The organism is Nitrosovibrio sp. Nv6, assembly GCF_900110495.1.
In the GTDB taxonomy this organism is placed as follows: domain Bacteria; phylum Pseudomonadota; class Gammaproteobacteria; order Burkholderiales; family Nitrosomonadaceae; genus Nitrosospira.
Map to the genome: position 1 here is coordinate 1,268,776 of NZ_FODX01000001.1, position 115,343 is coordinate 1,384,118.

Sequence of the window (115,343 nt, forward strand, 5' to 3'; positions counted from 1 at the left end):
CTCAGGTAGCCTCAGCCTCAGGTTGTCTCAGTTGTTTTTGGGGCAGCCTGCGTACGTCTGTGCCTTGGCGTCTGTGCCTTGGGGAGCCGTGAGAACCCACATGGAAGCAAGCAATGGAATTCATAAAAATTCGTGGTGCACGCACGCACAATCTCAAAAACATCAATCTTGATTTACCACGAAACACGCTGATCGTGATCACCGGTTTATCCGGGTCCGGCAAGTCTTCGCTCGCGTTCGATACGCTGTACGCGGAAGGTCAGCGGCGCTATGTGGAATCACTCTCCGCCTATGCGCGTCAATTCCTGCAATTGATGGAAAAACCCGATGTCGATCTGATAGAGGGTCTGTCCCCCGCCATCGCCATAGAACAAAAAGCGACGTCCCATAATCCCCGATCTACCGTCGGTACCGTTACTGAAATACACGATTACATGCGTCTGCTGTTCGCGCGCGTGGGCGATCCGCAATGTCCAGAGCATGGCATCACGCTGACGGCGCAAAGCGTTTCGCAAATGGTCGATCATGTGCAGCAGCTGCCGCCGGACACCCGGCTGATGATACTTGCACCGCTGGTGGTGGGACGCAAAGGCGAGCAGATGGATTTAATCGATGAACTGCGCGCGCAGGGCTTCGTGCGGCTGCGGGTCGACGGCGAAGTGTATGAAATCGATGCGCTGCCGAAATTGCAAAAAAACAAAAAACATACCGTGGAAGTCGTGGTGGACAGGCTCAAAGTTTCACCCGAGTCCAAGCAGCGATTGGCAGAGTCATTCGAAACAGCGCTGCGGCACGCGGACGGACGTGCTTTAGCAGTGGAAATGGACTCTGACCAGGAGCACCTTTTTTCTGCCAAGTTCAGCTGCCCGATATGCAGCTATTCGCTGCCGGAACTCGAACCCCGGCTATTTTCCTTCAACAACCCGATGGGTGCCTGCCCCAAATGCGACGGTCTGGGGAAAATCACTTTCTTCGATCCCAAGCGCGTAGTCGCCTTCCCGCATTTATCGCTGGCTTCCGGTGCGATCAAGGGTTGGGATAGGCGTAACCAATTTTATTATCAGTTGCTGGCGAGTCTTGCCACCCACTACCGTTTCGATCTGGAAATGCCCTTTGAGCAACTGCCTGAGAATATTCAGGACATCATCCTGAACGGATCTGGCAAGGAAAAAATCGTATTCTCGTATTTGAATGAAAGCGGTACTCGCAACTATCGGAAGCATACTTTTGAAGGCATCGTTCCCAATCTGGAGCGGCGCTACAAGGAAACCGAGTCGCTTGCCGTGCGTGAAGAGCTGTCAAAATACCTCAACTCCCAGGCATGTCCGGAATGTGGGGGCACCCGGCTGCGCCGCGAAGCTCGCCATGTTCGGGTAGGGGGTCAGGCGATTTATGAAATCAACGCACTGCCTCTGAAAGAAGCAAAGGCTTTTTTTGATCAGGTAACACTGACAGGGCACAAATTCGCCATTGCGGAAAAGATCGTCAAGGAGATTTCCAGCCGTATATTATTCCTCAACAATGTCGGACTGGATTATTTGTCGCTGGACCGTTCCGCCGATACCCTGTCCGGCGGCGAGTCCCAGCGCATTCGCCTCGCCAGCCAGATCGGATCAGGGCTGACTGGCGTCATGTATGTGCTGGATGAGCCCTCAATCGGCCTGCACCAGCGGGATAACGCACGCCTGCTGGAAACGCTCAAGAACCTGCGCGACCTCGGCAATAGCGTTATCGTGGTGGAACACGATCAGGACGCCATACTTACCGCCGACCATGTGGTAGACATGGGGCCCGGCGCGGGCGAGCATGGCGGATCAGTCATCGCGCAGGGCACGCCTGAGGCTATCCAGAAAAATCCCAACTCTCTCACCGGGAAGTATCTTTCCCGTGAATTGACCATCGCACTGCCGGAAAAACGAACGAAACCGAAAAACGAGCGCTGGCTCAGAATTGAAGGCGCATCAGGCAATAACCTGAAGAACACCAATCTCAGCCTGCCCGTGGGATTGTTCGTTTGCGTCACCGGTGTATCCGGTTCTGGCAAGTCGACGCTCATCAACGAAACCCTCTACCATGCTACCGCGCGGCATCTCTACGGCAGCGCCGCCGAGCCCGCGCCGTATCAGAATCTGGATGGATTGGCCTTTTTCGACAAGGTCATCAACATGGACCAAAGTCCCATCGGGCGCACGCCACGCTCGAATCCGGCTACCTATACCGGCCTGTTTACTCCGGTCCGGGAGTTGTTTGCGGGGGTGCCTCAGGCGCGCGAGCGCGGCTACGGGCCTGGCAGATTCTCGTTTAATGTCAAGGGGGGTCGCTGCGAAGCCTGCCAGGGCGACGGCATGATCAAGGTCGAAATGCATTTTCTACCCGACATATATGTCTCGTGCGACGTCTGCCATGGCAAGCGGTATAACCGCGAAACCATGGAGATTCAGTACAAGGGAAAAAACATCAACGAAATTTTGCAAATGACGGTGGAACAGGCACATGAGTTTTTCAGTGCCGTACCGGTTGTCGCGCGTAAACTGCAAACCCTGCTGGATGTCGGCCTTGGCTACATCACCCTGGGCCAGTCCGCAACCACGCTGTCCGGTGGCGAAGCCCAACGGGTAAAGCTCTCGCTGGAACTTTCCAAACGCGATACCGGCCGCACCCTCTACATTCTCGACGAACCCACTACCGGCCTTCATTTCCAGGATATCGATCTGCTGCTGAAAGTGCTGCATCGCCTGCGCGACCACGGCAACACTGTGGTAGTAATCGAACACAACCTGGACGTCATCAAGACTGCTGACTGGATTATCGATCTCGGACCCGAAGGCGGCGAAGGCGGCGGGGAGATCATTGCCGAAGGCACGCCGGAGGAAATCGCAACGAACGAGAAGAGCTTTACCGGCCACTATCTGAAAACCATACTCGGCTCGTGACCGAAAAAATGGCGATATGAACGCCCGTGAGTATGCCTGCCGACTGCTGCTTGGCAGCTTCAACGCCGCACTCGCCGCAGCCGACCCGCTATATATCGTACCCCGCCACCTCCCAGCCGATTTGCTTCACAGATCGCCTGCCGGCCGCACGCTGGTAGTCGGTGCAGGCAAAGCCGCTGCAGCAATGGCGCTGGCAGTGGAAAACCATTGGCCAGAAAATGCGATATTGGATGGCATTGTTCTCACCCGCTACGGGCACGGCCTGCCTCTCCAGAAGATCGCCGTATTTGAAGCAGGACATCCCTTACCCGACGAACAGGGCGAGAAAGGCGCACGCGCTATTCAGGCAGAGGTAAATAAACTTGGCCCCGATGATTTGCTTCTATGCCTGCTGAGCGGCGGGGGTTCCAGTCTGCTATCGCTGCCGATCGAAGGGGTATCGCTGAACGATCTCCGAAACGTCACCATGGAACTGCTTCGCTGCGGCGCGACAATTCAGGAAATCAACACGGTACGCAAACATCTTTCCGCCCTTCTGGGCGGAAGGCTTGCGGCTTCAAGCCGTGCGCCGGTACTGGCATTGATAATTTCAGACGTGACCGGAGACGATCCGACTCATGTCGCATCCGGCCCGTGTGCACCTGATCCGACGACGTACCCGGATGCGCTGGCGATAATCGAATATTACGATGTACATGCGCCTCCTGCCATCATGGAAACATTGCTGGCCGGTGCTCAGGGCAAGCTCAACGAGACCCCCAAACCTGGCGACGCTAGTTTCGATCACGTTGAAAATAGAGTGATCGCTACCGCACACGATTCGCTGTTGGCGGCTGCAGAATATTTTTACACGCAAGGCATTCCCGCTGTCATACTGGGAGACTCCGTTACCGGCGAGGCATGCGATGTTGCCAGGGTCTTCGCGGCCCTGGTGAAAGAGGTCCGTCAATATGGACAGCCATGGAAACCCCCTGTGGCGCTCATCTCGGGTGGTGAGACAACGGTAACATTGCGTGAAAATAGACGTGGCGCCCATGGTGAGCACATTGGGCAAAATGGGAAGGGTGGACGCAATACCGAATTTTTGCTGTCACTCGCCGTCCAGCTTGAGGGCGTTGAGAATATTTACGCCCTTGCCTGCGATACCGACGGCATAGACGGCACAGAAAACAATGCCGGAGCGGTCGCCCTGCCTGATTCGTTGTGGCGCGCAAGGGAAATGGGCATTAACGTCTCGGCCCTGCTCGCCTGCCATGACACTCATGCTTTCTTTCATCAGCTCGGCGATCTGGTCGTGACCGGGCCGACTCGGACCAACGTCAACGATTATCGGGTAATCCTGATCTTGTAAAGCTTGGTTCCCCACAGTTCGACTGGATCACATGACAAGACTGAGATCCTTTCTACTTTTTGCCGATCGAGACTTGCAAATGTCACAAAACCGCAATACTGTTTACATATCATCGCAATATTAAGGAAAATCAAACCCGAAGAAGATTTTAAAGGATTAGAAGGATTAAGCCGATGGCAGCAACAATACTGGTAGTGGAAGACGAACCGGCGATCCAGGAATTGATCTCGTACAGCCTGCGGCAAGCCAGGCATGTGGTTTTTTCCGCAAGGAATGCGGAAGAAGCCATGGAAATCGTCAATGATGCCCTGCCCGACCTGGTGCTTCTTGACTGGATGCTGCCGGGAATGAGCGGTGTCGAATTTGCCCGCGTCTTGCGGCGGACAACGCGTACTAAAACCATTCCCATTATCATGCTTACAGCCCGCGCAGAAGAAAGTGACAAGGTGTCAGGTCTGGAAATCGGTGCGGACGATTACATCACGAAGCCTTTTTCGCCGCGTGAACTACTCGCGCGGATCAAGGCAGTTCTGCGCCGGCGCTCCCCGGAAGCGGCCGATGACATAGTCGAGATTGGCGGATTGCGGCTCGACTCGGCTGCTCATCGCGTAACGGCCAATAACACTGAAGTGGCGCTGGGACCTACCGAATTCCGATTGCTGCACTTTCTTATGACGCACGCCGAACGGGTGTACACCCGCACGCAACTGCTCGACCAGGTGTGGGGGGACCATGTGTTTGTTGAAGATCGTACCGTGGATGTGCACATCCGCCGGTTACGCAAGGCATTGGAAGCGGTCGGCAAGGATGGGTTGGTGCAAACTGTCAGAGGGTCCGGCTATCGCTTCTCCGCGGTATTGACGGCAAGCATGGGATAACAGAAAAATAATGATGCAGCTTCATTCTTCCAAATAACTCGCGTGTCCGGTTTCTGGGAGCCCTTCCGGGAGCGTTTGCCCACGCTTATCCTGATTACGGTTGTAGCCGGGATACTCCTGGTGACGCTGGGACCTATCACGACATTGGTATTCTCTAATGTCGCGCTACTGCTGCTGGTCATTCATCACTGGCGTCAACTGACAATACTGGATAAATGGTTGCAAACCGGTGAATCCGCATTCCCGGATAGTTCCGGCAAATGGGGAGACGTCTTTGCGCGCTTGTCGCGCCTCATGCGCGACCAGAGACAAAGCCATCAGCATATCAGTTCCGCGCTGGAGCGTCTGCGGCGCGCCACTTCGGCCATGCCGGAGGGGGTGGTGATCATGGATGAAATGGACCGTATCGAATGGTGCAATCCTGTCGCCCAAAAACACTTGGGCATAGATTCCCATCTCGACGCCGGTCAGCATATCACCAATCTCGTGCGTCAAACTCAGTTCGCCAAATACATGGCTGCCCAGGATTACACCGAACCGCTGATCATCAGGCAACCCCGGCATCAGGGACTGACTCTGTCGCTACAGTTCGTGCCCTACGGTGATAAACAGAAACTGCTCCTTAGCCGTGATGTGACCCGTTTTGAAAGAATTCAAACCATGCGCCGGGATTTTGTCGCCAATGTCTCGCATGAATTGCGCACGCCGCTGACAGTGATCGGCGGATTTCTCGAGACGCTATCAGACGAAGATCATTCAGATCCTGAAACACGTAAATGGGCGCTAACGCTGATGACCGACCAGACCCGGCGCATGCAGAGTCTGGTGGAAGATTTGTTGATGCTGTCACGGCTGGAGGATACCGAAAACCTGGTTCGCGATGAAAACGTCGATGTTCCTGAAATGTTGCGCCAGCTATATGATGAAGCCCAATCCCTGAGTGCGGGGCGCCATCGTATCATTCTCAATATCGATACCGGTGCAAAATTGCAGGGTAACGCCGACGAGTTACGCAGCGCTTTCAGTAATCTTATCAGCAATGCCATACGCTATACCGTCAGCGGCGGCGATATTACTTTGAACTGGGCGATTCGTGATGGCGAGGGCGTATTTTCCGTACAGGACACAGGCATAGGCATTGAACCCGAGCATATCCCCCGGCTGACGGAAAGGTTCTACCGCGTAGATCGCGGGCGCTCGCGTGAAACCGGCGGTACCGGCCTCGGGCTTGCCATTGTCAAGCACGTGCTGACTTGCCACCAGGCAAGGCTGGAAATCGACAGTGAATTAGGCAAAGGCAGCCGTTTCAGCGCATGGTTTCCTTCCTCCCGGCTGATTAACGAGAACGATGAGTGAATCGCCGTCCGCTGCACGAGTGTATAATCCGATGCAGGCTTTTTGTCATAAGTAAATTCACGGCTACAGAGAACCAGATGTAGCGGCTACACAGAATAAGCGCCGTCCGTTAAGGATATTGCCTATTCGCATGCCTATTCGCACTATCAGAGGCCGCCTTTCTCATGTCTAAACCAGCTCTCGACCTCACCGAAACAACTGTCAGCAGCCGGAATGTCTACGATGGCGAACTTCTGCACGTGCGCGCGGATCAGGCTCGTCTGCCTGACGGAAAAGTAGCCGTGCGGGAATACATCACCCACCCTGGCGCGGTAGTTATCATACCGTTGCTCGACAACGGTGAACTGGTGCTGGAGCGTCAGCATCGCTATCCCCTGCATCGGGATTTTTACGAACTTCCCGCCGGAAAAATAGATTGTGGCGAAGAGCCGCTACTGTGCGCTCAACGGGAGTTGCTGGAGGAAACCGGCTATACGGCAAAAAACTGGCGTTATCTCACCACCCTTCATCCCTGTATCGGTTATTCGGACGAGAAGCTGATCTATTACCTTGCGGAAGGACTCATCTTCGAAGGCGCCAGTCTCGATGACGGAGAGCATCTGGAGGTATTTACGCTAACGCTGGCAACCGCCCTGGAATGGGTTAGGGAAGGGAAAATAACCGATAACAAATCTGTTTCTGGGTTGTTCTGGGCGGAAAAAGTGCTGCGCGGCGAATGGTAGAAAGTCAGTCCTGATAAGCGAGTGACCCACCGCGCAGCCGTTTACAGTATAGTCGTTCTGATCTGAAAAACTGACAGCATGCAGCCCTCGCCCAATGAAATACGAAAACGCAAGGGCACTTCATTTTGAGTCATTGGCGGTGATAAAAACGAGCAATCCGCCGCCCCAAGATTTTTCAACACTTCCCCCCGATAGCGTGTTGAACGCAGTCGAAAGCGTGGGCTTTCGCAGCGATGGCCGCCTGCTGGCGCTCAATAGCTACGAGAACCGCGTCTACCAGATCGGCTTGGAAGAGGGCGCACCGCTGGTGGCAAAATTCTATCGTCCCGGCCGCTGGACGGATGCCGCGATATTGGAAGAACACGCCTTCGTTCATGAATTGGCCGAGCGCGAAATTCCTGTCGTGCCCGCGTTAGTGCTGGATGGAAAAACCCTGCACCATTTTGAAGGATTCCGCTTCGCTGTTTTTCCAAAACGCGGCGGCCGTGCGCCCGAACTGGAAGACCGCCACACCCTGGAATGGATAGGGCGCTTCTTGGGACGCATCCACGCCATTGGCGCACTCAAGCCGTTTCGCGAACGGCCCTTGCTGGATATCGCCAGCTTCGGTGAACAGCCGCGCGACTATCTGCTGACACATGAATTTATTCCAGCCGATCTCAACACGGCCTATCTCACCGCGTTGAATCAGGCGCTGGATGGCGTGCGCCACTGCTTTGCACGTGCGGGTGAAGTACGCGAATTGCGTCTGCATGGCGACTGCCACGCGGGCAATGTGCTGTGGACGGACGAAGGTCCGCATTTCGTGGATTTTGATGACAGCCGCATGGGTCCGGCGGTGCAAGACTTGTGGATGTTATTGTCGGGTGAACGCCCCGACATGATCCGGCAGTTGACCGATGTGCTGTCCGGATATGAGGATTTTTGCGATTTCGACGAACGTGAATTGCATTTGATCGAGGCGCTGCGTACGCTGCGCCTGATCCATTATGCGGCCTGGCTCGCGCAGCGCTGGAACGATCCCGCCTTCAAGCAGGCGTTCCCGTGGTTCAATACTCAGCGCTATTGGCAGGATCGCATTCTTGAATTGCGCGAACAGATCGCACTGATGGACGAGCCGCCACTATGGCAGGTATAACAGCTGTCCTCGCCTGTTCATATCGCGACTATTAGAAGAATTACAATCGAAAACGCTCAACCGAGTCTTGTTTCCATGGATATGAAAACAATGCGCGGCCCGTGCGGCTGCGTAGGAGTAACGGCGAAACCATCGGGAACCGGGCGATGTCCTCCTTACGCTGACAGCAACAAAGAATATATCGACTGCTGTGGCCGCTATCTCGATGATGGCGAAGCTGCTCCCACCGCCGAAGCGTTGATGCGTTCCCGCTACACTGCGTACACCCTCGGTCGTGAAGATTATCTGCTGGCGACCTGGCATCACAGTACACGTCCGGCTTCACTTGAACTGGCGAACGAACCGCACCGCAAATGGCTGGGGCTGGAAGTGCGGCGGTATGAACAACTGGAGCCGGACCATGCGGTGGTGGAATTTGTGGCGCGCTACAAGGTGGGCGGACGCGCACATCGTTTGCATGAAATCAGCCGGTTCGTGCGCGAGGCCAGGCAGTGGTTCTATTTGGATGGCGATATCGGCCAAGGCGGGAGGTTGAAAACGGCTAAACTAGCCGGTTGATAACCCCTGAAGCAGAGCAACGGTGTCTGAAGGGTCGCAAGGGCGCCCCTGTCATGTGTCATATCATGTTATTGACGTAACCGTAAGGAACGATAAAGCTGCCGCGCCTCTTCTTCCTTGAGCGTATCCTTGATTTCGCGCATGACACCGTTCATATCGACTGGAATCTCAATACGCTCGAAGCAGCCAGTCAGGACGCTGTCCGGGTGCAGTTGACTGGTTTCGTAGAGGGACCATATTTCCCTGCCATAGTCGGTGGCCAGCAACTCAGGCGCAAAACGCCCAAAGTAAGCAGCCAGGTTTTCGACATCCCGCAGCAGCATTTTCGAAGCCTGGTTGTTGGCCGCCGCATCGATGGCTTGGGGAAGATCGATGATGACGGGACCCGTGCTGTCGACCAGCACGTTGTACTCGGACAGATCGCCGTGAATGATCCCCGCGCAGAGCATGCGCACCACCTGCTTGATCAATGTGCGGTGATATTCGCGGGACAGCTCGGCGGTGAGTACCAGATCATTGAGCCGGGGTGCGGCGTTGCCTTCGCTGTCGGTCAGCAGTTCCATCAGCAGCACGCCTTCATGGAAATTATACGGCCTGGGCACGCGCACACCCGCTGCAGCCAGACGGTACAAGGCATCTACCTCGGCATTTTGCCACGCTTCTTCCTGGGCTTTGCGTCCATAGCGGGTGCCTTTTTCCATGGCTCGCGCACGACGGCTGTTTTTTACCTTGCGGCCTTCGGTGTAATTCACACTCTGGCGGAAACTGCGCTTATTGACTTCTTTATATACCTTCGCGCAACGTATTTCTCCTTCGCAGCGCACCACATAGACAGTGGCTTCCTTGCCGCTCATCAGCTGACGGATGACCTCATCGACAAGGCCATCCTGTATCAGCGGTTCAATTCTTTTTGGAGTTTTCATTGATGTCGTACTACGTTCTTTGCAACGTAGCCGATATGAAGTGATACGGCCTTCCAAATCAACTTCAAGTTGCTACCATTGCAATTACCGTAACTGCCGGAACAAGACTTACTCCGCAAAAAATTCCCGCACCTTGTCCATCCAGGATTTGGCGCGGGGGCTATGACGAGAACCGTCTTCCTGATTGATCGCCTCCAGTTCCTGCAACAACTCTTTCTGCCGGGCAGTCAGTTTGACCGGCGTCTCCACGACCACATGGCACAATAAATCGCCTTGAGTATTGCTGCGCACACCTTTGATGCCCTTGCCACGCAGACGGAATATTTTCCCACTCTGGGTTTCCGCCGGTATCCTGATTTTGGCATGGCCCTCGAGCGTGGGGATCTCGATTTCTCCCCCCAGCGCAGCGGTAGTGAAACTTACGGGCATTTCGCAGTGCAAATCGTTGTGATCGCGCTGAAAGACGGCGTGAGGCGACAGATGGATGACAACATACAAATCCCCAGGGGGGCCATTGTTGACGCCTGCCTCGCCTTCTCCGGATAAACGGATGCGGTCACCTTCATCCACCCCGGCGGGAATTTTTACCGCCAAGGTCTTATGGTGTTTGACTCTTCCCGCGCCGCCGCATGTAATACAGGGACTCGAGATAAATTTGCCGCTGCCATGGCATTTGGGGCACGTTTGTTGAATGGAGAAAAACCCCTGCTGCATTCTTACCTGTCCATGGCCGTTGCAAGTAGGACACATGACAGGTGACGTGCCGGGTTTCGCTCCGCTGCCATGGCAGGTTCCGCACGTATCCATGGTGGGAATGCGGATCTTGGTTTCCGTTCCGCGTGCCGCGTGTTCCAGCGAAATTTCCAGGTTATAGCGCAGGTCCGCACCACGATAGACATTTGCATGTCCTCCGCGTCCGCCGAAGAGGTCGCCGAATATGTCGCCAAACGCGTCGGCAAAACCCTGAGCGCCTGCTCCTGCCATGTTCGGGTCCACGCCGGCATGTCCGTGCTGGTCATACGCGGCCCGCTTCCTCGGATCCGCAAGTATTTCGTAAGCTTCTTTTGCTTCCTTGAAGTGGTCCTCCGATCGGGGATTATCCGGATTTCGATCTGGATGGTATTTCATCGCAAGCCTGCGATAGGCTTTTTTTATGTCCTCTTCGCTGCTGTCGCGGTCAACGCCCAGCACTTCATAGTAATCGCGTTTGCTCATATAGGTTTTCTTGAAAATTGGAAGCGTAGAGGATCATTCAACGCTCGATGCTTTGCTTCTGCAACGAACACCAAAACGCAGGATGCGCCGAAGACGTTCAACCTCTTCTCCGCATCTCTGCGCTTCAGCTTTGGTGCGCCTGCTTACTTCTTGTTCTTTACTTCCTCAAACTCGGCATCCACTACTTCGCCTTCCACGGGTTTTTCGCCGCCGCCCTGCTGGCCGGACTCTGCGCCGGGCTGGGCCTGGGCCTGCTGGGCCTGCTCCTGGGAATACATCTTCTCCGCCAGTTTATGCGACACCTCGGCCAGTGCTTGAGTTTTGGCCTCGATGACGTCCTTGCTGTCGGATTTCAATGCTTCTTCCGCATCCTTCAGCGCACCTTCTATTTTGGACTTTTCATCCTCGTCCAATTTTTCGCCATGCTCTTTCAATGTTTTTCTCACCGAATGAATCATCGCATCGCACTGATTGCGGACGGTGACAAGCTCCACCGTCTTGTGGTCCTCCTCGGCATGCGCCTCGGCATCCTTGACCATGCGCTGCACCTCTTCATCCGACAAGCCGGAGCTTGCCTGAATCTTGATCTTATTCTCCTTGCCGGTAGCCTTGTCTTTGGCGGATACGTGCAGTATGCCGTTGGAGTCAATGTCGAATGTCACCTCGATTTGCGGCATGCCGCGTGGCGCGGGTGGAATGTCGCTCAGATTGAATTGCCCCAGGCTCTTGTTACCGGAGGCCATCTCCCGCTCACCTTGCAGCACATGAATCGTTACCGCGGTCTGGTTTTCCTCTGCAGTCGAAAACACCTGTTGCGCCTTGGTTGGAATAGTGGTGTTTTTCTGGATCAGCTTGGTCATTACGCCGCCAAGCGTCTCGATACCCAGCGATAACGGAGTAACGTCCAACAGCAGCACGTCTTTCACTGCGCCCTGCAGCACGCCGCCCTGAATGGCCGCGCCGACCGCAACCGCTTCGTCCGGATTGACGTCCTTGCGCGGCTCCTTGCCGAAAATTTCCCTGACTTTATCCTGCACCTTGGGCATGCGGGTTTGTCCGCCCACCAGAATGATGTCCTCGATATCCGAAATCTTCACGCCGGCATCTTTGATTGCGATGCGGCAAGGCTCCACAGTTCGCTCTATCAGCTCTTCCACGAGGCTTTCCAGCTTGGCTCGGGTAATTCTCACCGCCAGATGTTTGGGACCCGAGGCATCGGCCGTAATGTAGGGCAGATTGACCTCGGTCTGCTGACTGGATGAGAGTTCGATTTTGGCTTTTTCCGCCGAATCTTTTAAGCGCTGCAAGGCGAGCATATCTTTTTTCAGATCTATGCCGTTTTCTTTTTTGAACTCATCCACGAGATATTCGATTACGCGCGAGTCGAAATCCTCGCCGCCGAGGAAAGTGTCGCCGTTGGTGGCCAACACTTCGAACTGGTGCTCACCCTCCACTTCCGCGATTTCGATAATGGAAATATCGAACGTGCCGCCGCCCAGGTCATATACGGCCACCTTCCTATCGCCTTCTTTTTTATCCATTCCGAAAGCCAGGGCCGCCGCAGTCGGCTCGTTGATGATGCGCTTGACTTCCAGGCCGGCTATGCGTCCTGCATCCTTGGTTGCCTGGCGCTGAGAGTCGTTAAAATAGGCGGGAACGGTAATGACAGCCTCGGTCACTGGCTCGCCCAGGTAATCCTCGGCGGTTTTTTTCATTTTTATCAGCACTTGCGCGGAAATTTCCGGCGGAGCAATTTTCTTGCCGCGCACTTCTATCCAGGCATCATTGTTCTCGGCCTTGATGATGTTGTAGGGCACCATCTTGATATCCCTTTGCACCATCTCCTCATTGAAACGACGCCCGATCAGGCGTTTCACCGCAAAAAGGGTATTTTTAGGGTTGGTGACCGCTTGACGTTTGGCGGATGCGCCCACCAGAATTTCGCCGTCTTCAGTATAGGCAACAATTGAAGGTGTCGTACGCGCCCCCTCCGAGTTCTCTATCACCTTGGGCTTACCGTTCTCCATGACGGCCACACATGAATTGGTGGTGCCGAGGTCAATGCCAATAATTTTTGCCATGATTTGATCCTTGTTAGTAGTTAGTATCGATATTCGACTACGCGAAATATCCGTCTGTGCGAAAAATGGGGATTAAGATTGGAATTTCAAGTCTCTTTAGCCTTGGAAACCATCACCAGTGCCGGTCGAATCACACGGTCGTTGAGTACATAACCTTTCTGCATCACTTGCACGACAGTGTTGGGAGCGAGATCTGAGTCTACCGTTGACATTGCCTGATGCAGATGCGGATCAAATTTCGCCCCCTGCGGATTGATCAGCTTGATATTGAATTTTTCGAAAACGGCTGTAAGCTGTCTAAGCGTCAGTTCCATTCCGCTTTTAAAATTCTCCACTGTCGCATTTTCCACCGCCAGCGCCGCTTCCAGGCTATCCATCACCGCGAGCAGTTCAGTGGAAAAATTCTCGATTGCATATTTGTGGGCGTTGGCAACGTCAATCTGTGCACGCTTTCTTATATTTTCCGCGTCCGCCCTGGCGCGCAGCCACGCATCATAATGCTCAGCAGCGTCCAGTTCGGCTTTTTTCAATAATTGTTCCAGACTCGGCATCGATTCCACTGCCGATTCCGCTGTCTTCGCTGTCTCGTTGCCGGTGGCCGGGGGCGCGCCCGTTTCGTTCGCTGCCGCTGTCTGTTCAGGCTGATCTGGTTGAGGTCGGTTTACATCTGTCATGGGCTTCTCCTAATTTCTGTTCATTTCTATATCGGGACGGGTTTTCCAATTTCAAGTTCCCGGAAGAGATCATTGCAGATAGAGCATGCTGTTTACCTTGAAGACATTGAATGGAAGCGTCGAGAGGTGCAGCGCCATCGCTACAGGCGTGTTCCGGCCTCCCGTGGACACGTAAAATATCCAATGGAAACAAATGCAACAAAATCAGTTGTTTTCGATGCCGATTTTTCGGGCCAGCGCAGCGGCGGCGCCAATGTAATTCTGCGGCATCATTTCACGCAAGCGGGTTTTTTCGCTTTCCGGACACGCAAGGTCGTCAATAAACGTGTGAAGCGTGTCCTGAGTGATGCCGCCTTTACCACGGGTTAATTCCTTCAACTGCTCATAGGAGCCAGGAATCCCATAACGTCGCATCACTGTCTGGATCGGCTCCGCCAGAACTTCCCAGGCATTCTGCAAATCCGACGCCAAACGTTCCGGACTGACTTCCAGTTTGCTCAATCCCCTGCTGCAGGAGTCATAGGCCAGCAAAGCATGGCCTAATGCCACCCCCATATTGCGAAGCACGGTTGAGTCGGTCAAATCACGCTGCCAGCGGGATACGGGCAGCTTCTCGCTCAAATGCCGCAACAGTGCATTGGCGATGCCCAGGTTTCCTTCCGAATTCTCGAAATCTATCGGGTTGACCTTGTGTGGCATGGTTGATGAACCGATTTCATCTTTTCCGGTTTTTTGCTTGAAGTAGGCTAAAGAGATATATCCCCACACATCACGGTTAAAATCCAGCAGTATGGTGTTAACGCGGGCATATGCATCGAATAGCTCCGCCATTGCATCGTGCGGTTCGATCTGGGTAGTGTAGGGGTTGAATTTGAGGCCGAGTTTTTCAACGAAACCAAGCGCAAAGTTTTCCCAGTCAAACGCGGGATAAGCAGCTAAATGTGCGTTGTAGTTGCCCACAGCGCCGTTGATTTTTCCAAGAATGGCAACCCCAGCCAGCTGTTCACGTGTCCGCGACAGGCGATACGCGAAATTCGCAAATTCCTTGCCAACCGTAGTGGGTGTTGCCGGTTGACCGTGGGTACGGGCAAGCATTGGTATATCGGCCATTTCATGGGCCATCTGGGCAAGTTTGCCAATGATTTTATCCAGCGCCGGCAGCATGACGCTGCTGCGGCTATGCATCAGCATCAATCCATGAGAAAGATTGTTGATGTCTTCCGAAGTGCATGCAAAATGGATGAACTGCGTAATCCTGGCGGCTTCGACATTGCCCGTCAGTTGCTCTCTGAGCCAATACTCGACTGCCTTTACGTCATGATTGGTCCGCGCCTCGATGAGCTTGACCGCTTCCGCATCGGCCTCGGAAAAATTTGCCGCAAGGCTGTCGAGTTGGGCAATGGTGGCGATAGAGAATGGCAGCGCCTCAGCCACACCCGCTGCATTGCTCAAGGCCTTGAGCCATTCTATTTCCAGATGAACACGGTATCGAATCAGCGCAAATTCGCTGAAGTAAGGCCTCAAGGCGGTGACCTTGGCGCTATAACGTCCATCCAGAGGGGAGAGTGCGGTGAGAAAAGATGAATTCATATTCCGATTCCAGGCTGTTCACCGGCGGGAGCCATTCTAACATAGGCAGGGCAGCCGCCGCATCGTCCGGACTGTGCACTGTCACGCGGAAAGCCGATATAATGCTAGCTGATAATTCCCCCAAGGTCGGCCATGAAGCTTATCGGATCGCTCACTAGTCCCTATGTGCGCAAGACACGCATCGTTCTGGCGGAAAAGCACATCGGTTATAATTTTGAACTGGAAGCTCCCTGGGATGCGGATAGCCATGTACCGGATTACAACCCGCTGGGAAAGGTGCCGATATTGATTATGGACGACGGAACCAGCCTGTTTGATTCGCGCGTGATCGTCGAATATCTCGACAATATCAATCCCGTATCCCGGCTTATTCCCGAATCCAACCGCCGGCGCATCATGGTAAAGCGTTGGGAAGCACTGGCAGACGGCATTTGCGACGCTGCCGCATCGATGTTCCTCGAACGCAAACGCCCTGAAGCGAACCAAAGCCCGGAATGGATTGCGCGCCAGCAGAAAAAAGTTACCAGGGGTCTGGAAGCGGCTGCCCATGAGTTGAGCGATAAGAAATGGTGCGATGCCAACATTTATACGCTGGCTGATATTGCGCTGGGCTGCGCGCTCGGTTACCTGGCTTTTCGCTTTCCCGAAATCGAATGGCGCAACACCTTTCCTAATCTTGCCGATCTTTCCAACAGGTTGGAGAAACGAACGCCATTTATCGAAACAGCGCCTCGGGGGTGATCGAGCAGGGGTTCATGCGAATGTAAAGCAGGTCGGGCATGGTCCACCTACTCCTCATAGCTTGGTTGGCAAACTGGACACTCGGCGGAGAACTTGCTCAGAGGTTCCTAACACTCATCGATAATAACCCCTCCGCCCAGACACACCTTACTCTCGTACACAACCACGGATTGTCCTGGTGTCACTGCCCACTGCGGTTGCGCGAATTCGATCTTGCATTTGCTGTGGTCGACATACGCAATCGCGCAGGGAGCATCAGTTTGACGATAACGGATCTTGGCGGCATAAACCCAGTTGCATTGAGGGATTCGGCCACTTATCCAGGTGAGGTCGGCCGCGGTGAGGGAGGGTCTGAATAGATCGGGATGATCATGGCCTTGCACTACGATCAGAATATTTCGTGCCACGTCCTTGTTTGAAACGAACCAGGGTTCGCCATCACCTTCTCTTGTTCCGCCAATGCCCAGCCCCTGCCGCTGGCCGATAGTGTAGTACATCAAGCCGTCATGCCTGCCCATGACAGTGCCAGTTGGGGTCTGTATCTCCCCTGGCTCATTCGGCAAGTAACGATTGAGGAACTCCCTGAAGGGCCGCTCCCCGATAAAACAGATTCCAGTGCTGTCTTTCTTGGAAAAATTCGGCAATCCATAGTCCCTGGCAATCTTGCGCACATCGCGTTTGTAAAGATGACCAATGGGAAACAAGGTCCTGGACAGCTGTGCCTGGTTCAAACGATAGAGAAAGTAGCTCTGGTCCTTGCTTCCATCTTCGCCTTTCAGCAACTGGAATATTCCGTTCGTTTCGCGTACCTGGGCATAATGGCCGGTCGCAATATGGTCGGCGCCGAGTCCGGTTGCATGCTCGAGAAATGCCTTGAACTTGATCTCGGCGTTGCATAGCACATCCGGATTCGGGGTACGCCCGGCTTTATACTCCGCAAGGAAGTGGCTGAATACGCGGTCCTTATACTCAGCCGAGAAATTTACCGCTTCCAGGGGAATTCCAATAATATCCGCAACGGATGCCGCATCAAGCAGATCCTGCCGGGAAGAGCAGTATTCGTCGGTATCGTCGTCTTCCCAATTCTTCATGAAGAGGCCGATTACTTCGAAACCTTGCTGCTTCAACAGTAATGCCGCGACGGATGAATCGACCCCGCCGGACATGCCGACTACTACTCGTGCTTTGTTCATGATTCCGAATTGCTCATCTTTTAACCTAAATCCGGTAGTTGGACGGGGTGGAATGTGCGGTTTTTGGGGTGCAGGGCAAGGCGCAACGACGCGGAATGGCGCGACCGCGCAGGGCGGAGCAGTGCCTTCCGCAGGAAGGTGCGACCCCGTAGCGGGATGCGGACGCGATAAAACGCGGTCGCGGCATCCCCTGCGCTGCCCGATCCCCGCTTTGCGGGGTCCCTCGTGCAACGCTTCGGGGCGCCCCCTTCCAAGGAGTTGCAACGCAGCCGTGTGCCGCAAAAACCGTGCAATCCGCCCCGTAGCGAACTCAACAAAAAGGTGAAGCTCAAGTTATACAAAAAGTCTTTGTCGATCATAACGCTAAACTGAAAAAATGAGCGGTCAACTGCCGGATTTAGGTTTAATCGTAATGAGTAAGAATTTCCAGAGAATAGTGCTTGCCCGCCAGATGATCTTCGATACATCTCATCACCAGGGGACTCCGGTGGCAATAGGTCATCTGCCGGATTTCCTCGACGCCAAACCATCCGGCGCGCACTATGCCAATATCCAGCGCTCTATCCGGATCATGATCAATGACAGAACCGGTAAAAGCAAAGCGGATAAAGGTAATGTTCTCAGTGTGGGAGTGCCAGTGATAAATGCCTAGCACCGATTGCGGGACAAAAGTGTAGGCCGTTTCTTCCAGAGTTTCCCGAATGGCGGCGTCGATAATGGATTCGCCTGGTTCCAGATGGCCCGCCGGCTGGTTGAACAGTATACCGCTGCCGGTTTGTTCCTCAACCAGCAGGTATTGCCCGCCCTTTTCGACGACCGCTGCAACCGTGACGTTGGGTTTCCAGATCATGATCCTGTTCAGCTTACCTTCAGCTTGCCGTTATGTAATTAATTGAGAGCAAACGAATGCTCAGGAGCGCAAACGAATGCAGGACCGAATCTTATCGTATAATCGGCAGCTTCGCCGCCAGTGATTCTTATTCGCTTGACAACTCTCGGGAGATACCATGTACCAGCACATCAGCACACCAGCCGAAGGAACAAAAATCCGCGTAAATGCAGATTTTTCCCTGAGTGTGCCCGATAACCCCGTTATCCCCTGTATCGAAGGTGACGGTATTGGCGTGGACATTACGCCCGTCATGAAGAAAGTGGTGGATTCTGCGGTTGAAAAAGCTTATGGCGGCAAACGCAGGATTTTCTGGATGGAAATTTATGCCGGTGAGAAAGCCACCCGGGTTTACGGTGAAAACGTCTGGCTCCCCGATGAAACGCTGCAGGCGGCGCGGGAATATGTAGTCTCCATCAAGGGCCCGCTAACTACCCCGGTGGGCGGGGGCATTCGATCCATTAACGTGGCCTTACGCCAAGAGTTGGATTTGTATGTATGTCTGCGGCCGGTCCGCTATTTTCAGGGCGTGCCAAGTCCGGTAAAAAATCCCGAAAAAACCGATATGGTGATTTTTCGCGAGAACTCCGAAGACATTTATGCCGGGATCGAGTGGGAAGCCGAGTCGATGAATGCAAGAAAGATCATTGATTTTTTAACGGCGGATATGGGTGTCACGAAAATACGCTTCCCGCAAACATCGGGAATCGGCATCAAACCCGTATCCAGAGAGGGTACCGAGCGTCTGGTACGCAAGGCTATTGAGTACGCTATAGAGAACAATCGCCGCTCTGTCACGCTGGTGCACAAGGGCAATATCATGAAGTTTACCGAGGGTGCATTCAAAAACTGGGGCTACGAGCTGGCTGCACGAGAATTTGGAGCTCGCTTGCTTGATGGTGGTCCCTGGATGAGGTTGCCCGAAGACAAGGGGGGAGTCATTATCAAGGATGTGATCGCTGACGCTTTCCTGCAGCAGATCTTGTTGCGTCCGGAGGAATATGACGTGATTGCCACGCTGAATCTGAATGGAGACTACATTTCCGACGCCTTGGCGGCGCAAGTTGGTGGTATCGGCATAGCGCCCGGTGCAAACCTCAGCGATTCGATTGCAATTTTCGAAGCAACCCACGGTACCGCGCCAAAATACGCAGGCAAGGATCAGGTTAATCCCGGATCAATTATTCTGTCGGCAGAGATGATGCTGCGATATATGGGCTGGATAGAGGCCGCCGGGCTGATTACCAGTGCCATGGAAAAAACGATCCAGGACAAAATCGTGACTTATGACTTTGCGCGGCAGATGCCCCACGCGCAGAAGGTCTCATGTTCCGCATTCGGCCAGGCACTGATTGAACATATGCCTGCTTGACTTCTGCACGAAAAAACAAAAAAACCCCTTGCCGACTCTCCGGCAAGGGGTGTGTATAATTCTGTAATAGGATTACAGTCTGATCACGGCTAGCCGTGCCAGAATGGAATCGTTAAGCAGACTGAATGTTTGATGCCTGTTTGCCCTTGGGACCTTGAGTAACTTCAAAGCTCACTTTTTGACCTTCTTTGAGAGTTTTGAATCCGGACATATTGATAGCGGAGAAGTGAGCGAATAAATCTTCACTGCCATCATCGGGAGTAATGAAACCAAAACCTTTTGAGTCATTGAACCATTTTACTGTACCAGTTGCCATTATTGCTTCCTATATAAAAAACGGGCCGGAAACCCGAACACTGTTTGAGTTTCAAGACCGCAAACGGCTGTAACCGGTACTGCAGAGAACTTGAAGCCAAACGCCAAGAGCTGTTTTACGCAAATCTGGTGTTCAAGTCAAGTAGCGTGTCCAGTTATTTTACGGAAATGCAACAGAATAATTTTCTAAAGGTACTTGAATAATTCGACGTAATCATCAAATATTAAGTAATGGAAAATGGACTGAATATGCAAAGGCTGGTCCGGTTCGTTTTCGCTCTAACTGATGAACAGCGAGACAGGAGAGATGAAGGCAGGAAATCATGGAGATGTTGTACTGGAGGCCAAAAAGAGTAAACTCAAGCCACCGCCAATGTTCAAGGTGATCTTGCTGAATGATGATTTCACCCCTATGGATTTCGTGGTGGCCGTGTTACAGATTTTTTTTTCCAAGAATCGCGAACAGGCAACGCAAATCATGCTCAAAGTACATATGGATGGAGCGGGAGTATGTGGAGTTTATCCCAACGATGTGGCTACCACCAAGGTTGAACAGGTGGTCGCATTTGCGAGGCAGCATCAACATCCGCTAAGGTGCGTGATGGAGGAGACCTGAAAATGATTGCTCAAGAGTTAGAAGTAAGTTTACATATGGCATTCGTGGAATCGCGGCAGAAGCGCCACGAATTCATTACGGTCGAGCACTTGCTACTGGCTCTGCTTGACAATCCGACTGCCGCAGAGGTGTTGCGCGCCTGTTCCGTCGATATGGATGATCTTCGCCGGCTGCTGACAGAGCATGTTACCGAAAATACGCCGACAGTGGGCGGCAGCGGCGAAGTGGATACGCAGCCTACGTTGGGTTTTCAGCGGGTGATCCAGCGAGCGATTCTGCATGTTCAGTCTTCCGGAAAAAAGGAAGTCACCGGCGCCAATGTACTGGTAGCGATATTTGGCGAAAAGGATTCCCACGCGGTTTATTTTCTTCATCAGAAGGGCGTAACCCGACTCGATGTGGTGAATTATATTTCTCACGGCATCAGTAAAGTGCCGCAGGGCAGTACCGCCAAAACCGACAGCGAAGGCGATACCGAGCAGGAGATGAATGCGGGCGGCGCATTGGAAAGTTACGCGGTAAATCTCAACTCGCAAGCACTTGCGGGCAAGATTGATCCGTTGATCGGGCGTGAACGTGAACTGGAACGCCTGATACAGACGCTATGCCGCCGCCGCAAGAATAATCCCTTGCTGGTGGGTGAAGCCGGTGTCGGCAAAACCGCCATTGCGGAGGGATTGGCACGGCGCATTATTGAAAATGATGTTCCCGAAGTGCTTGCGCACCACCAGGTTTATGCTCTGGATATGGGCGCGCTGTTAGCCGGTACCAAATACCGTGGTGACTTCGAGCAGCGGCTGAAGGCGGTGCTCAAACAATTGCTTGAGAGCTCCAATTCCATTCTGTTCATTGATGAGATTCATACATTGATCGGTGCCGGCGCCGCTTCCGGCGGTACGCTGGACGCGTCCAATCTCCTGAAACCGATACTTAATACCGGTCAGTTGAAATGCATCGGCGCCACGACTTATAGTGAATACCGCGGAATCTTTGAAAAAGATCACGCCCTCTCGCGTCGTTTCCAGAAAATTGACGTGCTTGAACCAAGCGTGGAAGAAACCGTATCCATCCTGCGCGGCCTGAAAGCCCGCTACGAGGCGCATCATGGCGTCAAATACACGGCGGTTGCGCTTACCACTGCGGCGGAATTGTCGGCGCGCTTCATTAATGACCGGCATTTGCCCGACAAGGCGATAGACGTGATAGACGAAGCTGGCGCAGCTCAGCGTGTCCTGCCTAAATCGAAACAGCGCAAGATAATCAGCAAACATGAGATCGAGAGCATTATCGCCAAGATTGCGCGCATTCCGGCGCAAAATGTTTCCAGCGATGACCGCAACACGTTGAAGACGCTGGACCGTGATTTGAAAGCGGTAGTGTTCGGACAGGACAAGGCCATCAATGCGCTGACCGCCGCAATCAAGATGGCGAGAAGCGGCTTGGGCAATCCACAGAAACCAGTCGGCTCATTCCTGTTTTCCGGTCCCACCGGCGTTGGCAAAACCGAGGTTGCGCGACAGCTCGCTTATGCGCTAGGCATTCATTTGCACCGGTTCGACATGTCTGAATACATGGAGCGGCATGCTGTTTCGCGCCTGATCGGCGCGCCGCCTGGGTATGTAGGTTTCGATCAGGGCGGTTTGCTTACCGAGGCCATCATCAAACAGCCATATTCTGTGCTGCTGCTGGACGAAATTGAAAAGGCGCACCCCGATATCTTCAATATCCTGCTGCAAGTGATGGATCATGGCACCTTGACCGATAATAACGGCCGCAAGGCGGACTTCCGCAATGTGGTGATCATCATGACGACCAACGCGGGCGCTGAAGCGCTCAGCAAGGCCACCATGGGCTTCACCAAGGCGGCACAGGCGGGTGACGAGATGGCAGACATCAAGCGCATGTTCACGCCCGAATTCCGCAACCGGCTGGACGCGATCATTTCGTTCGCGTCTCTGGACAGCGCGGTGATTCTGCGTGTAGTGGATAAATTCCTGATGCAACTTGAAGCTCAATTGCAGGAGAAGAAAGTGGATGCGATATTCACCGAGGCGTTGAGAGAATACCTTGCCAGGAATGGCGTTGATCCTCTCATGGGCGCGCGTCCAATGGCCCGGCTCATTCAGGACACCATTCGCAGCGCCTTAGCGGATGAGTTACTGTTCGGGCGGCTGGCGAACGGCGGCAAAGTGACGGTGGATATCGGTGCAGATAACAAGGTGGAGCTTCAGTTTGAGGAAGAAGCGACCGCAGCCGTGTAGCCCTGTTGTAGCCGGTAGTTTAATCGCACGAAAGCAAGGAAACAAAAAAGGCGCTTATGCGCCTTTTTTGTGTCGGGTACTCCTGAGTGGGCTTCGGCTTCTTTTCGATCAGGCGAAGGCTCATTCGAGTTCCCTGTCTATTTGTCGGCCTCATACTTGAAAGACAGATTGACTCGCGCGCGATACGCAGCCACTTTACCATCTTCAATCACCATATCAAGCTTTACTATTTCCGCAACTCTCAAATCCCTCAAGCTCTTTGACGCCGTCTCGACGGCGTTTTTGGCGGCATCCTCCCAGGATGTCTTGCTGGTTCCTATTATCTCCGTTATTCGATAAACGCTGTCTCCTGCCATGGTTTTTCTCCTTCTGGGAAGTTTAAGCAATAAAGAAACATCGCACGAACCCGGCGCATAGCCCAGCCCGGATGCTATTTCAGTTTAGGACTAACTTCGACAGATTGCAACCGGCGATATGCCGGATAGAAATGCGGTGCCCGCAGCAGATGGTTCAGATGCTTTTGTCGTCAACATGCCTTCATCCATTTCCACTGTTCCAACTATAAATAATTAGAAAGCAACATAAACAACTTTAAACATATAAAAATTGACAAAGTGGCGGGCGATAGGCTATCTTATGACCTTCGATTATGACATTTTAATGATTTTCCTGTTAATGGAATGCAAAGGAGGTGACGTTATGCATGCTGAAGAAAGTGACGCTATGGATGGGCAAGTAAATGATGATCAAGTAGATGACAATAGCAAGCCCGTAAATTTCCTCGCTATGACAGTCAATTTTATTATCCGTATGCTGAAATTTTGACCTTATCCGCTGTCGGCTGCACAAACGTAACTCCCAAAAATCACGAAAGCCCAATACCCAGCGCTAGCCCGCAACAACACGCTTGGTAATGTGCCCCAGCGCTTCTTCCACCTGATCGATGAGAATGAGGCATAATTCTCCGTCTTTCAGGTTGGCAAAAGCGGCATCGATCGCTCCAAACTCACCGCGGATCTCTTTGACATCCCTGGCGCGTTTCGCATGTTCCAGCCCCTGCCGCAACAGACTCAGCACTTCTCCATCGGCACGGCCCCGCTGGCACTGGTCCTGATAAAGCACCACCTCGTCGAAAGCATCGCCAAGAATTTCGGTCTGCTGGCGAATATCCTCATCGCGACGGTCTCCAGCGCCACTGATAACCACGGAGCGCCGCTTGGCTGGCATCTTGTCGATGGCGCGCACAAGTGCCCGGATTGCGTCTGCATTATGACCGTAATCCGCAATAAGGGTAGCGCCACGGTGACTGAAGAGATTGAAACGGCCTGGCGCGGTTAGGGTATCGCTGACAAAATTGGCAAGACCTGCGCGTATGATCTCCCAATCAAGGCCAAGCGCCCAGCCTGCTCCCGTCGCAGCCATCGCGTTTTCGATCTGGAATGGGATAGCGCCATTTTGGGTAACGGGAATTCCGGACAGTGGTATGCGGTATTCAATGCCACCCTCTGAAGCGACAATGGCGTCTTCATCGAGATAGACGACGCGCTTGTTTTGTGCCCGGTGCCTCGCTATTACCGGATTGTCCGGATCGCGGGCGAAAAAGGTTACTTTGCCAGGACAGTGAGCCGCCATGCCGGCCACGAAAGGATCGGCCGCGTTCAATACGGCGATGCCCGTACCAGGGGTGACGTTTTGAACGACGACGCGTTTGACGGCAGTCAGATCCTCCACGGTGTTGATGTATGAGAGGCCAAGGTGGTCGCCCATGCCGATGTTGGTTACCACCGCGACATCGCATCGATCGAAGCCCAGACCCTCGCGCAACAGGCCGCCTCGAGCGGTCTCTAATACCGCGGCATCGACATCGGGGTGGAGGAGAACCTTTTTTGCACTCTTGGGGCCGCTGCAGTCGCCTGTGTCAATGCGCTGCCCGTCGATATAGACGCCGTCGGTACTGGTCATGCCCACACGCATGCCCTGGCAATCAAGGATATTGGCGATAAGGCGAACCGTGGTGGTCTTGCCATTGGTACCTGTCACCGCCACGACCGGAATACGCGCGTCATCGCCCTTTTTGAACATACTGGCAATAATTGCCTCTCCCACTGCCCGTCCTTTGCCGAACGAAGGCTGCAAATGCATGCGGAGGCCCGGCGCGGCGTTGATTTCGATAACGGCGCCCTGCCCTTCCAACGGTTTCGATACCGTATCGCAGACTACATCGACTCCACAGATATCCAGGCCGATCATTTGTGCGGCAGCTTCCATGCGCGCGGCGAACTCGGGATGAACATCGTCGGTAACGTCGGTAGCTGTTCCGCCAGTGGAAAGATTGGCGTTACTGCGCAGCAGCACGCGTGTCCCTTGAGATGGTATGGATTCCGCCGTCAAACCCTGGATTGCCAGATGGGCATGGGCAATTTCGTCGAAATGTATTTTTGTAAGCGCATTGGCGTGGCCCTCTCCGCGCCGCGGGTCGCTATTGATCCGATCTACCAGCTGACCTACGCTGTGCATGCCATCGCCAATAACCTGGGGCGGATCGCGCCGAGCCGCGGCAATCAGCTTATTGCCGACCAACAGGATGCGGTAGTCGTGGCCTGGAATGTAACGCTCAACCAGGACTTTGCCGCTGATCTCAGCCGCCGCCGCATAAGCGGCTTCCACTTGTTCACGGCTCATGAGGTTTACGCCGACTCCCCTGCCCTGATTGCCATCCTGCGGCTTAACAACAACAGGTGCGCCTATTTCGCAGGTCGCAGTCCACGCGTCCTCCGCGTTCGCTACCTGTCTACCGGGGGCGATGGGAATACCCGCAGCGTTCAGCAACGTTCTGGTCAGCTCCTTATCCTGCGCAATGGACTCCGCCACAAAGCTGGTCAGGCAGGTTTCCGCAGCCTGAATACGACGCTGACGGCTACCCCAACCAAATTGCACCATACTGCCATCAGTCAGCCTGCGGAAGGGAATCCCGCGTGCGGTGGCCGCGCGGACGACTGCGCTCGTACTCGGCCCGAGCCGTATTTCCTCATCCAGTTCACGGAGGCGGTGCACCGCGCCGTCCAGATCGAAGGAGGCGCCGTCGGCAGCCGCATGACATAAGGCTTGCGCGAGATCGATGGCGAGCCTGCCTACCTCCTCTTCGCTGTACTCTACAATAACCTGATAAGTGCCGGCTTCCAGCGTGTGAACAGTCTTACTGAAGGTCACCGGGCAACCGGCCTGTATTTGCAGACCAAGGGCAGCACGTTCCAGTGCATGCGCCACCATCCCGGCTTCTTGATGGGATTCCGGCTGGAGCAGATTGATTTGAGGGAATCGTTCGCGCAAACAGCCCAGGAAGTCCGGAATTTCCCTTACGGGAAATTCCGTTGCGCCACAGCAAACAATCACTTCTATCACTGTATGCCGGCTCCATAAATTGGGGCCGCGCAATGCACGGATACGTGATACTTTCATCGAAAATTCTCCTGATGTTTCTTGTACCGGAGGTGCTGCTGATTTGGTTTTCACGTCATGTTAAATACCGAAAAATTTTCGATTCCCGCACGTATGAGGCCAGGTTCGATACCAAGTGCCCAGGCAGCAGCCACTGCTGCGAGAACGTTCTCGACAGCATGCATCGCATGCCCGTCTCCGGTAAGCGGAACATCAGCCAATTTACTCAACGGCAGTTCGCTGGAACCGGTAACGAGGAGAATTTCGCCATCGCGAACCATCACTGCCCGTTTGCCCTTCACGCCGTTTATACCCGCCGTGCCGCGCAAGCAATGCTCTTTTATTACCGGCAACCCGGGATCGAGACTGAAGTAAATGATTTCACCATTGCACAGCGCAGCCATTTCGACCAGCATTGCCTCCCTGGCATTCAGCACTGCTGCGCCTGTGGGCAACACTACATCCACCTGGGTACGCAGTATATCGAAAACCTGTTTGGGCGTTTCGATATACTGCCCGTAATGCCGCGATAACTCGACATTGGTTACCACGCCGACATGACAACCGTCGTAGGCCAATCCCTCATTCAGCATGCTATCGCCTCCATTTTCAAAAACAGCGGCTTCAACTGAGCGATTCATCAGAATGTTGTTGACCCCCTTCCATTTGGCGTGGTCGCCCTTATAAACCTGCCTCTGGTCGAGATAGAAGCCGTCGCTGCATGCGAGGCCTGTATGCTTGCCGGATAACGCCAGTAGTTGAGCAACCAGGTGCGCCACCATGGTTTTTCCGTAGCTGCCAGTGATGCCTACAATGGGAATACGGCCATCGTCATGGTTCGGAAAGAGATGATCGACGATAGCTTCACCGACAGGTCTAGGCGTGCCAATGGCAGGCTTGATGTGCATCAGCAAACCGGGACCCGCGTTGACTTCAACGATCGCCCCGCCCTGTTCGGCAAGCGGACGCGAGATATCCCTGGCTACGAGGTCGATGCCCGCAATATCCAGTCCGATAATGCGCGCAGCAAGGGAAGCGGCCGCAGCGATGCTCGGGTGCACTTCGTCAGTGACATCGAAAGCATGATTGCCGTTACGCTGAATCAGAACTTCCAGGCCGGCCGGTGGAACCGAATTGATGGTAAAGCCCTGACGGACAATTTCCATGATCGTTATACCATCTACGCTGACAGGATTCAGAGGATGATCTTCGGATGCCCCGCGGCGTGGATCCGAATTGATCTGGTGGCGGATCAGCTCGCCAATAGTTGATATACCGTCGCCGGTAACAGAGACCGAATCACCTCGGCTTGCGGCAACGAGCCTGCCGCCGACCACCAGCAAGCGATGTTCCGTACCCGGAACATAACGTTCGATCAATACGCCATCACCCTCTTCCAGAGCCACATGGTAAGCTGACTCGACTTCTTCGCGCTTGCTCAACTCGATAAAAACGCCACGTCCATGGTTGCCATCGCAGGGTTTGATGACCACCGGCAACCCGATGTCCTGAGCGGCTTCCCAGGCATCTTCGGCACTATGAACAGTTCGGCCTTCAGGGACAGCAACCCCGCATGACTGAAGCAATGCCTTGGTCAAATCCTTATCGCGCGAGATACTTTCCGCTATGGCTGGCGTGCGGTCCGTCTCGGCTGTCCAGATACGGTGGCTTCGAATGCCATAGCCGAGCTGAACCAGGTTTCCCTTGGTGAGAAGGCGGATAGCGGGGATGTTGCGGCCCGCGGCGGCCTGAACGATACAGGCGGTTGAAGGCCCCAGCCACAGGGAGTCAACCATGTCACGCAGGCGTTCGATGGTCTGTTTGATATTATAGGGCTCATCACCGGACCAGCGTCCCATCGCCGCCAGCACCAGTTCACGAGCCGCGGAGAGGGCGCTACGTGCAATATCCTCATGCCACGCGCTGACGGCCACCTTGTAAACCCCGCGCAGCGACGTTTCACGAGCTCTGCCAAAGCCGCCAGGCATGCCGGCAAGGTTTTGCAGCTCAAGCGTAATATGCTCCAGAATGTGGCCCGTCCAGGTGCCCTCCTTGAGCCGCCGCAGGAAACCGCCGCGCTCTCCATAGCTGCAGCGGTGCTCAACCAGTGACGGAAGCCAGGAAGACAGGCACTCGTAAAAGCCGGGGATCGTATCTGAGGGGAAGTCTTCAAGCTCGCCGATATCGACAATTGCCTCAAGGACCGGGCGACAAGTCCACATATTCGGACCGTTTAGGTGGCGAATCTCAATAAATTTAATATCTCTACTATTCGGGGCCGGGTTCGCCGAGTCAGTGGTTGTATTCGCGTAGGCCAGCATGGATTCTCGCACGGAGTAAGTTAAAGCTGGACTAACGCGATTGCGGAGAATCGGTTTACAGCTCGATAGACTAATCATGTTGAACCCAAACGCTGCAACGGTCCCCGGAAGAACGGTTTCAGATCCTTGATCGTCCATATGACCGGTTCTCACTCACACTCAAGCCGACTGTGGTACAGCATGCTCTGTTGGTTGACCAGGTTTATATCGGTTGGCTAATGCGGCCGTGTTGGGAACCGTTCTACCATACGTCGATTTGACGGATGAGGAATTAAATTCATACGTGACTAATGTTTCAAATGGGAAAACCTGCGGATCAGCCTTGTGTTTTTTCGTGGGGGTCCATTATTGTCCAGCACGGATAGGCAAGCGAGAAAGATCAAGCATAAATCATGCCAAACCTAATAATCAAAAAAACAATAGGTTGACTCAAGGAAAGAAGTATCAATGTCGCCCCCAACCGACATTTGCATCTCACGCTGCTATTAAGCAATTGATGTAATATGACTATCTTATGTCGCTAGTCAGCGACAATTATTCAGACACCTGAGCCGTACGTAGCGCACACTGGAGAGAAAATTACGAGCGCACAAGAATCTGTACAGCACCTCATTTCCAAATCGTGGAATTTATATGCCCCCAATAGATTGGAACACCGGTATGGAACGGAAGGTTTTTTCGGTGGGATGCGCGAGTTGCACAGCGCTTCGATAATCTGTTCTAAAGGAAGCGGTCCAAAATTCTTCGGCTGTGATGATCGAGTGCATAACGGTCGCGAATCAGGAAGTGAATGCCATGGCTGTCAGTAATCAGCAGAGCGGGCGGGGTAAGCCGGCGAATATACTCCTCCCCCTTGAGAATGAAGGCTGTCTTGCCACGGTCCGTTTCAACGTACCAGGTGCTAGGCGTAGCATAATTTGAAACGTCTTGAATGCGGCTGATTTCAGGCATGAACTCGCGGCTGGCGAGCTCGGCTTCGACAAGTTCACGCATATCCCGGGGTACATCATCCAACCGGTCGATCCAGGCCAGTTCGTGGCCGTTCGGATCGATTAACGCCAGACCGTGATCCGGGGCGGTTATCGGAAACGCGCGTGCCGGGACTATGCCTACTTGCGTTTCGCCATCCGGCCCCGTATATACGAGACGCCCGAAAGCGTCACGGCTCAGCCGATAAGGTGTTTTATCAGTCATTCGCGACCCTCCTCAACCTTGCGTTCGACCTCCGGCCTGCGCAAATCACCTTCGATATCGACGTTGCGGGCCTGCGCCTGATAGAGGCGGTAATAATGACCTTCGCGCTCCATCAATTCAGCGTGATTGCCTACCTCGACGATACTGCCACGGTCCAGCACAATCAGCCGGTTGGCATCGCGCAGGGTGGAAAGACGGTGGGCAATTGCGATGGTCGTGCGGCCGCGTACCAGATTTTCGAGCGCTTTCTGTATTTCTTTCTCGGTGGTGGTGTCAACAGAGGAAGTGGCCTCATCCAGGATCAAAATACGCGGGTCGATAAGCAGTGCGCGAGCAATCGATATTCGTTGCCGCTCACCTCCCGATAGTGCTTGTCCCCGCTCGCCAACCAGAGAGTCGTAGCCGTGAGTCAAGCGCAGAATGAACTCATGGGCATGGGCAGCGCGGGCTGCGGCAACAATTTCATCTCGCTTCGCATCGGGCTTGCCGTAAGCAATGTTCTCTGCAATGGTTCCGAAAAACAGGAAGGGCTCCTGAAGCACGAGACCGATATGCTTACGGTATTCGGCTACCGGCAGCGTGCGAATATCCACTCCATCCAGCAAAATCGCGCCTTCAGTAACATCGTAAAAGCGGCAGATCAGGTTGACGATCGTGCTCTTGCCTGATCCACTGTGCCCAACCAGGCCGACCATCTCGCCCGGCTCGATGTTGATATTGATGTCGCGCGTCACACTGCGGGTACCATAACGAAACCCCACGTCGCATAACTCGATGCGGCCTTTAACGACGGGCAGATGCACGGGATGTGCCGGCTCCGGAACGCTGGAAACGTGATCAAGTATTTCAAAGATCCGTTTGGTGCCTGCCGCGGCCTTCTGGGTAAATGAGACAATGCGGCTCATCGAATCGAGCCGCATGTAGAAACGGCTGATATAGGCGAGGAAGGCAGTCAGTACGCCAACCGTGATTTCGTCTCTGGATACTTGCCAGATACCGAAAATCCACACCACGAGCAGCCCGACCTCGGTAAGCAGCGTAACCGTGGGGGTAAACAACGACCAGACCTTGTTGACGCGATCGTTGACCTCCCGATTGCGCTCGTTCGCGGCGCGGAAGCGTGTGGCCTCGCGCTTCTCCTGCGCAAACGCCTTGACAACGCGTACGCCGGGAATGGTGTCGGCAAGCACGCTGGTGACCTCAGCCCAGGCACGGTCTACCTTTTCAAATCCGGTGCGTAATCTGTCGCGCACCAGGTGGATCAGCCAGGCGATGATGGGGAGCGGCACCAGTGTCATTAACGCAAGCCAGGGATCGATCGAAACCAGGATGACGACAGTCATGCCGATCATTAGCACATCGGTAGCGAAATCAAGCAGGTGTAGCGATAAAAACATGTTAAGGCGGTCGGTTTCGGAACCAATTCTCGCCATCAGGTCGCCTGTCCGTTTTCCGCCGAAATAGGCATGCGAGAGTTTTAGAAGATGTTCGTAGGCTGCAGTGCGAAGGTCGGCGCCGATACGTTCAGAAACCAGCGCCAGCATATAGGTTCGCGTCCAGCTCAGCATCCATGCCAGAATTGCCGCGCCAAGCAGGCCGGTCAGATAGAATACGACCAGGTCAACGTCGATTGGCTTGCCATTCTGATAGGGTATCAACACATTGTCCATCAGTGGCATGGTCATGTAAGGTGGCACCATCGCTGCAGCCGTGCTGCCTAACGTCAGCAGAAAACCAGTGAGCAGCCGAAATTTGTAGGGTTTGGCAAAACGCCACAAGCGAAAGAGTGTCCAGGTCGACGGCGGCGTCTGACTCTCCTCTCTGCACGCCGCGCACTCTTCCTCGCCTGGCAATAAGGGCACATCAAGTACTCTCTGACATTTGGGGCATCGCACCTCGGCGGGCGGCGGGGGCTGTTCCCCTGTGAGCAGGTAGTTGAGCTGTTGCGTAAATTGTTCAATCAGACGACCGGCAGCCGCACTACTGCCCAATGTATAATGCCAGGCAGCGAGTAATGAATTCTCGTCCAGAAGCTCGATGCTGCCGATGCCGGCATGATCATGACGCGCAAGCGTAAGCCCCAGCCGGTAGGGCCAGTCCCGCCAGGTTGAGTCCTTCTCCGCCGTACCCAGCAATCGTTTATTTGTAACAACAACAAGCCCGGTTGAAAAATATAGTTGGGCATCGAGATCGGTTTCGAGCCACGCCAGCACCTTCTCTTCATCCAGGAGCTGTGATTCGACTTGGGCTGCCCAGACGGAAGGAAGGGCTGCCGATGGCAAGCCGGGCAAAACGCCTATGGAAGAAATCGGGGAAAGTCCGGGTTTTGGCATGGTTAATCGGGGTGTAGAGTGTCAGTAATATTGCCATCTAAACATAGCTGAATTGTCACCATGCCGCGTAGTCCCGTCCTCTAGTCCGTCCTCGCGAATGAATAATGAGCGCCTTCTCACTCTTTACTGAACGTCGAGCGCCGATCCCGCCATTTTTCCGCCCTCCCTATATTTTAGTGAGTCCATGATGGTCCGCTTGCTCTAGGGAGAGTGTTTTTCAAGAAGGCAGGCAGCGGACACATTATGCCCTATTGGGATGTTATGTTACTCGCATTCACGCACTGATCCTGGCGCCGCGATCTTCCCGAACACCGAGAACGGCGCCCGCGGTTACTGCACCCAATCCCGTCAGTGTCAGTAAAGACAGCGGCTCGCCCAGAAGTGGCATAGCGGCGAGCGCCGATATGACAGGCACAAAAGCCATCAGCAAGGCGACGGTTTGTGAACCAAGACGGCGCACCGAAAAGGTATAGAGCAACATCGCGACGAACACCACCAGCACACCCTGATATACGGCCTGAACGGCAATTTCGCTTATGGTCGCCTGACCGAGCGTACTAGGCAGAAACAACCACCAGATGGGCAGATAGACTATCGCGCTGCCCAGTGTGGTAGCTACCGTTGCAGCAAGGGGCGGTACCGGGTAGCGGCCAAGCAGCAGCGTAAACACCGCCCACGACGATGAGCCGCAAAGAAAAAGCAGGTCGCCCAGAATTTGCACGCGGGTGAGTTGAGGGCCGCGTGAAATTGAGTCGGCGGCAGTCAATACGATGCCCGCAAAGACAATAAGCAGTGCGATGCGGCGCTGCCTTACCGGTTTGTGGCCGAGCCAGATCCACCCAATAATCGCTGTCAAGAATGGCAGTGCTCCGGGCAACAGTACTGAAGCATGCGCGGCGGGCGACATCCGGAAAGCGGCATATACGGCAGCGGCATAGCCGATACCGCCAAACAATGAAAATAGCACGATGACCTTGAGGGGCGGCAACAGGATCCGGGGCAGGAAAAAGACAGCAATTGACGCGCCTACGCCGAAACGCAGCGACGTGATATCCCAGCTCGTCAGCGTGCCTGCGCCGCCATGCCGCGTAACAAGAATAAAGCCTGTCCAGATGCAAATGGTAAGGAAAACCGCGATCCAGCCACTATGGGCGTGTACTGCTGCGTTCATGGCATGTCGCTAAATACGGTGGGCAAAGAAAGGATCCGAAACAAAGCTTGACTGAACAATCAAGAGGACAATAGTCTGGCGAAGCAGCGAGGCTTCCTGCCTCATCTACCGTAAGAAAGGAGTGACCAGACCGCCAGGAACGCAATGGATGTCAGGTCTGGTCACGCGTGAACCCTAACGGTTGCTTCCATTGCATCGATATGCTGGAACCGGCCCTCCCAATTGACCTTCCGCTGGCAAGCAACGCCACTCCTGCCAAATTCTTCCCGGTAGAAAGGAATGGAGATGTCGCCCGACGCAAGGGGAAAACCCTTGAACGCGCTTCCATCGACAATGGTCTCTGCCGGTAATCTCGGGCTCGTTCAGAAGTTTGTTGGGCCGTGCTCGTTTCCATGCTTCGCCCGATATACTGCTTTTCTGATATTTTCGAGGGCCGTTTCAACGACGTGGCGCGGCGCACCAATATTCATGCGCATGAAGCCGCTTCCCGCCGCCCCGAACAGAGTACCTGGGCTCATGCCCACACCCGCTTCATGCACGAAGAAATGCCTTAGTTGCATGTCATTTATCCGTAACAAGGTCATGAGCGTATGACAATCAAGCCAGAGCAGATACGTACCCTCCGGTTTGATGAGATGAATTTCCGGAAGATGCGCTGCAAGATACTCCGCCACAACATCATGGGTTTTCTGCAGATAAACCTGCAGCGCATCCAGCCAGGCCTCGCCTTCCCGATAGGCGGCCTCGAAAGCGACGATACTGAAAGGATTGGATGCACTGACGTGCATCATATCGAATGTCTGGCCAAGCTTTTCCCGATACTCGGGATTAGGGACGATGAGAGCGGAAAGATTCAGCCCTGGAATGTTGAACGTCTTACTGGGCGCAACAGCGGTTACGACGCTAGCCCTGTTTCCGGCCGATGCTTCCGCGAGCATCGACAGCACATGATGCTGGTTTCCAGGATAGAGCAGATCTGCGTGGATCTCATCCGAAAATATCGCCAGGCCGTATTTCTCGGCAATTTGCAGGATTCGTTTCAGTTCCTGTTTGCTCCATACCCTGCCGACAGGGTTATGGGGGGAGCATAGCAATAACAGACGAGCTCCTTCCGCACATCGCTCCAGATGATCATAATCGATGTCATAGCGACTGTTCCTCAGGCGCAGCGGATTATGCACCAGTTGTCTGCCGGTACTGGTGACAGCCGAAAAAAAGGGGAAATACACGGGGGGTTGCACAATGACAGCTTCGCCCGGCTCGGCGAATGTCATGACAGCCGCGTGTAGCGACGGCACCACCCCAGGACACATCATGATCCAATCCCGGCGTATGTCCCAACCGTGACGCCGCTTCAACCAGGCTATCAACGCTTCATACAGGCTATCCGGATAGACGGTATAGCCATATACAGGATGGGCGGCTCGCTGTGACAATGCCTGAATCACCGCTGGCGGTGCGGCAAAATCCATATCCGCTACCCATAGCGGAATAACCCCTGGCTCGCCGAACATGCTTTGGCGCGCATCATATTTCAGGCTGGCGGTGTGGGTGCGACTGATTTCCCTGTCAAAGTCATGGTTCAAAACCTGGCCCCGCGCTCAAGCCGCTCTTTCCCAGATCGTCACTTCCGAGAGCGTATGCTGGAATTTCCGTCGGGTTTCCCGGATAACGAACGGCACTTCCGTGGGACCCTGGATCAGATTGAAATGGCTGCCCAGGATCTCTTTCAGACCATCGAGCGTGCCAAAGCTCTCGCCATCGCGCTTGAATCCACCCACCCAGGCGTCCCGCTTGGTATGTTCCTCCAGCCAGGTATAAGGCGAAGCGATCAACAAAAGGCCACCGGGGTTGAGCCGCGTATGAATAGCTGTGAGTAGTTTGGCTGGATCATAAAGACGGTCGATGAGGTTGGCGGCAAGGATGAGGTCATAACCGGTAAACAGAGGCTTGAGATTGCAGGCGTCACCCTGATAAAACGTTACCTTATGCTTGACCGTATCCAGGCCTAGCCCGGACAGCGTCCGCTCTCTGTAAAAAACGAGATCACCCTCATCCGTTAACGTGTAGCGCAGCGCTCCCTGCTCGGCAAGCTGGACGCCCTGCCCGATGAAGCGCGCAGAGAAATCGATTCCGGTCACATGATCGAAATGCCGTGCCAGCTCGAAAGTCGCACGCCCCGAGGCGCAGCCGAGGTCAAGGGCGCTGTGCGCGGGTCTTCCGCCCATCGCGGCAATAGCCAACTCAGCCAGCGCCTTCGGGAAGTTCGGCACATTGAAATAGATATCACCATAATGGAATTCGGCATACTCCGAGAGCGATTTGTCCGTTTCATAGTGGGAACCATGCTGAACGGCGGGAGCAGCCGCAACCACATAGCGAAACCCGGCATGCTGAAAGAAATGACGCCGGAATGCATAGCGCGCGCTCCTCATCGACTCATTGCCGCATGAAATCCAGGACCCCCCCTTCATGAGATTATGGCGACCATCGAAGGTTGGCGTGGTAAAGTCATCATAATGCGGATGAATTTCAAAACCGTCAAAAGGATAGATCGGCGTTTCGGTCCACTGCCACACATTGCCGACGACATCGTAGAAATCCCCATGAGGAAATTCATTGACCGGATGGCTGGAGGCAAAATGGTCAAGATGGATATTCGCTGCCGCTGGTTCGAGATGCGGGACCTCGGATAACCCGGCCACATCATACAGCCGATACCACTCGTCTTCCGTCGGCAATCTGTATGGTTGGCCGCTCACCGTGGCTTTCCAGTTGCAGAAGGCCTTGGCTTCGTGATAATTCACCTCGACCGGCCAATCCCAGGGCATGGGTATTTCTTTGGTCATTAATCGCAATCGCCACTCAGCACCTTGTCGAACCCAGAAGGTGGGGTGTTCCGCCCGGGCATGGCGCTGCCATGCGCATCCTTCCTCTTCCCATAACGTTTCTGTGCCATAACCGTTTGCCTCGACAAAAGCGAGAAACTCCTGGTTGCTTACCAGGGATTTGCCGGCCTGAAAGGCCCCAACTTCGGCGATATGAGCGCCGTATTCATTGTCCCATCCATAAACGGGATCAGTTTTATCCTTACCCAGATGCACGACGCCATCGGGTACATCGATCAGCTGATTTTCCGGTGCCGGTCCGGATTTACGATAAGGTTCCCATGCGGGATGAGGAATGACATATTCCAGCGCGTGTTGCCGGATGAGGACGGATGACGTTTCAAGATGGATGCGCTCATGCTCGATACCCATCAAGATAGTCCACCAGGGACTATCCCAGCCAATCGGCAAAGTGAGCGGTATTTCCTCGATAATCCGGTCAACAATATCGCGTACTTTATTGCGGTAGGCCCGCACCTCTGCAACGGAAGGCCAGTCGTAATGGGTGGTATTCAGGTCATCCCAGCTCATTTCATCAACGCCCACGGCGAACATGGATTCCATTTTCGGGTTGATTCGTTCAGTAATCAGCCCCGCCAGCAGCAGTTTGTTCGTAAAGAAAGTCGACGTGTGCCCCAGGTAGAAAATCAGCGGGTGACGCAACGGGATCGGCTTTTTGAAGTAGGCTTCATCGCTGCGCAATGTCTCGAAGAGCTGTTCGTAGCGGTCAAGCGTGGCATGAAAATATTCGCGTATCTCCTCACGCTTTGCAGCCACATTATCGCCATCAAGAATAGGACTTCTTGGGAAAAGTTGCTTGGGCATCACGCGTAACCTGGGATTTTCAGAAGCGAACTGGACGGGCGTTATAGTTTTTCGTGCATTCAAAGTCATATTCAACCTCGGTATGAATTGCCTCTATAAAAATAAACGAAGTTTACACCTGGATATGCCGTTGCCTGAATCCAACTGAACCCAACTGGACGAAAACAGTACGCCCGAGCCAGCGTTTAACTGTGCTTAACCGACGGGTAACGCGCCAAAACGATGTAGTAGATCAGATAAGTCGATGGAACGAGCGCTACTTTCGCATTCGATTGCAATGAAGGGAGCGAGTTCCTTTCAATTCCAGAGATCGGGTTTGTGGTGAAGTTTATCGTACCTGACAGTACAATTCATTAGTCCACATGAATCTCTGTTCAAATTTGATGCAATGGCATTTCTACTACATAAGTAGAGCATAAGGCACGATGCAGACGCAAGAGAGTAACACGCAAACAGGTAAAAATGAATGCGCCCAGCGATTCCAGCCTTCACCATACCCATAACAATATCCCTGCTGGTATTGCTCATCGAATTTTTTAAGGATACCTTGACAATGCCGAAATTGCTGCGTTTGGCCGGGCTAATATGCTCTTCGATAATGGTCTGTTCAATAGCGCTCTCACTCTATTGGCCTTCGCTGTCATGGGCGGGGGATAAACGTGTCGTCATCGCCCGCTTTTCACACAGCGACCTGAGCGACTGGCAATCCAAAACATTTACAGGCGTCACCCGCTACGCCCTGGCGGACGAAAACGGGCAAACCGTCTTGCGCGCGGATAGCAGCGGCGGCGCATCGGGACTTTATCGCGAGGTAAGGATCAACCTCGATAAAACGCCTGTCCTCAACTGGACATGGCGAATAGGCAACATCCTGAGCGGAGGCGACGAGCGCACTCGCGCCGGTGATGATTATCCTGCAAGGGTCTATGTAATCTTTTCTGGTGGGCCGATGTTCTGGCGCACGCGTGCCATCAACTACGTGTGGTCAAACAAGCAACCGTCCGGTAGCAGTTGGCCTAACGCTTATACCGGTAATGCGCGTATGCTCGCGGTAGAATCCGGCGCTGACCGGGTTGGCCAATGGGTAGAAGAACGTCGCGACGTGCGTGCCGACTACCGGCGCGTTTTCGGTGAAGAACCCGGCCGCGTCGATGCGGTGGCGATCATGACCGATACGGACAATACAGGCACAACTGCAACTGCGTGGTACGGAGATATCTGGTTCAGCGCAGAGTAGGCAAAGTGTGCCAGGGAAAGGACGCGTTGGCTTCCTGTTTTAGCAACCCGGAGGTAAACGCGGATGGAGAGAAACACAACCCTGATCAACCCCCTGTCGAGTTGCAAAGCCGGAATCAATTGACGGAAATGGTATTTAAAAATTCGCTTGAAAGACAACGCGCTCGTATTTCGAGAACCTTTAAACCATATGCTGATCGCGTAAAGGTTGCGGCATGCACATTTTTCCCGGAGAACTGCAACCAGCGCTGAATGCCATCTGAAAATTTGTACTTTTTGAATGGTACCCGAATCATCCTCTACAATAATTGTCTTAAAGTACGTGTTTTTATTCCGGATTCAACTATGCTTGTAGCGTAGTTTCGTAAGTGCCATGGCATCGTATTTCATTAATGAAGGGGAAAACACATGAGACTTTATTCATTATTGGTTTGTTTGTCATTGAGCGCATGCGCCGGGTTGCCCGCAGCGGTCAAGGATGTGCCTGTTGCGGATATTACTTACAGCCAGGCGAGCCAGAATCCGGATAGTTACAAGGACACCTCTGTCCGATGGGGCGGGGTGATTATCGAAGTAGAGAATGAGGAAAACTTCACGCTCGTGCAAGTCTTGTCTTATCCCCTCAATTACTCCGGCCGCCCTCAAGTGAACAAGCCGAGCGAGGGACGTTTTGTTATCAAGAGCTCCCAGTTTCTTGACCCCGCCGTTTATGCGAAGGACAGGGAAATCACCGTGGCGGGAACACTTGAAGGCGACATCCAGCGCATGATAGGAAAAAAAGCCGTGCAACTGCCATTACTGTCTTCCAAGGCCATTTATTTGTGGCCCGTTTACCAGGCTTATCCTTATGGCTATGGGTATGGAGGCTATGGCTATGGCTTTAGCCCGTATTTCGGATACGGATACTATGGCAGCCCATTTTATTGGGGAGGATATTACCGGCCATACTGGTAAGAAATGAGCATAACGTCCCATTCTAAATGACCAACTGGCAACGGGGATAATTTCCCCATCTTTGTCTCCACATACGTAACGGCGGCATTCGACCCCGGATGCCGTTTTTTTTGCTTTTCTGTCCCCTTCGGATCCGGAAACAGAACCCCTGGCAACAGAACTCCTGGCTCCAGTGATGCGCAAACTTCTGCTTGTTTTTTCAATAGGCTTGTTGTTCATTGTCCCGCTGGCGCTAATAACCGCACTGGCGCTGGCCCTTGAAGATCATCCCCGTATTGACCGTCAGGTTATTCTTACGCCTGAGCACATTGGCCGGGCGAAGCAGATTGTCGATGCCCATCGCTATTGGATACACCCCGGTATGCTCGTTGCCGCCAGAGTAACGCCCGCGGACGCCGATCTGGCCGCCAATTACCTGGCGAACCGTCTTGGGAAAGGTAGCGCGCAGATTACCTTCGCCGATCGCAATGCCATTATCCGGCTGAGCCTTCCAACGTCTGCAGCGCCATTTTTTGGCCGCTATCTGAATCTGGAAGCTTCCCTGGCCGAGACAGAGGGTCTACCACAGCTCAGTTCAATGCAAATTGGAAAACTTCCGCTGCCCGATATGCTTACGGACATACTCGTGCTTCAACTCGTGCATTGGTTACGGCGAAGCCCGGAATATCGAGCTGGGCTTGATGCGGTCAAGCGGGTGAAAGTCTCACGGAATCAATTGAGCATTGTTTATCGTTGGGCGGATGGTTTTTCTCATGAAATGAGGGCATCAATCATCGGCGAACGGGAGCGCAAGAGTTTGCTTCGCTATCAGACGCTCCTTGTCGCGAACAGCAAACAGAATAAAGCGGTGTCTCTGACGGAAGTCCTGTCGCCGTTAATGCGCGCGGCAGCGAATCATTTGCCAAATGGCGATGCATTAGCGGAAAACCGGGCAGTAATTCTAGTCGCGACATTTCACGTGCTCGGGGTTTCCCTGGAGGGGATTCTTCCGGCGATGGCAAAAACCTGGCCCCGCCCAGCGCCTCAGGAGATTACGGTTGATGGACGCAGTGATCTTGCAAAGCATTTCATGGTATCAGCCGCAATTGCTGCCTATGCCGATACCGCACTATCCGATGCGATCGGTTTGTATAAGGAGATAGAGGATTCCCGCCATGGCAGCGGTTTCTCGTTCAATGACATTGCTGCTGATCGTGCGGGCACGAAATTTGGTGAAAAGGCCGTGGCAAGCAACACCTCGGCAAGAGAACTTCAGCAACTGTTCGTGTCAGGACTTGAGGACGCGGATTTGATGCCGGCTTGGTCGGACCTGCCCGAATTCATGTCGGAGGTCGAATTCAAACAACGCTTCGGCGGAATTGATGCGCCAGCCTACCGGGGGATGATGGAAAAGATCGAGCAGCGGGTCGCCGCTTTGCCCGTATTACAATACAGCAACTCGCCGGATATTGCCGTCCAGCTGGAGTAGGGCTGCAAGGTAATGACCAAATATCAATAGGGCGACAAAACAAAAATTATCGCAAGAACCATGCACCAGGGAGAAAAACATGGTGAGGAATCTCGTATTCCTGGAGGTGTCGCCCCTCGTCCCAATCACGTGTTAGCCTCTTACAGCCTATTGAGAAAGTTCGAGATGGTCGGCCATGTCCACGGCTCGATATCACGCTGACCCACGGGATCAGGCAGTTTGGAGGGTAGTTTTTCGTCATTTCCATGAATGAGCAGCACGGGCACCCTGCCTTCATAGGCACAGATCAATTCCCATAGCTGACCGCTTGCCCGAATGATATTGGCTGTAACGAGAGCAATCACGCCGTCGCACTCAGTCACTTTTGCCCGGCACTCTTCCTTCCAGGCAGGCTCCCATGACTGCTTCACCGGCATATCCACAAAAGAAAACTTTGTTTGCTCCTTGTTCAATTGCTCAAGAAGCCGATCATGCGACTTGATATCCCTGAGCGCAAAGCTGATAAAGACTTTATTCGTTGAAGCCATTAATTACCTCCCTCAAGTATTATTGTTACCAGCACCCAAATACACCTCGAACTGAGCCCCCATGACTCTTTGAACCGACGTTGACCAATATCTCAGGCTCCGGAGCCCCGGTGGGCAGTTACCTGAATTTCAATACGCATGCGTGGGTCGGAAAGGCCAGCCGAGATCATCATTGCCGCTGGTCTGACCTGTCCGAGATATTTGCGCAAGGTAGGCCAGCACTTCGGGAAGTCAGCAGCATCAGGCAATACGTATGTCACCCGGACGATATCTCGCATACTCGCTCCCGCTTCGTCCAGGGCTAGCTGAATATTCTTGAAACATTGCTCCGCCTGCTCCATCAGGTCATCGGATATTGTCATCTTGCCATAGTCGAACCCGGTCGTACCGGAGACGAAAATCCAGTCGCCCTCTACCACGGCCCTCGAATAACCGATCTCCTGCTCGAACGTGGAACCTGAACTTATCAATTGGCGCGGCATGAAAACTCCTTGATATGAGTAGCCTGCAAATGCTCAACTATCACACGGCCGGGCTGAACAGCGGATCAAAAAAGACTGCCATAGTGCTTTGATATCATAGAGGCCTGAATCCCTTAATGGGAAAAACACTGGTTCTTGTCCGATACAACCGTGCAGGCGTATCGCATTTGCTGGACACTTCCCGCCCGGTTGAAGATGTACTCCGCCCTCAGCGCCTTAAACTGCGCATCAGTGAATGAAATTGCCTGAGCTACATGGCGTTCCTCGTTCCAGAACCTCACCCTGCAAAAGTCCGGCTCGGATCTGCATATCTTGCTGAGCGCTGCGCCATAAACCGCCTGGTCCATATCCCGCTTGCTATCGATCAGGACCATATGAATATAGTTCTTTGAATTTCCAAGCTGAACAGAGCGGACAAGACGCCATCCATCGCCATGGGGCAACGGCTGTGCTTGTGATTGTGGTTGCTGCTCTGACTGCAGTTCTGGCTGCGACAAGGCGGCAGAGACTGGCAATGACAAGACAAATGCGAAGAGTGTGACACCTACAACTCTCTTGTTCATGAAATACTCCTTAACTGAATTTTCTCCAACCGCAGATACCCGAAATGCACCCGAAATGACAGTCGGCAATAATAAAGACCTTCACTACCGAGTTCTTAGCGAGCACTGAACGGAAAGGACATCAGCAGATCGGTCCGGCTCCCTTTCATCGGATTTATTTCTACGGAAGTGTACCCAAAAGCGCAACCCTCTATAAATTTCTGCTATTTGCTTGATGCGTCCAAGGTTGCTCCCGCTGTAGTAAATACGGCGTGGATAACACAGAGTTAATGGATGGATCGAATTTATTCTATCAACAAAGAAAGTCATCAACAAGGAAATCCCGTTTCTGCTGTCAGGAAGACTGCCGGTATTGTTTGGAATACGGAAGCGAAGTCTTGATATATGCCAGGCGCAATCAAACGAACATGAAATGAGATGGATGGTAAGAGTGCCGCTGTTCACGCTTCCGTAAGCGATGGGTTTTCAGAACGGCATAAATGTACAGCGTTGCACCGCAGTCCCGCAACCATCGGTCAAACCGTCTGCGAATACTCTGTTTGATCGTTGCCGGACAACTCGGGGCAACGGACGATTCGCGACGATTGTAAGTCGGTCAACAGCAGCACGCAGTTGATCCGGAAGCTGTGAAAAAACTACCGATGTGCTGCATTCTCAAAAAAACCGAGTGAAGCAACGCCCCGTATGAGTTCGAGCGCTCGAGTTGAGGATTGGGAGGATTATAAGAAGGCTTGACGGGCACTGATGACAACGTCGGAATTCCTTACATCTTTCCGGAGAATATTCATTTGACCCTTGAGAATCCGCATTGTAATGCCTGGGCATGAATCTTGCTTTAACGCTATGGTGGGTGTGCCGGTGAAAGGCGCAACAGGAACCGTATTTTAACAACCGAATACCAGACATGGACCAGACATGGGTTTGCCCTTTCCTCTCTCCGCTGAAAATATAAGAGGATACGCCCGGATAACCCAGGAATGGCTAGCTGTGCGTCGACATTACGATCTTTTTTTATGGCTGCAGGGCGAGATACAACATTATCTGCCCCACGAAATCATGCTTGCGGCGTGGGGAAACTTCAACTCCAATTTTATTGGCCACGATATAGTCTCTGCCTTAATAGGGGTGAGAACTGAGCATTCCGACGTGAGGAGTCTTTCCCCCCTTCTCCAGGGACTTTTTAATCGCTGGATTGAACAAGGCAATACGCCCTACACCCTCGGCGTCGGTGAATCTGGTTTTTTGCTTGAAGAGCGTGGACTGCAGTGTTCCCTTGGGGAGGCATTGCAAGGCATGCAATCCATACTGATACACGGTATAAGCGACAAACGCGGACAGCACGACTGTCTGTATATAATCTTCAGTTCAAGAAAGCAATTCAGTACATCCTCGATGAATACTATCAAAGTACTGCTTCCCTATCTTGACGCTGCCTTCGGGCAGATTGATCCCTTACCCTGGCAACCTGCTCCTTCTCAGGAGAGTGGCGAAGATTTCGGGTTGAGCACTCGTGAAATTGAGATAATGAATTGGACGAAGCTGGGCAAAACCACTTCCGAAACTGCTGCCATATTGGGAATCAGCACTTTCCAGGTGAAGAACGATCTGCGAAATATCTTAAAAAAACTGCATGCCTGCAATCGTACTCAAACGGTGTACAAGGGAGAATAAACGTCCAGCCGACGCCGTGCGACCTGATTACTGCCTGGGAAAGCCGCTCTCCCTGAGCCATTTTAAGGTAAAAATTTGCCTGCACCTTCTTCAGAGGATATGGCGAAATCAGGAATGAACCTGAATATATTGAAGATCATTACTGATGGGGCAGCGCCTGTGCCATCGGACGGAATTGCAAATGGTAAAACATGTCGAGATAACGGGCGGTCTCTTCATGTTCCAGGTTACTGACAAATTTCCAGAAACCGTAAATACGCGACAGGGTCATCATTCGTTCCGCATAAAGACGCCATGTATAACGTGTTTCGACCCGTTTAAGAGCCATTTCCGAAATCTTGTCCCAGAAATCGGGATTATCGGCTGCGTGATCAAAAAAATCAGCCATGGCACTGGCGGCCGTCGCACCGTCGTTAGGGTCAAAATGATAACCTGATATCCCATGCTGAATGATCTCCCGCGGGCCGCCGTAGCATGTGGCGAATACCGGCAGACCGGAGGACATAGCTTCGATAATGGTGAGTCCGAATGCCTCAAATCGGGCTGGCTGTACGAAGATACCCCGCTTATCGGCCACGTGCCGGTATAGCTCACCAGCAAGATTTTTTTCCAGGCGGGTGCCGAGCCAGCGCATACGTCCTTCCAGCTTGTATTCGTTCATGATCGCATGCATATGCTCGATTTCGGCGCGTTCCTCGCCATCCGTCGACGTAGCGGGATCAACATGTCCGCCGATCACCAGTAGATTGGCAGCTTCCCATAGACGCGGGCATTGCGCGAACCATGCCGCGAGTGCAGTCAGGTTCTTGACCAGATCGAGACGCGCCATGGTAAAGATCAGCGGCTTGGCAGGATCATCGAAATGGCCACGCCACGGCACCCCGGGATCATTCTCATACAAAAGACGTTCAATGTCGGGTATCAGAGAGTGCAGTCGGCGCTCGCGGTCGAGATAGGGAAAATACACGTCGGCATCCGCCCCTGGCGAGACTATATTGAATTTTGGATCGAAAAGATCTATACCGTTCACTACCCGATATAAACCGGGCATCGTATAGTTCTGATAGATTTCGTATTGACCCACCGTATGGGCGGTACCGGCAATTTCCTGATAGGTGCTGGTTATAATGAAATCAGCGCTGTTCATCGCGATGAGATCAGCCGTGTACTGACAATTGAAATGGTACTGGGTTTCGCTCTCCCGCCAGTGCAAGGCGGAATGCAGATACTTGCTCTGCTCCAGTGCATGCGCGATGTTGCATTGCGTCACGCCAGTTCGTTTGGCAATCAATGAGGCAACCAGATTTCCATCCGAATAATTGCCGATTATCAAATCGGGGCGTCCGCTCAATTGCGCCAGCGCTTCGCGCTCCATGTCGTGCGCGAAGTTCTCCAGATACGGCCAGATCTCGAAACGAGAGACCCAGGAACGGACGATTTCGCCATTTTCTTTACGAAATGGCACGCGCACGATCCATGAATTCTGGGTTCCGTGAATCTTTTCCAGTGGCTGATTGCACAATGTATCCCCCGCCTCCGGGATCAGGCGCGTGCCGATCAGGATTTTTGGTTGTGCCGTTATCCCCTGCAGGACCAGGCGTTCGCTCATTTCCCGCTCCAACGCCCGCACCTGATCGAGAATATATACCACCTGACCGCCGGTGTCCGGCAGCCCCAATACATTATCCTGTCCGAAATATCCGTGAGGCGAGAGGATCAGCAACTTCGAGATCATCGGTATTCGCGCCAGAAAGTTCTCGAGAATTTGCGGTGAAGGCGCTTCGAGAAGATCCACCAGCAGACTCATGGTGTCGCTTACACGCGTAACGCAATCACCCCAGCCCGGCGCAAAACCCAATCCGCTCAGCGGCTCCGCAATTACGTTCCATGGTGTATCTTCGGGATATTTATCGAGCAGCCCAAGCGCACGGCGCAAGCCGGTACGCAATGCGGCAACGTCGGCAAAATTGCCGCTGAGCATCAAGTGGTTGCCGTCCATGGAATGCATGGTCAAGAAATGCAACAGCTTGGTTGTCCCCAGGCCAAGCTGGGTAAACAGTCCGCTCGAAAGCTGCTTGTTAAGAAAAATAACGCCTTGCCCGATCGATCGGATTTCCTTGAGTTTGGGAAAACCGCGGTTAAAAGGAGCAAAATCCAGTTCCAGTACAGGTTCATTCACCCCATCCGGGTTTACCAGAAGCTCTTTGAAAACAAGATAATCCGATACGCTCACCGGCTCTGGTACAAGCCGCTGCTGATGAATGGACATAAAATGCCAACTCCCGGCGCCTTCACGTACCGCCATATAGATCAGGGGAGGACGGCACACTGCTTCCTGCAGCATATCAATAATTTCATTCAGCGGCGTCCCGACAAGGGAGCCGGGGTGCTCCGCAGTCAGCTGCTCCGCATTCAGCGCATGAAAAGCCGCCCGCAAATCAGACCGCAGCAAAAGTGGACGTTCAAGTTCGAACCATCTGCGTATCATCGCGTACAAATCGCTGCGATGGTTCGCAGCCCAGGCGTCAAATTGGTGAATCATTCACGTTCTCCATTATGGAAGTGCCGAATTCGTAATGAGCCATGCCTTCAGCGATGCCATCCGCGTAGCTCGCACGAGCAAAGTATATCTGTTCATTTCCTCGCAGCATCGCGAGTTCGGGGCTATGATTGGCAACGATCACGCCAAGCGTGTCGCCGATCAGCATCTCCTGATCGTTGCCGGAATCACCTGCGACCAGAAAAGCACGCAACGGCAATCCCCACTTGTAGGCGAGATAACGTATTGCTCGTCCCTTGGAGGCGCGCAGGGGCAAAATGTCGAGATATGACTGGCGCGAATAGATCAAATGCGCAGACAGTTTTTTTTCGCGCAATAAAGCGCGTATTCTTGAGATCGGGGGCAGTTTTTCCGGATCCACATTATAGCTGAGCTTGAATTCGCGCTGGTTCTCCTCCGCTTGCAAAGTGAGGCCGGGCACCTCACGCAGCGCGTCTTGAATCGCATCGCGGCGCCAAAGATATTTGATAAAATTTTGCCACCCTATATCCGGACGAAGTTCACGACCATAATTGATCTCGCTGCCCACCGAGGTAATAAGTACATCAGGTAAGGGCACGCTCCACTCCTTCAGTATTTTCAATGCGCTTTCCAGCGTCCGGCCGGTAGCGACGCCAAAGCCCAGGTTTGGGGGCGTTGCCCGCAAAATAGCAAGGAAACGGCGCAATGCGGCACGATCACCCAGCAGGGTATTGTCTATGTCAGTGATAAGCATATGAGATATCAACGGCAGCGGATGGCGCTGCGGCCTTTGATATATGGCCATGGTCCGGCGGATCTGTTTGCGCTCGTGATGCAGCAAACGAAGCAAAACGTGCAGATACTTCTTGACGTGCGCATCCCAGGTATAGTGATTTTTAACTCCCGTAATTCCATTGCGCGCCCATTGCCGCCAACGGCCGGGATCAGCTAACGCGTATTCAATCGCCTCGGCAATGGCGTGTGCATCCAGGGGATCCACCAGCACTCCGTTTTTGCAGTTCGCCACGATATCGCGCGGCCCTCCATCTTCGGTAGCAACGACAGGAAGCCCGCTCGCAGCGGCCTCGATCAAGGTAAGGCCAAACGGCTCGGTAAGCGCCGGATTGACAAAGATTCCGCGACGCTGAGCCGCAAGCCGATAGAATCCGGCGATATTGGCTGGCTTATGGTGCTTGGGCAGCGCCACTTTGCCCCATAGATCGTAATGGTCAATATCGAGCAATAGATTGGTCATCACTTCCGTCTGGGCGGCTTCCAGCTTGCGGATGTCCTCGCGGTTGCCGGCTATGATGGCCAAGTTGGCTTTCTCATGCAATTCAGGCGAACTGCCGAATGCGGCAACCAGCGCGCTGAGATTCTTCCGCATTTCCGGACGGCAAATTGCGAGCACCAGCGGCTTGCGCGGATGTACCAGAAAGCGGTCGATAAGGCTTGCGGCCTCCGGATCAGGGGGCGTCTGCCGACCTGGGGGGGCAAAGCGCGATATATCGGTCCCGGGCGGAATCACGACGGCGCGCTCCGGCTGATAGCTGGTATATAAACCATACTGCTCGGCACTTTCCTGAGGTGTGCTGGTGATGATCAGACTGGCGTGCTGCAGTATGGCTTCCTCGGTAGCTATTCGCCGGTAGAAACTGAATTGGCGCTCCAATGCCTGCGGTTTGCGGCCTTGTGCCAGCAGCCGCTGCTGCTTGCTGCGTCCAAGCGAGTGACCGGTGTGGATCTGCGGGATACCCAGGAGTTGGGAAAGCTGCATTCCTACATACCCTGCATCCGCGTAGTGGCTGTGAATGACATCAGGTAAACGCTTCTGCTCGCGTAGAAAAAGCAGCGCGCGATCCACCAACTGATCCAGATAGGGCCAGAGGCTTTCTTTGCGGAGATAACGACGAGGCCCGCAATGCAGGCGAATAATCCGCGCATTGTCGCCGAGCGCCTCTTCAGGGCGGCCATAGTCAGGTGACACGGTGGAATCTTCAATGCGGCGGGTCAGCAGATCCACCTTGCCGACCTGCCGTTGACGAGCCAGGGCCCGTGTCAGTTCCACCACATATAACACCTGGCCGCCGGTGTCCGCATCGCATCCCAGTTCCAGGTCGTTTCCCCGGATCAGCCCATGCAGGCTTAGCATCAGAACATACAATTCCTTCATCTCAGTACATGCCATTCGTCAATGAACGGCCTGTAGAAGTCATTGTGTTCCGGAATGGCGCCCTGTATCCCGCAGATCGCTCCGGCAAAACCATGTGCCCTCTCCAAGGTGAGCGGTATGGCCCAGCCGTTTAGCAGACCAAGCATGAAAACAGCAGAGAATGCGTCGCCGGCGCCAACCGTGTCACGGATATCGGATACAGGATGGGATGCCATCGCTGTCTGTTGCGCCGCATCGTCCAGCCACCACGCGCCTGCGGCACCGCAAGTTACGAGTATGCCACGTAGTTGATATCGCTGGATCAACGCTTCCGCCTGAGCCTCGGGAGATGTTTCCTCCAGCTCAAGTAATTGAGTTATCCGGTCAAGCTCACTGTCATTGGTTTTAACGATATCCGCGTGCTGCAGCGACCAGTGCAGACGCTCGGTATATACCCAGGGATCGCGCAAATTGACGTCGAAGAAACGAAGACCGGCAGCTGCACGCAACATGTGACGCAGGGCCCGATGTGAACCGGCACGCTGCGCCAGTGTTCCGAAATAGACCAATTCCGGAGTCGTGGCAAGTGCTGTCATTCGGGATAACCGCGGATGGATATGGTCATAGGCTTGGTCGGGAACAATCTCGAATCGGTGACCTTCCGAGGTAAAGCTGACCTCTACGACACCGGTAGGATAAATGGAATCGAGCTGAACACCGTGTGTGCTCAGCCCCGAGCTTTCCAGGGTCTGCAGCAGGCGCGCGCCTGCTGCATCCTGTCCTATTCGGGAAACCAGGACAGGTGCGCAACCGAAAGCCCCTAGATGCCGTGCGACATTGAGTGGCGCACCGCCCAGCACCTCCCTGTCGGGAAACCGATCTATCAGAATTTCGCCAAATACGAGTACTACGTGGCGAATATCAGCCATTGTTTGATCCTTGGTTCGGATTGATACCTGATTCAATCCGATTTCGACTTGATTTCGGTAACGAACGAAACTGATATGGCCTTTCTTTTTGCAGGCAGCTTCTCAAATTTCAAAGATCACGGCCACTGCTCATCTCGGGCTGGTTAAAACTCTTTCCTGATGCAGCCGTATCCGGATCTGCTTATGGTTGAGCCCTATACGCTACCTGATCGATGCCATAAGGACAACCTCATGACAAATTGAATAGGCTCTCCAGCTTTCCACTTCCTGTTTTGGAGAAACACCTCTTTCCGCCGCGATTCGAGAACTGGGACGGGGACCCGCAAATCTTAACAACTACCGGGTATCTTTCTGTACGCTAACAGACATACAGAGCCGGAAAACCGGATATCCTAGAATTTGTAACCTCGGTGCAGTGCAACTACGTTGGCCGCCAGGTTGAAATACTCTACCCGCTCGAATCCGGCTTTCTGCATCAATTGCTTCAATTCTTCCTGAGACGGATGCATACGAATGGATTCGGCCAGATAGCGGTAGCTGTCCCGATCCTTGGCGATGATTCCCCCCATGGCCGGGAGAACCTTGAACGAGTAGAAATCGTAGAAGCGCCGCAGCGGTTTCCATACCTTGGAGAACTCAAGCACGATAACACATCCGCCCGGACGCAGCACACGCAGCATCTCTTTCAGCGCCATGTCCTTGCGGGTCATGTTTCGGAGACCAAAAGCAACACTCACACAATCGAAATAATCGTCTGGAAACGGAAGTTTTTCTGCGTCGCACTGCGCTACCGACACAGCCGCCCCTTCATCCAGTAGCCGGTCGCGGCCAATTGTGAGCATGGAGCTGTTTATGTCGGTAAGCCAGACCTCGCCATTGCTACCCACCTGCTCAAGGAACAATGAGCTCAAGTCCGCAGTACCGCCCGCAATATCAAGTACCCGGCTGCCCTTCCTGGCTCCGCTTGTTTCCACGGCAAACCGCTTCCACAATCTATGCATGCCCGCCGACATAATGTCGTTCATCAGGTTGTAGCGTTCCGCCACCGAATCGAACACGCCTGCTACCTTGCGGGCTTTCTCTGTTTCGGCAACCGTATTAAAGCCGAAATCCGTAGTTTTCGTCATGAATGTTCAGTTTCTTGTATAGAAAGGTTATGTATATATATTATAGAAAGGCCACAGGCCTGCGGAACCGCTGAAAAAGCCCTCGACAAAGCGCGGTTGTAAAACTGAGATGATCACCGGTACGGTCGAAGGCTATATCTTTGGCTATCATTGCCTGAGGAGTACAACACATCGAGCAGCGAGCTTATGCGGCTTACCCGGAGGTTTCCTTTCCCGGATTCCGATTCAGTGCCGGCGAACCGCCAATCGGTTCCCGTCTGGCTCCCGCCTCTTCCATTCGGCTCAGATATCGTTCCCACATCTCATCCTGATGCAAGCCATAGTCGTACAGCAAGTCCCACGAGTAAAGCCCGGTATTATGACCATCCGAGAAATTCAGCTGAATCGCATAATTGCCCACGGGTTCGATATGATTGATCTTCACCTCTTTTTTGCCGGTTTGCAGCACTTCCTGTCCCGGGCTATGGCCGCGCACTTCCGCTGAAGGTGAATAGACACGTAAAAATTCGCAGGAGAACTGAAACGTTTTACCGTCGGCAAAGGAAACCTCCAGCCATCCGGACTTGCGATGCAGTTTTATTTCAGTGGGAATGGGGGTACCTTTACTTAATCCTGCCATCGTGTCGTTTCCTCGGCTCCCTCGGTTTAGGACCGTGCATGATAAACCAGCATGAGCAAAACTAAAACCTTGATACCGAAATCCAGGCATTCCATCTACATTACGAACTCATCGATCATCGCTACGAACTCATCGATCGCTCCGCCTCTTCGTGAGCTGATACTTATCGGCGGGGAGCGTACGCATAGGTGTCCAAGGGGATAAGGGCTCACGATTATTCATAGGGAGTCCCCGCCTGTTGCCCGATACAAACTGAAGCCCGGGCGGTGGAGGCCCTGCATGACAGCGTCCGTCTTGACGATGGCAGTGTGTTGGCCGCGAACTTCGTTCTCCGGGTCACGCAAGCCTCACCCGCCGGCGTGGGTTGCCAGGAGCGGCTTCAACACTACGCACTACGCCTGAAGGCTTCGTAGAGTCAAATCCGCTCTGCAGGCAATAAATTATACGTGGATTTTGGGGCGGGAGATGTAGCGGACATTGAAGGTCAAAAGCTGTCCAAGTCCAGTGTGTTTGCGGTACACATGGCAAAACCACCTGGAGAGAAACCTGCGCGTATATCTATCGGGCCGTCTGCTCGAGGATTAAAACCCCGGCTTCAGCCTCATCAGCAACTGCAGATAGACGTGCCATTGCTTGATATAGCTGCCTGACAGGACGTTCGGCGCTTTACTGATACTGGAAAAGCTACATCGACTGCCGCTTCATGCTGCAATTCCAATGTCTGTCTACGCCATTTCCTTCGTGGCGATGACTAAGGAAACGCGGGGATGATCGGTTCAGTTCCTTCAATCTCCACTGTAGGCAAGTGTTCTTTTATACGTGCCTCAATCTCATCAACCCGGCCTTTTGGCACATCGGCCAGAACCAGAAGTTGACCAGCTTCAATTGCTTCTTCAAATTTCTTGATCCTTGAATTGGCCGTACTCACGCCTATCAGGCTGCCGGCCCATGCTCCTACTCCCGCCCCCGCGAGAGTGCTTCCCAGCAGAATACCGCCCGCAATCACCGTTGAGGCAGGGGGAAGCGCAATGGCGACCAGTCCCGCAAGTGCCCCAGCCGTTCCACCCAGTGCAAGTCCACGTTCCACTGCAGGAATAAAGTCACTCTTCTGAAGCAGATTTGCTTCCGGCAAATCCTCAAGCTCGGTGCCGCGCTTTGCGATCACATGAATATGCCGTTCCACGATTCGCGCAAGAAGCAGTTCGTCGACGATACGCTTAGTAGTGGCAATATCGGGAACTAAAAAGTAAATTCGTCGCATCATGATCTCCTAAAAGTTATTAGTGACGGCAGAGATTCAAACCAGCCTGATTTCATAATAGGACGGCCTAACTGAAAAAGCAAACCGTTGCTGTATATGGTTCAAAGGCTGATCGGATTTGTAAATTGTCGGATTCCTGCGCATACTACGGATACTGATAAAAGAAAAAAGAGGGAGTGCGAATCCTATGGAAATGATCAAAACACGTGCCGCTGTCGCCTGGAGTTCCGGCCAGCCGTTAAGTATTGAAGAAGTTGATTTGCTGCCTCCACGGAAAGGCGAAGTGCTGGTGCGCATGGTGGCCACCGGCGTATGTCATACAGATGCATTCACACTGTCAGGAAAAGATCCCGAGGGTAAATTCCCTGCCATTCTTGGCCATGAGGGGGGAGGCGTGGTCGAGGCGCTAGGCGAAGGAGTCACCAGTGTCGAGGTGGGCGATCACGTGATTCCGCTCTACACCCCCGAGTGCGGCGAGTGCAGGTTCTGCAAATCCGGTAAAACCAACTTGTGCCAGGCGATTCGCGCCACACAGGGACAGGGGCTGATGCCTGACGGCACCACGCGTTTTTTCAAGGATGGAAAACCCATTTATCATTACATGGGCACCTCGACCTTTTCCGAATATACGGTGATACCGGAAATTTCGCTGGCCAGAATCAGTAAGGAAGCGCCGCTGGAAAAGGTCTGCCTGCTCGGTTGCGGCGTGACGACAGGCCTGGGGGCCGTTGCCAACACGGCGAAAGTGAAAGCAGGCGATACGGTGGCGGTCTTTGGCCTGGGCGGCATTGGGCTGGCTGTGATTATTGGCGCGGCGATGGCCGGGGCCGGCCGCATTATTGCAATCGACGTCAATCCCGAAAAATTTGGAATCGCGCAGCAACTGGGCGCCACTGATGTCGTGAATCCCAAGGATTATGACAAACCGATTCAGGACGTGATTATTGAACTGACGGGCGGAGGTGTCGATTTTTCTTTCGAGTGCATCGGCAATGTCAAAGTCATGCGCTCTGCCCTGGAATGCTGCCACAAGGGTTGGGGCGAGTCCGTGATAATCGGTGTAGCGGGCGCGGGCGAAGAAATATGCACCCGCCCCTTCCAGCTGGTGACAGGCCGCGTCTGGCGCGGCTCGGCATTTGGCGGTGTAAAGGGCCGTACTGAACTGCCTGGCTATGTTCAACGCTATCTCGACGGAGAATTCGAACTCGACACTTTCATCACTCACACCATGGGGCTGGAGGATATCAATGAAGCATTCGATCTGATGCATGAGGGTAAATCCATACGCACAGTTATTCATTTCAATAAATGAATTTCCAGCACATAGCCAAGGTTTAAAAATTGAGGACTCTGGACATGCCGGAATTGCAGCTTCTCTCCTCGCATCGATCATTCGACGGGTCACAAAAGCGTTACAGCCATAGTTCAACATCGCTGAATTGCGAAATGAACTTTTCCATTTTCCTGCCGCCCGACGCGCTGCAAGCGTCCCAGGCGCCGCGGGCGGCACTTCCCCAAGCGAGCAATGGTGGAAAAGTGCCGGCGGTCTACTGGCTGTCGGGACTCACCTGTACCGACGAGAACTTCAGCGTCAAAGCCGGCGCCCAGCGAGTTGCCGCGGCGCTCGGCATTGCGCTTGTCATACCGGATACCAGCCCGCGCGGAGAAGGCGTTGCCAGAGCACCCGACGCCGCATATGACCTGGGGTTGGGCGCCGGTTTTTACGTGAACGCCACCCAGGAACCCTGGAGCCGGCATTACCGTATGTACGACTATGTTGTTGATGAACTACCTTCCCTGATCGAACGATGTTTTCCAGTTAACGATCGGCGGTCGATCTGCGGACATTCCATGGGCGGCCACGGCGCGTTGATGATCGCATTGCGTAACCCGGCGCGCTATCGGTCAGTATCCGCTTTTGCACCGATCGTTAACCCGATAACCAGTCCATGGGGAAAAAAAGCGTTCAGTCACTACCTTGGCAATGACGTAAAGAGTTGGTGGGGCTATGACACGACGTTGCTCCTTGAGGCCGCGCACGCATCGGATCATCTGCCCATGTTGATTGACCAGGGTGATGCGGATGAATTCCTGGCTGAGCAACTCAAAATCGAACGCTTTATTGCCGCGTGTAAAGCAGCTAACTACCCTGCACAGATCAATATTCGTGAAGGTTATGACCATAGCTATTTTTTTATCAGTACATTTATCGAAAACCATTTGCGTTTTCACGCTAAAGCATTGATTGATTGATGAGCTATTAATGGATAACTCATGGTTTAGCGATAATTCGGACCGGGAACGTGCAGGACCCTATCCGGACCCCGCCAACTCCTCCAACAATCGCTCCCATTCTCCATTTGTTTCCTGATCATGCCATTGGCTTCTCTCGTCCCTTAAGCCCCTCAAGCCGCGCGGTAAATGCGCATCCGGCTTCCTGTATAATTCTTTTTTTTGTCATCCTGAAAGGCTTCTATGGAATCGGAACAGCTTAACGCCCTCCTCTACCAACTGGATGATCTCGATGATCGGGCAGCAGCGTTGCGGAGGTTTCTTTGACTTCGATAACAAACAGACACGGCTGAGCGAACTCAATCGGATGACGGAGGATCCAGCCATCTGGGCCGACAACAAACGCGCGCAGGAATTGGGCCGCGAAAAAAAAATGCTGGAAAGCGTCGTCTTGAACCTTCAAACCGTCGGGCGGCAGTTGCATGATGCCCGGGATCTGTTTCAGATGGCGAAAGAAGAGAATGACGATGCCACCCTGCTGAGCATTGAGCGGGACATCGCTCAGCTGGAAAAAATAGTGGGGGACATGGAGTTCCGCCGCATGTTTTCCAATCCCATGGACGCCAATAATTGCTTCGTGGACATTCAAGCCGGTTCCGGCGGCACGGAAGCACAGGACTGGGCGGCGATGCTCGAACGCATGTATCTGCGCTATTGCGAGCGCCGCGACTACAACGTGGAGGTGATGGAAGAGTCACCCGGTGAGGTAGCGGGTATCAAGAGCGCAAGTCTTAAAATTTCGGGCGAGTACGCCTACGGCTATCTCCGCACCGAGACGGGCGTACACCGGCTGGTTCGGAAATCGCCATTCGACTCCGGCAATCGCCGCCACACCTCCTTTGCCAGCGTGTTTGTTTATCCGGAAGTGGATGAGACGATCGAAATAGAAATCAACCCGGCTGACCTGCGGATCGACACGTTCCGTGCGTCCGGTGCGGGCGGTCAGCACATCAACAAAACGGACTCGGCCATTCGGATCACCCATAACCCTACGGGTATCGTGGTGCAGTGCCAGAGCGGGCGTTCGCAGCACCGCAATCGCGCGGACGCAATGGCAATGCTGAAATCGCGGCTGTACGAGGCGGAATTGCGCAAGCGCCATGACGAAAAGCAAGCGATAGAAGACAGCAAGACCGATATCGGTTGGGGGCATCAGATCCGGTCCTATGTGCTGGATCAGTCGCGCATCAAGGATTTGCGCACGGGTATGGAAAGTGGCAACACACAGGCAATACTGGACGGCGGGCTGGATGATTTCATCGAGGCCAGTTTGAAACAAGGCATATAAGGAGAGTCGATAGTGACGGAAGATGCTTTAGAGAAAAGCCTGGATGAAACGCTCGATCGGCTTCACGCAGAGATCAAACTCGTCGAAGATCGCCGTTCCAAGCTGGATGTACTGCGTAAAGCGGGTAATGCCTTTCCCAATGACTTTCGCCGCGAAGATTTTTCATCGGATCTTCACCAGCAATATGGGGAGCATTCCAATGAAATGCTGGAAGCAGAGCCGAGGGTTGTAAACGTGGCCGGACGCATGATGCTGAAGCGCGTGATGGGCAAAGCAAGCTTTGCCACGATTCAGGATATGAGTGGGCGCATCCAGCTTTACATCGCCAACGACACGGCCGGTACAGAGGTTCACGATGCATTCAAGCACTATGATCTAGGGGATATATTGGGTGCCGGTGGCACGCTATTCAGAACCAGGACCGGCGAACTGTCGGTACGCGTCACGAATTTGCGTTTGCTCACAAAATCACTGCGCCCGCTACCGGAGAAGTTCCATGGCCTGACTGACCAGGAGCAGAAATACCGCCAGCGTTATCTGGACCTCATCACTAACGAAAATAGCCGCAAAGTATTTATTACACGATCCAGAATCATCCAATCCATTCGCGAATTTCTGGTCGGGCGCGGCTATCTGGAAGTAGAGACGCCAATGATGCATCCGATTCCCGGCGGCGCCGCGGCACGGCCTTTCGTCACTCACCACAATGCGCTGGATATGCAGTTGTATCTGCGCATCGCGCCGGAGCTCTACTTGAAGCGCCTGATGATTGGCGGTATGGAAAGAGTGTTCGAAATCAATCGCAGTTTCAGGAATGAAGGAATTTCCACTCGCCACAATCCCGAATTCACCATGCTGGAATTTTACGAAGCCTACCAGGATTACACTTATTTAATGGATCTCACCGAAACCATGCTGCGGGAATTAGCGGTAAAGGTTTTAGGCACGACCAGAGTGAGCTACCAGGGACGCGAAATCGATCTTGCACAACCATTCGCGCGGCTCACCATTACTCAAGCAATTCAGAAATTTCACCCGGAATATACCGGTACGCAACTTGGCGATCGATCATTCCTGATCAACACGCTGCACGCGCTTGGAATTACTTGCAAACCGGAAGATGGAATCGGTGGATTGCAGCTTGCGTTGTTTGATGAAACCACGGAGCACTTGCTATTTGAGCCTGTTTTCATCGTCGATTACCCTGCCGAGGTTTCGCCCCTTGCAAGGCGCAACGACATCAACCCTGCGGTAACCGACCGGTTTGAGCTTTACATTGCCGGACGCGAAATCGCTAACGGATTTTCTGAATTGAACGACCCGGAGGATCAGGCGGCGCGCTTCCTCGAACAAGCCAATGCCAAGGAAGCAGGGGATGTTGAGGCCATGCACTACGACGCCGACTTTATCCACGCTCTTGAATACGGCCTGCCCCCCGCTGCCGGTGAAGGTATCGGTATAGACCGACTGGTGATGCTATTTACGGATAGCCCCAGCATTCGTGATGTGATTCTGTTTCCACAACTTAGGCAGGAAAATTAGACACCCCGAACACGTCGCTGCGCCAGTGCAGTAATGCCCATGAGTTCGCTGTTCGGTATGAGGGGCGCCGCCGATTTGGTATTATTATTGAAGCGCGGGGAGGCGGAGGCGGGTTTAATCAAGCGTTATCGGTACTGAAAGGAGCATAAGCAAATGCAAACTGAAACCATTAAAGTTAAAGGCATGACCTGCATGGGTTGTGTCAACAGTGTAAAAAATGTCCTGGAGAAAATCCCCGGCGTAAGCAGTGCAGACGTTTCCCTGGAGCAAGGCCAGGTCACGGTTCAGTACGATGCTGCCATGGGCGGGACAACTCAGTTGAAGGAGGCTATCGAGGATGCCGGTTTCGAGGTCGTCAAATAGCAAAAAACCATTACGTTGAAAGACCGGTTTCCTCAGCGAATGGAGTTTTGGCCGCAATAACCGTTGGCTTGAAACCAGATCATCGCGTCTTCAAGCGCTTCCGCCGCTGGCCGGTATCGGTAACCCAGTTCGCGTACGGCCTTGTCACTGGAGTAGAACATTATTTTCTTTGCCATGCATACGGTATCCACCGTTGCACGCGGCTCAACATGCGTGACCATTGCCATTTTTTCCATTATCCACGCAGCCGGCAACACCAGTTTGACGGGAAGATTAAATCGCTTTGTCCGCTTGCCGCTTATCTCGTCGATCATTTGCAATATTTGTAATAAAGTCATGTTTTCGCCGCCCAGAATATAACGCTCTCCCGGTTTTCCATGCGCGTAAGCCAGAAGATGTCCATATGCAATGTCATCCGCATGAGCAATATTCAAGCCCGTATTAACATAGGCAGGCATTCGGCCGCATAAGGTATCAACCACTATACGTCCTGTCGGCGTGGGCTTGATATCACGGGGTCCTATCGGGGTAGAAGGGTTCACTATGACCAGAGGCAGCTTATGTTCGTTGGTCATCTGCTGAACGACTTGTTCCGCCATGAATTTTGACCGCTTGTAGTGACCTGTCATGGATAAGAGGTTCGAAGGCGTATCTTCGTTGGCAAGGTTACCGTTCTGGCTCGTTCCCAGCGTTGCCACGCTGCTGGTATAGACCATCCGTTTCATTCCAGCTTCGGCCGCAGCGAGTATCAGCGCCTGGGTTCCCTTTACGTTGATGTCATACATGGTTTCCGGATTCGGCACCCAGAGACGATAATCCGCGGCAACATGAAATAAACTGTCACAACCGGCGACCGCACGTTTCAAAGACGGGGCGGAACGCAAATCGCCCTCCGAAATTTCAACAGGTAGATTTTCGAGGTTTCTCCGGTCACTTCCTGGCCTGACCAGGCACCGCACCTCGTGACCTGCACTAAGTAAGCAGCGTGCTACCGCCGAGCCTACAAATCCGTTTGCACCCGTAACCAATGATTTCATCATGCCTCCTTATCCAGCTCTCAAATTCCTTTAAGGAATCTGAAGCCGCGATTGAACTCGCATTGTTGTGGTGCTCCACAGCTTTTACATTTATTCGATTTTAGACGTGGCGATTGAGGGTAATTCAAGCAACAACATCAGGATAGTATGGAACAAAATCGAAGGGTGCCGAGGTTACCCATGTCTATGGCCCTGAACGGCGACCAAATACCATGACCCTTGCTTAGCAGCCTGTCGGACTTAAAGAAAATCGGCTGCAAAAGCGTCTGGCTGGTCCATATTTCGCCGCTTTTTCGGCCAATAGAATAACTATTGGCCTTCAAAATCCTCAAAATCTGTCCTCACCCAGTCACTTTTTCGCTTCGATTCTTCAAGTCCCACAGGCTGCTAGTCTCAAGTACGACGTGTGGCAAGATGCTTCTCCACGTCCTCCTTGCTGAAACCCAGGGCGGCGGCTACGCGGTCGGCATGGCTCACCCGCGATACACCCGGGATCAGACGATAAGTCGGGCCCTGAGGCAGAAACTCGCCCTGCAGGTAACGGCCGATTCCCTTGCTCTGCAGGCGCTCGCATAGCTCGTGGTTGTGGGTAACAAGCAATGTACTTGCTCCAAGTTCGTAAAAACCTGCCAATACATACTCCGAAAGCTCCATTTTCTCTTCAAAGGTCGTGCCTTCCGACAGCTCGTCCAGCACGACGAGACTCCGGGGCGTGGAAGAGAAGAAAATCTCGCGCGTGCGTTTCAGTTCATGGCCAAAACGTCCTATGCCCTCATCCAGATGTCCGGGGTCCGGGACCTGGTAAAAAATATGCTCCGCAAGCACCAGGCGGGCATCAGCAGCGGGAATGTAGCAACCGATCTGCCCCAGTAACTGAAGCTGGACCACTGTTTTACAGTACGCGGTCTTGCCGCCGCTATTCGGTCCCGTGATGACCAGCAGTCGCCCCGCGTCGTCGAGTAAAATATCGTTCGGCACGTAGTTGGGATTCGCTCTGCCAAGCAGCGGATTTCTTGCTTCGGTAACAACAAGGGAGTGCCGTTCGCTTTCGAGTATCTCGGGCAACGCCATCTTGCCGCCAAAAACCTGCGAATAGCGATGGAATGACAAAATCTCGTCGATCATGCCAAACGTTTCCAGCAAGCGTGCGAGTTCAGGGCTGTGCTTGAACAGCTTTCGTAACGGATAGATGACGGAATCACGATCGGAGCCGGCAATGGCTATCAGGACGACCGGTAGAATCGGTACCGCCAGCACGAGTACTCCATACCCCAGGTAGCCGATTCCAAAAGCGGCCAATACATTCTGAAAAAAATAAAGAGCGGCGCCGATCGCACCCAGGGCGCCAAACATCGGAACAGGTTTGACCATTGAGGGCCTGAAGCGTGGAATGGGAAAATAGCGCGGCTTTTCTTCCCGTGTCTTGAACTTTCCTTCCACCGGATAGACCGGCCCCCGTATCAGCGAGTAGATACGAGAGTTCCCGAAGTCACGAATCGCATTGAACAAGTCCTGGAGATACGAGCTCTGCGGCTGTGGCAACGTTTGCACCGCCTCGACCAGATCGATCACGAATCCGGTACCATCGATAAATTGGTGATACCCATAACCGCTGAACTCCATTTCATCTTTACCGCCTCTGGAATTGCCAACGGCCAAACCACCGGTGAAGGTGCCATAGAGTAACTCATAAAGGGATTTCTCCCCCTGCACCATCTCCCCGATAAAACGCTTCAGCGCTTCCCGTAAACCGGGATTTGATTCCAACTCCCGTAAAGCCTCCTGCTTTTTTCGCGTCACTCCGGCATCCGTACCGGGCCGCGCCAGTGAGCGGTAAAGCACCGATTGTCCGGCATGAGTGACGGCATGATTGATCGAATCGAATAATTGGTCTGTTTCAATCGCATCGAAAGTCTTGACGTCCAATACGCCTTTGTCGGTTTCCGTCGGCCGGGTGTCCCGGACGCCCGAAGGTCGATCTCCACTCGAAAGGATGGGCGGCCGATTCCGGTATGAATCAGATAAGGCCGGCTGGTTCATGGTTGGCTTCATAGCTGCCACGCTGCGTGTATTCGATTTGAAAGTAAAGTGGCGCAGCGACGTGTGAGTGTTGAAGACCGCGCTTGCGCTCGTTCCCGCATTGTCTCGACGGCAATGCTCCGCTCAAAGCACGTATCCGTATCACTGCGGAATTTAAGTTTAGATTACCAGTATTCCAATAGCGAGCTTATCCGATAGCCTCGGCATTGCAACTATTCTCAAACTGGTAAGGCCTTCCCGGGGAATAAGTTGATTCCGGTTGCGAAGTTTAACTGTCCATGCAGCCGGGTCTATCCCAAGCTTGCGAAACGGCCGAAATCGCGCGAAGCTTGCAACTTCGCCCATGGAAAATCTAACACTCAACTGATTGTGCGTCAACGCAGTAGGGAGAGTCAGTTTGAAATCTCTTTTGGAGATCCACGTATCGGAGATTGCTCAAGCTACCCGATATTTATGACCACACTCCCCGCCGGATCAATCGATGGCCGCAGCAATCCGATTAGAAGAAGTTATTGCAACAATACCGCATTTATCTCCCGCAAATCTTCCTCATCCAGTTCTCCAGCCTCGGCCTCCAATCTCAATCTCGACATGAGAAAATTGTAACGCGCCTGTGCAAGGTCCCGTCGCGCGGAATAAAACAGATGCTGGGCATTCAATACATCCACCTCGGTCCTGACACCCACTTCCTGTCCAAGCTTGGTGGAATCTACCTGGCTCTGACTCGATACGAGAGCCTGCTTCAGCGCGTTCACCTGGGCAATGCCGTTGGTGACGTTAAGGTACTGCTGGCTCACTTGAAGCACACTGTTGCGCCGGGTATTGTTCAGGTCCTGGAGTACTTTTTCCTGGGTAGCCAGCGCTTCGCGTACACGCGATTGCACTGCAAAGCCCTGGAATAGCGGGAAGCTGAGCTGAACTCCTATTTCCTTTGAAGTCAGGTCGATCGGGCGACCGGTAATCGTGCCGCCGACGCCTTTCTGGTCGCTATATATTGCTACCAGATCGAGGGTTGGATAATGCCCTGCCTTGGCTCGTTCCACGTCTTTTTTTGCGATTTCATATACCGCCTGCTGGACTTTCAACGCAAGGTTGTTCTGTTCGGCTACATTGACCCAATCCTGCATGTTCGTATACTTCAAGGTAAGCAGATCGGATGTAAATTCGTCTGGACGTACGAGATCGTCGGGCATGCGGCCGATAATCTGTTGCAGGGTGCGTTTTCGTATCTCCAGGTCGTTTTTGGCGGCAATTTCCTGCGACGTCGTTAAATCGAAGCGAGCCTGGGCCTCATAAGTATCGACGACAGTCGCTGTACCTACCTGAAAGTTGCGCTTCGCCTGCTCCAACTGCTCTCCAATCGCCTTTTTCTGCGCCTCCGCCACCTCTACATTCACTTGGGCGGCCAGTATGTCAAAATATGCCTGCGCCACACGCAGTATCAGATCCTGAGCCGCAATGATGAATTGCGAATCCGCCTGCGCAACCTGAAGTTTGGATTGCTCATAAATAGCGAAATTTTCCTTGCGGTAAATCGGTTGTGTTGCCGTGATAGTCAGGCTCTGGTTATCAATGACCACTTCAGACGGCCTGACCGCGATACCTCCGAGTGGGAGTCCTCCGACTCGTTCTATATCTATATATTGTCTCCGGCGCACGCCCGCGAGTGTGACAGTGGGGAGCAACCCGGCTCGACCCTGCGGCAGTTTTTCCTGCGCTGCCTGGTTCGCGTAGCGCGCGGCGCTATACGCTGCGTCCTGTTCCAGCGCTTCGCGATAAATTTCCATCAGGTCAGCTGCATGAAGCGGAGTATGCAAAGCCGCTCCGGCAATCAATATCGCGTAAATGTATTGCGGAATTTTCACTTTGATTCCAGATTGCCTTACTCAGTCGGACGAGAGATTATTGCCGATTTGAACCTGGCCTAAGCAATGACGCAATAAACCAGCGCAATAGACCGGCCGGATTTGCTTGTAATTCGTGGATTGATCCGGAAGACTAAAATGTGAATCTCGTCGGCTGCTCTGCGTTTTTGAGCGGCGTTATGCATGTCTCGAACAAGCCGACGGCGTTATATGCCCCTGCTCCGTCTTCTTCTTCCGGTTTCACGCAAGTGACGAGCATGGCCTGCATCACCGGCACATCGCCAACCACTGCGAACAGGCGTCCACCCGCTTTGAGTGTATTCTGAAACGCCTCCGGTAAAACCGGGGTGGATCCCGTCAGCACGATTACGTCATAGGGTCCGTGCCGGGGCCAGCCGCGCGCCGCATCTCCAGTTTCCAGCGTTACATTGGCGATGTCATGAGCATAAAGGTTTTTTTCCGCCATGGCTTTCAGTTCCGGCACTATTTCTACGCTGTAAACATGCTCGCCCGTCCTGGCGAGCAATGCCGTCAGATAACCGCTGCCGCTGCCCACCTCCAGAATCCTGTCGGTTTTTTTTACCTGCACTTCCTGCAGAATGCGCGCTTCCAGCTTGGGGGCCAGCATCACCTCACCGTATCCCAGCGGGATTTCCATATCTACAAATGCAAGCGAACGGTAAGCCGCAGGGACAAATTCCTCACGCCGCACCTCGAATAATAATTTGAGAATTTCCTGGTCCAGCACTTCCCATGTACGAATTTGCTGCTCCACCATGTTAAACCGGCTTTGTTCGAGATCCATGTCCAGCCTATGCCCTATATGAAATGTCATAACAAACTTGCAATTATTCCACATTTCCGTTAGCTTCACAGCAGCAGCTAGGGGTCCGTTTCCGGAATCGTCCGGCAACCGGTGAGATAGTCCCTTATGGAACCTCTGAATAAGTCCCACGTGGAGCGCGTTGCGGCAAAATCGGGATGCTCACAAGGCGCACGACGCAGGTCGTAGTTAGCCTACGATGCCAAGGAGCGCAACGCGGTGAGCGCCCGATTTTGCCACAACCCAATGGGACGTCGGCTTTGCGGGCGGTCTGCGTTGTCAGGCTCCTAGCGAAGGGGATCGCCATTCACGTCGTCGCCTTTCGCTCATCCCATCCCGTAAAGCCGGCGTCGCGCCCGCGTGAGACTTATTCAGAGGTTCCTCTACCTGACACGGATAATGCCGCCGTAGGGAAGCTGGGAACTAGCCGTCCCGCTCCTTTATGGCACTCAAGGAGCGTATTATGAATGCAACAGTTTCGAACGCGGCGCAATTTCCGTCGCCATTTTCGAGTAAGACCGCCCATGTTGACGAAGGGGCGGTCAAGCCTCTGCCACAATCACGAAAAGTCTATGTAAACGGCTCCCGCGCGGATATACAGGTGCCAATGCGGGAAATCAGCCAATCCGATACACCGGCCAGCATGGGTACGGAAAAAAATCCGCCGCTTTATGTTTATGACACGTCCGGGCCGTATACCGACCCTGAAACAAAAATAGATATCCGTTCGGGCTTGGCTCCGTTGCGCGAAAAATGGATAGATGAGCGGGGGGACACAGAAATTCTTTCCGCCCCTGCTTCCGCCTATGGCCGACAACGTCTGGCCGATCCCAGGCTCGCGGAAATGCGCTTCGATCTGAAACGCCAACCCCGTTGCGGTAGAGCAGGGGCAAACGTGACGCAAATGCACTATGCCCGCCGCGGGATTATCACGCCGGAAATGGAATTTGTAGCGATACGCGAAAACCAGCGTTGCGAACACCTGGTTCATCAGCAGCGGGAATTACTCATGCGCCAGCATCCGGGCCATGATTTCGGCGCATCGCTGCCCCAGCATATCACGCCCGAATTTGTACGCGATGAGGTGGCGCGGGGACGCGCCATCATTCCGGTCAACGTCAACCATCCCGAATCCGAACCGATGATCATCGGGCGCAATTTCCTGGTGAAGATCAATGCGAACATCGGTAATTCGGCACTCGGTTCGAGCATCCAAGAAGAAGTCGAGAAGATGACCTGGGCCATCCGATGGGGCGGTGATACGGTCATGGATCTTTCGACCGGCAAGAATATTCACGAAACACGGGAGTGGATAATCCGAAATAGTCCGGTTCCCATTGGCACGGTGCCTATTTATCAGGCGCTGGAAAAAGTCGATGGCAAGGCGGAAGATTTGACGTGGGAAATCTTTCGCGACACCCTCATTGAGCAGGCCGAGCAGGGTGTCGATTACTTCACCATCCATGCAGGTGTGCGCCTCGCCTATGTTCCGATGACGGCAAAACGATTGACCGGCATTGTTTCACGCGGCGGTTCGATCATGGCGAAGTGGTGTCTGGCGCATCACAAGGAGAGTTTTCTGTACACCCGCTTCGAGGAAATCTGCGAAATCATGAAGGCTTACGACGTAAGCTTTTCTCTGGGCGACGGTTTGCGTCCAGGTTCGATACACGACGCCAACGATGAAGCCCAGTTCGCAGAACTGGAAACCCTCGGCGAATTGACGCAGGTCGCGTGGAAGCACGACGTGCAGGTGATGATAGAGGGCCCCGGCCATGTTCCCATGCATCTCATCAAGGAGAACATGGATATGCAGTTGAAATACTGTGCCGAAGCCCCTTTTTATACATTGGGCCCGCTCACGACCGACATCGCGCCTGGCTACGATCATATTACATCCGCAATCGGCGCGGCGATGATCGGCTGGTACGGCACAGCGATGCTATGTTATGTTACGCCCAAGGAACACCTTGGCCTGCCGGATAAGGATGATGTAAAAGACGGTATTATTACCTATAAAATTGCCGCCCACGCGGCAGACCTGGCAAAGGGCCATCCAGGCGCCCAAATGCGCGATAACGCGCTTTCAAAAGCCCGCTTCGAGTTTCGATGGGATGACCAATTCAATCTTGGGCTTGATCCCGACAAGGCAAAACAGTTTCACGACGAAACCTTGCCGCAGGAGGGCGCCAAGCTCGCGCACTTCTGCTCCATGTGCGGCCCCCATTTCTGCTCGATGAAAATAACCCGGGATGTGCGCGATTTCGCCGCTAGCCAAGGCGTGAGTGAACACGAGGCCTTGAAAAAAGGCATGGAAGACAAAGCTAACGAATTTGTGGCTAAAGGAGCGGAGATTTATAGCAAGCTGTAATTGCAATCCCCCACAGTAGTCGCGCCAAATCGCGAGAACCGGTGGGAACAAATCATCGGAAACGATTGCTGTTGCCAGCGAGAAGATCCCTACAACCTGCCGTTTATAAGTATCTTGAGCCTAAAGCGCAGTTCAGTGCGATAATGTCCGAAAAAATAAGCAGCCGGTTAATCGCGGCCTGCGTTTCGCCACTGGGAAAAGTCCATTGCCTGGTACTACCTTCACTTCTCCCCGTTCATGCATGCTTATCCGCCGCCAAATGCCTTCTGCCGGATAATCGCCTATGGATTGGTTTCTGCTCTTTAAGGCCCTGATCCTCGGCATTGTCGAAGGACTGACCGAATTTCTCCCGATTTCCTCTACCGGCCATCTGATCCTGGCAAGTGACTTGCTCGACTTCAATGACGAAAAGGGAAAAGTATTCGCAATCGTCATTCAGTTGGGCGCAATTCTGGCCGTATGCTGGGAATATCGCGTCAAGATCGGACATGTAATCGGTGATATCGGTTCGCGGCAGGATGCGAACCGCTTTGTGTTAAACCTATTCATTGCTTTTCTACCCGCCGCGATTCTGGGTTTATTGTTCATCAAGACCATCAAGCAATATCTGTTTCATCCGGTGCCTGTAGCAATGGCATTTATCATCGGCGGGGTATTGATTCTGTGGGCGGAGCGCAGAAATCATGTGGTGGATGTCGAGCGAGTGGAAGATATGGACTGGAGACATGCGCTGAAGGTGGGATTGATGCAGTGCCTGGCGCTGATACCTGGAACCTCACGCTCGGGTGCTACCATTATTGGTGGCCTATTTTTTGGTTTATCCCGTAAGGCCGCCACCGAGTTTTCTTTTTTTCTGGCCATCCCTATTATGTTCGCGGCCACCTTCTACGATATATACAAAAATCACAACATCCTCCATTTCGATGATATTGGCGTATTCGTTGTCGGCTTTGTCGCCTCGTTCATCAGCGCGCTATTGGCGGTACGCGGATTATTGCGTTTTATCAGTCACCATGATTTCACCGTGTTTGCATGGTATCGCATCGGATTCGGGATTATTGTGCTTATCACAGCCTACTCCGGCGTCGTCAAATGGTCGGCGGCAGTCTAATCCGCGCTTCTCATTCTGCCCTCCCAGATCATCCCTGGACCCATGGCAAGCCTGCCGCCTTCCATCCGCCTTTCGTGCCGCGGTGCCCGGTTGCATCTTTCTCGCCTTCAAAACCTTCGAGAATATTAAAGCAGTTCGCATAACCCAATTCGGTGGCGGTAGCGGCAGCCTGATGCGAACGTCCGCCACTGCGGCAGATGAACATCACAAGCGATTCCTTGTCCACCTGGCTGGAGAGATAGTTGAGAAAATCCGCGTTGGGCCGCATGCCAGGATAGGACTGCCATTCGATTTCGACCGCGCCCGGTATTCTGCCAACCCAATCCCATTCAGCCCGGGAGCGTACATCCACCAATTTCGCGTCGGGCGCTTCCTGCAGCAGAGTAAGCGCTTCAGCTGGCAGCAGTGCGCCTTCATAGGGTAAATCCATTTCCCTGGCGCGTTGCTGCGCCCTTTCGAGTATTGCAGTAATGGTTTCCATATGGTTTCCCATAATATCGAATTGAAAAAGCAATGGTAATCCATTTTCAAGCTGGTGTTTGCTTAAAACTTTTGTCCCTTGTATGCAAGACCTCTCTCTGAATGCTTCGCGGTATTTTCTTCTTGAAGAAATGGCGGCGCTCCTGCTGATATAATGCTACGCTTTGCAACTACTCCAGCAATTAGAGTATTTTCGTACAACTGCAATCCCGGTTTGGAGAGAAAAATGGCGGTAGCCGATGTTCTGAAAATGATTCAGGACAACGAAGTGAGATTCGTTGATCTACGATTTACCGATACCCGCGGTAAAGAACAGCATGTAACGCTGCCCGCTCACGCTGTTGACGCGGATAAGCTCGAAGACGGCCACGCGTTCGACGGCTCTTCCATTGCTGGCTGGAAAGGTATCCAGGCATCCGACATGTTGCTGATACCTGACCCCGACACGGCCAAAATGGATCCGTTCATGGACGAAGCCACACTGTTCATAACGTGCGATGTGGTGGAACCTTCAGACGGCAAGGGTTATGACCGCGACCCTCGCTCGCTCGCAAAGCGCGGTGAAGCCTATCTGAAGTCGACGGGCATCGGTGACACCGCCTATTTCGGCCCTGAGCCTGAATTCTTCATTTTCGACTCCGTGACCTGGCATGCCGACATGTCGGGTTGTTCCGTGAAAATCGAATCCGAGGAAGCAGCCTGGAGCTCGGCGGAGAAATACGAGGGGGGCAATATCGGGCACCGTCCAGGCATAAAAGGCGGATACTTTCCGGTTCCCCCGATTGACTCTCTACATGACATTCGCTCCGCCATGTGTCTTGCGCTGGAAGAAATGGGCATTGAAGTCGAGGTGCATCATCACGAAGTGGCGACAGCGGGTCAGTGTGAGATAGGTACCAGATACAATAGCCTCGTGAAGCGGGCCGACTGGACCCAGGCTTTCAAATATGTGGTACATAACATTGCACACTCTTACGGAAAAACAGCGACTTTCATGCCGAAACCCATTGTCGGCGATAACGGCTCAGGGATGCATGTGCACCAATCGATCTGGAAAGCCGGACAGAATTTATTTTCGGGAAACGGTTATGCGGGTCTTTCGGAAATGGCGCTGCACTATATAGGCGGAATCATCAAACATGCCAAGGCCTTGAATGCCATAACCAATCCGGGCACCAATTCCTACAAGCGCCTGGTTCCAGGTTTTGAAGCGCCCATCAATCTCGCTTACTCGGTTAGCAATCGTTCGGCCGCTGTCCGTATTCCCTACGCCAATAGTCCCAAGGGACGGCGCATTGAAGTGCGCTTTCCCGATCCCACTGCGAATCCCTATCTCGCCTTCACCGCATTACTGATGGCCGGGCTGGACGGTATCCAGAACAAGATTCATCCAGGTGATCCCATGGACAAGAATCTCTATGACCTTCCGCCCGAAGAAGCCGCAAAGATTCCCAATCCCTGTGCTTCGCTGGACGAAGCGCTCGATAGCCTGGACAAGGACCGCAATTTCCTTACCCGTGGCGGCGTATTTTCGAATGATATGATCGATGGCTACATCGAGCTCAAAATGGAAGAAGTTACGCGATTTCGCATGACCACTCACCCGGTGGAGTTTGATATGTATTACAGCCTATGAGATCGAGGCACCGGCTTTTAGGGCAACCATACTGTTGAATCAGCCTGGAAAAGAAACATAACGGGACATAGTACTCGATGAATATCCTTATTGTGACATTGCTCGCGGCCCCCATGCTCATGCTCGCAGGTTGCGGCGAGAAAGCGCAGGAGAATGCCGCTAAAACAGAAACGCCGACCAAGCTGCCAGATGAATTCACGTCCGAGAAAGATATCCCATCGGTATTGGAAAACGAGTTGACCCCGGAAGAAAAGTCGGCACTATTACAGGAAATCATGCCTGCGGGGCCGGAGAATGAAGCCACTCCGGAAGAAAAATTTCTGCAACTGAGGAAGGATGCGGAGGCTGGAGATGCAAAAGCACAAAACGGCCTCGGCGTCATGTTTTACACGGGCGAAGCGATATCCAAAGACTCTACAGGCAAAATCCTGAATAATGACCCGGTCACGGCCGCTGCGTGGTTTCACCGATCGGCTGCACAAGGATATGCGGATGCCCAATTCAACCTCGGACTGATGTATGCAAATGGTGAAGGTGTCGCCAAAGACCCGGCCAAAGCGGTAGAGTTATTTCAGAAAGCGGCTGATCAGGGCAACGTGGATGCGCAAAACAATCTCGGAGTGATGTATTACGCCGGTGAAGGCGTTCCCAGAGATGAGGCGAAGGCCAAAGAGTGGTTCGAGAAAGCGGCTGCACAAGGAAATGCCGATGCAAAGGCCAACCTTGAGGCCATGAAATAAAACCACCGCAAAATTCAAGATTCAGACGGGGTTTTTTTCAACTAGAGGGCGAAAACATTGGCCCCTGCGTAATAGTTGAACGATAGGTTTCCGCCGGATTCCTCACACAATAAAAAATAGGCGCGATATATAACTTATTCAGCGAACAGTTGAGCATACACCCCTGCTCGGCATATCATCCGCAGCTCCCTCCGAAGGCGTGAACATGAGCGTTCCCAGCAGCAATACCGGCCAGATCAATGCATCTGCCGCAAACGAGTGAATCCTGCCCCCATTGAGATCATCGGCGCACTTCTGTTCGGCGTCGCGCTAATTCACACTTTCTCGACAAAATATTTCGAGCAACTGGCGCACACGCACCCTGCGCACGCGGGTATCTGGCATTTTCTGGGGGAAGTTGAGGTGGTTTTCGGCTTCTGGGCAATGATCCTCGTCATCATGATGCTGATCACTGACGGTAGGCAGGCCGCCATAAGCTATCTCGATCGGCAGAGTTTTACCGAACCCATGTTCGTGTTTGCGGTCATGGTAATCTCGGGCAGCCGGCCGATCCTGCAATTCGCCATGCTTTGCGTGAAGACGCTCGCCCAGCTGATTCCCTGGCAGCAGGGCAAAGCGTTCTACTTCGTTACATTATCGTTCGTCCCTATGCTTGGCTCATTTATCACCGAGCCCGCGGCCATGACGCTGGCCGGACTGATTCTGCTGGAGCGTTATTATTCCAGAGAGATTTCCACCCGTCTCAAATATGCGACGCTCGGCGTGCTGTTCGTCAACATCTCAATCGGTGGAACGATGACATCTTTTGCCGCACCACCGGTTCTCATGGTAGCCGGCAAATGGGGATGGGACAGTATTTTCATGTTCACCACGTTCGGCTGGAAGGCCGCAATCGCGGTGCTGGTGAATGCGCTGGCCGCCACTATACTGTTTCAACGCGAGTTGTCGGGGTTAAAGAAGGCTGAGCGTTCTGCCCATGCCGACGTTCCGCTACTTGTGATACTTGCGCATGTGCTGTTTCTCGCCGCGGTGGTAGTGTTTGCGCATCACCCGGTCGTCTTTATCGGTCTGCTGCTCTTCTTCCTGGGCTTCACCCATGCATACGAGCGCTACCAGGATCGCCTGATACTGAGGGAAGGACTATTGGTCGCTTTTTTCCTTGCCGGCCTGGTTGTTCTTGGGGGACAGCAGAAGTGGTGGTTGCAGCCCTTGCTGGTGGATATGGATAGCACGGTACTCTTTTTCGGCGCTACCCTGTTGACAGCGATAACGGACAATGCAGCACTTACATATCTTGGTTCTCTGCTGGAAGGAACAAGCGCGGAGTTCCGATATTCGCTGGTTGCCGGAGCCGTCACTGGCGGAGGCCTGACAGTTATTGCCAATGCTCCAAACCCGGCGGGTTTTTCCATACTCAAAGGTTCGTTCAAGGATGAAGCGATCCATCCTTTAGGTCTACTGGCCGCCGCGCTTCCGCCCACTGTTACCGCCATTCTTGCGTTCCAGTTGCTTTAAACCCACAACAGGTATGCTGATGAATTCTGTTAAAACTCGTTCGGCTCCCTCTATAGGCTTGGCAAATGGGATTCATCTTTCCTTCAACACGCGCAAATTGTCATTCTCGGCGCGTAATGTTTCGATCTGTTTATGCAGGCGGCTTGCCGAGATCCGTTCACGCAGCATCGTTGGAATCGTCACTAGCGCGCCGATAAGCGCGCCGAGCCCGAAACATGCGGCAATCACCACGGCCAGCGATGCATCGAGCCGCCAAAGAAAAAATACAACGCTTACAGCGACAGCATTCTGTACCGCAAACATGACAATCAGGAAAACAATGATGAGTGCGGCAATCAATTGCAATTGCATAACAGCTCCTCCCAGGCCGTTGTTCGCTTACCCAGTCAGTTGGACGCTAATTCTTGCCTGGAGAAAAGGTTAAATCGGGCGATCGGAAAAAATAAAGTTTTGCGATACTTTTCAGCCCTCAAGATGCAGCGGCACGTAAACAGAACAAGACGTGAAAGAACCGAAAAAGCAGAACTGAAATTGGTTTCTCTCTGAACCTGGACCGCGGGATTCCATGTTCAAATAAAACGTGGAACGCGTGCCGGCAGCCCCGCCTCGAAAAATACATCAACCGCGAACCTTGCGGGTGAAACCGATCTCCATCCATTTTCTGATGCGGTTAGCATCGCCGATACGGGAGTTCTTTCCCCAGGAGTCGAGCAAGACAATAATGATCTGCTTGCCTGTAATATTTGCCTGCATCACGAGGCAGCGCCCCGCTTCGCTAAGAAAGCCTGTTTTTGAAATGCCAATATCCCAGCTACTGCTGCGTACCAGATGGTTTGTATTGACGAATTGCAAGCTGCGGTCATCATCCGTGAACGCGACCTCATGCGCGGCGGTGGTGGAAAATTCACGAATGACATCGTAATCGTACGCGGCATTGACCATTTTTGCCAGATCGCGCGCAGTGGAAACATTGGCGCTATTTAACCCGGTCGAATCGACAAAATAACTGTTACCCATGCCAAGCTCGAATGCTTTGCGGTTCATAGCTGCAACGAAGGCGCTGATGCCTCCGGGATATGAACGTCCCAGCGCGGCCGCAGCACGATTCTCGGAAGACATCAACGCCAGGCGGAGCAGTTCCTGACGGGTAAGGCTTCCCCCTACCCGCAAGCGAGAACGGGTATTCTTGATAATATCGATGTCGGCCGCTTCTATGACGATTTTCTCATCCAGCGGCAATTGCGCATCGAGCACAACTATCGCCGTCATGAGCTTCGTAATGGACGCGATCGGCATCACATTATCCGGGTTTTTGTGGAAAAGGATGTTCCCGCGCTGAGCATCCATGATCAGTGCGGAATGCGATTTGAGACTCAGCCCCCCTTGCTGTGCAGAAGCTCCGCTGGCAAACCCAAACATGACGCAAATCACCAGGATAATTTTTTTCATTTGTCATTCTCTGTTGGAAAATTCATCCGCCCCCCGCGGATCGGGAATTTGCGGTAGATAAAGTAACAAATATCATGAGATAGGGAAAGAGCTTTATGGCAATGCCGGCGCGCAAAACGGCTCATCTTTAAGCAAAAGAGCATCTTTGGCGATGGCAACGTTGTTTATTGAGGAAAAAGGAAAACGGAGCCGCAAATTATCGGATATGGCGACGTTGGTTACCGGGCGCTGGCAACAAGAATAAAACGTTACCTACTGGTTGATTCGCGGCGACTGTAGCGAGGGGTATCGGGGTATCATTGATTCATCGCCGGAGCGCTCATCGTTAACCGATAACCATCGATAAGGGCCTGCGATGCGCTTTCAAGCGGCAGGGGGCGTGAGAAATAGTAGCCTTGCATTTCGTCGCAACCGTTTTCAATCAGAAAATCCAGTTGCGCTCTGGTTTCGACACCCTCGGCTACCACCTTCAGCCCCAGGCTGTGCGCGAGTTTGATCATTGCCACCGCGATGGTTGCGTCATCCGGATCGGTAGTCACATCACGAATAAACGCACGGTCGATCTTGAGTACGTCAAGTGGAAACCGCTTGAGGTAGGCAAGACTCGAATAGCCGGTGCCAAAGTCATCCATTGAGATTTGCACGCCGAACGCCTTCAGGTTCTGCAGCGCATTGGTGGCTGTCTCAGCCTCTTTCATCAATACCGATTCGGTCAGCTCAAACTCGAGTAGGCGGGGATCGATCCCTGTAACCTCCAGCGTTTTTCCGATAACCGAATCAAGATCCTGTTGCTGAAACTGCCGCGCCGACAGATTGACCGACACCGGGTGCAGGACCAGGCCCTGACCCTGCCATTCTTTGATCTGCTCACAGACTGTTCGTACTACCCATTCGCCAACTGATACAATCAGGCCGGTGTCCTCAAGGACGGAAATGAATTGGAGCGGCGGCACGAGCCCATGCGCTGGATGCTGCCAGCGCAGCAGCGCCTCAAAACCCGTAATCTCCCCGCTGGTTAAACTTGCCTTCGGCTGATAGTGAAGCACGAATTCGCGCCGTGCCAGCGCGCCGCGAAGCTGTGTTTCAATTTTAAGACGAGCTACCGCACGCTCGTTCATCTGAGGCAGGTAGAACTGATAAATCGCAGGGCCCTGCTGCTTGGCCTGAAACATTGCAGTATCGGCATTTCTCAGCAGACTATCCGCATCGATACCATCTCCAGGGTAGATACTGATCCCAAGGCTTGCAGAAATATAAATCTCCTGGCCGTCCAGCTCGAATACCAGCGACAGACCGGCAATCACCTTTTCCGCCACCAAAGTTGCGTCGTCGGCCTGACCCAGATTCGAAAGAATGAATGCAAACTCATCCCCCCCAAGGCGAGCAACCGTATCGCATGAGCGCACGCACTGCTGTAGTCGTTGCGCAACCTGAACCAGCAATTTGTCGCCGGTGCTGTGACCCATCGTGTCATTGACGATCTTGAAACGGTCCAGATCGGCAAAGACAACGCCGACACGTCCGCGGTTGCGCTGCGCCTGCTCCATTGCTTGCCGTAAGCGATCAAGAAAAAGGTTTCGGTTGGGCAGTTCCGTAAGAGGGTCGAACTGAGCCAGATAGGTAAGGCGTTCCTCGGTAGTTTTGCGGTCAATCGCGGTTGCGAGGACATTCGCGAGGCTCTGCAAAAAATTGATACTGCCCGACGTGAAGCGGAGGGCATCACGGGAGTATGCGCCGAGGACACCATAGGCGCCGCCGGCTCCGGAGATAAGTACATCGGCACAGCTGCGTATCTCATGATCCTTGAGAATATTCGAGGGCTTGAAGCGCATCTCCGAGCGAAAATCTCCGACGATCACGGCTTGATGACTGGCGAGAACAAACCGGTTCTGGCTGTTCTCATAGGTGAACGATATTTGACGGCCTATCCAGCCGTCTCGCCAACCCGAGCCTGCCTTGAGTATAAAGGAACGCAAATCCGGAGCGAGCTGCAAAACCTTGCAGAAATCGACGTTAAGCCCGCGAGACACAACGCCGGCCACCTCGTCCCACAGCTCGTCAAGATCAGCGCTGGCAAGCGCCTGTTGACCGAACGCTGCAATAAGCCCCTGCTGCATGGCGTGCTCCTGAATTGCCAGTTCCGTCTGCTTGCGCTCGGTGATGTCGATGGCAGTGCCTACTATTTTCAATTCTTTGCCATTTCTTCCCCACTTCACCGTTTTCGCAATATGAAGATGACGTACCGTTTCGTGCCCGCGCATAATCCGGAAATCAAGCTGCTCACGTCCATTCTCTGCGCCTATTCTTTCCAGTTGTGTTTCCTGCTCCCGCAGATCATCGGGATGAGTATAGGATTTCCAAACCTCGTAAGTGATTTTGCTCCCAAGTGGAGCGCCATAAATCTTATACATACGATCATCCCAGATAACCTCATCGGTAGCCGTATTCCACTCCCAGATGCCAATTGCGGCGGCTTCCGTCGCGAGGAAAAGGCGGGTCCTTTCTTCCAGCAAAACCCGCTCTCTCCGGGCCGACTCTGCCCTGAGCCAGACGTTTTCGATGACTGTGGGCAACCGCTGAAGATAGCCTGCGCCTTTTACCACATAATCGGCGGCGCCAAGTTTGAGAGACTGTCGCGCAATTTCTTCGTCATCCTGCCCTGTTACCAGAATGATCGGTAGATCAAGTCCTCGAACCTGGCAAAGTTCCTTCAGGATATCGGTGGCGGAAGCGCCGGGCAAACGATAGTCGAGCAGGAGAACATCAATGCCGGCCTTTCCATCATGTGCGGCAAAGTAGTTAAAAACCTCCTCGGCGGACTGAAGCGATTCAATTTGCAGGTGCGAAGCAATGGAAGCCAGCGCCTGCCTCGTCAGGTAGATATCGTGAGCATTCGGCTCGACGTAAAGAATTCTGAGCGCAGCGGCGCGCCGATAGGTTTCCGTGTGGAATTTATCGAGTGCGGCACGCAACACGAGAGCCAGCGTCTCAAGGAAACCGTCACGTTTTATGACATAATCGTCGGCCCCGGCGCGGAGTAATGCCAGCAATACATTTTCGCAACTTGAGCCGGTGAGGACTACTACAGGAAGCGGCAACTGCTGGCTACGTACCCGGGTCAAGAGGGTTTCACCGCTACCGTCGGGAAGATGGAGGTCGGTGAGAACCAGATCATAGCGAGGAATTGTATCGGTATCTGCCCTGGCGATTGCCGGCGTTTCCAGACTCGTTCCATAAATCTCATGGAATCGATCCACCCGTGCCAGTGCCTCGGTCAATGTACCGATAGTATCCAGCTGAATGTCGGGTGCGCGTTTCTCCAACTCGATTCGCACCAGATCGGCATCCAGCGCATTATCCTCCAGGTAAAGTACTTTCATTAAACGTGCTTTGAAAAGCAGGGCATATTGAGAACTGTCCAATAGAGCTCGATTTGCCGGGCAACATCAATAAATTTTTCAAAATCCACGGGCTTGACGATGTAGGAATTTGCCCCCATCGCATAGGCCTCATGAATATCAGCATCCTCAGCGGAAGATGTCAGGACCACGACGGGCACGGTGCCAAGATTGGGATGCGCTCGAATGTTTCGCAAGACCTCAAGTCCGCTGACTTTTGGCAGTTTCAAATCCAGCAATATCACTGACGGCGCAGGTTCTCCTGTTCTCCAGCCGACGATAAAGTCGAGCGCTTCCTGTCCATCGCGTAACACTTCAAGCGGATTGGCCAGGTTATGCCGAATAAAAGCACGCCGGGTCAGATCCACATCCATCGGGTTGTCTTCAATGAGCAAAATCGGCAATGTAATATTCATGAGTAAAATACCGCCGGCTAGGCGCTGTTAATTGCGGGACCAGTTGCTTCAGCCGTACCGGACAAGGGCAATTGCAGATAAAAAACGGCGCCGGCGCCCAACTTGCTCTCCGCCCACACGCGCCCACCCATCCGTTCCATGGCTTTCTGTACCATGGCAAGCCCGATACCTGTGCCGGGGTAGTCTTCGGCCCGATGAAGACGCTGGAATATTTCAAAAATTTTGTCGTAAAAACGCATGTCGAAGCCGATCCCGTTGTCGCGCACAGAGAGAACGCAGTACCCATCCGCAGCCCGTGCGAGAATTTCGACAACCGGCTCAGGGGTATATATGGAGAACTTGAGCGCGTTATCGATGAGATTGCGCAATGCGATTGTGAGACCTTCCGGATCGGCCCTGATAGGGAAATCGTCGACATCGACAATGACGCGAACGTTCCTTGTGGCGTCCTGGAACTGGTCCAATAGCTTCGATATAAAGACAGGAAGGCTGACGGCAGTTGTCGACAGCTTTCGCCGTTCGAGCTTTGAGTAAGAGAGCAGATCTTCAATTAAATCTGTCATATTTTTCGTTGCCAGACGCACATTTTTCAGAAAACCCCGGCCTTCCTCATCAAGACATTCGCTATGGCTCTCCAGCAGGAGACGGGTGTAGCCGGCTATGCCGCGAAGGGGCGCCCTGAGGTCATGCGATACCGAATAGCAGAAATTTTCCAGCTCCTTACTTTTGGCAACGAGCTGAGAAGTGCGCTGACTCACCTTGTACTCAAGGTTTATCTTCGCGTCGCGTAGTGCTTCCTCGGCATATTTGCGCTCGGTAATGTCCTTAATGGTCAGAAATGCCAGACCCTTGCCGTCATCATAATAAGAGACTGCGCCCGAATAACTGAAGATACGCGCCCAATCCCTATCGATACGTCTGATACGCAACTCCAGATCATGCAGGTGCTCATCCTGCAGAATGCGTGTCAAGGGCCACTGTTCGATAGGCAGAATCGCGCCATCAATAGTCGATAACTCAAACATCTGCGCGAAGGTTTGAAGATTGCTCAGGAGCTCTTCTGCGTTACCAACGTCGTGCATCTTCAGCGCCGCCGAATTCCAGTGCAGCAGTTTGCGGCTAAAATCGGAAACCACAAGACCCTCGCTCATGTTCTCCATCACCACCTGAAGCTGTTTTTCTGTTTCGCGTCGAGCCTGCTCCCCCAGTCGCTGGTCGTTTACGTCTGTATTGGTACCGAACCACTGCACCACACGGCCTTCCGCGTTCTTCAGCGGTTCCGCCCGCGTCAGGAATATCCGGTATTGCCCATCCACTCCACGTAACCGAACGTCCATGTCGAACGCTTGCTCAGCGGCGAGGGCATCGTTCCAACGTTTGATTACTTTGGGCAGAAATTCCGGATCATGCACTTTATGCCAGCCACAGCCTTTCATTTCCTCAGGAATTGTGCCTGTATAGTCGTACCAGCGCTGGTTGTGCCAGGATCTCGTTCCATCGGGTTCCGCTATCCACGCAAGTTGCGGTATGGTGTTGACGATGACGCGAAACCTCGCCTCGCTTTCCCGCAATGCCAGTTCAGCACGGCGGCGAGTCGTAATATCGAGAATAATCGCGAGAAATTCAGTTTGGCGCGGATTCCCAACCCGCTGCAGATGAACTTCCACCGGGTAGCATGTACCGTCGGCCCGCAAATGCATCGTCTCGAAAACCAGGATCTCTTGCTCGCCATTTACAAGCGGATCGACCAGAATCCGGAAAGCCGCCTCGTCAAATTGCGGCTGGATGTCGAATAGGGTCATCATTCGCATTGAATCCAGGTCATGGCCCAGATTGCGTTGCGCGCCATTGCTTGCAAACTCGAAACGCAGCGTCTGGGCATTCACGAGGTAAATCTCGTTCAAACTCTGCTCCAGTATGGCTGCAAGCCGAGCCTGCGCGTTCTCTGTCAAACCGGCCATGCCAGATGGGGTCCTGGAAATCCCTCAAGACTTCCTGCATGATTTTTGATTAGGGATATCATTACGAAAAAATCAAAATTACCTGCGAGTTCCCTTGTTCCAACAATACGCAGAAAATAACAGAGCTATGAAACCCTAAAACGAGGTGTATGGATAGCTGTAAGATTTTACAGCTAGGCAGGATCAGAATTAGCCTCGAAGAGGCTGAGCAAGCCCTTGCGCAGGGTGAGAACAAATTCCCGCGGGATTCGGCATCGATAAAACTTTCTCACTACAATGAGCGAGAATCAGTGCTTTTGCACCTTGAGTGGGGTATAAGCAACAACCCATCGCGTCGGCTGGTTACGCATCGCAGTTGCATGGCGGCGTCAGCATCTTACCGAACCATCTTACCGAAAACCATATAGAAGCGTTAATTTATAATTAGTTTTTAGCCAACAAGGGCACCTATATCACCCCAGCTCGGAGATAAACATGCAAGAACTGAACGCAACCTGGACCGCGCTAAAAGTCGGCGGAATTATTATGTTCCCGCTGTCTTTGCTTGCGGTTATTGCTCTGGCGATCATGCTTGAGAAGGCCTTTATCTATTGGCGTTATGCACGCCTTTCGCATGATCTGCTGAACCTCGTCGAGACGTATGGCTTCGGATGGCACGACCTGGAAAAGATACTCTCGGGGCTGGATGAGCGCCACTATTACAAACGGTTTTTCGAGGTGGTGATCAGCAACCGGCACCGGCCTTCCTGGTGGACAGAGTCGCGCGCAGCGGATGAAGCCCAACTGATAGAAAAGTCTCTTTCCCGCAGGCTATGGGTGCTTGAAACCACCGTCACTGCAGCGCCCCTGCTCGGACTCGTGGGAACGGTTATCGGCATGATGCGTGCTTTCCAGATTATCGGCGGCGAGGGAATCGTCAATCCCACGGCGGTGACGGGGGGCGTGGCCGAAGCACTCATTGCAACTGTGGTTGGCCTGGTGATCGCACTGATTGCGCTCTTTGGTTTCAATTATTTTTCGCGTTTGCAATCACAAACCATGGATGAGATGGAGCGCCTTGGCACACGCCTGATCGATCATATCCGCCTGGATCAGGAGGGCAGAGATGAAGCGGCGTAAACCAAGGGAATACCGCAGAGGGAAAATCGAAATCATCCCGCTGATCGACGTTATGTTTTTCCTGCTTGCTACATTCATGCTGGCTTCATTGTCCATGCAGAATCTCGATTCCCTGCAGGTGAATCTGCCCCAGGGTCAAGCCGAGAAACTCAGCGCCAAAACGCCTGTCACGCTGACGCTTACAAATGACAGCAAGATTTTTATCAATAAGACGTCTGTTACTCTTGAGACATTGGCCGATACGCTAAAACCGTTGCTCCAGGAATCAGAACAGAAACTGGTCGTATCCGCGGATAATGACGCGCCGCAAGGCCTCGTCGTGCAGGCGATGCTGCGTGCCCGCACGGCCGGCGCGCAGCACTTTCTGATTGCGGTTAAACACCAGTAATTCCGTACGCATGCTCAAGTCCAGATCGAAGGAAGATCGATTCTGGTGGCCGTTGCCACTGGCCGCCACTATTTGGCTGATCATTATCTGGGCATTTGGATTTTTTCTTACATCTCCAGAGGTAGAGACTGAAACTCCGGCGCCAATCGAAGCAACTTTTGTGGAATTGCCGGAAGAAAAACCAGAACAAAAATCATTACCGGTACCGAAAAAAAGTCCCAAGCTTGCGCCCCCTGTCAAGCCGCAGCCTCAACCTCAGCCGAAGCCTCGGCCTCAGCCCCGTCTGAGCCCCGAAAAAACGCAACCGGCGAAACCTGCTCCCGAAAAAGGAACCGCCAGGAGCGATGCACGGGCAGACCGTTCATCAACTCAAAAATCAGCTCCGGATACCGCAGCTCCGAAAGATATGCTGGACTATATGAAGGAAGCACGGGAGCGCCGCAGTGCAGGCGGAATTTTTGAGGATGAACCGGTAGAACCGGAAGCCACCGAACGCGAGCCATCCGCGGAAGAACTCAGAATGGCCAATGTCATGCGCAATCTGCGCGAGCCCGGCGCGAGCGGAATATTTCAAATTATCAGAATGGGACCGCGCAGCGCACAGTTTTTGTTCCGCGCCTGGAAAAAGGACAGCAGTAACCCGAGACGGGAACTGATACAAGTCAATGCTCCACCAGGCGTCGATATAGAACGCGCAGTCGTCCGCAAAATGATCGAACTGATTCGCGAATATCACAAAGGCGATTTCAACTGGGAGTCGTACCGCCTCGACCGCGTCGTGGTTCTCTCTGCACGCCTGGAAGACAGCAAAGGGCTTGAGGATTTTTTGATACGCGAGTTTTTCGGCGAACCCGCAGCGCCACTTCCGCGATAACACCCCATAATTTATTTGGTAGGGCGTCAATAAGCGAAACGCATTGCGCAGTATGAGGATCCGCTCAGTACCCTACCCTGTATCACTCGTTTTTCGTCGTTCAGCGCGTCGCCGCCCTTTCAGGTACTTGTCCAGAAACTCCAGTATCCTTCTATTGGCCACGATCTGATTCTTCTTTTTGGTGAAGCTGTGGCCTTCATCCGGGAAAACGATATACTCCACCGGGATATTATGCTTCCTGACCGCTTCCACGATCTCATCGCTTTCGGCCTTGATGACGCGCGGATCGTTGGCGCCCTGGATCACCATTAAGGGTTTTCTTATTTCCTTGGCGTGAAAGAGCGGCGAAGTCGCGACGAGGATGTCTATGTCATTCACCGGATCACCAATCTCATCGTAGATGGCCTTGCGCACCGATTCCCAATAGAGAGGTATGCTCTCCAGCGTTCGCAGCCAGTTGCTGACGCCAAAAATGTCCACGCCCACCTTGAACGCCTCGGGACGGAACGCCAAGGCTGACAGCGTCATATAGCCGCCGTAGCTGGCGCCCATGATGCCGATGCGTTCATGGTCGATATAACCCAGGCTGGCGAGATAGGTCTTTGCCTCGATACAGTCCCACAGCGGCTCGCGCCCATGCTTGCGATTGGCGGCGGTAAAAAAGGTCTTTCCGTAGCCGGAACTGCCGCGGTTATTGATTCCCAACACAGCGTAGCCATGATTCACGAGATATTGAATCTGAGCGTTGTATCCGCGCATGGTCTGGCCGCCTGGACCGCCGTGAACGTAGACAATGGCGGGTACTTTGTTAGCGGTGGACGCTTCATGCGGCTTGTAATAGATGGAAGGTATCACCGTTCCGTCGAAAGACCTGAAGCGGACAACTTGCGCTTCCACCAGATCGGAAGAATCGATTTCCTTGCTCAGGCTCTGCGTGAGCTGTTTGAACTGACCGGTATTGAAATCATGGACGAACAGGTTATCCGGAGAACGGTCGCCGTTCAGGTAAAAGGCCATGCGCGAGCTGTTTTGCGAAAAGACCACGCCGCGAATTTCTCCCTCCGGGAACGCGGGAAGTTTCACGGGTTTCTCGCCCTCCTCCCCAACAACTTCCACAACCTCCATAACCTCCACAACGCGGATCACTATGCTGCCGTCCTGGTTGATCCCGGTCACCCGGAACCGCCCATCCTTTGAAAAATAGGTATTGATTATGTCCCAATCGGCGCTTTCATGATCGGTGACAGCGCCACTGAACAAATCATAAGCACACAGGCGCTTGAATTCGCTGCCCTCGTTGGTGAGAAAGAACAGTTTTCGAGACGCGGGACCAAAAGTCTCGGCATGGAAACTAATGGAGCCGTCATGAGGAGTGAGGTGTTTTATCTCCTGCCTGGCGACATCAAACAGGTAAATATCACTGTCAGATGTGGTATTGACCCTGTTTAGCGCAATCCAGCGCTCGTCTCGGCTGATGGGGCCAAGGTCAAAACCTTGCTCATTCGTGTATATCAATGTTCGGGCGTAGGTGTGTGCATCATAGCGGTACAGATCGAAGAATCGTGGATCGCGCTCATTGCTGGCAACAAAAAAAGCGCTCCCATCCGGGCGCCAACCCATGAACTGCGCCTTGAGCCCGTCTCCTGGAGTAAGGTCTTTTTCTATGCCATCCGGCGCAAGCAGAAAAAGATGATAATTTTCATCGCCCCCCTGATCCCGTGTAATAAGGACCCGATCATCGTGCGGAAAGAAGCTGACGGAAAAAGTGCTGTCGGTAGTCGAACAGGTCAGCGGCTCTGGCGTACCGCCTTCAACCGGCAACGTATAAGCGTTAAAAATACCGGAGGCATTGCTGCTGAAGAGGATTCGGCTTTCGTCAGCGTTGAACGAAGCTCCCAGAATGGAAGTCGTTGCCATGAATTGTTCTATCGTGTAGCGCTTCATATAAAGAATGGTTGGTTGGTGGGTAGGCGCTTTGGAAAATACTTGAGGAGCGGGGAATTACTCATACGCTTCTACCCTTGCGCTTAATTTGGCCTTGCGGGTCTTTATTGCCCGCTGGCCTGACGCAAGTGCTCGCCGCCGCCTCTGGGACTCCCCTTTTTTATTTTGAGCAATCGCCTTCGAGAAAGCAATGGATGGCGGAGGACTATGTTACTGCAACGGCCATCATTTAATGAAATTCCATTCAACAACGACCGACTAAAGACGATGGGTTGGAATTACGGACTGAAAGTCCGGATACGCGTCGACTGATGACGCGTCCTAATCCGCCCCAGGGTTGAAAACTTCGTATCCTTCATCCATTTCGTGTAATTGAACTCCTCCCGGTTCTCAAATTATCACAACTCAAGAACCGTAATTCTGGGACAGTGATCACTGGTCGGAATGGATTGACGGTTTTTCTTTACCACAGCAATCTTGCGCGATCGAAGGGCGCCAGCTTGTGCCAGCTTGATCGGATCACTGATAACAATATGGTCCAGTCCTTTAAAACCGGTGCAGCCTCGCTGTGTCGATGTGAGTGGCACCTGGTGCATTGGAGGAAACCCATCGGCAATCTCTTGCCAAAGATAGCTGCTTTTGACCCCGCCCAGCAAATCCTTTGCATTTGGTTCCGCCGGGTCGGTGCCATCAGTGCGAACCTGGGTCTTTGGAACACGCGCCTTGGCCTCGTCGTCTATCCGGCGATTAAAGTCTCCAAGTAGTACGAATCGCGGACTTTCCTTAGCCACATGCTCGATCCAATCCTCGAGAATGGCGATCTGGCGATTGAGAACCACGCAGGCCGGCTCGGAATCGGTCAGCTTGTGACCAGGGAAGCCGCCTCCAGTTTTTAGATTGGCGCAGCCGGACTTCAAGTGAATATTCAAAAAAGTCACTGGTGAGCCATTGATGACCAGTTCCAATGCCAAGCCTGGTCTGACGCGACGTCCAGGTGATTCATCCCTGGGCTGCTCCGTGATCGCAAGGGCCGGGTTCGGCCCGCAGGCATATGCGCCAGATGATATGGATTTGTCCCAGGCAAACCCAACCGTTTGAAAGGTTGTATGAGGCGCAACACAAACATTGAATTGCTCCGCAAATTTGCCGAGGACGTACTCCAGGACCTCTTGCGACTTTACTTCCTGGAAGGCAATGATCCTGATTTTTTTGTTCCGAATCAGATTCTCGACCGTGGCTCGCAAACCGTTCAGCTTGATGCTGTAGTTCTCCACCGTTTCAACCCTGCCCGGATTCCGCCTTCTCCCATAGGCATTGCACGGGGCTATCACCATTGCCGCATCAAAGCTCCCTGCTGCTTCAGCCGTGGCTTCCTGACACCGCTTTGCCCTTTCTTCCTCTTCCGGAGTCGCATTCTGCGCGCCCCGCGATATCTTGACCCGGCTATCGCACCAGTCTACTTCCGGCGTACTGCAAACTTCGACATGCCTTTTGAAGTCGTCAATGGTTCCCGCCCACGCCATGTTGAAGACTGCAATACCTGTTGGAGAGGTTTCTTTGCCCTGTACATTGGCTGACAAGACCGATAACAGGATAGCCAGGAAGGACGTAATGCGGGGAAGAAGCATGCAGGCTCTCCCGATGAGACGGTCAGCCGGTTTGCCAGCGGTTATTGCGGCACACCACCGAGCTCCGGTGATACATTCTGGACTTGCTTGATGATCCCTGTCAGACGTCTCATGTTACTTGCCGAACGTGTCTTGCTCGTCTTGTTCCGAGATGGTCCGCAGCCCCTTCCACAAACTCGTCGGGTGTCGCTTGAAGCTAGGATTCACGCCGGGCGACCTCCTTGCACTTGATTTGCCATAAAAGCTTGGTATCTTTAGGCCGGGGTCCCAAATGATCCAGAAGTATAGGCGCTTGCTCGCGAATGAGTACATATCCCGATTTACAAATTTCATTAGCACGCTTCGCCAACGTCCGGGCCGCCCAATCCCGGCTCGTCGGGCAAGGGCCCAATTTAGTTTTGATGAAATAATGCGTTGTCCCATCATTTAATGTCTTCGAGATCTGCTCATAGTCGGGGGAGCCGGCACAAGCAGTCAGCAGTGGGATAGCCAATAATGCGATTGCAACGGTTTTCATAATTTTCCTGGGTGTGGGGTGTAAGCTTCCTGATACAGGAACAGGCATGAGGCCGGCGGAAGGGAACTACTTGACGACGGCCCAAGACCGCTTCGACCTATTTGATTCCGATTACCATCGAATCAGCGCCAATCAATGGCTCTACGCGTATATTGGAGAAGCCCGCCCCTTTCATCCATCCTGTGCAGTCGGCACCTGTAAAATCAAAGCCTCCCGGGGTTTCTATCAGCATATTCAGGCTCATCATTAGCCCGAAAGCGTTCTTTGAACGGTCGTCGTCGATGATGGATTCATAAACGATCAAAGCCCCGCCCGCAGGAATTGCATCGAACGCCTTCCGGATGAGCATCTTCTTCGTGGGAAGATCCCAGTCATGCAAAATATGTCCCATCAGCACAACATCTGCCTGTGGCAGCTCATCCTTGAAAAAATCGCCAGGCACGAAATCGACCCTGTCGGCGACGCCTGCAGCTTCCGCATACTGCCGGAAAACCGGCCCAACCTCGGGCCGATCGAACCCTGAACCGCGCAAATGAGGATGTGCAAGCGCAATCTGCACGGCCAGGTCTCCCTGGGCAGTGCCTACGTCGATAAACGTATGGTACCCCTGCCACGGAAAGGCGCGCGCAATGATTTTATTGGCCGCATGACTGACACCGGTCATCGCGGAGAGAAATTCCTTTAAGCCAGCGGGATCGGCGTAAATGGTCTCGAAAAGATCCACCTCCCTGTCCTTGCATTCATTCTGCGGTTTGCCGGTACGAAGCGCGTCGGTTAGATTGCTCCAGATGGGGTAGAGGCGTCGGTTTGCCATCTCAAGAATGCCGCCGATGTAGGATGGTTTATTACGGTCGAGAAACAGATCAGTCTCAGGCGTGTTGCTGTAGCGCCCGTCCTCGCGCTTCAGGAAGCCGAGTGCAACCAGCGCATCAAGAAAATCGCGCGCGCCGCGCGGGTGCAACCCTACCCGCTCCCCGAGCGAATCCAGACTCGCCGCGCCTTGCGTCAGTTCGGTAAAAACACCCATCTCGACAGCGCAGAGCAGGGTTTTGGATGCCCAAAAGGCCATGCCGGTCTGCAAGATATTTTCGGGAGTAGGTTGGTTGTTCATTTGTACTCCAGGTGGAAAAGCGTCCAGTTTAAGATCTCGAATATATTCATGCCGCGAATCATTCGTCTATTTTCTGCTTCTGTACTTGGAACTGATACATACGAATAAATGCGTCCCGTTTTGGGTGATGAATATCCCAGTCGAGGCCAGTCCGAGATTGAGCGATGGGAAAGCTATCTCCTTGTCGTATAGCATGTCCAAACGTCACAGGTTTAGCGGCAGGAAAGGCATCCTCTTCGAGTCTCAAGGGAATCAACCTCGGAGGCGCTGGGTGTCCCGGTTGCATCACAAATTAAAGTTTGCGGACTTGGTCGAGGACGCTTCGCGATTGTAAGTTAGTTGCCAACATGCCACAAGTTGAGCACACAGACAGAAAAAATGCTGTGCCGCAGGATAGAAATGGGGGTTTGGTAGAATAGACTCCGGTTTTGATTCCAGTCTGCTACCTGCTCTACGATATCCGGGGTCAGTCGAAGCGAGGCGACGCAAAAACGTCGGGGTTAAGGGGGGCCCCATCGCGTTGCATCTTGCTCCGAGCCGAGCAGTTTCTACCCATACGACCGTATCATTCCGAACCTCCGTGCCACGGGATGCCTGATCACATCGGTACGCCCACAATGCATTCGATGAACTACGGTTCTTGTCTGAATTATATTTATGGTTTAAGAATAAATAGAAAGAGGCACAATATCTGTCAGCTTAACGCGTAAATCTACCAAGAAGTGGAATCAAGTAATAATTGGAGCGGGATGGCGGAGGGTGCCCGCCATCAAAGAATCCCCGGGAGAAACTCCGGCCTCCCCCAGAAGATTGGCGTTCGAGCCGGTGATACCCCTAAGCATGCTGTTCCTTATTCAGGATCCAGTGGATACATAACCACCTGAGCAAAAGTGCCGGACGCTACTGGTCACATGGGAACCAGGCAATGACAAGAAACGCGAACCTCTATGATATCTGTGATCAGCCGATCCTTGAAGGAGAGTGCCTCACTCCTCCGGGACGCAATCTTCGGTTCATATACAGAAAAGTGGCCGGCCATACCGTCCTGAAGTATTTGATTCTCAAAGGCTGCCGCCACCCTGCTATAGGGGTTACGGAAATATCCCGCTATCAAGAGATGATGCGTAAAGCCATGCAGGCTAGCGTGGATAACTGGCAGGATCGGCTGTGGATCGAAACAACCTTCCATTCTTTGGCTCGACTTCTTGATAGCATCGAAAACCCCCGTTGGCAGCAGCGCGAAAAGGCTGAGCGGATCGACAGCGAACCGAGTCGAACAGATTTGCAGGCGATGATCGATAACTGTCTGCAGGACATTTTACGGATCTGGGATCAGGATAAGAATGATCCCTGGTTTCCAGTTGCCGCACAGGTCGAGTTATCGGGCGATGACCATATGGATGGCAAGAATTTTATCAACGTACTACAGGGGATTGGTTCCTTCGAATATAAAAACATCACGGTGTTGTTTGCGTTGATACGCTGCTTTCTGATGACGAACCCCGGCAAACTCCGGCTCATCCGAAAACCTTATCGCGGGATTTGCGAACCCCTGTCCGTATCCTTTACGTTGATCTGGCACAGAATAGCCTTTTCAGATATCAATTTTTTCGAACATCTGCTTGTATTTTTAGGCTCAGATGCCTCGCGGCGGCAACATTATGCTCGTATCGTCCCGATTCTGGAAAATCTGCTGCGCTACTGCGTATGCAGCAGTCGGGAATGGCTTGAGACGCCGAATAACCACATTAAGCACCCCGCTATCACCTGTTTTCCGAACGATGCGGAGGGACGACCCCTGTGCCGGCTGTCCGAAGACGCCATGCAAAAGAAACGGAACCTGGGATTCGGCGATTACATCCCCGATACGGATACGACCTTTCTCACTCTGGCGATGGCGAGAAAGTGGCTTGATTTTGTGCAGAGGGAGCAGCTGACGGTGGACAACGTGCTTCTGGAAGCTTGTGAGTCGCTGTTGGCTTATCCTTGGGTGGAAATTATCGGCGAATACCAGGTAGGAGGTAAATACAACTCGAATCCACCCACCATTCAGATCACAAAGCCCCTGGATTACGAGGGCGCCGTGCCGATATGGTTTGATAAAACATTCAAGAAAATCGACGGCAGCATAATCAGGGAAATGCTGGGTAATGAGATTTGTCCAGGCCATAACATGGACATCCTGGACGCCATTCTTGTTAACCGGAAACAATGGAGGGCGTTGGAGGGTGAAAACCTGGCCTTTTTACAGCGGTTGCTTGATTTTCATCATCGCGCCTTCGCAAGCGATAATTTTCGTCACGAAACCGCCCTCAAGTATTATTTGCCGGAAGTATATGTCTATTATTTGGGACGCATGTACCAGACTTACAGAACGCTCACTGATATGGATAAACGTATTCTGGACCCTGAAGAAAAAATTGAAAACATGCGTCGGATTGCTCAGCAGTACTGCAAGGATGAGCTAATCGGGTATTCCCTCAATGCCTTCGATGCCGCTCTGGCAGTATCCACGCTCGTGCTGCTGGAATATGAACCAAGACATGACGGAGTAATTGCCGCTGGCCTCAATGTGCTAAGCCAGGCGACGGGGGAAGGCAGAGGCAGGCATCCTTACCGAGCCTATGAATGGAACCGCATGCGCCACCCCACCCGAATACTGGTTGGCAGTGAGGTTGCAACCTCCCTGTTTGTGCTGAGAGCCTGCAGCGAAGCCATGCACTATCTCAAAAATGAGGTAACTATAAATCGGGGGGCGTAACAGAACCGGATTTGTGGAGGGTTTTTCAACAGAATTGCCTTGGGCAGACATCGCGGATGCCGGCGCCAGCAAAGGGAACTTCCCCGGTTTCGTTTTGTTCCTCCAATGCTCGCAAGATCACAAGAGATCCTACCAGGGACACTACAAATCCGGACAAAAGATTTATTTGGATAATGAGGTTAACCAAGAGGAGGATCAGAACATGTCCGACCCAGCCATACAGGACCGAGCCGCCGGGGCCATCATGGGCGCCTTTATCGGGGATGCCTTAGGCCTCGGCCCCCACTGGTACTACGACCTCACCGTGCTCCGCCGCGACTACGGCGACTGGATCACGACCTATGCCGATCCCAAGCCGGGTCGCTACCATAGCGAACTTAAAGCGGGCCAACTCTCCCAGGGGGGGATCATTCTCCGGCTCATGCTGCGCTCGCTCGTCGAGCGCGGCGGCTATGATGAAGTAGACTTCTGTCGGCGAATGGATGAAGAAATATTCCCGTTGCTCAACGGCATGCCGGTGAATGGACCGGGCGGATATACCCAGCAGTCGATTCGCGACGCCTGGCGCAAACGTGTCCAGCAGAACCTGCCCTGGGGGCAAACGGGAGGCCAGGCCGATACCACCGAAGCGATAGGACGCACGCTCGCCCTGGCGGTTCGCTACGCCTTCCAGCCGCCGGAACTGGCAGCGACCATCTTCAGCAATACACGCCTCACCCAGACCGACGGAACCGTGATTACCCTGACGGTCGCATACGGGGCAGTGTTGGGTCTTCTGGTGCAAGGACACAAGCTCAACAGAAGCCTTTCCGGCAAACTCATGCGATTGGCAAGGGCGGGAAAACTGCCTTTCCATTCGATGGCGCATACCGACCTGCAGCCGCCACAGGAGGACCGTCCGCGGGAAAGCGGACATTTCGTCTCTCCGGACGCCCTGCTCACTCCCTCATATGTCGCTGCCGCCGCTGTGGACTCCGATATCCGGATAGAGCCCGCGTGGAAAGTCTCCATTGTATATGGCATGACCTGTGCCATTTATCACCAACTTCCCGCAGCCTACCATCTCGCTGCCCGCTTTCCGAACGATTTCGAATCGGCTGTGCTCCACGCGGTAAATGGCGGCGGCGAAAACCAGGCGCGCGCCATGTTGACCGGCGCACTCGTCGGAGCCCAAACCGGGCTATCGGGAATACCCCGGCGCTTCCTTGAGGGCTTGGACGAAGCAGAAACGCTCCAGCGACTTGCGATGGACCTGACCTCGAAAGTCGGTGCTTCAACCGCTGCCGGGGAGGATTGAAGACCTCCACGATAATCTACTGGACTCAGGTTTTTGGGAGGTCGCATTAGCAATACAGCCGGCACTCAACGATGGCTGGGGTGAACGTAAACACAGGTTCAAATCCATCGTGCCCTGAGCTTGCTCCTTAAACCCTAATCCATGCTCCAGAGCAATTGCTCTCACCCTTTCATCTTCAACGTGTTTTTCTCATGGCCCTTTCTTCATACCCCTTTCCTTAAGCTCGGCCCTCTTTCTCTTGATTATTTCATTTCGCATTTCATGGAATTGCTCCCGCATTTCATGCTCGATGAAGACCTGCCCCACTGCCAAAGGAAACCAAACCTCCGGGATGGTATCGGTATGATGGATAACACGGGTTTTAGCGCCTTCATGGATCAGATAAGTAGTACCTTCCATCTTACGCATGTTGCCACTGATCAGGTGGGTCCGAATTTTATGAAAGGGCATTAGCCTTATTTCCCGTGTTGATTCGAACGGATAGGCGATGGGACCGTAAATTGCGGCGCCGCGCTGGAAAATCGTAAGCGTGTCTCCAGAAACACGGGCCACCTTGCTCTCCTTTAAGTTGGAGACAAAATCAGCCATATGGTCAAAGTCGGTCAGCACGGCCCAGACCTCCTGTTGTGTTGCCGAAACCAAAAAAGTTACATCAACAATAATGTTTTCCCCGGCCGTTTTTACCTTCACTTCAATATCCTCACGATCAAGCGAATCCGCCATTGACGCCATCGTAAATAGCAGGGACCAAATGAATAGCAAGAAGGAAGCGTTTCTCATTGGCACATGCAAGGGAGGGAGCAGGGTTATCTTATTCGTAGAACGGAGAGCGGAGAGCGGCTTGTAGCAACACTCTACGGCATTTACGCTGGAACTGAAGGAATAATGAGGGACAGACTACAATATCGGGTAGCTTAACGCGCAAATCTACTCTAAGAGATGAGATTGAGTGATAATTGGCGCGAGATGGGAGGGTGTCTTTCACATTGATACCGTAAGGTGCTGAACCTATAGAGATTATGCACCGAGTACACACTTAGTTACCACGTTTGTTACCACGCTTTGCGTCTGCATACCCATCCTCATCGTTCTCCACGAGAGTCTACTTTCGTTTATTTCCACGGCATTCGCCACAAAGTTGAGACCCCGTTTGCGAGTCAGGGATAATATGCCCCATTAACACCCCACCCAGATAGCGGCTGGTAGTTATTAAAACTCTCGCGGCTTTGGCCATGTCATCCCAACGAAAAGGTCGTTATGCGGAGATGCAATCGTTGGTGTCTCTACACGCCAAACTGCCCTTAATTCACAAGAAGAGCTGATCCACAGCAGCAGTCCCCAATTTACCGTAGCTTAACAAGGTAACGGTAATGCATACAACTCTGTCTAAGTGGGCAATTAACGCACAGAGGTTTTCGAGATTTACAATAGCTTGCAGCAATGTCGAGCATTGCCCAATTCAATTCGATAGCGTGCCCACTTGCAAGAATTCTATAGGCCGCGGCATGCAACGCTCTATCGTAACGGATATCGGCTTTAACAGGACGAATAAAGAAGTACCGCCTCAATAGCCTGGCCATACTCGAATCCATCAATGGATGTGGTTCACCGTGAATAAACAGCAAAGTAGCGTTTGCAAGATACTGCCCAACAGCTGTGATTTTTTCCAACTCATCGCGGCGACGCGGCCATTTCTCTCCGATAGCTACAAGTTCCTGTGCCAGGCCTTGCAAAGCAGGGGAGCGGCGTCGCCATAGACCAATTGGCTTCAATGTCGCCGCAAGTTCGTCCAGGTTACTGGATGCGATCGCGCTCCAGCCGGAGTACCGTTGCAGAAAATGCGGTAAAAATGCAGCAACGGTTTCTGCTCGTGTCCTCTGCAGCAGGACTTCCACTACCAGCAAAACGTAAGTTCCGGCACCTTTAACCCGCCATGGGAAAACCCGTCCGTTGACCGGAAACCATACAAGCAGTTTTTTTCGGAAAAGAGCGATCCGCCGGTCTGATACTGAATTATCTGGAGGTTTCGAAATGTTCATGTCAAAATCGCGCTCAGCTGACGGGTTATCAAATATTGTGAAAAAGCATGGACAAGGTTACAAAACCCCTTCGTTTCTTAGATGTCTTCGCAGGTTGCGGAGGTCTTTCGCTCGGTCTTCTGCAAGCGGGTTGCCAAGGTGTTTTTGCTATCGAGAAAAATGACCATGCGTTTGAGACACTTCACCACAACTTAGTAGACGGAAAGCGTTACCAGTTTGATTGGCCAAAATGGCTCCCGAGAAAGGCGATGGCATGTGAGGAACTGCTAAGGAATTATGGTCCCGAATTAGACGCAATGAAAGATAACATCGACCTGATCGTGGGTAGTCCTCCTTGCCAAGGCTTTTCCACGGCTGGGCAGCGCGATCCTAACGACCCCCGTAACAAAATGACCGAGCAGTATTTGTTGCTGGTAGAAAAACTGCAACCTCGTTATCTGGCCATTGAGAATGTCGCGGGCTTCAACATACGATTCGAGGCCGAGGAAGGTTTAAATAGGTCGTTCAATGCGTCTAAGCGCTCCTCGTATGCCGATCACATAGCAGGGCGACTAGTGGATCTTGGCTACTCTGTCTCGCGGGGCTTAGTTAATTGCGCGGATTTCGGCGTACCACAAAATCGCGTGCGATACTTAATGTTATGTGAACGGGACCACACGCAAGACGTCGCCAGAACAAGCCTTTTCCAAAATTTGATCAATTACCGTAGTGAGTTTCTGAAGCGCAAAAATCTACCTTCTACGCGTAAAATCTCCGTTAAAGAAGCGATAGGAGATTTACTCGTGACAGGAAAAAAACTGGTGGACAATACGGATTCTGGCGTCAAAGGTTTTAAGGAGGCGGAGTACCAGCCACCAGTAACACTTGATTGCTACCTGAGCCTGATGCGCATGTATGCGCCGCCTGCCGCACCGAATAGTCGCCGCCTTGCTAAGCACTTGTTGGCAACGGTACGATATTTTGAAAAGGTACAAGAAGTTTGTCGACCAGGCATTTGCATGTCGGTAGCGGAGCGCAAAAAACTTGGCACAAAGAAGCATTCGACAACGCTCCTACACGGTGACTGGCCAGCACCGACAATAACCACTCTACCTGACGATATCGTGCACTATAGCGAGCCTCGTATCCTCACTGTCAGAGAAAATGCTCGGCTCCAATCGTTCCCTGACTGGTTCGAATTTAAAGGCAGTTACACGACTGGGGGGAAGCAACGGAAACACCAGTGTCCTCGGTATACTCAAGTTGGCAACGCAGTCCCTCCTCTATTGGCTAACGCAATTGGAGAAATATTGAACACGCTCTGCTCTTCTGAACTTTCTATCGATGAGCTGGCGACAAGGTCCTCTGGAGATTTGACAAATATGGAAGCCGAAAAATCATCCCTGTTTGCAGTCGTATAGCTCACCACCAATGCTTTTCCAATGATGCTTTGGTAATTTGGTTTTTTTTCGGCCGCAATTTGCAGAGTGAAAAAGACGAGAGAGAAACTTTGCCCTAACTTTAATCACAAGTATTCTGTCGGACGCCTTATTAGCTTGAACGGGTTTATGGCCTTAATGTTCATGTTCGGATAGGAAGCGTCCATCTCTGCAAAAGCGTTTCTAAGCATCGGATGAGTGACATCCCACAAGGGATGGGATGCAATAAACAACCGCATCGTCTGCTGGTTAACGTAAACAGGTAACCCTATGGATGATAGAAGTTCTTCATAACCAAGTTGGGACAGGATTGACCGGACTATGGGCCTTCCACCAAAGAAAAACCTGGCCCAAGGGTTTTCATGGTTTCCCCAGGGGGTTGATAAGTCTACCGTCGTTGACCCATCCATCGCCAATCTGCACATTTCCAATCCCATTCGCCAATCAAGAAGGCCGTGGTACCTTAAGTTATAAAAATCGCGCAAGCACCTATTGCAGGACGTGTCGCACTCCTGCGAATGTCCGTTCGCCAGAAGCACCGCAGCGAAGTTCGCCTTGTCTCCCTCCGGTACCGTATCAAGTTGCCCGAGTACTGCCAAGTAATTCTCTGGATGGGCCAACCACCTAGAGTAGCCCGCACCGTTATCTAAGGTATCACTCAAAAAAACTTGGCCGCTTGCAGCCCCATTTTCTGAAACTGAACGGAACCCTGCCGAGATTTCCTGCGTATCGATGTCCAATGCATTAGCCATCGCGGACCTAAGCAAGAAAGCAAAAGAATACCAAGCTGCACGCCCTTCAACGTCGGTCGGGTTTGCCATTGTCCCTGTAGGCCACGATTTAATATCGCCGAGGAATACATCGGTCACACGTTGCGAGAGGAGTGCAACTTTCCATGTCGCGTTAGCGTCATTATCGCAAGAAGCGTAGCCGCCCGTGCCGAAAATGTTGTTATCTAACCGAAACCCAAATCCGCCGTGGCCTCCCCTGTCATTCATAGAGGTGACCATGAGCTTCTCGCCCGCGATTCTCGAGTTGCATTTTCCAACCTTCGACATGGCAACGCTATCGGTAAATAAGGAAGGACGGGTTGCACTAGGCATAAATTCAAAGATACCTTGAAAGTCCTCGGGCTGAAAATTAGTATAGAAGCCCAGAGGCTCGCGGGCGTCAATCATCCTTAGCGTTGGTCGGTGGCATACTGGGCATGTAGTAAGAGGCGGCATCGCGTTTGGCGAAAAGGTGTCGGTAAAATTGTCATTCTGAATAGAAGCGTGACAGGAAGAGCAAACGCCAATTTTGCGACTTTGCTTGTCGAGCGAAGGGAAGAACCCCGGCCGGGACAATACGTTCTTGCCGTTCGGGAAGAGGTCGACCACGCCGTCGGCGACATGTACTTGCTTGTCCTTGATAGTTTCCGAGCCGGGGGCGAACTGGCTTATGGCGATGTCGAGGGGGCGATCAACGGTGCCGTGTTCCGGGGGCCAAGGATAAGCCGAAATTACCTTTTTCGTGTACATCATTCGAACTCGCGTCGGAAACCCAAACATCGGCAGCATCCCCTTAGAGGCAAGCCATTCGCTGAGAGCTGCCTCCGGCTTGGGACAATCTCCTACCAATCTGTCGATTTGTCCTGCAAGCATGGAATGAATGAAATTCCGGCACCTTGTCCAAAAATCTTTATCAAATTGGAAGGGGGTACCCGCACTGAGGACCTTCATCAATTGGTCTAATTTTGTGTCTGCATAGGTTCCGAGGAATACTGCTACCTCAGTCCCGCAAACCGCCCACCCCGCAACTGGACCGAACTGCCCATGAACGCTATCCTTCGCTTTCAAGCTGGAAGCAAGGTCGTCCAGCCTTTTCTGTGTCGCGGGTGAAACCGCAGCAAACGCGTCGCGGAGTACCTCCTTGATAAGGACGCGCTTGAGAATATCTTCCTGACGTACATCCACGTATGGCCTCGGCGGTGCCTCGCCAGTAATGGCTTCGGGGCGCTGGTAGTAAAAATCGTCATGACTTCTTCCCCGGCAAAACGTCAACGCGACCGACAGCGGGGCGTCACGCCTACCAGCGCGTCCGACACGCTGCTGGTAGTTAAACCGCCGCGGCGGCATATTTGCCATTTCCACCGCCAGCAATGAGCCGATGTCCACCCCCGCTTCCATGGTAGTGGTAACGCTTAACAAGTCGACCCCGTGAACCCTTGGCGCTTCATCATCTAAAAATACTTCCTGAAACCAACGCTGGCGGTCACCCTTATCCGAAAGATCCGTTTGCCCCGTTAGCTCTTCGCAGTGGAGCCGGAAGGCGCCGCCTGATTTCTCCGACAAATAGCGGTAGTAATCCAATGATCCGTCAACCGTGCCACTGACCAGCTGTTCGTTTCCGCAGTCTATACAATACCCCCCGGCGCGGTGGAGGTAGAAAGCTTGGCATCGAGGGCATCGAAAACCGTTGGCGCCGGACAGAGTGTCTTCAGGAATACGCAGCCAAAGTTGTCCAGGATCGATACCGATATCAGAATGCTGCCCCTTTAAGGCGATCCCGCTTCTGTTAAGTTGTTCCACTATTACGTTTGCTTCTTGATTGCAGTTACCAACGTAGTCCACGTGCCGTTTCCAGATATCTGCTTGCCCGTCCACCACGCGGAAGTATTCCCAATGCTTGAAGTTTCGCTTCAGGCACATGTTGCGAATAATCGCGTTAACGCATTCGACGGTTTCCGAAGACGGGTTTCCGTACGGACGATAGGTGACATACCCTATGCCTAAGCTCTCGACAGTACGGACAACATTGGGGAAAAGCGAAACCACTATTTCCCGCATCAGGGAATCGCGCATCCGGGTGATGTGATGCTTTTGGGCATTGGTTTGATTAGCCGAAAGGGTTGGCGGCACGGCAGTCCAATCAAAGCATGTCCACCATTCTCTGCGTCCACCGTCGTCGTACCAAGAATAAGAGGCCTTGGGCCCCCCAGGATTCAGCCCCAAGGACAGGAGTCTCCAGAAAACTATGTCTTCGATCACGATAAGCGGTACATCGCTAGGGTAGCATTTTGCCATCCATAGCATTGACTGGCCCGCCATCCCTTCGACCTCACCATACTCAAGCCAATCAGTAAGTTTTTCACATAGCTCACTACTTGCCTTACGAAGCCGCCTGTATGCATCTCGATCGAATTCAGATTGATTGGCGTTGGCAAGAGTGAAAAGCTGTTCATTCACATTCCTAAGCCTCGCGGAGGCTGGCGGAGTCTTCGCCACGAGATGGCGAATGGCTCCAAGGAAGTTTCGCCGAAATTCGGCGTGTGCGTCCAGCATTGTTATTCGCACCATGTCTCGGAAATGATCCAATTCCATTCCAGCCGCAAGTTTAGCCGCATCTTGCCGACTGTCAGAAAACAACACTATCTTTCGGCGACTAGTAGTGGATATTTGTTCGCCATCAATTTCACGAAGCAACGTCGCAGCCAGGACTTGGCTGCCCCTCTGGAATCCCGTCCGGTGGTTTCGAATGGGAGTAGGGTAGTTGGATGCGCGCCGCTCATCCGTACCGCATTGAGGGCAAACGGGCGGAAATGCACTGCGCCCAGATTCACTTATGAAATATTGCCACCCTTCACGATATCCCTCATCGTGGGCTTTGCTAACCAATCCTGTAATTGGATCAAGCCAAACCTTGTGCCACTTACATTGAGCTTTATCCCAACTATACTGCGCGTTGTTTTGCCCAACGGGCGGTATGGGAATTTGGGTGCTTGGCCAGAACACAGCATATTTTTCGTGCGTTAGCCCTGATGCATCGATGTCGGGGAGATGCTCTATGTCGGGCACGTCCGAAGTGAGTAGCTCAAAGCTTTCCCCGTTGATGCTTACCGCCGAGCGGTAACCACCCAGCATGGCCTCTCCGCAGACGGAACAAACAAGAAGGTCCAGCACTTTCCCACCGCATCCGCAATTTATCCGGTGGTGGCCATGCAGCGCTCCAAGTGCACTTGCTCGGGGCGGGGTGTCGGAAAAAACTTGGTCGCATTTGTCGTTAATACATGCCCAGACGTTCTGGAGGTTGTGGAAAAATAAATGGCCTCGCGCGGGCAATATTGCTTGTCCATTAGTGTGAGACGCGCCGGACGCAAGCAATAACCCTCGCATTTCGTCTGAAACACTCTGTTCACCTTCCCTCTGGGCACTAGGGAATATAATCCTATCAAGCTGGTCAAGCTTACTCGCACGCAACGAACCATTTGCGCTTACGCACGCTTCCCGAATGGCATCGGCGACCCTCAGTTCATTCAATGCTTCGCCCAAGACCTGCCTGGCTTCTCCAGATCGGGGGCACTTCTTTCCGAGTGCATGACAGAGATCGATGGTTGCCGCCTCTATGTCATCATCAGTTGGTGGTTGCATAGTGTCCAGAGGGCACGCTTGTGCTCGTCTAGCAAAAGTACTGAATATCGAGGCTCTTTCCGTAACTTTTTCAATGGCTCCCGAAGCCACCTGCACTTGTGGGGATTCAATCACCACGAAGCGATCCTTGTCGCGACCAAAGAACTCTTGAAGGAATTGCAGTGAGTCAGACTCGATACTTGCCGATGTCGAGAGGATTCTCAGTTGCTCAGAGTCGGGCGCAAGCCCAATACGATCGAGGAATATCCGCAGGATATAAGCCACCTCAGTACCCGGCGTTCCTCGGTAGGAATGCAATTCGTCGACCACAAGAGTGAATATGTTTCGCCTGTCAGAGATCAGCCATTCCCGTGTCTTGGTAAACAATGCTTGCTCGATGTCACGCATCAACATTATGTTGAGCATCGAGTAGTTGGTGATCATTATGTCCGGCGGCGTTGTCTGCATGTCCCAGCGGGACCACATCTCCCCTCCCTCCGGATTCTGAAAATGGTAACGGATGTCACCGTTATCCTTACTCGCAAGCAACGCTTTTTTGAATTCTTGTTCGAGCTTGCGCAGGTGCTTGGCAAGGCGATCTCTCGTTTTTGTATCTCCGCTACTCCCTGAAACGGGGGTCAGGCCGGTGTAGCGGCCGAATAGAATCCTATTCTTTCTCCTATGGACGTCCATCCAGTGTGTAGTCGCCGGGCCTTCCAACGTGGCCCGAAGCCGTTTCAGTTGGTCTTCGACAAGGGCATTAAGCGGGTATAGCACCATCGCGCGAAGTGCATGGGTGCCCTCCTTTGCCCGCCCAGTATGGGCCCATTGCGGAACGAACTTGTTGCCACCAGTTTTCCACCAATCTCTATCATCTGGCGGCTCTGGAGATAATGGCCATCCCTCGGACTCGCGTGCAAGTTCTGCCAACAGTGGTAAAAGAAAACACTCAGTCTTGCCTGAGCCAGTTCCCGTTGTAACGACTATGTCACGCTTATTGATGATCGACTCCTCTAGGCTTCTCAGCTGATGGGTGTATAGTGGCCAGTTACCCATCAACTGTGCTCCCAAGTGAGCAAGCCCCGCATATTCCTGTCCCAGCATTCGAGAAGCCGCCTTGATGTCGAGCCCGGAACTAATATAGGTCGGAAGCGGTTCAAGCAGAGGGGGCTGTGATAGCAACGTCCCGGATGAAAGAAGTAGCCGTCGGGTTTTGGAGAGCTCCGGGTCACGCAAAGGGAAGGCGCTCTCCACGTATAGGCGATACGCCTCGTTCAATCTCGCATACATTCCGACAAGGTCTCTCACACCAACGTCTCCTTCTTCTTTAGTTTTATTCCAAGATTGTCGCATAACTTCACGGCTGCCTCTGGCTCGACACTAAGGTAGCCGAGGTAGGATTGCTCGCCCACCCAAAATCTGTTCGGTAGGCGCCCTGAACATAATACCAATGCCCGCTCGTACAGCAGGGGCCAGCGCTCTGCCTCAGGTAAGAGCAGCATGCCGTCAGCTCTTAGCACTGCGTACATGTCCCGTTCGCACAGCCGTCCAAGGATCCACTGAAGATCATAAAAGGGGCCAACCAGCCACTCCTTTCCGTTGAACAACCGGACGCGCTTATCACTAGGGTGCTGCCCGGTGATCTCGTAGAGACCAACACCTGCCTCGCTCGGGTTTGAAGGGGAAAAATCACTACCGTCCCAAATCCGAAACGACTCACTGTGCTCACGTACATCGGGATCCCGCTTTAGGCTAGAAACGAAAGTGGCCCAGTTGGGAAGCACACTTACCCAGCGCCGGTTCGGGTTGTTGGCAACGGAAATACCCAACGACGCTAGGCTGGATTTTAGAGCCAGCACTTCAGAAGTGGCGGCGTTGATAAGCGTAGGAGCGCCATTTGGAGTAAACCGCTCTAGCTCCAAGATTCCTTCGACCTGCTTTAGATACCTCGGCGTTTGGCGACCTAGTAAGAAAGCACGTCCATCGGAGACGCACACAAAGATTGGCTCGTTTGCACACCAGCGCATCCTTTGGCTTGATCCGTCGACTTCGATATGCCCTTGCAATGTCAAACGCCGCATGAGATGCCACGGTTTTGTCTCCGCCCCGCCCGAAAGCAGGTCAGCTACCTGCCGGAAGAGCTGAAAAGATGCTTCGCCCTGTGCGGAACACCACCACAATAGTTGATCCCAAAAGCCCGTCTCGAGCTCGCGAGTACACCGCGCCTCCAGTGACTCCAAATCATCCGGAAAGTCCGCTAGCGACGACTCAAACCTGATCGAGTCATTGAACGACTCCCATGAAATGTTGCCACTCATGAAACTCGCGTTAATTTCAGATGCTTCAACAAGGGACCCGACGGGACGACCTAGGCCTGTATGTCGACAAAACTGGAGGATTTCAGGGGGAGCTACTGTCGCTAATGGGTCGCTGACTTGTACCGCCAACCCTAGGTAAAATTGGTGATGACGCCCACGCTCGAACTTGATCATGGGAATTGACATCGCCATCCCCGATTGCTTAACTGCATTTTTGATCTTTGTAGCAAGCCCTTGTCGGTCGCCAGCACAAAGAAAAAGGAGGTATTTTGTTTGAGCCACGACTTGGCTTATTCAGTTCTGTCGCTGCTACCGAGCAGTTCTATCGAGGCTCCATGCAGCGATAAACCCCCTATTTTCCTGTCTATGGTGCTTACGTTCTTGGAAATATCTAGGTCGTCCCAAGCGATAATCCTAAGTGACCTTGATGCCACCAGACGCCCATGCCAGCTAGCCATTAATTGGTAGCCGCCTGGAGCGAGAGACTCGGGCAGTAAACGTGGTACCTGTTGCTGGACTTCAAAACTGACACTTGGACCTATCTCGGATCTGATCTCCACCTTGAAATCACGCTCGAAGCCATAAATAGTAATCGACGGCGGGAATCCTTCAAGCCACCCTTGGCCGTCCGGTGCCTTGATGCCTCTGGATAAGCCAATGTTTGCGAACATTGTTGGCGTAAGGGCATCATAAAGTGATTCCGTTCCCGCCGACGGTACAATACAATCCCAAGCCCTCGAAAGAATCATGCATCCGCGATATTCAGTCCAACCGTCGTGCTTTAGCTCGGTTTGCTCCCAGTCAATTAGCTTCTCATTCTTGTACTTTCGAAGTTCCGCGGCCAACAGGCCATCTTCCGCTCCCCTAAGGAGGATCCAGAATTTCTGGCCAAGGAGGTTCGGGTATCTCTCCCAGGTTCCGATTTGCCCAGTTGGGTCATCCGGATCGGTGGTTAAGATCCAAAAATTCCGCATAGGAAAGATCAACGACTCGACCAGTGGGTCCCCACCCACCTCAAACTTTAGGGGATCGTTCGGAAATGGCGAAACTGCCCATAGCGGCACAAATAAGTCGGATTTGAACGGCACAAGCGAGTGGTATTCACCCCGGTTCCCTAAGACCTTTAGTTCCGCGCTCTTCCAGTGCGAGGGTCTTCTTACCAGCAATTGATACTGAACCGGTCCACGGATTGAGACCTTTCTGATTATTCCGCCCGACAGCTTTATCCGATCACTTCCTTGGACCGTCCGGCTGCCACTGCCGGCCACCCAGTCTATCGCCTGGTAAATTCGAAACGCGGCGTCAATGAATGCGCCAACACGGTCCGGGTCAGGATTGCGAAAGCCGGCTTGAAGATGCCTGCGACTAAATGCCTGCCGCATGAGCCACGATGCAAGCTGTGCCTCATCGAGCATTCGATCTTGCGGAGAAATGAAGGCATATCGCATCCTGCTTTCGATAAAAGCACGGTCACCCTTTCGCAGCAGCGCTTGTTCTATCGGGTAGTCTATATAGACGTGCGAACCTTCTCCACCCCGGGCGGTGGGCTTGAATCCATTTAAGGCTACCCAACTGTTCCATGTCCTCCAAAGTTCCTCTTCCTCGCCCGAAATGAATCCCTGAGGCCTCGACTGTTGCCCCTGACTTAGGTCCAAGAGTTCGGTAAAACGCCGAAAGTAATTTGTACCGTCGATGTGTTGCTTTTCATCAGCCTGCATCTCATGCGCAGCCAACACCATTACCGCAAGGAACGAGACGCTGTTGGGCCTTCCGTTGCGTGCTATACCCTTTGCTCCGTCAAGCTTCACCCGCCGTGCGCTTCCTACGCGTTCAGTACACCGCTCCTTGACGGCCGAGATAAAATCATTACGTGCGGCTTCGGCGGGGAGTTCGAGGTAGTGGTGCCCGATATAAGCGAGGGAACTGTCGTCGACCGTCAGGTATACAGGAGCTCCGCCCCTAACCCCGCTGGTAAAAAAATCGATTATCGAGTCATTCCATTCCAGGTATGAAGCCACTGACGCATCCTATTGGAAATTGTTTGTTGATCTTAGATCTATGTAACCATCCAACTGATAAAGTCGGCACTGCCGCCATCTTGGATTCGTCTCAGTGCCGACTTGATCCTGGAATCGTTTCTCGAGACCTCAATTACGATAGTATCAATTGCCCTTGTTAGCGGGATCATTGCCCAGGTTGCCGCGAAGCGCGTCGCCCAAAGGGCGGGATCGGAAATTCCGTCTTTATTCATCGGAGCACTTTTTTTCGCCAAAGCCAGCTTATGGTCATAAAACCTGTCGAACCCAAAATTAATCACTGTCCAGCCTTCTAGGCCGCGACAAGATTCATAGCGAACCAGCCTAAGCTGGGACAGATCAGAGGGCGGTAGGCGCCTTACCTCAGCATCCGTACCATTCCAAAGCGGCTGCCCTACTGCGAGGAATTTATCCGCTTTGTCAGCACAACTATCACGGTCGTCTGCGGCATCGCGCGAGGGGACGCAAGCGAGCATGTCGATTGGCTTGTTCCCCAGAAGTGAGCAGGCTTCCACCAGTTCTCCATGCAGGCCCTGATTGGCGAAGTAATCTCCCTCGACAATGATTACGCGCCCCCCAGGGATGTCGTCGTTTTCATCTAGCTCCCAATGCAAGAGGCCAAGTCCCATCGCCATGCGATTCGCAAAATGCGCTAAATTCCGTTTTAATCTGAAGCTTCGGGCGCACTGGACCAATTCATATTCATCGTTTCGGAGACCCACTTTCCAATCACAATTGCGATTCTGCCGAATAAGCTGGTCACGTCCGTCGGCGACGACAAATTTCCTTGATGGGTAGATCGTCCGAACAAAATCCCGCTCGAGATCAGGCCAATCTTGTGCCTCGTCGAGCAAAACGAGATCCCAGCTGAATTCTTCTGGCCTCGCGACAATCAACGCCGAAATGTCGTCGCGAGTAAGTGCCCCGTTCTTCAAATAATCTAGTGCTTGCCCGAGATATCCTTCATAGTCTTGCAGAAAATCCTCCGGTGCCTTGCTATCCACGATGCCAACGAGCTTCAATAGCTTGAAAATGAAGGATTGGACCGTGTAAACCTGAACCGTGCCTTCTGCAATGTCGTCACGGATTCCAGTGAGCACCAAGAGCCTCTCAATGTCCGATTTGAGCGCTCGGTTGTAGGTCAAGAGGATCGTGCGTAAACCCGCCAGGGAATACTTGTACGCCAGTCGTAGAAGGATAATTGTCTTGCCAGTCCCGCCTCGCCCGGACAACAAGACCATTCGATTGCCCAGAACTTCGAGGAGCCGCTTGTCCAAGGATCCTTTGCAGACGGCTTCGACTCGGAGCCGATCTAGGGCGGTCGGTTCTTGTCGCCTCGCAAGAATTTTTTCACAAGCCCTCACGCTCCAAGCTTGAGCGACCGAAGGCTCGTGGTCGAGGATGAGAACGTTTCCCTCCTTGCGGGGATGGTAGTTTACGATCACGGCGTTCAAAAGGTCGGTCCAAGTTACTCTGGCTGGTAATAGGTTGGTGATCGTGTTAGGAAGGGCATTTCTCTCTATGTTCCGCAGCCAAATTAGATTGGTAATCCAAGGAGCCACGACGTTGTGATGTTGGATATATCCTTTCAGGGCATACTTTTGGTTTTCGCTTTGCCTTGAGGCATCGTGCCATTTCTTGCCATTGGAATAAAACACTGAAACGCGTCCGCCATCAAATCGAACATTTTGCTCGGGGTGATCCTTTACTTCGATCACGAGGCAAAGTGACTGTACGGAAATCTTAGTTGTAGCGAAGTGAAGGCCGGCACGAGAAGAACTTCTAAAACCGGGGCGAAAAACAGCCATAGGCAAATCGTGTTCCGCGATATCTGCTAAAACCACCAGATCCACATCACGCGTTTGTTGCCCGTAGCATTGAACGTTTGGGATGAGCGCGATAGTTGATGTCTCGCTATCTGCGATCCACGGCCATGCAAGCAATATGGCCGATTCCAAGGCTTTGGCTGCGCCTGATTCTTCCGTATCGGAAAGTCCAAAGACAGTAATCATAGATTATGAGGCCAGTGAGCTTCATTCGGTTTCTATATTGCAGACTTTTACTTTTCATATTGCAACTATGAAAAGTAAATAGTGACGTCACATGGGTCTCTGTGTAAATTTCTGCGCTCTACTGGAGCAGCTGAGGTATCGGGTTCGACAAATTTCATGAGAAGGGCTCGATCAAGATCGTTGGCTTTAAAGCAATCTGACTCGGCGGTTCCATTTGCTAAAGGTTGCTGCACACATAAATCTTAACAATTCAATCCTCTTGGCTTTTCCACGTTTTCATTATTAGAATGTAAGACGCTCGAGTTAGGAGCCTATAATACTGATCCGATACATTTGCTGCCATTGGACTTTAGTCCAAGGAACCGCGAAGTAGAGCCAGCTCATCTTTTAGCTGAATTGGTTTCATTTGGCACTGGATCACATGTTCTCTGCATAGCTCCAATGGCAGAATTTTTTCTAGGGGAAAACCCGCGCCTAGAAAATTCAATTATCTGGCCTATAGATCAATTCCTGCATTACTACTTGCGTCCTATTTGGTCGGCAAGTTGCGATACGAAACATAGCCGAGCTCTTTGCCGCCTACTTGTGTTTGTATACTTGTTTGACGTACGAGTGATTAATGGTGGCATTTGACGGTTGGCGCTGACTGTCGCACTATTTTATCTAACTCAGCAGTATTAGCTACTATTCTGAAGTACACCTGAGTATCAGTGTGGGTATTAGGAAGAGATTAAGCATAAAAATAGAAAGTTAATTTAACGCTTGTTATGCAGCAATTGTTTCTTTGCGTATTGTCAGCTGTTAAAAGGAATTTTGACTTTTATCGATCTGTAGCGAGCATTTTTACGATATCCATTCGGTAATCCAGAAGCCTCTGGTTTGATAGTTGTTGCACAAACGGTCTTTTTTGGAGACCGTGAAAAACAGGTGGGCTTGGTCCATTCCCGACCGAAAGGGTCTCCTAAAACTATCTCCTGATATTCGCCCCCTCGAAAAGCTATAAATGCGCTGAGTTTCAAGAGAGCGATTAAAAATGAAAATTGGCCGGGCAAGCGAGATTGCGAGCAGCGTCGTCAGCGTATACGATCGGGGTATCAAGGGTCGCCCTGGCTTGTGTGCGGCAGGAATCATACCCGCCACTGTCAGCAAGCCAATTGCGGCCCTTGCGTTTTCTGTAACCCTTGGTCGGCCTCTTCAAATCCTGATGGATCTGTAATCTATCGCATCTTTCGGTAGATGAGTGTTCCGTTCCGTTGCTCTCTTAGCAACCGCGACAACTCACGCAACATAGGACGTATGCCACCTTTGAACGCGTTCCGTGCTGACGCTTGCCTACCCTCTGCCGTGCATGGTCCTGTTGATTTCTCCCACGGTCGCCATTGCCGGATCATTTCCGATTGCCGTGCCCGTTGCTCGGGGGTCCACTGTCGTGCCATGTTGCATCTCCGCTAATAGTTCGTTTTGCTGAATTTCATTTTCTCCCGCGTGCGCGTACGTAACTGGCATAGCACTGCCATTATTCACCTGCTGATGTCCTTGCGAGATATTGGCTTGTTTCGCGTAAATCACCGGAGGATTCTTGATCGTTGACAACGTTTCCAGTGTTGCCCGGCACTGATTCTGTGCTCGGAGCGCCATTCGCATGAAACCTTCAAATTGCGGAAGCTGTGTGGCTAAAAAAGCTTTTTCTGTCAGCCGTGCAAATAGACTTTGCAGCGCCGTAGCCTGATTCATCAGCATCGCCTCCGCTTGCGCCAAGTCCCCCCGATTCACCGCCTTTGCCTGGTCGCGCAAGGTTCCCATCAAGGTGGGAACATCAATGCCCTTATCTACACCTGAGTTTTGCTCGACACCGTTAATTACCCGGTACGCAGCAAGCTCCGGAGAGGTTGTGAACCTTGCATACTTGCGCCCCCTTTCCTCCCCGGTTTTTCCATCTTCGCACTCCACTGCCTTTCGGGGGTATCCCTCAAGATTTGAAGGTGCGGCTGATTTTTTTCGTCTGCTTCCCATTACTTAGCCTCTCCTAGTTAATCTGCACCATATCCAGCCACGGTTCTAGACATCACGCCAGATTTATCGTCCTTACCGTCCGCATCGCCGGAAGCCGCACCAGCGCTTGGTTTGGTCGCGGACGATAATGCAGACGATAGCTGTTTAACCTCGCATTGGCCGTCCTTCCGTGGCGGTGCGACAGACGGTCCATTTGAATTACCGTCAGCGTCCAAATTCCCGTCGATAGGCGGGTTGGACGGAGCGGACGATGCAGACGATGATTTCGCCTTATATTCCAGCGTCACTTGTTTGTCACCCTTTCGGCCCTTCTTGTGCCTAGTAAAGTTGATACCCGCCTCCTCCAGCGTTGCCTGAAGCACATTCATTTGACGCGTAAGGTTATTTGCTTGGCGAGGCCACTTCTCAGGCCGGGGCCCGGAGGTAGCCCCATTGAGCATGTTAAGCAATTCGGTCGCCGTACCTGTCCAGCAGACCTGTTTTTTAATGAAATTGAGAATGGCGGTTGCAACCGGATCAGCTTGGAGCACCTCTTCCGTCTGGCGCGAAGCATGTTTCATAATAATGCTGAGCATTCTCTTGGAACCGATCCCCGCGTATTGGGCGTACGCACAGGCAATACGAGTGAAATCGGCCATGCGCGCCATCCTGCTGAGTTTGACTGTGGGAAGATACCGTAATGTCCCTGCGATCGCGTCCAGCAGCGCTCCGAACAGCATTGGCAAATCGGCGTTAAAGCCAGCCCAGAACGTTGTTTCGTCCATACGTTTGTTGGCTGGAATACGCTCCAGCTCGATCAGGAGCAGTCGATCTAGCAGATCGGGAGCATGAGTTGGGATGTTGATGCCTGTGATAATGATGGGCCGTTTGAAGGACAGGATCACGTCCGAATTGTCGGAATACAATTCGCGCTTGGTAAACGCTCCACCTGTAACCCCACGGCAGAGCATATCCGCTGCCCAAGTCGGAATGCTGGTCAGGTTATCAAAGCACGGCACGCCGTGATGATCGAGAATTTGTGCGAGATCGGCGGGCGATTTCCCCAGATCAACCGATCCTGTCAAGCTTGGATCAATAATGCCTTTGATGCATCGCGCCGTTGTCGTTTTGCTCGCGCCCTGCGGACCGTGGAAGGTGATGGCAGGCCGGGGCACGTTCGAGAATGCACAGGCGACCAACCATGCCTCCATCAGGTACTGATCTTCTTTTAACTTGATTCTGAGGTGCTGATGTAAATCAGATAGCCTCCCCCCGCCAACCGGATCAGGCAGCGCCTGCTGGTGCGAATAACGACGAAACATGGCAGGTGGCTTGTCCACTATTTCCCATCCTGCAGCACTTACCTTTATCGCTCGCCAGCTTTTGTCTGTAAGATCAATGTATATCTCGCCATCACGCATAGCGAAGCGGTTAGATAATTCCAGTTGAGGATTGTCGTACGTCGCCTTTGCCTCAAGAACGGACAGTGCCGTTGATAAGGCTTCGTTGTTTGCCGCTCGCTCAGTTGTCTTGTAGAAAGTTCCGGCAAGCCACCTACGGAACGCCTTGCTGCGAAGCCCCAAAGTCAGCTGCACCTGATTGTCGGTCACAACCGCATACCCGTCACAGCGTTCATCATGGAAAAACTCGCAGTGCCTCGCCGCGAGCTCGATCAGTGCATTTGCAGCTGATTTATCCTCCTTGCCATCTTTTTTAGCCTGGCTGTCTGCATTGTTCTTTCCACTTGTGCCGTGCTCATAACGTGGAATCAGTGTGGCAACCTGATTGTTCTGCCGCTTCAAGGTATCACTTTGCATCGCTAATCCCTCCAGCAGCCAATGCATGGTGTATGCGGGTGACGGCCAGCATGAGACGATCGTGATCTATATCGGAAAGAGGACCGGCTAGCCGCGTTGTGGCTGCCGCTGCGACTACGAGTGCCTCGAAGGCGATACAGCGCAGAATGTCAGCAGCAGAAAAGGGTCGCCGTTCAGATTTTCCCTTGCCATCCTTGATCTCACCTGACGGGAAAAGGTCAGTTAGCTGCAAACCAACAGAACTGACGACCTCGTGAACAGCACAACCGGCAAAGCAATGCAGCAGAACGCGTCCATCATCCAATTCACGCAGAGCCAGTGAAGGATTGCGATCATCGTGTGCTGGGCATTTGGCCAGCCAGCGACCCGATCCCGTACGTTTGACTTTATTGAGCAATGACAGCAAATGATGAATACTCACGATTGCGTCCCACCTGTCATTTTGCGGCTTTGCTCAATACAACGTGCCTGCCATTCCGCTATTGATTGTTCTGTCCATGCTACAGATCGAGCACCGATGGAAATGGGGGCAGGAAATTCTCCGCGACGAATCGCTTCGTATATCCAGCTGCGAGAGCGGCCTGAAAGGGCTATTACCTTGGGAAGTCGAAGAAAGTAACGCAGTTGTTCAGCCATGATTTGTCCTAACGAACAAGCCCGGATGCTCCGCGATGTTGCTGGTCTTGTTCGTACAGTTGAGGAATGCAGCGGAGCATTCCCGCAAACATTTACATGCAGTTAAATTGCCGCAGGGTTCATGGCGGCAAGAGATCAAGGATAGGTGCGGGTTGAGCTCAATTGCCGTATTGCAGCTACGGCAATTCGCTACGGCAATTTCCGGCAGCTGAATGAAGGATTATTCGTCAGGTTGAAAAAAGCGATCCGCTGCTTCGTTGCAGCCGGGGAATTTCCTAAGGGCGGCTGCAACGGCGTCCAAGCTTAGCCCCCCGTGATCCTTTTCATGCCGATCCACCAGCCATGCAGCAACATCATCGGGCCGCCACGACGATCCACCGGGCCCCTTCCTACCTTCACCGACGCGGCATCCTGCCAAACCGTTGCGGTTTGCTTCGCGCATCTTATCCTTCCACCATTCGGCGTTTTCGTCTGGATCACGTTTGACTTTGAAGTACTGGATTATCTTAGCAGCAGTGGCAGGTTGGCAGGAATTGGTCGGAACGCGATGTTCCCCTTTATTGTCCGCAGGGTTACAAGAGTTTAACTGGCGTTGTTTTACAAATTTTTCAAATTCTATAAGTGCTTCCCTACGAACAACCAAAGTGCTGTCCTTTGGCAATCGTCCTGCCGGATAAAAGCTATCTTCCTCAGACAGCGCTTTTATCGTTTGAAGAATCTGCTTTCTCTCTTTTTTGTGCGAATCCAGTAATTTCTCAGCCTCTTCCTCGGGAATATCAGCAGCAGCTATTTGTTGCTTCAATTCCCTGTGTTCTTGATCCCAAACGGACGAATATTCTTTGACGTTGAATTGTTCCTGTAGTTGATATAGCTCGCCGTCTCGTCCTTCAACCACCACGCCTTCCATCGCCGCTGAAATGAGATTGGGGCCGCCAGTCAGCTGTTGATATCGCTCCTCCACATCTATCATTTCGCCACCAATCATCGGCAAATCCCACAGTCCGCTAATAGTTTTAACCTTTCCACCAAATTTGACATAACGCTCATCATCCAGCTTCAGATTTCTAATCTTCAAGAACGGTTGCCCCTCCGCTTCTTCAGGCACGTCGGCCAGGAATCTGGCCGCTGTAGGGGGTAGCATCTGCCATTTCAACTCACCGGGTAACACCCCGGCTGCTATAGACGCTTCAATTTGGGAATGAGGGAATTGAATAATTTCACCGCGTTTTACTGTCGCGAAATTTGGGAACCGAACCGATAACTTTAAATGGGCGTCGAGGGCGAATCTCAATATATCGGCCGCTCTCACGGTGGCAGGTATAACAGAGGAAAGATGGTGCGCTGCCTGCTCAAGCGGCAGCCATTCATTCAATGGAAAAGTTGGCGAATGTCCCATATCTTCCATATGTCCCCCATCATAATAACGTGACAACTTCAGATAGGATTTTAGAGTGGTAAAAATAGGATGTCACCATATTTTTATAAGATAAGTACTTGTTGCGCAAACGCAATGTTTTTTCATTGCGTTTGCGCAATGCATTTAAATCCAGTCGAGATTAGTAGGAGGATTTTGTTTATAGAAAGGTAGAACCTGGGGTAGGAAACTTCGGGTTATTTGTCTGGCTACATCTCCTCAACCTGAAGCAACGTGGTTAAACCCGTCTCTCTTGGATTTCCCCTCCAAATACGCCTCGTTTCCAAAATTCCCGAATGACAGGTTGCTCCTACCCAACCCCAATCTCTTTTCTTTATTTTTCAGGATAAATGATCCTGAACGTTTCGGCTTTTTATCCGGCTATGGACCGGTCATTCGGAGAGGCCGGTACGAAAGCTAGCTAAATACGTCGACGCGTACAAGGTTGAAAGTAGTCACGATGGACACGTTCTCACCATCGGGCATCGCATCCAAGGGATTAAACGGAGACGAGCACAAGCCCGAAAAGGCAAAGAATAGGGAGAACTGTTTTCAGCTGGGTTTGCTAATCTAATCGCACATTGGATCGCTATGCTGACAGTATCGAATGCAATGCAGAGGCGACAATGGCAGGGAGTTGGAAAGCTCAGGAGCCTTGCGACAGGAGGATTCCGGTACTGTGACGCCTCATGTGCTCCTGGGAGCGGATCTCTCGACTCACTCTCAATAGGAACGAAATGTGCCAATCATGCAACGTAACCGTGAAGCGGAATTACCTTGGCCCCCGCTTCCACTGACTCCAAATACTCCGCCCAGTACTGCATCATGCGCTTGCGCTCGGGCAAGTATTCCGCCCGGTTATACGCACCTCTAACCTCATTTCGTTCGCAGTGCGCAAGCTGTCGCTCAATGACATCCGGATTGAAGCCAGCTTCATTGAGAATGGTAGAGGCCACTGCGCGGAAACCGTGTCCGGTCATCTTGCCTTTGTATCCAAGACGGTAAAGGGCGAACAGCATTGTATTGTTACTGATGGGCTTGTCTCGGTTACGACCGGGAAACACAAAGCGGCTGCTGCCAGATATGTTCTTTAGTTCGGTGAGAATAAAAACCGCCTGCTTTGATAACGGCACGACATGCTCTGCTTTCATCTTCATGCGCTTGGCAGGGATTATCCACAAGGCATTATTCAGATCAAATTCCGCCCATTCCGCACCTATCAATTCATTGGTACGGACAAAGGTTTGCGCCAGCAGTTGCAGGGCAAAACGGGTTTGTTTGTCGCCGGTTTCGTCATACCTGGCAATGGCCCGTAATAGTTCCGGCAATTCCTCGGGACGGACTGCGGCTTGATGCTGTTTCTTGTGTGGGGTCAGTGCGCCGCGCAGATCAGTAGAGAGATTGCGGGTACAGCGTCCGGTGGCAATGCCATAACGAAACACCTGCCCGCATACTTGCAGGACACGATGGGCCAGATCGTAGGCACCACGGGCTTCTATCTTGCGGATGGTTTGGAGCAGTTCTGGCGCCTCGATCTGATCAATGGGACGCTTACCGATAGTTGGAAAGATATTGCTCTCAAGGCGGCGTTTTACATCGCTGGCGTGGTGTGGCACCCAAGTATGCAGTTGCTTGTTATACCACTCCATTGCCACCGCCTCGAAGGAGTTTGCATTGGCGAGCTTCTTACGCAGGTTGGCGGCCTTGCGCTCAGCGGAGGGGTCGAGGTCGGCATCCAGCACTTTACGCTGCTCATCGCGCTTAGCACGCGCTTCCTTGAGGGAAACTTGAGGATAGGAACCGAAGGATAATGATTTCTCCTTGCCACCTAACCGGTAACGCAAACGCCAGAACTTACCACCATCCGCATAGACCCAGAGATACAGGCCGCCTCCATCGTGCAGCTTTCGAATTGCCTTGCCCTCGGTTGTGGCATGGTTGCACTTGGACGCAGACAGTAGATTGGTCTTTGCGGCCATGATTACTCCTGGTCAGCCGCCAACAAAAAAGCCCTCAAGGCATTCGTCTGAGGAAGCGTAAGGTTTACAGCGCGTGAGGGTGTTTCGATAGTCAGAGCGCCCTCATCCGAAAGCGCAAGTCTGAACTGGTTGCGATAGTGAGCTGGCTTCTTGGCTTCTCTTTGCACAATTTTGCGTTGCTCAGAAGGGTCTAGGCCACCCTTTAGTTGCTCACGGATACTGTCACGCAACGCGCGGGCTTCTCCGATCGATATATCAGGATAAGCTCCTACAGAAAGAGACTTTTCTTTACCACTTAACCAATATCTGAAGCGCCAGAACTTTCGGCTATCCTCGCAAACCCACAGGTAGAGTCCACCGCCATCATGGAGCTTGCGCACCTTCCTGCCGCCGCTTTCAGCGCTATCACAGCCAGACTCAGAGAGCAGATTCAGATTTTTCGACATGAGGTGGTAAATGGTGGCAGTTTAAAATAACTGATACCACACAATCTACCACCTATTATAGCTGGATGCAATTGGATGTTACCACATCACCTTGGAGTATTAGATCACGCTATGATGGCGTATTCACTTGATCTTGTGGACAGTACTGGACGAATTAGGATGTCAATCTGGCGGAGAGGGTGGGATTCGAACCCACGTGCCAGGTTACCCTGACCATCTGATTTCGAGTCAGCGCCGTTATGGCCACTTCGGTACCTCTCCAATGCGGTTGTGATATTTTACCAGTTTCTCCTGTAGTTTTCTCGCGCTCGTTCAGCACAACATGGCAGAATGTTCCGGAATTCTGCTTGTCTCTTCTCCATGCGCATTCTCCCCTGCTTGTTTGTTGTCGTTTTCAGTTGCGGCCTCGTGCTTTCCGGCTGTGATTCGTTTGAAAAACACGTGTTGCCGTTCGGCAAAACCGATGAGCTGGTTGTCATTACCGTTAATAGCCCCGACACCTATTATGAAAATGCAGAGGGAGCTTATGCAGGGTTGGAATATGACCTCGCTTCCGAATTCGCGCGCGACCTGGGGCTAAAAGTCCGATTCAAGGTGGTACCCAAACTGGATCAAGCCCTGAAGGATCTGGAGAAGCACAAGGGACACTTTGTCGCCGGTTTAAGCATCAATCCCAAGCATGCGTTGCGTGTCCGGTTTGGTCCTGTCTATCAGCTCATACAGCCTCGGGTGGCCTATAACACAGACTATTGGAGGCCTAAAAGCGTCCATCAACTCGTGGGGAGAACCGTTGAGGTTGCGAGTGGAATGCCCTATGGGGAACAACTGAACAAGGCAAAGCAGCAGGCACGGAAACTGAAATGGACTGTAAGGAACACAACACCCGAAGATCTGCTGGCTAAGCTGGCGGAGGGAAAAGTTGATTATGTGGTCGCGGACTCCAACCAGATCAACCTTGCAAAGAATTTTTACCCTAATCTGGATTCGGCCTTCGATCTAGGCCAGTCCACTGGCAGAGCATGGGCATTTTCGCCCTTCGCGGAACGAGAATTATTGGAAGAGACGCGGAAATTCTTTAAACGTATTGAACAGGACGGCACCCTGGTGCGTCTGCTCGATCGGTATTACGGACATGTTCAGCGACTGCACCAAACGGACATAATCGGCATTCTGGATAAAAGGCGTACCATCCTGCCGGATTTGCGGAAATATTTCCATGAGGCTGAGGAATTGACGGCAATCGACTGGCGCCTGATAGCGGCGCTGGCCTATCAGGAGTCTCACTGGAATCCCCTGGCGGCTTCTCCCGCCAACGTGCGCGGGCTCATGATGTTGACGGAAGTTACGGCCGACCGGATGAAAGTAACAGATCGCCTCGACCCAAGGCAAAGCATACTCGCTGGAGCACGTTATCTCGCGATGTTGAAAGACAAGCTGCCCTCGCGCATCAGGGAACCGGATCGCACCTGGATCGCACTTGCAGCTTACAACCAGGGCTCCAGCCACATAGAAGATGCGCGCGTCCTGGCGCAACGCCTCAACCTGGACCCCGATTCATGGGTGGATTTGAAAAAAACCTTACCGCTATTGAGTAGCAGCAAGTATTTCCGCAGCCTCAAACACGGCTATGCGCGTGGGGGCGAAGCGGTCATATTGACGGAATCGGTTCGGACCTACTACGAAATTCTGCTTAAATATGAGCGACCTTATTCCTGGGGTTTCCCGGTTGCCGATAAAGCGGGCTCACTATGGTAATGAGATTTCAAAAAATCTGGCGCATTCTCCATGCTGGATAAAAGGTTGGGAAAATGATGACACGGTAAACTGAGCGTCGGCTCATCCATGCATAAATAATAGTTGTTGAGTCATTACAACAGTCAGGCTATATTGAGCCATCAATTTCCAACGGATTTTTAACCAATGTTTAACCTAGGGAGAATGCCATGACCTTACGCTTAGGCGATACCGCACCTGATTTCGAACAAGATTCCTCAATTGGCAAGATTAAATTTCACGAATGGATGGGTGATTCCTGGGCAGTGCTGTTTTCGCATCCTGCGGATTACACACCAGTATGCACAACCGAATTGGGATTGACGGCAAAGCTCAAGTCCGAATTCGACAAGCGCAACGTAAAGGCGATCGGTTTATCGATAGACCCCGTGGATAAGCACAAGGGATGGATCAAGGACATCGAAGAAACGCAAAATTGCAGCGTCGCCTTTCCAATTATTGCGGATGTGGATAAAAAGGTCGCGGCGCTGTACGACATGATTCATCCGAACCAGTCGGAAACAATGACAGTGCGGTCGCTGTTCATCATCGACCCAAAAAAGAAGGTGCGGCTCATCATCACCTATCCCATGAGCACCGGCCGGAATTTTGACGAGGTTGTT

At 52.8% G+C, this 115,343-nt stretch carries 86 protein-coding genes and 1 tRNA gene (1 of these 87 running past the window's edge); 34 read left to right on the top strand and 53 right to left on the bottom strand.

Features of this window, described 5'->3' with window-relative positions; all coding sequences use genetic code 11:
• Nucleotides 1-113 precede the first annotated feature (113 nt).
• The 7 genes from uvrA to BMX66_RS06230 all read left to right on the top strand — a co-directional run bounded on the left by uvrA (nucleotide 114) and on the right by BMX66_RS06230 (nucleotide 8,936).
• Complete coding sequence (gene uvrA / locus BMX66_RS06200; protein ID WP_090879348.1) at nucleotides 114-2,933, top strand: excinuclease ABC subunit UvrA; 2,820 nt, start codon at nucleotides 114-116, stop codon at nucleotides 2,931-2,933.
• 16 nt (nucleotides 2,934-2,949) lie between these two features.
• A complete protein-coding gene (locus tag BMX66_RS06205; RefSeq protein WP_090879350.1) occupies nucleotides 2,950-4,284 on the top strand; it encodes a glycerate kinase type-2 family protein in 1,335 nt (444 codons plus the stop codon).
• A 173-nt stretch (nucleotides 4,285-4,457) separates the two neighbouring features.
• The gene (phoB, locus tag BMX66_RS06210; protein WP_090879352.1) at nucleotides 4,458-5,162 is read left to right on the top strand and encodes a phosphate regulon transcriptional regulator PhoB; all 705 of its coding nucleotides are present in this window, start codon (nucleotides 4,458-4,460) and stop codon (nucleotides 5,160-5,162) included.
• A 42-nt stretch (nucleotides 5,163-5,204) separates the two neighbouring features.
• A complete protein-coding gene (gene phoR / locus BMX66_RS06215) occupies nucleotides 5,205-6,518 on the top strand; it encodes a phosphate regulon sensor histidine kinase PhoR (protein WP_090879354.1) in 1,314 nt (437 codons plus the stop codon).
• A 164-nt stretch (nucleotides 6,519-6,682) separates the two neighbouring features.
• The gene (locus tag BMX66_RS06220; protein WP_090879356.1) at nucleotides 6,683-7,240 is read left to right on the top strand and encodes an NUDIX domain-containing protein; all 558 of its coding nucleotides are present in this window, start codon (nucleotides 6,683-6,685) and stop codon (nucleotides 7,238-7,240) included.
• A 94-nt stretch (nucleotides 7,241-7,334) separates the two neighbouring features.
• The gene (locus BMX66_RS06225; protein WP_090879358.1) at nucleotides 7,335-8,378 is read left to right on the top strand and encodes a serine/threonine protein kinase; all 1,044 of its coding nucleotides are present in this window, start codon (nucleotides 7,335-7,337) and stop codon (nucleotides 8,376-8,378) included.
• A 75-nt stretch (nucleotides 8,379-8,453) separates the two neighbouring features.
• Nucleotides 8,454-8,936, top strand: coding sequence for a YchJ family protein (locus BMX66_RS06230; protein WP_090879360.1), 483 nt, complete (start codon nucleotides 8,454-8,456; stop codon nucleotides 8,934-8,936).
• A gap of 68 nt (nucleotides 8,937-9,004) precedes the next feature.
• Here the strand turns inward: BMX66_RS06230 and BMX66_RS06235 are convergent, their stop codons facing one another.
• The 5 genes from BMX66_RS06235 to purB all read right to left on the bottom strand — a co-directional run bounded on the left by BMX66_RS06235 (nucleotide 9,005) and on the right by purB (nucleotide 15,419).
• Nucleotides 9,005-9,859, bottom strand: a complete 855-nt coding sequence (locus BMX66_RS06235) for a PA4780 family RIO1-like protein kinase (protein ID WP_090879362.1) — start codon at nucleotides 9,857-9,859, stop codon at nucleotides 9,005-9,007.
• Between the two features lie 108 nt (nucleotides 9,860-9,967).
• Complete coding sequence (dnaJ, locus tag BMX66_RS06240) at nucleotides 9,968-11,074, bottom strand: molecular chaperone DnaJ (RefSeq protein ID WP_090879365.1); 1,107 nt, start codon at nucleotides 11,072-11,074, stop codon at nucleotides 9,968-9,970.
• A gap of 143 nt (nucleotides 11,075-11,217) precedes the next feature.
• Complete coding sequence (dnaK, locus tag BMX66_RS06245) at nucleotides 11,218-13,155, bottom strand: molecular chaperone DnaK (protein ID WP_090879367.1); 1,938 nt, start codon at nucleotides 13,153-13,155, stop codon at nucleotides 11,218-11,220.
• An 86-nt stretch (nucleotides 13,156-13,241) separates the two neighbouring features.
• Nucleotides 13,242-13,829: a nucleotide exchange factor GrpE gene (gene grpE / locus BMX66_RS06250; protein WP_090879368.1), complete on the bottom strand. Its 588-nt coding sequence runs from the start codon at nucleotides 13,827-13,829 to the stop codon at nucleotides 13,242-13,244.
• Between the two features lie 204 nt (nucleotides 13,830-14,033).
• Nucleotides 14,034-15,419, bottom strand: a complete 1,386-nt coding sequence (gene purB / locus BMX66_RS06255) for an adenylosuccinate lyase (RefSeq protein ID WP_090879370.1) — start codon at nucleotides 15,417-15,419, stop codon at nucleotides 14,034-14,036.
• Between the two features lie 132 nt (nucleotides 15,420-15,551).
• Between purB and BMX66_RS06260 the strand changes: the two genes are divergently transcribed.
• Nucleotides 15,552-16,160, top strand: a complete 609-nt coding sequence (locus BMX66_RS06260) for a glutathione S-transferase (protein WP_090879372.1) — start codon at nucleotides 15,552-15,554, stop codon at nucleotides 16,158-16,160.
• Nucleotides 16,161-16,267: 107 nt separating this feature from the next.
• Here BMX66_RS06260 and mnmA read toward each other — a convergent pair whose 3' ends face one another.
• Together mnmA and BMX66_RS06270 are read right to left on the bottom strand one after the other, a co-directional pair.
• Complete coding sequence (gene mnmA / locus BMX66_RS06265; protein WP_090879374.1) at nucleotides 16,268-17,353, bottom strand: tRNA 2-thiouridine(34) synthase MnmA; 1,086 nt, start codon at nucleotides 17,351-17,353, stop codon at nucleotides 16,268-16,270.
• Between the two features lie 403 nt (nucleotides 17,354-17,756).
• Nucleotides 17,757-18,203: an NUDIX hydrolase gene (locus BMX66_RS06270; protein ID WP_090879376.1), complete on the bottom strand. Its 447-nt coding sequence runs from the start codon at nucleotides 18,201-18,203 to the stop codon at nucleotides 17,757-17,759.
• Between the two features lie 157 nt (nucleotides 18,204-18,360).
• Between BMX66_RS06270 and icd the strand changes: the two genes are divergently transcribed.
• A complete protein-coding gene (gene icd, locus BMX66_RS06275; RefSeq protein WP_090879379.1) occupies nucleotides 18,361-19,614 on the top strand; it encodes an NADP-dependent isocitrate dehydrogenase in 1,254 nt (417 codons plus the stop codon).
• A 112-nt stretch (nucleotides 19,615-19,726) separates the two neighbouring features.
• Here the strand turns inward: icd and BMX66_RS06280 are convergent, their stop codons facing one another.
• The gene (locus tag BMX66_RS06280; protein ID WP_004174375.1) at nucleotides 19,727-19,930 is read right to left on the bottom strand and encodes a cold-shock protein; all 204 of its coding nucleotides are present in this window, start codon (nucleotides 19,928-19,930) and stop codon (nucleotides 19,727-19,729) included.
• A gap of 306 nt (nucleotides 19,931-20,236) precedes the next feature.
• Between BMX66_RS06280 and clpS the strand changes: the two genes are divergently transcribed.
• Together clpS and clpA are read left to right on the top strand one after the other, a co-directional pair.
• Nucleotides 20,237-20,545, top strand: a complete 309-nt coding sequence (clpS, locus tag BMX66_RS06285; RefSeq protein WP_090879381.1) for an ATP-dependent Clp protease adapter ClpS — start codon at nucleotides 20,237-20,239, stop codon at nucleotides 20,543-20,545.
• Between the two features lie 2 nt (nucleotides 20,546-20,547).
• Complete coding sequence (gene clpA, locus BMX66_RS06290) at nucleotides 20,548-22,806, top strand: ATP-dependent Clp protease ATP-binding subunit ClpA (protein ID WP_090879383.1); 2,259 nt, start codon at nucleotides 20,548-20,550, stop codon at nucleotides 22,804-22,806.
• A 137-nt stretch (nucleotides 22,807-22,943) separates the two neighbouring features.
• Here clpA and BMX66_RS06295 read toward each other — a convergent pair whose 3' ends face one another.
• Complete coding sequence (locus BMX66_RS06295) at nucleotides 22,944-23,162, bottom strand: dodecin family protein (protein ID WP_090879385.1); 219 nt, start codon at nucleotides 23,160-23,162, stop codon at nucleotides 22,944-22,946.
• Nucleotides 23,163-23,442: 280 nt separating this feature from the next.
• Here BMX66_RS06295 and BMX66_RS06300 point away from each other — a divergent pair, with 280 nt between their 5' ends.
• Entirely contained in the window at nucleotides 23,443-23,631 is a 189-nt protein-coding gene (locus BMX66_RS06300) for a hypothetical protein (RefSeq protein WP_090879387.1), read from the top strand.
• A gap of 63 nt (nucleotides 23,632-23,694) precedes the next feature.
• On the opposite strand, the gene cphA (BMX66_RS06305) is transcribed toward BMX66_RS06300, so the two are convergent.
• The 7 genes from cphA (BMX66_RS06305) to ovoA form a co-directional block, all read right to left on the bottom strand.
• Nucleotides 23,695-26,265: a cyanophycin synthetase gene (gene cphA, locus BMX66_RS06305; protein ID WP_090879389.1), complete on the bottom strand. Its 2,571-nt coding sequence runs from the start codon at nucleotides 26,263-26,265 to the stop codon at nucleotides 23,695-23,697.
• Nucleotides 26,266-26,315: 50 nt separating this feature from the next.
• The gene (cphA, locus tag BMX66_RS06310) at nucleotides 26,316-28,565 is read right to left on the bottom strand and encodes a cyanophycin synthetase (RefSeq protein WP_090879391.1); all 2,250 of its coding nucleotides are present in this window, start codon (nucleotides 28,563-28,565) and stop codon (nucleotides 26,316-26,318) included.
• 720 nt (nucleotides 28,566-29,285) lie between these two features.
• Nucleotides 29,286-29,759, bottom strand: a complete 474-nt coding sequence (locus BMX66_RS06315) for a cyanophycin metabolism-associated DUF1854 family protein (RefSeq protein ID WP_090879394.1) — start codon at nucleotides 29,757-29,759, stop codon at nucleotides 29,286-29,288.
• Nucleotides 29,756-32,092 carry a cyanophycin metabolism-associated ABC transporter gene (locus tag BMX66_RS06320; protein WP_090879396.1) on the bottom strand — a complete coding sequence of 779 codons (2,337 nt, stop codon included), beginning with the start codon at nucleotides 32,090-32,092 and terminating at the stop codon, nucleotides 29,756-29,758. Before BMX66_RS06320 ends, BMX66_RS06315 begins: the two co-directional genes overlap by 4 nt.
• A 274-nt stretch (nucleotides 32,093-32,366) precedes the next feature.
• Nucleotides 32,367-33,263, bottom strand: coding sequence for a DMT family transporter (locus BMX66_RS06325; protein WP_090879399.1), 897 nt, complete (start codon nucleotides 33,261-33,263; stop codon nucleotides 32,367-32,369).
• Between the two features lie 362 nt (nucleotides 33,264-33,625).
• Entirely contained in the window at nucleotides 33,626-34,849 is a 1,224-nt protein-coding gene (locus tag BMX66_RS06330) for a MalY/PatB family protein (protein WP_090879400.1), read from the bottom strand.
• Between the two features lie 15 nt (nucleotides 34,850-34,864).
• Complete coding sequence (ovoA, locus tag BMX66_RS06335; RefSeq protein WP_255398826.1) at nucleotides 34,865-36,976, bottom strand: 5-histidylcysteine sulfoxide synthase; 2,112 nt, start codon at nucleotides 36,974-36,976, stop codon at nucleotides 34,865-34,867.
• A 466-nt stretch (nucleotides 36,977-37,442) separates the two neighbouring features.
• Between ovoA and BMX66_RS06340 the strand changes: the two genes are divergently transcribed.
• The 3 genes from BMX66_RS06340 (at nucleotide 37,443) to BMX66_RS06355 (ending at nucleotide 40,634) form a co-directional block, all read left to right on the top strand.
• Entirely contained in the window at nucleotides 37,443-38,213 is a 771-nt protein-coding gene (locus BMX66_RS06340; RefSeq protein WP_255398827.1) for a DUF3047 domain-containing protein, read from the top strand.
• 407 nt (nucleotides 38,214-38,620) lie between these two features.
• Complete coding sequence (locus BMX66_RS06350) at nucleotides 38,621-39,166, top strand: Slp family lipoprotein (RefSeq protein ID WP_090879406.1); 546 nt, start codon at nucleotides 38,621-38,623, stop codon at nucleotides 39,164-39,166.
• A 175-nt stretch (nucleotides 39,167-39,341) separates the two neighbouring features.
• Nucleotides 39,342-40,634 carry a YfiM family lipoprotein gene (locus tag BMX66_RS06355; RefSeq protein WP_090879408.1) on the top strand — a complete coding sequence of 431 codons (1,293 nt, stop codon included), beginning with the start codon at nucleotides 39,342-39,344 and terminating at the stop codon, nucleotides 40,632-40,634.
• A gap of 140 nt (nucleotides 40,635-40,774) precedes the next feature.
• Here BMX66_RS06355 and BMX66_RS06360 read toward each other — a convergent pair whose 3' ends face one another.
• The 3 genes from BMX66_RS06360 to BMX66_RS06370 all read right to left on the bottom strand — a co-directional run bounded on the left by BMX66_RS06360 (nucleotide 40,775) and on the right by BMX66_RS06370 (nucleotide 42,206).
• The gene (locus tag BMX66_RS06360; RefSeq protein WP_090879410.1) at nucleotides 40,775-41,161 is read right to left on the bottom strand and encodes a TIR domain-containing protein; all 387 of its coding nucleotides are present in this window, start codon (nucleotides 41,159-41,161) and stop codon (nucleotides 40,775-40,777) included.
• A 92-nt stretch (nucleotides 41,162-41,253) separates the two neighbouring features.
• Nucleotides 41,254-41,643 carry a RidA family protein gene (locus tag BMX66_RS06365; RefSeq protein WP_090879412.1) on the bottom strand — a complete coding sequence of 130 codons (390 nt, stop codon included), beginning with the start codon at nucleotides 41,641-41,643 and terminating at the stop codon, nucleotides 41,254-41,256.
• A 113-nt stretch (nucleotides 41,644-41,756) separates the two neighbouring features.
• The gene (locus BMX66_RS06370) at nucleotides 41,757-42,206 is read right to left on the bottom strand and encodes a hypothetical protein (RefSeq protein ID WP_090879414.1); all 450 of its coding nucleotides are present in this window, start codon (nucleotides 42,204-42,206) and stop codon (nucleotides 41,757-41,759) included.
• A 915-nt stretch (nucleotides 42,207-43,121) separates the two neighbouring features.
• On the opposite strand from BMX66_RS06370, the gene epsA reads away from it, so the two are divergent.
• On the top strand, nucleotides 43,122-43,877 hold the full coding sequence (gene epsA, locus BMX66_RS06375) for an XrtB/PEP-CTERM-associated transcriptional regulator EpsA (protein ID WP_235001458.1): 756 nt from the start codon (nucleotides 43,122-43,124) through the stop codon (nucleotides 43,875-43,877).
• 139 nt (nucleotides 43,878-44,016) lie between these two features.
• Here epsA and BMX66_RS06380 read toward each other — a convergent pair whose 3' ends face one another.
• From BMX66_RS06380 to BMX66_RS06405, 6 genes are all read right to left on the bottom strand, one after another.
• Nucleotides 44,017-46,419: a sucrose synthase gene (locus BMX66_RS06380; RefSeq protein ID WP_090879416.1), complete on the bottom strand. Its 2,403-nt coding sequence runs from the start codon at nucleotides 46,417-46,419 to the stop codon at nucleotides 44,017-44,019.
• Complete coding sequence (locus tag BMX66_RS06385; RefSeq protein WP_090879418.1) at nucleotides 46,403-48,571, bottom strand: HAD-IIB family hydrolase; 2,169 nt, start codon at nucleotides 48,569-48,571, stop codon at nucleotides 46,403-46,405. Before BMX66_RS06385 ends, BMX66_RS06380 begins: the two co-directional genes overlap by 17 nt.
• A complete protein-coding gene (locus BMX66_RS06390) occupies nucleotides 48,568-49,479 on the bottom strand; it encodes a carbohydrate kinase family protein (protein WP_090879420.1) in 912 nt (303 codons plus the stop codon). Before BMX66_RS06390 ends, BMX66_RS06385 begins: the two co-directional genes overlap by 4 nt.
• A gap of 392 nt (nucleotides 49,480-49,871) precedes the next feature.
• Entirely contained in the window at nucleotides 49,872-50,606 is a 735-nt protein-coding gene (gene ubiE, locus BMX66_RS06395) for a bifunctional demethylmenaquinone methyltransferase/2-methoxy-6-polyprenyl-1,4-benzoquinol methylase UbiE (protein ID WP_090879422.1), read from the bottom strand.
• A 193-nt stretch (nucleotides 50,607-50,799) separates the two neighbouring features.
• Complete coding sequence (locus tag BMX66_RS06400; protein ID WP_090879424.1) at nucleotides 50,800-51,225, bottom strand: gamma-butyrobetaine hydroxylase family protein; 426 nt, start codon at nucleotides 51,223-51,225, stop codon at nucleotides 50,800-50,802.
• 751 nt (nucleotides 51,226-51,976) lie between these two features.
• Complete coding sequence (locus tag BMX66_RS06405; RefSeq protein WP_090879426.1) at nucleotides 51,977-52,486, bottom strand: DUF1269 domain-containing protein; 510 nt, start codon at nucleotides 52,484-52,486, stop codon at nucleotides 51,977-51,979.
• Between the two features lie 193 nt (nucleotides 52,487-52,679).
• Here BMX66_RS06405 and BMX66_RS06410 point away from each other — a divergent pair, with 193 nt between their 5' ends.
• The 5 genes from BMX66_RS06410 to BMX66_RS06430 all read left to right on the top strand — a co-directional run bounded on the left by BMX66_RS06410 (nucleotide 52,680) and on the right by BMX66_RS06430 (nucleotide 57,971).
• A complete protein-coding gene (locus BMX66_RS06410; protein WP_369826965.1) occupies nucleotides 52,680-53,798 on the top strand; it encodes an S-(hydroxymethyl)glutathione dehydrogenase/class III alcohol dehydrogenase in 1,119 nt (372 codons plus the stop codon).
• Between the two features lie 53 nt (nucleotides 53,799-53,851).
• Complete coding sequence (gene fghA / locus BMX66_RS06415; RefSeq protein WP_177168749.1) at nucleotides 53,852-54,739, top strand: S-formylglutathione hydrolase; 888 nt, start codon at nucleotides 53,852-53,854, stop codon at nucleotides 54,737-54,739.
• A gap of 222 nt (nucleotides 54,740-54,961) precedes the next feature.
• Nucleotides 54,962-56,066, top strand: a protein-coding gene (gene prfB, locus BMX66_RS06420; protein ID WP_121169248.1) for a peptide chain release factor 2 whose coding sequence is annotated in 2 segments (ribosomal slippage) — nucleotides 54,962-55,042 and nucleotides 55,044-56,066 — 1,104 coding nt in all. Because the reading frame shifts where the segments join, the coding sequence is not laid out codon by codon here.
• A gap of 9 nt (nucleotides 56,067-56,075) precedes the next feature.
• Nucleotides 56,076-57,608, top strand: coding sequence for a lysine--tRNA ligase (lysS, locus tag BMX66_RS06425; protein WP_369826966.1), 1,533 nt, complete (start codon nucleotides 56,076-56,078; stop codon nucleotides 57,606-57,608).
• A gap of 153 nt (nucleotides 57,609-57,761) precedes the next feature.
• On the top strand, nucleotides 57,762-57,971 hold the full coding sequence (locus BMX66_RS06430) for a heavy-metal-associated domain-containing protein (RefSeq protein ID WP_090879437.1): 210 nt from the start codon (nucleotides 57,762-57,764) through the stop codon (nucleotides 57,969-57,971).
• Between the two features lie 32 nt (nucleotides 57,972-58,003).
• Here the strand turns inward: BMX66_RS06430 and hpnA are convergent, their stop codons facing one another.
• The 4 genes from hpnA to BMX66_RS06450 all read right to left on the bottom strand — a co-directional run bounded on the left by hpnA (nucleotide 58,004) and on the right by BMX66_RS06450 (nucleotide 63,718).
• Entirely contained in the window at nucleotides 58,004-59,011 is a 1,008-nt protein-coding gene (gene hpnA, locus BMX66_RS06435) for a hopanoid-associated sugar epimerase (protein WP_255398828.1), read from the bottom strand.
• 390 nt (nucleotides 59,012-59,401) lie between these two features.
• Nucleotides 59,402-61,048: a MutS-related protein gene (locus BMX66_RS06440; RefSeq protein WP_090879440.1), complete on the bottom strand. Its 1,647-nt coding sequence runs from the start codon at nucleotides 61,046-61,048 to the stop codon at nucleotides 59,402-59,404.
• A gap of 509 nt (nucleotides 61,049-61,557) precedes the next feature.
• Nucleotides 61,558-62,913: a TolC family outer membrane protein gene (locus tag BMX66_RS06445; RefSeq protein ID WP_177168732.1), complete on the bottom strand. Its 1,356-nt coding sequence runs from the start codon at nucleotides 62,911-62,913 to the stop codon at nucleotides 61,558-61,560.
• Nucleotides 62,914-63,046: 133 nt separating this feature from the next.
• Nucleotides 63,047-63,718 (bottom strand): protein-L-isoaspartate O-methyltransferase family protein, encoded by a 672-nt coding sequence (locus BMX66_RS06450; RefSeq protein WP_090879978.1) that lies wholly within the window; start codon nucleotides 63,716-63,718, stop codon nucleotides 63,047-63,049.
• Between the two features lie 481 nt (nucleotides 63,719-64,199).
• Between BMX66_RS06450 and thiC the strand changes: the two genes are divergently transcribed.
• Entirely contained in the window at nucleotides 64,200-66,107 is a 1,908-nt protein-coding gene (thiC, locus tag BMX66_RS06455) for a phosphomethylpyrimidine synthase ThiC (protein WP_090879981.1), read from the top strand.
• Between the two features lie 283 nt (nucleotides 66,108-66,390).
• A complete protein-coding gene (locus BMX66_RS06460; RefSeq protein ID WP_090879443.1) occupies nucleotides 66,391-67,218 on the top strand; it encodes an undecaprenyl-diphosphate phosphatase in 828 nt (275 codons plus the stop codon).
• A 28-nt stretch (nucleotides 67,219-67,246) separates the two neighbouring features.
• Here the strand turns inward: BMX66_RS06460 and BMX66_RS06465 are convergent, their stop codons facing one another.
• Nucleotides 67,247-67,699 (bottom strand): rhodanese-like domain-containing protein, encoded by a 453-nt coding sequence (locus BMX66_RS06465; protein ID WP_090879446.1) that lies wholly within the window; start codon nucleotides 67,697-67,699, stop codon nucleotides 67,247-67,249.
• A gap of 225 nt (nucleotides 67,700-67,924) precedes the next feature.
• Here BMX66_RS06465 and glnA point away from each other — a divergent pair, with 225 nt between their 5' ends.
• From glnA to BMX66_RS06480, 3 genes are all read left to right on the top strand, one after another.
• A complete protein-coding gene (gene glnA, locus BMX66_RS06470; protein ID WP_090879449.1) occupies nucleotides 67,925-69,334 on the top strand; it encodes a type I glutamate--ammonia ligase in 1,410 nt (469 codons plus the stop codon).
• A 77-nt stretch (nucleotides 69,335-69,411) separates the two neighbouring features.
• On the top strand, nucleotides 69,412-70,074 hold the full coding sequence (locus BMX66_RS06475; RefSeq protein ID WP_090879452.1) for a tetratricopeptide repeat protein: 663 nt from the start codon (nucleotides 69,412-69,414) through the stop codon (nucleotides 70,072-70,074).
• A gap of 258 nt (nucleotides 70,075-70,332) precedes the next feature.
• Entirely contained in the window at nucleotides 70,333-71,589 is a 1,257-nt protein-coding gene (locus BMX66_RS06480) for a putative Na+/H+ antiporter (RefSeq protein ID WP_090879455.1), read from the top strand.
• 72 nt (nucleotides 71,590-71,661) lie between these two features.
• Here the strand turns inward: BMX66_RS06480 and BMX66_RS06485 are convergent, their stop codons facing one another.
• The 5 genes from BMX66_RS06485 to BMX66_RS06505 form a co-directional block, all read right to left on the bottom strand.
• Nucleotides 71,662-71,940, bottom strand: a complete 279-nt coding sequence (locus BMX66_RS06485) for a LapA family protein (RefSeq protein ID WP_090879458.1) — start codon at nucleotides 71,938-71,940, stop codon at nucleotides 71,662-71,664.
• 267 nt (nucleotides 71,941-72,207) lie between these two features.
• Nucleotides 72,208-73,038 (bottom strand): D-alanyl-D-alanine endopeptidase, encoded by an 831-nt coding sequence (gene pbpG / locus BMX66_RS06490; protein WP_090879461.1) that lies wholly within the window; start codon nucleotides 73,036-73,038, stop codon nucleotides 72,208-72,210.
• 296 nt (nucleotides 73,039-73,334) lie between these two features.
• On the bottom strand, nucleotides 73,335-76,418 hold the full coding sequence (locus BMX66_RS06495) for an EAL domain-containing protein (RefSeq protein WP_090879464.1): 3,084 nt from the start codon (nucleotides 76,416-76,418) through the stop codon (nucleotides 73,335-73,337).
• Nucleotides 76,418-76,852: a response regulator gene (locus BMX66_RS06500; protein WP_090879467.1), complete on the bottom strand. Its 435-nt coding sequence runs from the start codon at nucleotides 76,850-76,852 to the stop codon at nucleotides 76,418-76,420. The genes BMX66_RS06495 and BMX66_RS06500 overlap by 1 nt, the downstream gene beginning before the upstream one ends.
• Nucleotides 76,853-76,869: 17 nt before the next feature.
• The gene (locus tag BMX66_RS06505; RefSeq protein WP_255398829.1) at nucleotides 76,870-78,813 is read right to left on the bottom strand and encodes a PAS domain-containing sensor histidine kinase; all 1,944 of its coding nucleotides are present in this window, start codon (nucleotides 78,811-78,813) and stop codon (nucleotides 76,870-76,872) included.
• Between the two features lie 474 nt (nucleotides 78,814-79,287).
• Between BMX66_RS06505 and BMX66_RS06510 the strand changes: the two genes are divergently transcribed.
• From BMX66_RS06510 to BMX66_RS06520, 3 genes are read left to right on the top strand one after another with little or no spacing between them, the layout of a single operon-like run.
• Nucleotides 79,288-79,932: a MotA/TolQ/ExbB proton channel family protein gene (locus BMX66_RS06510; protein ID WP_090879470.1), complete on the top strand. Its 645-nt coding sequence runs from the start codon at nucleotides 79,288-79,290 to the stop codon at nucleotides 79,930-79,932.
• On the top strand, nucleotides 79,919-80,320 hold the full coding sequence (locus BMX66_RS06515; RefSeq protein WP_090879473.1) for an ExbD/TolR family protein: 402 nt from the start codon (nucleotides 79,919-79,921) through the stop codon (nucleotides 80,318-80,320). Before BMX66_RS06510 ends, BMX66_RS06515 begins: the two co-directional genes overlap by 14 nt.
• A 10-nt stretch (nucleotides 80,321-80,330) precedes the next feature.
• Nucleotides 80,331-81,194, top strand: coding sequence for a hypothetical protein (locus BMX66_RS06520; protein ID WP_090879476.1), 864 nt, complete (start codon nucleotides 80,331-80,333; stop codon nucleotides 81,192-81,194).
• A gap of 72 nt (nucleotides 81,195-81,266) precedes the next feature.
• Here the strand turns inward: BMX66_RS06520 and BMX66_RS06525 are convergent, their stop codons facing one another.
• The 4 genes from BMX66_RS06525 to BMX66_RS06540 form a co-directional block, all read right to left on the bottom strand.
• Nucleotides 81,267-83,111: a S9 family peptidase gene (locus tag BMX66_RS06525; protein ID WP_255398830.1), complete on the bottom strand. Its 1,845-nt coding sequence runs from the start codon at nucleotides 83,109-83,111 to the stop codon at nucleotides 81,267-81,269.
• Between the two features lie 425 nt (nucleotides 83,112-83,536).
• Nucleotides 83,537-84,766, bottom strand: coding sequence for an exonuclease/endonuclease/phosphatase family protein (locus BMX66_RS06530; RefSeq protein WP_090879482.1), 1,230 nt, complete (start codon nucleotides 84,764-84,766; stop codon nucleotides 83,537-83,539).
• Nucleotides 84,767-84,962: 196 nt separating this feature from the next.
• Complete coding sequence (locus BMX66_RS06535) at nucleotides 84,963-85,283, bottom strand: hypothetical protein (protein ID WP_090879485.1); 321 nt, start codon at nucleotides 85,281-85,283, stop codon at nucleotides 84,963-84,965.
• A 97-nt stretch (nucleotides 85,284-85,380) separates the two neighbouring features.
• Complete coding sequence (locus tag BMX66_RS06540) at nucleotides 85,381-86,394, bottom strand: methyltransferase (RefSeq protein WP_090879487.1); 1,014 nt, start codon at nucleotides 86,392-86,394, stop codon at nucleotides 85,381-85,383.
• A gap of 925 nt (nucleotides 86,395-87,319) precedes the next feature.
• On the opposite strand from BMX66_RS06540, the gene BMX66_RS06550 reads away from it, so the two are divergent.
• Together BMX66_RS06550 and BMX66_RS06555 are read left to right on the top strand one after the other, a co-directional pair.
• On the top strand, nucleotides 87,320-89,155 hold the full coding sequence (locus BMX66_RS06550) for a hypothetical protein (protein ID WP_090879493.1): 1,836 nt from the start codon (nucleotides 87,320-87,322) through the stop codon (nucleotides 89,153-89,155).
• Nucleotides 89,156-89,357: 202 nt separating this feature from the next.
• Nucleotides 89,358-90,452, top strand: coding sequence for an ADP-ribosylglycohydrolase family protein (locus BMX66_RS06555; RefSeq protein WP_090879984.1), 1,095 nt, complete (start codon nucleotides 89,358-89,360; stop codon nucleotides 90,450-90,452).
• Nucleotides 90,453-90,641: 189 nt separating this feature from the next.
• Here BMX66_RS06555 and BMX66_RS06560 read toward each other — a convergent pair whose 3' ends face one another.
• Nucleotides 90,642-91,175, bottom strand: coding sequence for an SRPBCC family protein (locus BMX66_RS06560; protein WP_255398831.1), 534 nt, complete (start codon nucleotides 91,173-91,175; stop codon nucleotides 90,642-90,644).
• 620 nt (nucleotides 91,176-91,795) lie between these two features.
• Nucleotides 91,796-92,491 carry an endonuclease III domain-containing protein gene (gene nth / locus BMX66_RS06565; protein ID WP_090879497.1) on the bottom strand — a complete coding sequence of 232 codons (696 nt, stop codon included), beginning with the start codon at nucleotides 92,489-92,491 and terminating at the stop codon, nucleotides 91,796-91,798.
• Nucleotides 92,492-92,538: 47 nt separating this feature from the next.
• Here nth and BMX66_RS06570 point away from each other — a divergent pair, with 47 nt between their 5' ends.
• Nucleotides 92,539-93,891 (top strand): DNA cytosine methyltransferase, encoded by a 1,353-nt coding sequence (locus BMX66_RS06570; protein ID WP_090879500.1) that lies wholly within the window; start codon nucleotides 92,539-92,541, stop codon nucleotides 93,889-93,891.
• Nucleotides 93,892-93,995: 104 nt separating this feature from the next.
• Here BMX66_RS06570 and BMX66_RS06575 read toward each other — a convergent pair whose 3' ends face one another.
• From BMX66_RS06575 to BMX66_RS06635, 12 genes are all read right to left on the bottom strand, one after another.
• Nucleotides 93,996-99,401, bottom strand: a complete 5,406-nt coding sequence (locus tag BMX66_RS06575; protein ID WP_158593393.1) for a DEAD/DEAH box helicase — start codon at nucleotides 99,399-99,401, stop codon at nucleotides 93,996-93,998.
• Nucleotides 99,402-99,601: 200 nt separating this feature from the next.
• On the bottom strand, nucleotides 99,602-100,897 hold the full coding sequence (locus BMX66_RS06580) for a hypothetical protein (RefSeq protein WP_090879505.1): 1,296 nt from the start codon (nucleotides 100,895-100,897) through the stop codon (nucleotides 99,602-99,604).
• 8 nt (nucleotides 100,898-100,905) lie between these two features.
• Nucleotides 100,906-102,633 (bottom strand): hypothetical protein, encoded by a 1,728-nt coding sequence (locus tag BMX66_RS06585; RefSeq protein WP_090879508.1) that lies wholly within the window; start codon nucleotides 102,631-102,633, stop codon nucleotides 100,906-100,908.
• Nucleotides 102,634-102,671: 38 nt separating this feature from the next.
• A complete protein-coding gene (locus BMX66_RS06590) occupies nucleotides 102,672-104,663 on the bottom strand; it encodes a DEAD/DEAH box helicase (protein ID WP_090879511.1) in 1,992 nt (663 codons plus the stop codon).
• 1,332 nt (nucleotides 104,664-105,995) lie between these two features.
• Complete coding sequence (locus BMX66_RS06600; protein WP_090879517.1) at nucleotides 105,996-106,676, bottom strand: hypothetical protein; 681 nt, start codon at nucleotides 106,674-106,676, stop codon at nucleotides 105,996-105,998.
• Between the two features lie 17 nt (nucleotides 106,677-106,693).
• Nucleotides 106,694-108,499, bottom strand: a complete 1,806-nt coding sequence (locus tag BMX66_RS06605) for a hypothetical protein (protein ID WP_158593394.1) — start codon at nucleotides 108,497-108,499, stop codon at nucleotides 106,694-106,696.
• Complete coding sequence (locus tag BMX66_RS06610; protein ID WP_090879523.1) at nucleotides 108,462-108,893, bottom strand: DNA primase; 432 nt, start codon at nucleotides 108,891-108,893, stop codon at nucleotides 108,462-108,464. The genes BMX66_RS06605 and BMX66_RS06610 overlap by 38 nt, the downstream gene beginning before the upstream one ends.
• On the bottom strand, nucleotides 108,890-109,108 hold the full coding sequence (locus BMX66_RS06615) for a helix-turn-helix transcriptional regulator (RefSeq protein WP_090879526.1): 219 nt from the start codon (nucleotides 109,106-109,108) through the stop codon (nucleotides 108,890-108,892). The genes BMX66_RS06610 and BMX66_RS06615 overlap by 4 nt, the downstream gene beginning before the upstream one ends.
• Nucleotides 109,109-109,328: 220 nt before the next feature.
• The gene (locus tag BMX66_RS06620; protein WP_143058211.1) at nucleotides 109,329-110,513 is read right to left on the bottom strand and encodes a hypothetical protein; all 1,185 of its coding nucleotides are present in this window, start codon (nucleotides 110,511-110,513) and stop codon (nucleotides 109,329-109,331) included.
• Nucleotides 110,514-111,268: 755 nt separating this feature from the next.
• Entirely contained in the window at nucleotides 111,269-112,501 is a 1,233-nt protein-coding gene (locus tag BMX66_RS06625) for a tyrosine-type recombinase/integrase (protein WP_090879532.1), read from the bottom strand.
• A 2-nt stretch (nucleotides 112,502-112,503) separates the two neighbouring features.
• Entirely contained in the window at nucleotides 112,504-112,947 is a 444-nt protein-coding gene (locus BMX66_RS06630) for an Arm DNA-binding domain-containing protein (protein WP_090879535.1), read from the bottom strand.
• Between the two features lie 168 nt (nucleotides 112,948-113,115).
• Nucleotides 113,116-113,208 (bottom strand) — tRNA-Ser (locus BMX66_RS06635).
• 69 nt (nucleotides 113,209-113,277) lie between these two features.
• Between BMX66_RS06635 and mltF the strand changes: the two genes are divergently transcribed.
• Together mltF and BMX66_RS06645 are read left to right on the top strand one after the other, a co-directional pair.
• Nucleotides 113,278-114,702 (top strand): membrane-bound lytic murein transglycosylase MltF, encoded by a 1,425-nt coding sequence (gene mltF / locus BMX66_RS06640; RefSeq protein ID WP_090879538.1) that lies wholly within the window; start codon nucleotides 113,278-113,280, stop codon nucleotides 114,700-114,702.
• A gap of 188 nt (nucleotides 114,703-114,890) precedes the next feature.
• A protein-coding gene (locus tag BMX66_RS06645) for a peroxiredoxin (RefSeq protein WP_090879541.1) crosses the window boundary here: on the top strand, nucleotides 114,891-115,343 show its 5' portion. The gene runs 186 nt beyond the window's last position; only the first 453 of its 639 coding nucleotides appear in the window; the start codon lies at nucleotides 114,891-114,893; its stop codon lies off the right edge, out of view.

Coding starts and splice junctions, on each gene's coding strand:
- BMX66_RS06485 (WP_090879458.1), bottom strand. CDS start 71,940: ATGCAATTGCAATTGATTGCCGCACTCATCATTGTTTTCCTGATTGTC.
- BMX66_RS06380 (WP_090879416.1), bottom strand. CDS start 46,419: ATGATTCACCAATTTGACGCCTGGGCTGCGAACCATCGCAGCGATTTG.
- BMX66_RS06500 (WP_090879467.1), bottom strand. CDS start 76,852: ATGAATATTACATTGCCGATTTTGCTCATTGAAGACAACCCGATGGAT.
- icd (WP_090879379.1), top strand. CDS start 18,361: ATGTACCAGCACATCAGCACACCAGCCGAAGGAACAAAAATCCGCGTA.
- BMX66_RS06570 (WP_090879500.1), top strand. CDS start 92,539: ATGGACAAGGTTACAAAACCCCTTCGTTTCTTAGATGTCTTCGCAGGT.
- BMX66_RS06535 (WP_090879485.1), bottom strand. CDS start 85,283: ATGAAAACCGTTGCAATCGCATTATTGGCTATCCCACTGCTGACTGCT.
- BMX66_RS06340 (WP_255398827.1), top strand. CDS start 37,443: ATGCGCCCAGCGATTCCAGCCTTCACCATACCCATAACAATATCCCTG.
- BMX66_RS06530 (WP_090879482.1), bottom strand. CDS start 84,766: ATGCTTCTTCCCCGCATTACGTCCTTCCTGGCTATCCTGTTATCGGTC.
- BMX66_RS06560 (WP_255398831.1), bottom strand. CDS start 91,175: ATGGCGGATTCGCTTGATCGTGAGGATATTGAAGTGAAGGTAAAAACG.
- BMX66_RS06315 (WP_090879394.1), bottom strand. CDS start 29,759: ATGACTGATAAAACACCTTATCGGCTGAGCCGTGACGCTTTCGGGCGT.
- BMX66_RS06520 (WP_090879476.1), top strand. CDS start 80,331: ATGCTCAAGTCCAGATCGAAGGAAGATCGATTCTGGTGGCCGTTGCCA.
- mnmA (WP_090879374.1), bottom strand. CDS start 17,353: ATGAACAAAGCACGAGTAGTAGTCGGCATGTCCGGCGGGGTCGATTCA.
- BMX66_RS06625 (WP_090879532.1), bottom strand. CDS start 112,501: ATGGCCGCAAAGACCAATCTACTGTCTGCGTCCAAGTGCAACCATGCC.
- purB (WP_090879370.1), bottom strand. CDS start 15,419: ATGAATTCATCTTTTCTCACCGCACTCTCCCCTCTGGATGGACGTTAT.
- dnaK (WP_090879367.1), bottom strand. CDS start 13,155: ATGGCAAAAATTATTGGCATTGACCTCGGCACCACCAATTCATGTGTG.
- BMX66_RS06410 (WP_369826965.1), top strand. CDS start 52,680: ATGATCAAAACACGTGCCGCTGTCGCCTGGAGTTCCGGCCAGCCGTTA.
- BMX66_RS06280 (WP_004174375.1), bottom strand. CDS start 19,930: ATGGCAACTGGTACAGTAAAATGGTTCAATGACTCAAAAGGTTTTGGT.
- BMX66_RS06540 (WP_090879487.1), bottom strand. CDS start 86,394: ATGAACAACCAACCTACTCCCGAAAATATCTTGCAGACCGGCATGGCC.
- BMX66_RS06300 (WP_090879387.1), top strand. CDS start 23,443: ATGACCTTCGATTATGACATTTTAATGATTTTCCTGTTAATGGAATGC.
- BMX66_RS06295 (WP_090879385.1), bottom strand. CDS start 23,162: ATGGCAGGAGACAGCGTTTATCGAATAACGGAGATAATAGGAACCAGC.
- pbpG (WP_090879461.1), bottom strand. CDS start 73,038: ATGAAAAAAATTATCCTGGTGATTTGCGTCATGTTTGGGTTTGCCAGC.
- BMX66_RS06590 (WP_090879511.1), bottom strand. CDS start 104,663: ATGATTACTGTCTTTGGACTTTCCGATACGGAAGAATCAGGCGCAGCC.
- BMX66_RS06475 (WP_090879452.1), top strand. CDS start 69,412: ATGAATATCCTTATTGTGACATTGCTCGCGGCCCCCATGCTCATGCTC.
- dnaJ (WP_090879365.1), bottom strand. CDS start 11,074: ATGAGCAAACGCGATTACTATGAAGTGCTGGGCGTTGACCGCGACAGC.
- BMX66_RS06630 (WP_090879535.1), bottom strand. CDS start 112,947: ATGTCGAAAAATCTGAATCTGCTCTCTGAGTCTGGCTGTGATAGCGCT.
- thiC (WP_090879981.1), top strand. CDS start 64,200: ATGAATGCAACAGTTTCGAACGCGGCGCAATTTCCGTCGCCATTTTCG.
- BMX66_RS06385 (WP_090879418.1), bottom strand. CDS start 48,571: ATGAAGGAATTGTATGTTCTGATGCTAAGCCTGCATGGGCTGATCCGG.
- BMX66_RS06205 (WP_090879350.1), top strand. CDS start 2,950: ATGAACGCCCGTGAGTATGCCTGCCGACTGCTGCTTGGCAGCTTCAAC.
- uvrA (WP_090879348.1), top strand. CDS start 114: ATGGAATTCATAAAAATTCGTGGTGCACGCACGCACAATCTCAAAAAC.
- epsA (WP_235001458.1), top strand. CDS start 43,122: ATGGGTTTGCCCTTTCCTCTCTCCGCTGAAAATATAAGAGGATACGCC.
- cphA (WP_090879389.1), bottom strand. CDS start 26,265: ATGAAAGTATCACGTATCCGTGCATTGCGCGGCCCCAATTTATGGAGC.
- BMX66_RS06495 (WP_090879464.1), bottom strand. CDS start 76,418: ATGAAAGTACTTTACCTGGAGGATAATGCGCTGGATGCCGATCTGGTG.
- BMX66_RS06390 (WP_090879420.1), bottom strand. CDS start 49,479: ATGGCTGATATTCGCCACGTAGTACTCGTATTTGGCGAAATTCTGATA.
- BMX66_RS06430 (WP_090879437.1), top strand. CDS start 57,762: ATGCAAACTGAAACCATTAAAGTTAAAGGCATGACCTGCATGGGTTGT.
- BMX66_RS06320 (WP_090879396.1), bottom strand. CDS start 32,092: ATGCCAAAACCCGGACTTTCCCCGATTTCTTCCATAGGCGTTTTGCCC.
- BMX66_RS06605 (WP_158593394.1), bottom strand. CDS start 108,499: ATGCATTGGCTGCTGGAGGGATTAGCGATGCAAAGTGATACCTTGAAG.
- clpS (WP_090879381.1), top strand. CDS start 20,237: ATGAAGGCAGGAAATCATGGAGATGTTGTACTGGAGGCCAAAAAGAGT.
- BMX66_RS06350 (WP_090879406.1), top strand. CDS start 38,621: ATGAGACTTTATTCATTATTGGTTTGTTTGTCATTGAGCGCATGCGCC.
- BMX66_RS06550 (WP_090879493.1), top strand. CDS start 87,320: ATGACAAGAAACGCGAACCTCTATGATATCTGTGATCAGCCGATCCTT.
- BMX66_RS06515 (WP_090879473.1), top strand. CDS start 79,919: ATGAAGCGGCGTAAACCAAGGGAATACCGCAGAGGGAAAATCGAAATC.
- BMX66_RS06400 (WP_090879424.1), bottom strand. CDS start 51,225: ATGGCAGGATTAAGTAAAGGTACCCCCATTCCCACTGAAATAAAACTG.
- ovoA (WP_255398826.1), bottom strand. CDS start 36,976: ATGCCCAAGCAACTTTTCCCAAGAAGTCCTATTCTTGATGGCGATAAT.
- BMX66_RS06325 (WP_090879399.1), bottom strand. CDS start 33,263: ATGAACGCAGCAGTACACGCCCATAGTGGCTGGATCGCGGTTTTCCTT.
- BMX66_RS06225 (WP_090879358.1), top strand. CDS start 7,335: ATGAAATACGAAAACGCAAGGGCACTTCATTTTGAGTCATTGGCGGTG.
- BMX66_RS06575 (WP_158593393.1), bottom strand. CDS start 99,401: ATGCTGGGACAGGAATATGCGGGGCTTGCTCACTTGGGAGCACAGTTG.
- cphA (WP_090879391.1), bottom strand. CDS start 28,565: ATGCTGGCCTACGCGAATACAACCACTGACTCGGCGAACCCGGCCCCG.
- nth (WP_090879497.1), bottom strand. CDS start 92,491: ATGAACATTTCGAAACCTCCAGATAATTCAGTATCAGACCGGCGGATC.
- BMX66_RS06370 (WP_090879414.1), bottom strand. CDS start 42,206: ATGAACAAGAGAGTTGTAGGTGTCACACTCTTCGCATTTGTCTTGTCA.
- BMX66_RS06270 (WP_090879376.1), bottom strand. CDS start 18,203: ATGATCTGGAAACCCAACGTCACGGTTGCAGCGGTCGTCGAAAAGGGC.
- BMX66_RS06460 (WP_090879443.1), top strand. CDS start 66,391: ATGGATTGGTTTCTGCTCTTTAAGGCCCTGATCCTCGGCATTGTCGAA.
- clpA (WP_090879383.1), top strand. CDS start 20,548: ATGATTGCTCAAGAGTTAGAAGTAAGTTTACATATGGCATTCGTGGAA.
- BMX66_RS06615 (WP_090879526.1), bottom strand. CDS start 109,108: ATGGCTGAACAACTGCGTTACTTTCTTCGACTTCCCAAGGTAATAGCC.
- BMX66_RS06450 (WP_090879978.1), bottom strand. CDS start 63,718: ATGGATCTCGAACAAAGCCGGTTTAACATGGTGGAGCAGCAAATTCGT.
- BMX66_RS06620 (WP_143058211.1), bottom strand. CDS start 110,513: ATGGAAGATATGGGACATTCGCCAACTTTTCCATTGAATGAATGGCTG.
- BMX66_RS06355 (WP_090879408.1), top strand. CDS start 39,342: ATGCGCAAACTTCTGCTTGTTTTTTCAATAGGCTTGTTGTTCATTGTC.
- BMX66_RS06505 (WP_255398829.1), bottom strand. CDS start 78,813: ATGGCCGGTTTGACAGAGAACGCGCAGGCTCGGCTTGCAGCCATACTG.
- mltF (WP_090879538.1), top strand. CDS start 113,278: ATGTTCCGGAATTCTGCTTGTCTCTTCTCCATGCGCATTCTCCCCTGC.
- BMX66_RS06260 (WP_090879372.1), top strand. CDS start 15,552: ATGAAGCTTATCGGATCGCTCACTAGTCCCTATGTGCGCAAGACACGC.
- BMX66_RS06510 (WP_090879470.1), top strand. CDS start 79,288: ATGCAAGAACTGAACGCAACCTGGACCGCGCTAAAAGTCGGCGGAATT.
- BMX66_RS06600 (WP_090879517.1), bottom strand. CDS start 106,676: ATGGGAAGCAGACGAAAAAAATCAGCCGCACCTTCAAATCTTGAGGGA.
- BMX66_RS06440 (WP_090879440.1), bottom strand. CDS start 61,048: ATGAACCAGCCGGCCTTATCTGATTCATACCGGAATCGGCCGCCCATC.
- BMX66_RS06525 (WP_255398830.1), bottom strand. CDS start 83,111: ATGGCAACGACTTCCATTCTGGGAGCTTCGTTCAACGCTGACGAAAGC.
- BMX66_RS06235 (WP_090879362.1), bottom strand. CDS start 9,859: ATGAAAACTCCAAAAAGAATTGAACCGCTGATACAGGATGGCCTTGTC.
- phoB (WP_090879352.1), top strand. CDS start 4,458: ATGGCAGCAACAATACTGGTAGTGGAAGACGAACCGGCGATCCAGGAA.
- BMX66_RS06365 (WP_090879412.1), bottom strand. CDS start 41,643: ATGCCGCGCCAATTGATAAGTTCAGGTTCCACGTTCGAGCAGGAGATC.
- glnA (WP_090879449.1), top strand. CDS start 67,925: ATGGCGGTAGCCGATGTTCTGAAAATGATTCAGGACAACGAAGTGAGA.
- BMX66_RS06220 (WP_090879356.1), top strand. CDS start 6,683: ATGTCTAAACCAGCTCTCGACCTCACCGAAACAACTGTCAGCAGCCGG.
- BMX66_RS06360 (WP_090879410.1), bottom strand. CDS start 41,161: ATGGCTTCAACGAATAAAGTCTTTATCAGCTTTGCGCTCAGGGATATC.
- BMX66_RS06465 (WP_090879446.1), bottom strand. CDS start 67,699: ATGGAAACCATTACTGCAATACTCGAAAGGGCGCAGCAACGCGCCAGG.
- ubiE (WP_090879422.1), bottom strand. CDS start 50,606: ATGACGAAAACTACGGATTTCGGCTTTAATACGGTTGCCGAAACAGAG.
- grpE (WP_090879368.1), bottom strand. CDS start 13,829: ATGACAGATGTAAACCGACCTCAACCAGATCAGCCTGAACAGACAGCG.
- BMX66_RS06405 (WP_090879426.1), bottom strand. CDS start 52,486: ATGCGACGAATTTACTTTTTAGTTCCCGATATTGCCACTACTAAGCGT.
- BMX66_RS06555 (WP_090879984.1), top strand. CDS start 89,358: ATGTCCGACCCAGCCATACAGGACCGAGCCGCCGGGGCCATCATGGGC.
- BMX66_RS06230 (WP_090879360.1), top strand. CDS start 8,454: ATGGATATGAAAACAATGCGCGGCCCGTGCGGCTGCGTAGGAGTAACG.
- hpnA (WP_255398828.1), bottom strand. CDS start 59,011: ATGATGAAATCATTGGTTACGGGTGCAAACGGATTTGTAGGCTCGGCG.